The sequence below is a fragment of the Pseudokordiimonas caeni genome (genome assembly GCF_026719705.1).
Taxonomy (GTDB): Bacteria; Pseudomonadota; Alphaproteobacteria; order Sphingomonadales; family Kordiimonadaceae; genus Gimibacter; species Gimibacter caeni.
The window spans coordinates 171,648-286,990 of the sequence record NZ_JAPPRR010000004.1; the positions used below are offsets into that span (position 1 = coordinate 171,648).

Sequence of the window (115,343 nt, forward strand, 5' to 3'; positions counted from 1 at the left end):
CGCGGGAGAGCCGCAAGCAGGAGACGATGCTGTGGAAGCAGCTTTCCTGCCGCTTGAAGAAGCCTTCCGGCGGCTCAAATGGGCCGAAACGCGGCGCGTGATCGCGCTCGCGGCCCGGCGACGGGGGCTTGCCCTACCCGCCGGTTTCGAGAATGAGGCAGCCTGATGGAACCGACCCGCCCCAGCAGCCGCAATGCCATCGGCACGCTCGTGCTGATCTTCGGCCTGATGCTGTATGCCTTCGGCGCCGCCGCCATCGGCGACCTGATGAACGACTGGCATGTCCTGATCCAGTTCATCTACTATGCCATCGCAGGGATCGCGTGGATCTTCCCGGTCCGCCGACTGTTCATCTGGATGGCACAATCCAAAAACCAATCCAATGGGGGACAAATCGAATGAGAAAACTGACAGCCTTGGCGCTCGCCGCCAGCGTATTCACAGCACCTTGCATGGCCGCCGATGCCACGCCGGATGGCGCCGTCAATTATGATCATATCGCCAAGATGTCGCGCGCGATCTGGGACTATGCCGAGGTCGGCTACAAGGAGGCCAAAAGCAGCAAGCTTCTGCAGGACGCGCTGAAAAAGGCCGGTTTCAAGGTCGAAGCGGGCGTTGCCGATATCCCGACCGCTTTTGAGGCCACTTACGGCTCGGGCGGGCCGGTGATCGCCATCCTCGCCGAATTCGATGCCCTGCCCGGCATCAGTCAGGATGCGAGCCCCGAGCGCCACATTCTGGAAGAAAAGAAAGCGGGCCATGCCTGCGGCCACAACCTCTTTGGAGCGGGTTCGGTAGAAGCTGCGATTTCAGTTGCCAAATGGCTGAAGGCAACGGGCACGCCCGGCACCATCCGCCTTTATGGCACCCCGGCTGAAGAAGGTGGCTCGGGCAAAGTCTATATGGTCCGCGCGGGCCTTTTCAATGACGTCGATTTCGTACTGCACTGGCACGCCGGCGACCGCAACATGACCTCGGCAAGTTCGAACCTCGCCAACAAGTCGGCCAAGTTCCGCTTCCACGGCCTTTCAGCGCACGCTGCAGCGGCACCCGAAAAAGGTCGTTCCGCACTTGATGGCATCGAGGCCATGAACATGATGGTCAATATGATGCGCGAACATGTGCCCGAGGAAAGCCGCATCCATTATGTGATCACTCGTGGCGGCTCGGCCCCGAACGTGGTCCCGGACTTTGCGGAGGTCTATTATTATGTCCGCAACCCGGATGCCGAGGTGGTGAAAGACATTTTCGACCGCGTTGTCGCGGCTGCAAATGGCGCTGCCATGGGCACCGGCACCACGGTCGACTATGAAATCGTTGGCGGCACCCATGCCCTTCTGATCAACGAGACGCTGGCCCAGGTGGCTGACGAGAAGATGCGTGAAGTCGGCGGCGTGACCTACGACGCCGAGGAACAGGCCTTCGCCAAAACCCTGTATGCGACGCTGAAAGGCGCCGATATCAGCCTCGATAGCGCCCGCGAAGTCCTGCCCTATGGCACCACGCGGTCGAGCGGATCGACGGACGTTGGCGACGTTTCGATGACCGTACCGACCGTTGGCATCCGCACCGCAACCTGGGTTCCGGGTACGCCCGCCCACTCGTGGCAGGCCATTGCCGCAAGCGGCATGTCGATCGGCTACAAGGGTGCCACCGTTGCCGCCAAGACGCTCGCCAAAGTCGCGGCAGAGCTTTATACGAACCCCGAGCTTCGCGAAAAAGCCAAGGCCGAGTTTGAAAAACAGCGCGGCGAAGACTTCAAATATGAAGCCCTTCTCGGGGACCGCCCGCCGGCCCTGAACTACCGCGACTGACGCTTATAGCCATTGCACGCGCCCGCTATAGCGCGTACAGGAGGGGGAAATTCGAACACGCATGTGCCCGCGCGCATCGCATACGGAGTTTCCCCCATGGCACTTCTTGAACTTGCCTTCTACCCGAACCCGGTCCTGAAAAAGCCTGCCACCACCATCCCTGTGGTGGATGACGCTGTGAAGGCGCTTGCCGCCGACATGCTGGAGACCATGTATGACGCCCGCGGCCTCGGCCTTGCCGGCCCCATGGTTGGCCGCTCGGAGCGCATCTTCGTGATCGACCTGCAGGACGACGGTGTGAAAGCACCCAAAACCTACATCAACCCGGAGATCGTCTGGGCCTCGGACGAGCTTCAGGAAGTGGTGGAAGCCTCGCTTTCCTATCCCGGCATCGAAGCCCCAATCGCGCGCCCCAAGGCCATCAAGGTCGCCTATACGAACCTCGATGGCGAAATGGTTGTGGAAGAAGCTGATGGCTTCCTCGCGACCGTGATCCAGCATGAGATGGATTATCTGGAGGGCAAGTCCTACCTTGACCTCCTGAAGCCTGTGAAGCGCAACCTCCTGATCACCCGCATGCAGAAATATATGAAGCGCCTGGCGCGCGGCTCCCATGTGCATGGCCCCGGCTGCGGGCATGACCATGATCACGACCATGACCACGATCATGGCCATGTGCACGGGCCGAACTGCAATCACTGAGATCAAGACACTGACGCCGGGCAATCCCCGGCGTCAGTCTTTTAAGGGTCAGCCGATGGCGCCGATCTCGAGGCCAATGAGGCCGGTGATATCAAGCATCAGCTCATAGGCTTCGCGCATGGGCTCGAAGATCGTGGCGCGTTCCTTTTTGTAGCCCGCACGTTCGCTGCTGTCGGTTGAAGGTTCGCCGAAATCGGCGTCGCTGTCGCCGTTCGTGGTGGCGGGGAAGATATCCTTCAGCATCTGGATCGTGGCAGGCACATCCATGTGCAGCAGACGTTCGACAAGCTCGTCGAGCGAGACATTGAGCCGCGTCGAGAAGCGCGGCACTTCCATCGCCTTCAGGAACACGAAATGCATCAGCGCAAGCCGCAACATGTGAAGCTGCGCCATCGTGGTTTGCGGGTTCGCGGAATGCCCCTCGAACATCGGCAGCGCATCGCGCAGTTCGCCCTCGTCGCGGCGCAAACGGCGGATCAGCGCACCGATGTGGGGGCCACCGCCCATGCCTTCAAGCGCCCGGGACAGGCGCCGCTCGCCGCCATGATCACCGGCCTCAATGTCCGCCACATCGAGCCAGTAGCCGGGATCATAAAGCGACAGGTAAGCATCCAGCGCATGCACGTTGGAGCGGTCGAGGGCCGCCACCACCAGCGCGGTCACACGCTGCAGCCGGTCTGATTTCTCGTGCAGTTCCGCAAAGCGGCTGGCCGACCGCGACACGGCGATACCGAAGCCCGCCACGCTGTTCACCATATAGCCCAGCTGCTGCAGCATGGCATTGTGCGGAATCGCGCGAATCTGTGAAACCGACTCGAGTCGGGGGACCTGCCCTTCGGCTGCCTGCCGCTTGGTGGCACGGGAGCCTGTCGGGAACAGCAGGTTCGGCCCCATCTGGTCCAGCAGGCGGACATAGCCCGGATGCTCCACCAGATGATCCTGATATTCCTTCAGCGTCAGGAAGAAATCGAGCGCCCAGCCGCTGTCATCATAGAATGGATCTCCCTCGGCTTTCACAGGGGACAGGCGCACATCAAGGAAATCGGTGAGCGTGTTGAAGGCGGTGTCTTCATCGACGAACCACAGATAGCCATCGCCACCCTGGAAGCTGACCTCGTGCTTGTGCGGCACGTCCATATCGTCAAGGAATTCGCGCACCCGTGGCGGATGGGTATAGAGGAAACGGTCCTTGAGCGATGCCGGATGCGCACCCCGGCCGATGGATTCGCCGTGGGTATCGAAGAACAAGAGCTGCACGTCACCGAGGCCCCGGCGTTTCCACAGACGCACAAGGCGCAGCTTGAAACGTTCGATGGCAAGGCACGCCGCCGGCTGCCCGATGAATCGTCCCGAATCGGAGAATCCGAGCTGCACGCAGAAGCGCCCCTGCGCGCGGATATAATCCACGAAGTGCGGGTTATCGAGCACTTCGGCAATCACCCGGTCGCCGCGCTGCAGGCCGATGGCCGTTTCAAAGAGCGGCGAGATTTCCACATGATCTTCCACCCCGTAGCGGCGCGCGTAATAAAGCGCGGTCAGGAGCGTGAAGGGCGTGTCCGATTCCGCGATCAGCAAGCGGATCGGCGTGCGGCCATCGAAATGCTTCTTGAACTGGGCAGCCAGCATGAACAACCGTTTCGCCGTCGTCTGCTCGGCCGCTACGGTTCCGTAATGAACATTGGCGGGTTCGATGGATTCAAGTAGCCCAGCGATGGCCGACAGATAATGACGGCGTGTACCGCTGCGGTCCGGCGCACGGTCGAGCCCGATTTCGCTACGGATGGCGTTATGAAGCTGTTCCGCATTCAGCCGGAAATGGATATGCGTGAGGCCTAGCCCTACATGGCGCCATTCTGCCCGGAAGGCTGCGATCTCCAGATGCGCCTTGGCCGGCAGGTCGGCCGTCACCAGCACCTCAAGGGCGGCATTGATCGAAGCAAGCGCTGCTTCCTTGATGGCCCGGCGGCCGAGGGCGGCACGGTTCAGCGCCGGCATGTCGTCCTTCAGAGTTTCAAGCTTTTCGATCCCGTCAGCGAAACAGCCCCGGAAGTCGCCAAGGCCTTTCTTGACGGCCGCGATGGCCGCTGCCACCGGCCTTTCGAGCCCGGCGCCCAGTTCCTGCTCGACACTGCCGAAATAAGTAGTCAGCTCGTCGATCCCTGCAACCGCCGACCGGCAGCGGAATTTCAGGCTCGTCGACCAGCCGATATCGGTACGGCCATCAAGGTCGAACCCGACCCAGCTGGCAACCGACACGAAAGACGGCGCCAGCAGCCGCGCGTCAGCGGGATACAGCTCCGCCGCCACGCCAAGCACCAGCCGGTTAACCCGGCGGATCGCCCGGCGGATCGAGAGACTGGCGCGCTCGGACGCCGCCAGTTCCTCGTCAAGGCTGGGGCTGCGCTGCGAGCGATAGCGATCAAGCCGCGGGATATCGTCGGCCTCGCCTTTCAGGTAGCGCACCGCCGCACGAGCGGCTTCGGCCGACAGGTTGAAGGTCGGGTGCGCGGTGATAACAAAGCCGCCAAGCTCGCGCTCCAAGAGGGCCTGAAAGGCGTCATAGGGCAGCAGCTTGCCATCGGCGTCATGCGCTAGGCCGCGGATCAGGTCCTTGATGCGTTTCTCGTTGGCGCTGCGGCCCTTGGCTGTCCACTGGCCCTTCAGCCGGTCCAGCCGGTCTTTCAGAAGCTGGCGGCCAAGGCCACGCAGTTCGGCATGCACATCGGCAAGGCCCGCCTTGCCGTCGATCATGCGGGCGGCAAGCGCGCGGGCAGGCGTCAGAAAGGCGTTGCGATCATCCCTGGCATCGGGGGCGACCGGCATCAGGACGGCAGACAAGGTTCGGTCGGTCATTGGCTCTCATTCCCAACTGTTGCACGGCGATGACGATTTGCGGGGCCCCGGCGACCTTTATTATATCTTTTTTATGCCGCGGGCCGGTCGCGGCAGAGGGCGGACACTAGCGCGTCTTTTGTTGCGGCGCATCAGTTTTTTTTGAAACTTTATTGCTTGCCCTGTGTGCGCCGCCACAAAAGGGCCAGAAAACCGAAGAGAAACACCGGCGTGAGGCCAAGATGCGTCGCCCCCGCAATCGCCCGCGCGACGAGTGGCCACACAAACAGGAGAGCAACCGTGATCGCCTCGCCCGCGCGGAAGCCATGCTCGCGGCCATGAAGTGCAAAAAGCAGAAGCCCGGGGGCAAGGATCATCAGGTCATAATCCAGCACAAAGGGTGTGACGATCAGGGCGCTCGTCACAAGGGTCGCCGCGCGCACACCAAGCGGCGCACCGCGCCGCCAGACCTGCCACACGGCAACGGCAGCGATAACCGCCGCCATGCCATGGACTGCCATCGCCGCAACATGCGGCACACCGATGAGGCGCAGGCCGGCATAAAGGCTTTGCATCTTCGACCAGGGCACCAGCCCTTCGGTCAGCACCCGTGTGGCCAGCGTGCCTCCTTCCAGAAAGCCGACCCATGTGGCTGTGCCGAAGGCAAGCCAGGTTGCGCCCTGCAGCAAGAGCGTGGTGACGCCCGCCGCCACGATCGTGCGCCAATGCCCGCCGGCGAGCAGGGCGAGCGGCCACAAAAGCCCAAGGTGCGGCTTGATGGTCAAAAGCCCGATGAAGACGCCGGCGACCCAAGGCCGCTTGTCTAGCGTGACGAACGCTGCCCCCATCAGCGCAGCGGTCAGGAAAGCATTTTGCCCGTGCCCGAAGGTGACGAAAGTGGCCGGGAAGGCGAGCACCAGCAGGATCGCCGCCTTATCGGGCGTCACCTGCCGCACAACATACAGGAGGGCCGCGAGCGTCAACCCGAGCCACAGGAGAACGGCGAACGGATAAGGTAAAAGTCCAAAGGGCGCGAGCAGCATGAGAAAGCCCGGCGGATAGCTGAAGCTGTAATAGCCCACATCCTGCCCGGCGATGGCGGTTTCCCGCGCATGATGCGCCTTGGCTTCATAGGCAAGTTCCGGCGTGCCGTCCAAAGCAAGCGTCGCCGCCGCGTGGAAGCTGATGAAATCAGTACCAAGGGGTTTGCCGTTACGGTCGATGATCCCGTCAGCCAGCAATATCCACGCAGCAATCGCCACCACATAGAAGGCAAGGAGCATGGCGGGATAGGCCGTAAGCCGCTCCGCCGTCATCCAGCGCGGTATACCGGTCGGCTTCGTCACAGGGCCACGGCCTTGGCGGCCGCCAGCGCCTCGATACGCGCGGCATCGATCCCGAGGCTTTCAAGCACCGCGCGCGTGTCATTCTGCCCGCGTGTCATCATCGTCGGTGTCTCGGGAGCTGTATCACCATACCGCGGTGCGGGGTTTGGCTGCATCACGCCGCCATTTTCCGCGAACACGCCGCGCGCCGCCATGTGCGGATGAGCCGGGGCTTCGGTCATCGAAAGGACAGGCGCCACGCAGGCGTCGGTGCCTTCGAAAACCGCCATCCACTCGTCGCGCGTCCGGGTTTTCAATGCTGCCGCAACCCGCTCCTTGAGGGCGGGCCAGCCTTTGGCATCCATCTGCGTATCAAGCACGGGGTCGGCATCGAGCCCCGTCAGGCGGCGGAACTCGGCATAAAACTGCGGTTCGATGGGCGCGACCGACAGCCACTTGCCGTCGGCGCATTCGTAGGTGTCATAGAAGTGCGCGCCACCATCGAGGAGATTGTAGCCTGCTGCGTCGCGCCACAGGCCCATACCTTTGAAGCTGTACATCATGGCCATCAGGAGCGCGGCACCATCCACCATCGCGGCATCCACCACCCGACCCTCGGCGCCGTTCTTGACGGCGAGAAGTGCGGCCAGCATGCCAGTGACAAGGAACATGGCGCCGCCGCCGAAATCACCAACGAGATTAAGGGGCGGCACCGGCCGCTCCCCCGCCCGCCCGATGGCATGCAGGGCACCGGTGAGCGCGATATAATTCATATCGTGCCCCGCAGTCGGCGCCCATGGGCCGGACTGACCCCAGCCGGTCATGCGGCCATAAACAAGCTTTCCATTCACCGCGAGCAGCGCATCAGGCCCAAGCCCCAGCCGTTCCATCACGCCGGGGCGAAAGCCTTCAATGATCGCATCAGCGCTGGCCACCAGTTCCTTCACCAGCGCCACGCCTTCGGGCGCTTTCAGGTTTACCTGCACGACACGGCGCCCGCGCAACAGGACATCGCGTTCCGCCCCGGGCGTACCGCCCGGCCGCTCGACACGGATCACCTCAGCTCCCTGATCGGCCAGCCACATGCCGGCGAAGGGGCCGGGGCCGATCCCCGCCATTTCGATCACGCGAACGCCCTTGAGCGGCTTGTCCATATATCTCTCCCACATTTCCCGCCGGTATTTAGACACATGGACTTGGCGGCGCCAAGCCGGTATGAGCCAGAGCATGAAAGACATGCTGCCCATCGATCCCCTGCTGCCGGAGATTACCGCCTCGCTCGAGGCCGCGCCGTCGCTTGTGCTCGAAGCGCCGCCGGGGGCAGGCAAGACAACACGGGTGCCCTTGGCGCTCATGGACACACTCGGCAAGGCAGGCAAGATCATCCTTCTGGAGCCCCGCCGGATCGCCGCACGTACCGCCGCCGAGCGCATGGCCGCGACGTTGGACGAGCCCGTCGGCGGGCGCGTCGGTTACCGCGTGCGGCAGGACAGGAAGATCGGCAAGGATACGATTGTCGAGGTCGTCACCACCGGGCTCTTTTTGCGCCAGATACAGGGCGACCCGTCACTTGAAGGTGTGGCTGCTGTTCTCTTCGACGAATTCCACGAACGCAGCCTTGATAGCGATCTCGCCCTCGCCTTTGCCATCGAGGCGCAGCAGGGCCTGCGCGATGACCTGAAGCTTGTCGTGATGTCCGCGACCCTCGACGGCGAGCGGGTGATGAGCCTGTTGCCGGGGGCAAAACGCCTCACCAGCGAAGGCCGCAGCTTTCCGGTCGCACTCAAGTATGTGGATCAACCCGCAGGCCAGTGGATGGAAACTGGCGTTGTCTCGGCCCTCCGCCAAGCCTTGAAGGAACAGCCCGGCGACGCGCTCGTCTTCCTGCCGGGACAAGCAGAAATTCGCCGCACCGAACGGCTGATCGCGGAGGCGGGCTTTGCGGATGATTGCCTGATCCTGCCGCTTTACGGCGACCTGAAGCTTGAAGACCAGACCCGTGCCGTGAGGCCCGATGCGCAAGGCCGCCGCAAGGTCGTACTCGCTACCGCCATTGCGGAAACGAGCCTGACGATCGACGGGGTCACCATCGTGATCGACAGCGGCTACCGGCGAAGCCCGGCGTTCGATCCGGCAAGCGGCATGACAGCCCTGAAGACCGTGCGCGTGTCGGCCGCCGCCGCCGCCCAGCGCGCAGGCCGGGCCGGGCGAACCGCCCCCGGCACCTGCTGGCGGCTGTGGAGCGAGGCGGCGAACCGCGCCCTCAGTCCCCACACACCGCCCGAAATCATGGAAGCCGATCTCGCAGGCCTCGCGCTTGAACTTGCCGTCTGGGGTGATCCGGAAGGCACAGGCCTCGCGCTTCTCGACCCGCCGCCTGCCGCCCCGCTCGCGCAGGCACGGGACCTGCTGGTGCGGCTGGGTGCGGTGGACGCGGACGGCCGCGCCACCCCGCACGGGCGGCAGATGGCAGCGCTTGGCACCCATCCGCGCCTCGCCCATATGATGGCGCGTGCGGGGCAAGATGGCCTCGGCGCCCTCGGCGCCGATATCGCCGCAATCCTGTCGGAACGCGACTTCCTGAAAGGCCCGCCGGACGCACGCGACGCCGACCTGCGGCTGCGGCTGGAGCTCCTTTCTGGCAAGGAACGTATACCCGCTGACCTCAGCCTTGATCGCGGCGCGTTCGAGCGTGCCAAACAATCCGCCCGCGACTGGCGGCGGCAACTGGGGGACAGCGCGAACAGCGGGGCGGATCCGGCAGAGGCTGGCCGCGTGCTCGCGCTCGCCTATCCCGACCGCCTTGCCATGAAGCGGGGCAAACAGGGGGATTTCCGCCTGTCAAACGGCAGGGGCGCCATATTGCCTCCAACCGACGCGCTTTCTCGCGAGGAATTCCTCGCCGTCGCCCATATGGATGGCGACCGGCAAAATGCCCGCATCTTCCTTGCAGCCCCCATTGATCTCGCCGATATCGAGGCTGATTTTGCGGACGCGATCACCACCGGGGAAGAAGTCCATTGGGATAGCCGCACCGAAACAGTTATCGCGCGGCGCGTGAAACGGCTGTGGTCGCTGGAACTTGAGGAAAAGCCGCTGAAGGATGCCTCAGCCAAGGCCAGGGCGGCAGCGATGATCGACGGCATCCGTGCGATGGGGCTGAATGCCCTGCCCTGGACGAAGGAACTGTCCGCATGGCGCGCCCGTGTGCGCTTTGCCGCGAAACATGCACCCGAAGATTGGCCGGACCTTTCGGACGAAGCATTGATGGCTAGTCTTGAGGATTGGCTCGCACCTTACCTGACAGGCGTCAGCCGCAAGGCGCACCTTGCCAATATCGACCTTTCTTCAGCGCTCAAGGGCCTCATTGACTGGAACGCCGCCCAAACGCTGGACCGGCTGGTGCCAACCCACCTGACGGTGCCGACAGGCAACCGCCACCCGCTTGATTATGACGCGGGCGACGTCCCCGTCCTTGCCTGCCGCCTGCAGGAAATGTTCGGAGCGACCGAAACGCCCACCATCATGAACGGCCGCGTGCCAGTGCTGCTGCATCTGCTGTCCCCCGCCCACAGGCCGCTCGCGGTGACGCAGGATCTGGTCAGTTTCTGGAATGGCGCCTACGCGCATGTGAAGGCCGACATGAAAGGCCGCTACCCCAAGCATTACTGGCCGGACAATCCGCTGGAAGCCGAACCGACGGCAAGGGCGAAGCCGAGGCGCTAGTGCGGGGTGCGACCGGCTGAAATGCCTGCGGCCACCAGTTCCCGGTCGAGCGTTTCGCCTTCCTTCTCAAGCTCCGCCAGAAGCTGCTCCACGTCCGCCATGTCGCGGTGCAGTTTGCCGAGCTCTTCTTCAAGATATGGGCCGAACTTCCAGATCATCTTGCGCCCGACCCAGCGCACGTCCGACCAGACACATTCGCAGAAATAGCGGCGGCCGGCGGCGTACTCCTGATCACTCGCCCGTTCCACCGCCGGATGCACATTGCCTGCCGCGCGCAGTAGCTTGGCCTTGTGTTCGTTGTCGTCGATCAGGCCGTTGCAGGTAGCAACCTTGGCGCCGATATGGCTGCACACCTTGCGGATCTCGACGCGCACGTTCAGTCCGCGCTGCGAAAAACCCCAGAGGATCGAGGCCCCCGCCACCAAAAGGGCGAGAAGCGTTACAAGATCACCGAAATCGAACATGCGGGCCTTCCCCTGAAACGCGCCAATATCCTGAAGATAGGCACTTTCAGAGCCAGCGCAACCACCGGATCAGCCACATAAGGCCGAGCGTGGCACCGGCGAGCGTGGCGCCCCACATGATGGCGAGAAAGAAGGAATCGAAATGGCGGCGGGCACCTTCCGGGTAATAGGTGCCGCATTCGATGCAATGCCGCCAGCGTTCACCCGGCTTCTGTTTCGTCTTCAGGCCCGGGATCATGGTCGGCACCGGGCCGGTGTGGATGCCGACACGGATGGAGCCGCACTGCGGGCAGGCGATATCGTCCTCGTCCACCGACGGCGGCAACGCATGCACCCGGCGCGGCAGGACAGCGACTTTCCTCAGCGCCAGCTCGGCCCGCACCTTGTCCACCGCCTTCACAAGAAGATCGATCCGCACACCATAGCCGAGCGTGCCCATATTCTCGTTCGAAAGGAAACAGTCGATCCCTTCGGACGCCAGCACGCTTTTCATGACCTGCGCTTCCATAGGATCAAGCCCCGTGCGCAGCGGCAGCAGTTCATCGGGTGAAATCGGTTCTTCGTTCGGGGCCGGCATGATCGTCAGTCCATCAGCCCGGTCGGGAAGCCGTCGATCGAGGTCACATTCTTGCGGGCCTGATAGTCGACCACTGTTTCAGCGCCTTTCGTTTCCGCCCATTTGACGAGCGTGGGGCGAACGGCCTTCAACTCCATTTCAGGCACCGCATAGCCGCAGCTTGTTTGCACGCTTTCCACATCCATCAGTACAATCTGCCGTGCCCCCGCCAGATCGGTCGGAAAATGGGAGGCAAGCCCGGCAAAGTCAGCATGGTGCGGACGCACCACCCGGCCCCGACCATAAAGGCGCAGGATCAGCGGATTGCGGGTGAAGCTGTTGAACATGAAGGTCAGCCGTCCGTCATGCTTCAGGTGTGCCGCCGTTTCGTTGCCGCTGCCGGTGAGATCGAGATAACCGCAAAGCTTCGGGTTCAGCACCCGGAAGGTGTCCATTCCCTTGGGGCTGAGGTTGATCCGCCCCGTTGCACAGGCCGTAGCGGTGAAGAACATGGGCTGGCTGGCGATGAAATCGGCGAGCTTGTCACTGATCTCGTCAAAAAATTCGGCCATGGGGAAACTCTCCGGTCAGGTGTGATCGTTCAATTTGAACGCATTTGACACCATAAAGTCAAAATTCATCTTTAGATGTGACGATCACAAGATAGAGCGGCCCCCGTGGCGCCGCCAGTATTGGAACGGACCGACGCGATGAAGTCGCTCAAACGCTGGATCGCCCTGCCGCTTGGCGCCCTGATTTTCCTGATCGGGGCAATCCTGTTTCCATTGCCCATTCCGCTTGGCATTCCGCTGATGGTGATCGGCCTTGCCGTCCTTGCCCTGAACCCCCTGATGTTGCGCGCCTTTCGCCGCTGGCGCGGCCGCCACCCGGAAGCCAGCCGCCGTATCGGGGCTGTTGTCCCGCACCTGCCGGCTTTCCTGCGCCGCATCGCACACCGGACAACCCCGCCCGTCCGCAAGGCCCCCGGCACCCCGCCGACCGTGCAAGCCTGACATTTTCCCGAAAGCCCTTCCCTTTCCTGTTGCTCAAAAATGGTAGCGCTGCCATTTTCTGTGACAACGGAGGAAGAGGGATGACTTTCAAGGGATTTCTGGGCGCTGCCCTGATGATGGCCACGGGTGCCGCATCTGCCGGTGATGCGCGGTTCGACTGGTTCGGCTATGAAGGCAACGACGCGATCTATCGCTTTGTGAAGCCGACTGACAGCCAATATCTGAACCCGATCCTATCGGGCTTCCACCCTGATCCGGGCATCGTGCGCGGCGGTGACGGCGCCTATTATCTGGTGACCTCCACCTTCGGCTGGTTTCCGGGCCTGCCCGTCTATCGCAGCACCGACCTTGTCAGCTGGTCGCTGATCGGCCACGCCATCGACCGGCCCGGTATGCTCGATTTCTCAGGCCTTGGCCTTTCGCGCGGCGTGTTCGCGCCGACCATTTCCTACCGGGATGGCACCTATTATATCGCCAACACCTGTGTCGATTGCCGCGGCAATTTCATCGTCACGGCGAAGGACCCGGCGGGCCCATGGTCCGACCCCGTGTGGCTGCCTGACGTGGGCGGGATCGACCCGTCGCTTTTCTTCGATGAAGATGGCCGAGTGTGGCTGATGAACAATGACGCACCCGAAGGCGAGCCCCGCTACGAGGGTCACCGCGCCATCTGGCTACGCGAGATCGATCCTGAAACCTTCCAGCCGATCTCGGACGCACACGTCATCATCGATGGTGGCGTACGGCCCGAGGAAAAACCGATCTGGATCGAAGGCCCGCACATCTACAAACGCGACGGCTGGTATTATCTGAGCGCGGCGGAAGGCGGCACAGCGCGCGGCCATTCGCAGGTGATCCTCAGGTCGCGTACCGTGACCGGGCCCTATACGCCCTACGAGGGCAATCCTATCCTCACCCAGCGCGACCTCAGCGAAGACCGGCCCTTCCCGGTTACCTCTGTCGGGCACGCCGACTATGTGCAGGATGATGCGGGCAACTGGTGGGCCACCTTCCTCGGCGTGCGCCCTTATGACACGCAGGATCATTACAACACGGGGCGGGAAACCTATCTGCTGCCGGTACGCTGGACCCCGGACGGCTGGCCGATCATCCTGAAGCGCGGCGCCAAGGTGCCGTATCTGGACGAACGCCCGAGCTTGCCGAAAGCGGCGCCGCCAAGCCTGCCGACAAATGGTAACTTCAGCTACCGGGACGAATTCGACGGCGCTGCGCTTGACGGCCACTGGATATCGCTGCGCGAAGGCCATGGGGACTGGGCAAAGCTTGATGGCGGCACGCTCATCCTCACCCCGCAAGCCGACGGGCTCGGCAGCGGTCGTAATCCCTCCTTCGTCGCACGCCGCCAGCAGCATATGACGGCGAGTGCCGCGACCGCCGTCACGTTCCAGCCGGATGTGAACCAGTGTGCGGGGATCGCCGCCTTCCAGAACGACGCCTTCTTCTATGCGCTTGCCGTAACGCTGGACGAGGCCGGCAACCGGATCGTCGAACTCCGCCGCCGTGCCGGCGAAACAGAAGCACCGGATGGCATCGCACTCGCCAGTGCGCCCCTGAAGGGTGATACCAAAGCACCCGTGCGCCTGAAGATCGAGGCGAACGGCGGCAGCTACAGTTTCCTTTATGCCGAAGGAACGGACGGGCCGTGGCAAACACTGATAGCCGGCGCCGATGGCACAATCCTTTCCACGGCAGTCGCGGGGGGCTTCGTGGGTGCCGTTTTCGGCCTTTATGCGAGCGGGCCGTGACGCCCGTCACACGTTCGTCACTTGCGCGTTTCGGATCAGCTACTTAATCTCCGTTCGTCCCGGAGGATTGTTCTGATGAAGCTTTTTGTATCGCCTACCTCGCCTTACGTACGCAAAGTCCTGATCGCCGCGATTGAACTGGGCCTCGCCGACAAGCTGCAACTCGTTACCGTCAACACCGTGCCCACCAAGCAGGACCCGGTGATTGCAGCCGTCAATCCGCTTGGCAAAATCCCCGCCCTGCAAACCGACGATGGCGCGGTCCTCTATGACAGCCGGGTTATCGTCGAATATCTGAACACTGTCGGCAAAGGCACGCTGCTCCCGACAGGCGGCAATGCACACTGGCGGGCGCTGCGCCTGCAGGCGCTGTCCGACGGGCTTATGGATGCAGCCGTCGCAACCCGCTACGAAACCGCGCTGCGCCCTGCCCCGCTGCAGTGGCAGCAATGGGTGGATGCGCAAACGGGCAAGATCATTGCGGCACTTGATGCCCTGCAGCGCGAAGCCCTTTACGAAAGCGGCATCACGATTGCGGAAATCGCGGCCTATTCGGCGCTAGATTATCTCGATTTCCGGTTCGATCATCTCGACTGGCGCTCGGGCCGCACCGCGCTTGCCGACTTTTTCGAAGCCTTCAGCAAGCGAAAATCTGTGCAATCCCTGCCAACGCGCGGGGCCTGAGCCCGATGCGTGCCCGCAAGTTTTTCGCCCTTTGTCTTCTCGTCACCGCCCCGGCCCTGCCTGCGCAAGCCCAGACGGCCGGCGACGAATGGGATGCCATGATGCAGGAAGCCAAGGGGCTTCTCCTGATGCGGCAGTATGATCTCGCCTCGCAGACCCTTCAGGAAGCCCTGGAACTTGCACGGATGGAACGCGGCCGTGGCCATCCTTCTGTCGCCGTGACGCTATCGAATCTCGGCGACGTAGAGCTGGAGCGCGACAGCCCGGACACCGCCTATCATTATTACAAGCAGGCGCTGGCGATTTTCAAAGCCACGTCCGAAGGCCCGTTCGCCACGCTCGGGGTGACGCTCAATAACCTGGGTCTCATCGCCGACCAGCGCGGCCAAAGCGAACTCGCCCGCCACTATTATGGCAAGGCCCTGCCGGTTTTCGAGGCAACCCTGCCGGCTGATGATGTCAATATCGGCCGCACAATCAACAATATGGGCCTTTCCTATATCCGCAGCGGCGAGTATGCGGAGGCCGAAACCAACCTGAAACGTGCCCTGCCGATCCTTGAGGCAGCCCTCGGCGCCGATAGCCCGGAAGTGCTGTCGTGCCATCACAATCTCGATACTCTTCGCAAAGCGCTGGCGGACAATCCGGTTTCACCTTGAAGCGGGAATGCGCGCGTGCTATCGCCTGACTTGAGAATGGTTCTCAAGACAGGGCTTTTACATGCAGCAACAGACAGGTGAAACGATGCGACTGGGCACTTTGGCGCCCGGCCAAGGTGGCCGGATTGTCGCAATCGAAGAGGCCGACGCGCCGGACGGCGCCGACAATGCCGAACGCCTGCGCGAGCTTGGCTTCGCCGAAGAACTGGACGCGACCGTGCTGCATCAAAGCCCCTTCGGCCGCGACCCCATCGTGGTTGCCGTCGGATCCATGACCGTTGCCCTGCGCCGCGCCGAAGCCAATCTGATTCTGGTGAAAACTCAATGAATGCCCCCGAAACCGTGAAGACGCTGCGGATCGCCCTTGTTGGCAACCCGAACTGCGGCAAATCCGCCCTTTTCAACACGCTGACGGGGCTTCGGCAGAAGGTTGCCAACTATCCGGGGGCCACGGTCGAGCGCCACAGCGGCCGCATGACCGGCGCGCCATATGTCGAGCTGATCGACCTGCCCGGCACCTACAGCCTGACGCCGAAAAGCCCTGATGAGGCCGTCACCTGTGACGCGCTTTTCGGGCGCTCCGCCTTCGAGGCGCGGCCTGATGGCATTGTCTGCGTGCTGGATGCCACGAACCTTGGCCAGCACCTGCGGTTCGCGCTTGAACTGAAGGCGACAGGCCTGCCGATGGTGGTGGCATTGAACATGACCGACCTCGCGCGCCGTGAAGGCATCGAGATCGATGTCGAAGGCCTGTCGAAGCGCCTTGGCGTGCCGGTGATCGAAACTGTCGCCGTGCGCAAGACGGGCATTGCCGAAATCAAGGCGGCCATCGGCGTGCTTGGCACAGTGTCCGAGCAGGCGCCGACCGACCTGCCGCCCTTGCGCCAGTTGCAGCGCGACGCCCGTGCCATGGCGCGCGAGGTGACGCTTGCGGAAGGCAGCGGCCACAAGATCACCCGCCAGCTTGATGCCCTGTTCCTGCATCCGGTGGCAGGCCCGATCATCCTTTTTTCGCTGCTTTTCGTGATGTTCCAGGCCGTCTTTTCATGGGCGGAAACGCCGATGGACATGATCGACGGTGGTGTCGCCAGCCTGCAGGGTTGGCTTGCTGACACCCTGCCCGATGGCTGGGTTCTCAGTCTCCTCAACGACGGGATTCTGGCAGGTGTTGGCAGTGTGGTCATCTTCCTGCCGCAGATTCTGATCCTGTTCACCTTCATCCTCGCGCTTGAATCTTCGGGGTATCTCGTCCGTGCCGCCTATCTTATGGACCGGCTGATGTCGTCCGTGGGCCTGAATGGCCGGGCCTTCATTCCGCTCCTGTCGAGCTTTGCCTGCGCCATCCCCGGCATCATGGCCGCCCGCACGATTGCAGATCCCAAGGACCGGCTGACCACGATCCTGATCGCGCCGCTGATGACCTGCTCGGCCCGCCTGCCGGTCTATACGCTCGTGATCGCGGCCTTCATCCCGAACGAAAGCGTCTGGGGCGGGATGGTCGGCCTGCAGGGCCTTGTGATGTTCGGCCTTTATCTTTCTGGCATCGTTTTCGCGCTTCTTGCCGCCTTCGTGTTCAAGCGCGTGCTGTCGGACGGTAAGCGCCAGCCTTTCCTGCTGGAGCTGCCGAAATATCAGGTGCCGCACCTGCGCTATATTTTCGTCGGCCTTCTGGAACGCGCCAAAGTGTTCCTGCGCCGCGCGGGCACGATCATCCTGACCGCCATGATCATCCTGTGGGTGCTTGGTTCCTATCCGCTGCCGCCCGAAGGCGCGACCGAGCCCGATATTGCCTACAGCTACGTCGGCATCATCGGAAAAGGCCTTGCCACCGTGTTTGCGCCGCTCGGTTTCAACTGGGAAATCTCGGTCGCGCTCGTGCCCGGCCTTGCTGCCCGCGAAGTCGCCGTCGCCGCTCTTGGCACGGTTTACGCGCTGTCGGGTGACGAGGAAGTCGTGGCAGACAGCCTTGTCGGCCTTCTGGCCTCGGGCTGGACGCTGCCGACCGCGCTTGCCTTCCTCGCCTGGTATGTCTTCGCGCCGCAGTGCCTGTCGACCATCGCCGTCACCAAGCGGGAAACCGGCGGGTGGAAATGGCCGCTTGTGATGATCGGCTACCTCTTTGGCCTCGCCTATCTTGCCGCGTTCCTCACATACCGGATCGCGCTCGCCTTCAGCGCCTGAGGAAAAAGGGGTGGATTGCCCCTTGCCCTCGGGCCGCTCCGCTCGCTAGTCTCTGGCCCAACCGGGCCGGGATGTGAAGCGGCACGGATCCAGTCAAGGGGGACAGACATGAAGAAGACCGTACTTTTGGCCCTGCTCGCCGGCGTCAGCCTCGCCGCATGCGAAGACAAGGTGACCAAACCCGAAGGCCCGAGCGAGGATGCCGTCCGCATCGCGCAATCGGCCCTTATCGTCGATACCCATATCGACGTGCCCTATCGCCTGCAGGAAAAGTGGGATGACATATCGGCCGCAACCCAAGGCGGTGATTTCGATTATCCCCGTGCAAAGGAAGGCGGCCTTGATGCCCCCTTCATGTCGATCTACACCCCTTCGAAGCTCGATGGCACGCCGGACGCCACCGTGCTCGCGAACGACCTGATCTCGATGGTCGAAAAGATCGCCGCTGAACATCCGGACAAGTTCCGTGTGGCCAAATCGGCCGCCGATGTGGAAGCAGCGCAGAAAGACGGCGTCATCGCCCTGCCGCTTGGCATGGAGAACGGCTCGCCGATTGCTGATCTTGACCTTCTGGATCACTTCTACAATCGCGGTATCCGCTATGTGACGCTTGCCCACGCCAAGGCCAACGCGATTGCCGACAGCAGTTACGATCCCGAACGCCCGAACGGCGGCCTTTCCGAATATGGCGCCGAGGTCGTGAAAAAGATGAACGCGCTCGGCATCATGGTTGATATCAGCCATGTGTCCGACGAAGCTTTCTGGGATGTGATGGCGCTGACCGACGTGCCGCCGATCGCCTCGCACTCTTCCGCGCGTCACTTCACACCGGGGTTCGAGCGCAACATGGCCGACGACATGATCGTCGCACTCGCCAAGAAGGGCGGCGTGATCATGATCAATGCGGGCTCGTCCTTCCTCACGGAAGCGGCCAACAACTGGGGCAAGGAACGCGACGCCGCTTATGAAGCCCATCTCGCAGCATCGGGCGAGGAAAAATCCCACGCCGGCGAAGATGCGTTCGGGATTTCCTACCGGATGACCCATCCCTATCCCTATGCCACCCTTGATGACGTGCTCGACCATATCGACTATGTCGTGAAGATTGCCGGGATCGATGCGGTCGGCATCGGGTCGGACTTCGACGGTGTGGGTGACAGCCTGCCCATCGGCTTCAAGGACGTGTCCGACTATCCGGCTCTTGTCGATGGTCTTCTGTCGCGCGGTTACGACGAGGTGGCCATCACCAAGATCCTTGGGGGCAACCTGATGCGCGTGTGGCGCGTGGTTGAGGCGGCAGCCCAGCCCTGAGCGTCCGGTTCTGCTTGACCCGGTCCTGACTTTCCTAAATGCTTCCCCTCAATTCGGACAGATTGGGGGGGAGCCATGAAGCCGACGACCACACCACCGGCCGGGGAAACGGGCGAGGATAACGGGGTGCGCACCTTCGCAGGTGTTTCATCCGGCATGCGCACCTATATCCTTCTGCTCCTGACCTTCATCTACGCGGTGAATTTCATCGACCGGCAGATTCTGGTGGTGATGCAGGAAGCCATCAAAGCCGACCTCAGCCTCAGCGACACCGAACTTGGCCTCTTGACCGGCTTTTCCTTCGCACTTTTCTATGTCACCGCCGGCATCCCCATCGCGCGGCTCGCCGACCGTGCCAACCGCCGCAACATCATCGCGACGGCCCTTGCCGTGTGGAGCGGCATGACGGCCCTTTCGGGCCTTGCCCAGAATTATCTGCAACTGCTGCTGGCCCGGATCGGTGTTGGCGTTGGCGAGGCCGGCTGCAGCCCACCGGCGCATTCGATGATCTCGAGCCTTTACGAACCCAAGCGGCGGGCTTCAGCCCTCGCCTTCTATTCGGCGGGGCTCTATTTCGGGGTACTTCTCGGCTATCTCCTCGGCGGATTTCTCAGCGAAACATATGGCTGGCGGGCAACCTTCCTGATCCTTGGTCTGCCCGGCATCGCGATTGCCCTTCTCTTACGCTTCAGCGTCAAGGAACCCCTTCGCGGCGCCGGCAGCCATCAGCAGGCGAGCCTGAAGGAAACGCTCGCGGTTATCGCGCGGCTCAAATCCTTCCCTTATTTCGCCTTCGGCTGTGCCATGTCCGCCTTCGTTTCTTACGGCACCGGCAACTTTCTGCCCTCGCTGATGGTGCGCTACCATGGCTTCAGCCCGTCCGAAGTCGGCATGATCCTCTCGCTTTCAGGCGGGCTCACCGGCATGATCGGCACCTATCTCGGCGGTGTACTGGCCGACAAATATGGTGCGCGCGACCCCCGCTGGTATCTCTGGATTCCCGGCCTTTCAGGCGTTCTTGCCATCCCCTTCGCCATGTTCGGTTATCAGACGGACAGCCCAGTGCTGATGGTCGCGGGCACCGGTATCGCCGCGATACTTTCGACCATGTATCTGGGGCCCGCCATCTCGGTTTCGCACCGGCTGGTATCGCCGCACATGCGCGCGCTGATGTCGGCGATCCTGTTCTTCATCCTCAACCTGATTGGGCTCGGCATGGGGCCGGTCGTTGTCGGCATGATCAGCGATACGCTTCGGGAAATCACCGGCGAGGAAAGCCTGCGCGCGGCGCTGACCATCGCCGTGTCGCTTGCCTTCATCAAGGCATGGCTCTTTTTCGAAGGGGGCCGCAAGCTGCCACAGGACCTGGCCCAGCACGCGGAAGACTGAGGGAGAGGTCAGTCCTTCCCGTATTTCGCCGCCTGCCAGGAAAGCACCATCGGCCATGCCTTTTCGAAATAGGCGAGCGCCTCGTCCCACGCAGGCGAAAGGCCGAAGCCATCGTGGATGAGGGTGAGGCTGGTGCCGCCCTCGCCTTCTGGCTCAAAATATAGCGTCACATGGGTATAGTCGGCGCGCACCAATGGCATATGGGGCGGGTTGGTCCATTCGAACGACAGCATCCGCTGCGGCTCTACCGCCAATAGCCGCGCCCCTTCGCTGCCCCGGCTGCCTTCGGGGGCGGAGAGCGCCATGTAAAGCTCGTAGGCGCCGTGCGGTTTCAGGTCGATAGTCGATCCTTCCGCGAAGAAGCTTTTCAGCCCTTCGGTCGTCGTCCAGTCCTGCCAAACCGTATCAACCGGCGCAGCCACTACTGCCTTGGCGACAATGCGACGATCTTCAAGTCCTTCGGCCTGCACACCCGCAAGCCCCGCCATTATCAGTGCCAGAAACACCGGAAGCCGTTTCATGCGTTCCTCCCCTCGTGCCCGATATCCGGTGAGATTAGCGCAAAAAGAAAAGGCCCGGAACGCCGAAGCATTCCGGGCCAGCTTTCAGTCAGCCGGATGGCTTAGAACTTGTAGTTCACACCGAAGCGGATTTCCCACTGAGAAGGGGCAGTCTGGATTGCCTGCGGCTCACGGTCAGTGAAACCGCTGTAGTTATAGGTGTTTGTTGCACGGTCGATCGATGCGTCCAGGACGTTGATGTGGCCGGTGTAGCCAGCATGTTTCTGAACGCCCCAATCCTTGTCGAGCAGGTTGGTCAGGTTCTCGATCACCATATAGGCCGTGATCTTGTGACCTTCGAACGGCATCGGAATTTCCTGGGCCAGACGCAGGTCAACCTTGCCCCACCAATCAGATTCGAACGCGTTACGCGGGGCGATTTCGCCCGCATATTTCATCAGGCCCTGCGATTCGAGGTAGCTGAAGAATGCGTCCTGCTGGGCGTCGGAGGCCAGATCGCCAACGAAGTTGACAAGCGGGTCATCCTTGCCGGTCGGCACATAGATCAGGTGACGGTCGTCGACCGTATCACCAAACGCGCTGTAGGTGGTGTCGAAGTAACCACCCATACCGTTGTAGGTGAAGCTGTAGGGACGGCCCGACTGCAGGCTGCCAAACAGGCTGAGGGTCGTCTTGTTGTCGTCCCAGAACTCATGTTCCCAGTTGAAGCGACCGACGAGACGATGCTTGATCGCCCAGTTGGTGGTTGCCTCTGCCGGGTTGTTGGCATCGGATACCGCCACACCCACGAAGTTTGAGAAGGCAACCGAGGAAGTCATGGGGTTGACGTCAGTAGCATCAGTGTAAGCATAGCCGACATACCAGCTGATACCCATATCCTCGACATCTTTCGACAGCGCGATAGAGAAGACCTTCTGTTCACCGCCATCGGTGTTGGTAAGGATCAGGTCAGAACTGCCAAAACGGGCGCATCCGGGAGTCAGCGGGTTTTCAGCACAACCCGGAATCGATTTGTCGGTCGCAGCGTAAAGCGGACGACCATCAGGTGCGGTGCCAAACGCGACAAGCGTGCCATCGATAATCTTCGCTGCATTGCGCATCTTCGAATAGAGAAGGTCGGCCGATAGGCGGTAGCCATCACCAAACATGCCCGCATCAAAGTCCCAGGTTGCGCCAAGGGCGACCTTCAACTGGGTCGGAATTTTGAAGTCCGGGTCGAAGGCATTCACACCAGTGTTTGCCGTACCAGAACTTACGTCGTCATAAAGCGACTTGGGAATATCCTTAATCGGCGTACCACCGTTGGCAGTCGGAACTTCGAAGAGGCGGACGTTACGTGCACTGAGCTGGATCTGGCTAAAGCCGTCGTTCTGGTAGTTGTTAACTAGCCAGACGTTCGGGTTACCACCCGAGAAGATACCGACGCCGCCATGGACGCGGAGGGCATCGGTCGCATCCCAGTTGAAGCCCAGACGCGGCATGAAGACGCCACGGCCATCGAAGTTGGTGGCGTTTGAGAAACCGTTACGAGCGATGAAGTTGGCGTTTTCAGCCGGAAGACCACTGTTTTCATACCAGTCGTAACGAACACCGGCGGTGATGGTCAGGTCTGCATCAGGGATCGAGAACTCGTCCTGCAGATATGCCGTGTTGATCGAGTACTCGACCGTGCCTGCAGCATCGAGCGGATTTTGCGAGGCAGCGTTGCCGTAATAGACGCGGTCAGCGATACCGGCTTCAAAATTTTCGATGCTGGTGAAGCGATATTCGCCAACCGTGTGCTGGACGAACATATTGAAGACTTCAAGGTCAGCACGCTCGACACCGAAGGTCAGTTCATGGTCGTTCAAGGCATAGTTGGCCGCAGCCTTGTAGTTCCATATCTTGTAGTAAAGGTCGTTCGACTGACGGCTATCGTCGGTACCGAGATAGACAAGCACGCCTTCCGGAGTCCGGATCTGAACTTCGCCGAACTCGTTATTGCCGCGCGAAATCTGGCGGTTGTCGAGTTCGTTGTAAGAGACGCGGATTTCGGTGGAAAGTCTGTCGGTCCAGTCCGAGAACAGATGACCCGAATAGGCCTCAAGCTTCGCACCGCGCTCGTAATAGTGATCCGAATATTCGAATTCATCGGCATCGCTATCCGATTCCGCCATATGGAAGCCGTTGTCATAGTTATAAACGAGGGCAAGGCGGTGGTTGTCGTTTATGTTCCAGTCGATCTTGGCGAGGATTTTCTCGTCTTCGGTCGGCAGCGATGCAACGAACTCCCCAGGCGTGTAGCCGTATTTGTCTTGCGCAATTTGCGCAATCCGGTCGTAGGTTTCTTGCGAAATCTGATCTTCGGTGCCGGGACGACGGCTGTAAAGATCAGCACCTTCTAGCTTTTCGTAGGAAGCAAAGAAGAAGAGCTTGTCCTTGATGATCGGGCCACCGAGGTGTGCACCATAGCGCTTGATTGTATAGTCACCGTTATCAAGCTCAGGCAGATCCGATACCTTGGTGCCGCGCAGGCTGTCGCTGGAGTAATCGAAGAAAGCACCGCCATGCAGTTCGTTGGTACCCGACTTGGTCACAGCGTTGATGTTACAGCCGGTGAAGGCGCCGTACTCAACGTCGAACGGTGCCATCTCGACAGCAACTTGCTGGATCGAGTCGAACGAGAAGGGCACATATTCGGTCGGATAGCCGTTCGAATTGAGGCCGAACTGGTCGTTGAGGCCTACGCCGTCAACGGTCAGGCTGTTGAAGCGCGGGTTGGCACCAACGCACTGGATCGCATCGTTGTTCGACTCGTCGATGTAAACGCGCGGGTCCATACGAACCACGTCCTTGATGTCGCGGTTGATCGACGGTGCGGTCTCGAGGTCCGAAAGGTTGAAGGTTGCGCTCGGGCCCATGGCCACGCTCGCGGTGTTCAGTGCCGAAGCGCTGACGATGATCTCTTCCACACCACCAACAATCTCATCGAGCTGGAAGTTGGCTTCGTAGGTCTTGCCGAGGTTCAGCGTGATGCCTTCAATACGCTCGTTGGCGTAGGCATCCGATTTGACTTCGATGATGTAGGGGCCGCCAACGCGCAGGCCACGGGCCGACCAGCTGCCGCTGGAGGACGTGGTTACCGTGCGGGTGGTGCCGGTGCGGGTATCGCGAATGGTTACAGTCTGGCCGGCGAGCGGCGAACCGTCGGGGGCGGTTACCACACCGCGTGCATCAGCGGAGGTTTCCTGTGCGGTGGCGGGCGATGCCATCATCAGGGCCGACACTGCTGCGCCGAGCAGCAGATAATTCATTGAGCGTTTCATTTCCTAAGCTCCATGGTTTTACGGGAGATTATAATTATTGTTGCATGCCTCTCTCCCGGCGCCCTTGCGGGCAGGCGCCGAAAAAAAGCCAAGACTTCCGAATATCAAACTTTCCGTTACATTTTTGTTACAAACCGGTGATTATTTTTTGTCAACACCGCAAACCGCCGGTTACGGGCCGCTGAATTCGGGCAGCACATCCGCTGTATCCCTGAAAAAAAGGCGCAAAACGCCGGTTCTTCAATCGACATCGAAGGCAGTCCCACTGTTACCGCCCGACATGACAGTTTAACGAAGCTTGTGTTCTTCTTTTCCAAGTGTGACAGAAATGCCGCATGTGCCGGGGCTTGCCAGAGGTTAAAAATCTTAACCATGATTGTCTGCCGCGACTCAGGTGCTACAGAAGTGGGTGTTGCGGGCAGGAATCATCTCACCGGACGCAACACTGGCATCCGGTGGCAGGAATAGCTTCCGGGAAGGCCGCCTCAGTGCAGCGGCAGGATCACCAGGCCTTCATCAAGGGGCTTGATTCCGAGATGCGCCGCAACCGTTTGGCCGAGGTCGGCGAAACTGTCGCGCACCCCGCCCGAGCCCGGCTTGACGCCAGCCCCGAAGGCAATGAAGGGCACATGTTCGCGGGTGTGGTCGCTGCCCGGCCAGGTGGGGTCGCAGCCGTGATCGGCACTCATCACCACTATATCGCCGGGGCGCATGTTGGCGGTCAGCTCCGGCAGGCGCTTGTCGAAATATTCAAGCGCTGCGGCGTAGCCCGCCACGTTGCGGCGGTGACCGAAATTCTGGTCGAAATCGACGAAATTGACGAAGGTGAGCGAACCTTCCGGCGCCTCGGCAATCTGTTTCAGCGTTGCCTCAAAAAGCGCCGGGTTGCCGGTCGCCTTGATCTTCTTGCTGATGCCCTGATGCGCAAAGATGTCGGCAATCTTGCCGACCGAGATCACCTCACGGCCTTCAGCCGTCAGCTTGTCCAGAAGTGTGGGCGCAGGCGGCGGCACCGCGAGGTCGCGGCGATTGCCGGTGCGCTCGTAATTGCCGCTCGTGCCCACAAACGGCCGCGCGATCACCCGGCCGATATTGTAGGGGTCTACAAGCTCGCGAGCCACGTCGCACACTTCATATAGCCGGTCGAGCCCGAAGGCTTCCTCGTGGGCGGCGATCTGGAAAACGCTATCGGCGGAGGTATAGACGATGGGCTTGCCTGTCTTCACATGCTCGTCGCCCAGTTCTTCGATAATCACAGTGCCGGAAGCATGCTTATTGCCGAGAACACCCGGCAGTCCGCAACGCTCGATCAGCGCATCGGTCAGTTCTTTCGGGAAGCTCGGATATTCGTGGCCGAAATAGCCCCAGTCGAAACGCACGGGCACACCCGCCATTTCCCAATGGCCGGACGGCGTATCCTTGCCGAAGGACTGTTCTGCCATTGCGGCATAAAGCCCTGTGTGGCCGGAACCATCTGTTTCAAGCCCGGTCGGGATCTTGCCGGTGGCAAGCGCGGCGGCGGCACCAAGGCCCAATCGCGTCAGGTTCGGCAGATGCAGGGGGCCAGCCTCCGGGCGTTCCTTGCCCGTATTCCCGGCAGCACACCAGTCAGCGATATGGCCCAGCGTATCGGCACCCACATCACCGAACTTCGCGGCGTCAGGGGCGGCACCGATGCCGAAACTGTCGAGCACGAGGATGAAGGCGCGCGCCATGGCACTTACTCCGTGATGGTTTCCAGAACGAGCGGCCGGATTGAGTACGCTTCGTCGGTAATTGTGTAGGCTTTCTGAACCGCCCTGATCGCAGCATCAGCCGCGTCAGCGTCAGCAGCATAAACCCGCGCCAGCGGATCGCCGGCTTCCAGTTTAACACTAGTGCCGATCATATGGGAGAAGCCAACCTTGTGATCAATGGCCACCTTCGGATCAGTGCGGCCACCACCGAGCGCAATCACGGCAAGGCCGAGCCCGCGCGTATCGATCTTGCTTACCCGCCCTGCCACAGGTGCGGGCACGTCGCGGACGACAGGGCCGACCGGCAGGACCAGGTCGGGTGCCTCTAGAATATCCGCTGGCCCACCATGAGCGGCAACCATTTGCCCAAACCGCTCTGCCGCTTTGCCAGAATGTAGCGCTTCTTCTGCCATTTCCTCACCTTGCACCCTGTTCTTGGCAAGCTTGGTGAGAACCAGCATCTCGGCAGCGAGCGAGAGCGTAATCTCGATTAGCCTCAGATCGGCATTTGCCGGGTCGGTGAGGGCAGCCACGCTTTCACGCACTTCAACATTGTTGCCGGCTGTGAAGCCGAGGCATTCATTCATATCCGTGAGAAGTGCGGTTGTCGGCATGCCTGCCGCCCGCGCCACGCGCACGATGCTGGAGGCCAGCGTGCGGGCGTCTTCCACGGACGTCATGAAGGCGCCGTTGCCGACCTTCACATCCATCACCAGTGAATGAAGGCCAGCGGCCAGCTTTTTCGACAGGATCGAGGCCGTGATCAGCGGCACCGATTCGACCGTCGCGGTCACATCGCGCACCGCATAGATGCGCTTGTCTGCAGGCGCCAGGTTCGCCGTCTGCCCGATGATCGAGCAGCCGATGTCCTTCACGGTTTTTACGAACAGGTCGTTCGCCGGGGTCACGTCATAGCCCGGAATACCTTCAAGCTTGTCGATGGTGCCACCGGTGTGGCCAAGGCCGCGACCGGCGATCATCGGCACGATGCCGCCCGCTGCTGCCACGATGGGGGCCAAAAGCAAACTGACCTTATCGCCCACGCCGCCGGTTGAATGCTTGTCCACGATGGGTGCACCGGCATCGAAGCCATGCTTCTTCCAGTCGATCACATCGCCGGAGGACCGCATGGCAAGCGTCAGCGACGCACCCTCTTCGGGCTCCATTCCGCGGAAGAAAACGGCCATCGCGAAGGCCGCAATCTGGGCATCGGTCACGCTGCCGTCGGTGACGCCCGCGACAAAGGCTTCGATGGCAGCTTTATCGAGCCGGGCGCCATCGCGCTTGGCACGGATCAGTTCCTGCGGCAAAAAACGGCTCATTGCTTGCGCCGGAAAATGTGCGGCAGCAGTTCAACGAGCTTGTATTCTTCGAGAACCGCACCGGTTTTGCCATCCAGAAGGTAAACGGGCATGTCTGCTTCGCCGAACTCGGCCAAGACCTGACGGCATCCGCCACACGGCTGGCACGCGCGGGAATCAGGGCCGACAATGGCGACCGCCGCGATCTTGCGTTGGCCGCCGGCGACCATTGCCGAAACGGCACCCGTCTCTGCACAATTGCCGAGCGGCGAAGCGGCATTCTCAACGTTGCAGCCGGAGAAAACCTGTCCGTCGTCGGTGAGGATCGCAGCCCCGACCGGATGATTGGAATAAGGAGCATAGGCCTTGTTTCGTGCTGCCATCGCAGCATCGATCAACCGCTTGTCCATAGAAACTCGTCCCTTTCGTTTCGTGCAGATATACAGACGACGTGAAAAAGGGCAAGTCTCGCCGTTGATTGCTGACGCTCGACAGAGGGGCTTTGTGCAGGCTAAAAAGACGACTTCGAGTCCCAGCATAAGGCCAATTTCTATGACAGCCTCCGTCAAGGTCGTTGACCATCCCCTTGTCCAGCACAAGCTGACCATGATGCGCCGCCGCGAGGCATCAAGCGCCGAATTTCGCAAGCTTCTGCACGAAATCGGCCTCTTTCTCGGCTATGAAGCCCTGAAAGACCTGCCCCTTGGCCATGTGATGATCGATACGCCGGTCACCGCCTTCAACGCACCCGTCATTTCGGGCAAGCGCCTCACCTTCATTTCGATCCTGCGCGCCGGCGAAGGGCTGCTCGCCCCGCTTCTCGATCTCGTACCCGGCGCGAGCGTGGGCCACATCGGCCTGAAGCGCGACGAAGTGACCCTGCAGCCCAGCCAGTATCTCTTCAAGGTACCGCCGCATGTGACCACCAATCTGGTGATTGTGCTTGACCCGATGCTGGCAACCGGGCATTCCGCCATCCGCGCGATCGCGGACCTCAAGGAAGCGGGCGCCCGCAACATTCGTTTCATCTGCCTTCTGGCTGCTCCCGAAGGCGTGGCAGCGCTGCAGGAAGCGCACCCCGATGTGGCGATCACCACCGCCGCCATCGACGAGAAACTGAACGATATCGGCTATATTGTGCCGGGCCTCGGCGACGCAGGCGACCGGCTGTTTGGAACAGAGGATCATTGACCCATGACCGTTGAGAAGCGTTTCGTCACCGCGCAGGAACTGCTGGACAAGAGCTTCGAGCTTGGCCTGCGTATCCTGAAAAGCGGCGAGCTGCCGAAATTCATCGTTGGTGTGTGGCGGGGCGGCACCCCGACCGGGATCGCCGTTCAGGAAATCATGGACTATTACGGCGTCCATACCGACCATATCGCCATCCGCACCTCCAGCTACATCGGCATGCAGCAGCAGAAAGAGGTAAAGGTCCACGGTCTGGAATATATCATCTCCAATATCAATGCCGAGGACAGCCTCCTGATCGTTGACGATGTGTTCGACAGCGGCCGTTCGATCGAGGCGATTGTCGACCGACTGAAGGCCAAGTGCCGCCGCAATACGCCCGAGGTGATCAAGATCGCCACCGTCTTCTACAAACCGGCGCGCAACGTGACCCAGCTGACGCCTGACTATTATGTCGAGGAAACCGACGACTGGCTGGTGTTCCCGCACGAACTTTCCGACCTTTCCCGTGAAGACATCAAGAAATTCAAGGGCATCGACCTGCCCGACCTGAAGATCGAGGCGAAATGACCATGATGTATGATCAGATCCAGACGGCCGCCGCCCATATCAGGGAAGCCTACAAGGGCGAGATGCCGAAGATCGCCGTGATCCTCGGCAGCGGGCTCGCAGGCCTTGCCGATGCGCTCGAAGACGCCGCTGTCTTCCCCTATGGCGACCTCCCGGGCTTCCCGGTCACCACCGTGATCGGCCATACCGGCAAACTTTATATCGGCAAGCTTGAGGGCGTGCCGCTCATCTGCATGCAGGGTCGCGTGCATGGCTATGAAGGCCATGACCAGCAGATGCTGGGCTTCCCGACCCGTGTGCTCGCCGCCCTCGGTGTTGAAACGCTGTTCATCACCAATGCATCGGGCAGCCTTGACGTGGATGCCGGCCCCGGCAGCCTGATGATGATCACCGATCATATCAATTTCTCAGGCATGAACCCGCTTGTCGGCGTGAATGATGACCGTCTCGGGCCGCGCTTCCCCGACATGGGCGACGCCTGGAACAAGAAGCTCCGCAAGAAGCTCGCCAAGGTCGCCGAAAAGCTCGATATCAAGCTCCACAAGGGCGTTTATATCGGCGTAAAAGGCCCGAACTTCGAAACACCCGCCGAAATCCGCGCCTTCCGCACGTGGGGTGCAGGCTGCGTGGGCATGTCGACGATCCCCGAGGTGCTGACCGCCAACCATGCGGGCATGAAGGTCGTAGGCGTTGCCTCGATCACCAACTATGGCGCCGGCATGGTGGACGAGGTGCTCAATCACGTCGATACGCTCGAATTCGCGGCCAAGGCCGCCGTCAATCTCGAGCGCCTCATTCGCGCTTTCGTAAAAGAAATCAGCGCCTGACAGGCGCTGTGACAGAAGGGGCGAAATGCCCCTTCTGTTGTGATATAGTCCGCCTCCCAACCCGTTCCCAGTAGTGCAGCTTTTTTAAAGTTATTCACGAACATCGGGAGGCTTTCATGCCATTCAAGAAACTGATCGTGCTCGCCACCGGCGCAGCACTTGTCTCTGCTATTTCGCTTCCTTCCTTCGCGCAGGAGGAGATGAAGCCGATGAAGCAGGAAAACGCCGTCTATATGTCCATGGTCCTTGTGAAATACAAAGGCGGGATGCGGCGCAAGGCGATGGAACATATTGACAAATATTTCGTGCCGGCTGGCCAGAAGGCTGGAACGCCTGGCCCCTGGGTCCTGCATTTCGACAGCGGCCCGTGGGACGCCGCCTATTTCTGGGACCACAAGGGCGGTTACGCCGACCTTGAATGGGAAACCAGCGAAAATGACGTGAAATGGATGAAGGCCCTCGCCGACCTGAACGGCGGGCAGGAAGCAGCCATGAAACTGCTGGACGACTATTATGGCATGATTGCAAAATCGACGAGCGAAATCGGCCATCACCATCAGACCCCTGATGAAATGAAAAGCGCCAAGAAATAGGCATTCTGAAAATCCGGACTGGGGCCCGTTTTCGGGCCCCTTTGCATTCGCCATGATCATCGATAGTCTGGTTGTCATAACAAAAGCGACGCGAGGTAGATCATGACAACCAACTATTACGAGACCTTCATAACCTGCTCGGCAGATTGTCCGGCAACCGCCGGAGAGGTGCCCAGGAAACCCGGCACCATCGCTGCGATCCAGTATGACCTTCTCTCCAGCAGGCCTTACACCTATACAAGCGATGAACTGTTATTTGAGACCTACGCCCTGCGAAACAATATCGATGACAAGGGCCGCGACGCAGCCAAAGCTGCTTTCTTCGCAAAATCCCAAGCCTGCCTCAGGGCCTCGCCGCTCGTGAAACAGTTCGGCTGGGGCCTTCATCATGATCCTGATGGCAAGGTCGCTCTCGTCGGGTTGGGCACCGATGCCTATAGGGACTTCATGGCACGCACCGACATCAAGACCGTTCCGGGCATGCGCAGCAAACGCGCCTGAAGTCACTGCCTTTTCGAAATCCTCAATCCGTGGCATTCTTGGCCCCCTAGGGGACAAGGTGGGGAGGACCGTATGGCCGAGACAGGCAACGGGCTGAGCAATCTGTCGGTCGCGATCATCGGGGCAGGCCCGGCCGGTTATTACACCGCCGAGGCGCTGACGGACCAGAGCGACCATGTCCTTGTCGATATCATTGATGCCCTGCCCACCCCCTTCGGGCTGATCCGCGCGGGCGTCGCCCCCGATCACCAGTCGATCAAGAATGTCTCGCGGCGGTATGAAGCCACCGCGGGCCGCGATCATGTGCATTTCATCGGCAACTTGCGGCTCGGGCGCGATGTGACGCTCGCCGAACTGATGCAGCTTTACGATGCCGTGGTGCTGGCGACTGGCGCCCCGAAGGATCGCACGCTCGGGATCGACGGCGAAAATCTGCCCGGTGTTGTGGGCTCCGGCGCGTTTGTCGGCTGGTATAACAGCCATCCCGACTTTCGCGACCTCTGCCCCGACCTGCAGGTGGCCGCAGTGGCCGTGATCGGCAATGGCAATGTGGCCGTCGATGTGGCCCGGATACTTGCCAAGACCCCGCACGAGATGGAAGCAACCGACCTTGCCCGCCACGCTGCCGACTGCATCCACAAAAGCCCAATCCGCGATATCTATCTGATCGGACGTCGGGGGCCGCTTGATGCCAGCTTCACCCCGAAGGAGCTGGGGGAACTGAATGCCCTTGAAGAAGCCGTGGCGCTCGTGAATCCCGCCGACCTGCCAGACGAGGCCGTGGATGCCACCCTTGAAGGCCCGGCCAAGAAGAACATGCCGATCCTGCGCGGCATGGCGGCGAACCGGCCGGACGCGGGCAAGCGCGTGCGGCTGCATCTGCAATTCTATTGGCGCCCGATGGCGTTGCTGGGGGACGAACGCGTTTGCGGGCTCAGGCTCGAACGCACCAAAGTGGTGGACGGCAAGGCCGTCGGCACGGGGCAAACCGAAGTGCTGCCCGTCGGCCTCGTGGTGCCGGCGATCGGCTACCGGTCGAGCCCCATTGAGGATGTGCCCTATGATGAAGCCAAGGGCCGCTTCTGCAATGTGGACGGAAGGATATCGGACCGGCTCTATGCCGTCGGCTGGGCCAAGCGCGGCCCCACCGGCACCATCGGCACCAACAAGCCGGACGGCGTGGAAGTCGCCGCCCGCATCCTCGCCGACGTGAAGCCCGCCCTGCGCCCCGGCCGTGTTGGGCTTGAAGACCTGATCCGCGAACGCGGCCTCACGGTTGTTACCTTCCGCGACTGGAAAAAGATCGAAGCCGCCGAAGTCGCCCACGCCACCGGCGGCGCCCCGCGCGAGAAATTCACGGATGTCGGCGAAATGGTGAAGGTGGCGAAGGGTTAACCCCCATCGTCATGCCGGGCGTGACCCGGCATCCAGCGGCACTGGCAGCAGGCATGGACCCCGGGTCAGGCCCGAGGTGACGAAATGGCTACTTCCTCGGCCCCAGCTTCTTCAATGTCCCGCCGAAGCTCAGCACCGGTTCACCGGTCGCGGTCATCAGCCCGCGCACGAAGATCAGGTTCCTTGTGGCTTTCACCACCTCGCCTTGGGCTTCCATCCAGTCGCCGGGGCGGGCGGGGCCGACGAAATCGCAGTGGAAATTCACCGTGATACCGCCATGGTCCAGATGGTCCCGCGAAATGGCGAAAAGGGCGGTGTCGGCAAAGGTCATCAGCATGCCGCCATGCAGGTTGCCGTGGCCGTTGATATGACGTTCGTCGGCGCGGAACGCCACTTTCCAGCCTGACCCGTCGCTGCGCGGGGCAATGAAGATCGGGCCGACCGTATGTTCGAACCGGTCATTGTGGCTCCACACACTATAGCCTTCGGGGGCTCCCCCGTCTTTCGGCGTCATAGATACTCCTTGCGTGACGCGCTGCTCAACCGCCGCGCGGGCTTATGGGATCGCCCGGCCCTGAAAGGCCGGGCGCTGTTTTCAGAATCTGTTGTCGCCACCAAGCACCCGGCCGACACCGCCAAGCACCGAACCTTCGCCCTTGTCGGCGCCGCCACCCTTCGGCATCGCCGCCCACATACGGCCAGCCAGACGGCTGAAGGGCAAGCTTTGCAGCCATACCTTGCCGGGGCCGCGCAGACGCACGAAGAAGACGCCCTCGCCGCCGAAGATCATGGATTTGATGCCACCTGCGGCCACAAGGTCCATGTCCACATCCGAAGTCATGGCGGCCAGGCAGCCGGTGTCCACATGCAGTTCCTCGCCGGGTTTCAGCTCGCGCTCGATCACCGTGCCGCCCATATGGACAAACACCCAGCCGTCGCCGTCCAGCTTCTGCATGATGAAGCCTTCGCCGCCGAAAAGCGCGGTCAGGACGCGTTTCTGGAAGTGGATGCCGATCTGCACGCCGCGTGCGGCCGCAAGGAAGCTGTCCTTCTGGCAGATCAGGCGTCCGCCAAAATCATCCAGCCGGAGCGCGAGGATATTGCCGGGATAGGGGGCGGCGAAGGCAACATGCGCCTTGCCCTGCCCTTCGTGCGTGAAAACGGTGGAGAAAAGGCTTTCACCGGTGATGAGCCGCTTGCCGACGGAGAGAAGCTTGCCCATGAAGCCCGCGTCCTGCCCCGAGCCGTCGCCAAGCACGGCATGCATGCCGACAGAGGCGCTTTTATACATCATGGCGCCGGCTTCGGCCACGGCCGACTCGCCCGGATCAAGCTCGATTTCCACGAACTGCATCTCGGCGCCCTTGATCACATAATCGATATCGTCCGAAAGACTGGCCGAGCGTTTGTGGCGCTGCACCGGCACGTCTGGAACCTGGCTCATGGTTTAATCCTCCTGTCGTTTCCTTTTTCCGCCTCATTCAGGTTACAAACTTTGGTGTGCTGCACTTGACGGAAGCCCCGCCGATGCGCACGTTGGTACCTGAAGAAGTGGGCGCTATGAAATCATAGTGCCCCAGCAATTCCAAGACCCGGAGTCCCGTTCGCATGCAAGGCATCTGGAAAGCCCTTAAAGCCCTTATCAACACCATCCAGGGGGTTGGCACTTTTGTCGCCGGCATCCTTGTGATCCTGGGGCTTGTCCTCGTCATCAAATTTGCGAACCGCACGGTCGAACTGCCGGGCGTGCCGAATGGCTCTGTCCTCGTGCTGTGGCCCGAAGGCAATGTGGTGGAACAGGCGCAGTATCCGAACCGGCTGTCGCTCCTCTTCAACAGCTTCGACCAGCAGCCGCCCGAAACCAGCGTGCATGACATCCTGACCGCCATCGAGCGCGGCAAGAATGACAGCCGCATCGCCGCCATGGCGATCCTGACCGACAATATGTGGGGCGTTTCCCCGGCCCACGGCCACGAGATTGCCGAGGCCGTGCGGTCCTTCCGCGAGGCCGGCAAGGAAGTCTATGCCATCAGCTCGGAATATGATCAGGCGAGCTACCTGATCGCCGCCGAGGCCACCAAGGTATTCCTCAACCCGGCGGGCTCGCTGCTCCTTACCGGTTACGGCCAGTATGTGCCGCACTTCAAGCAGCTCCTTGATAAAGTCGGTGCGACCGTCAACGTCTTCCGGGTGGGCACCTACAAGTCGGCAGTTGAGCCCTATCTGCGCGACGATATGTCGGAAGCCGCCAAAACGGCCAACCGCGCCTTCCTTGGCTCGCTGTGGGAATCCTACGAATCGTCCGTGACCCGCGCCCGCGGGCTGGAGGCCGGCGCGCTTTCCCGCCTGCTTGCCGATTTCAGCAATGTGCTGAGGGCCGGTGGCGGCAACTTCGCGCAGGCAGCCCTTGACCAGGGCCTTGTCGATGCCTTGGCGCCGCGCTCCGAATGGCGCAATGAATTGATGGAAAAATACGGCACGACGCCCGATGGCGTCAGCTTCAACCAGATCCATTATCAGGCCTATCTCGGTGCCACCCAGAATATGGCGAAGCGCGGCGAGAAGGCGATTGCCGTGATCACCGCGCAGGGCGAGATCGTGATGGGCGACGGGCCGATCAATGTGGCGGCCGCTGAAACGCTGGTGCGCCATATCCGCGAAGCCCGCACGGACGAAAATGTCGCCGCCATCGTGCTGCGCGTGGACAGCCCCGGCGGTTCGGCCTTCGCGTCCGAACTGATCCGGCAGGAACTGGCGGCGGCCCAAGCGGACGGCATCCCGGTCATCTCGTCCTTCGCCTCGATGGCGGCATCAGGCGGCTACTGGATCGCATCCACTTCGGATGAAATCTGGGCCGAGCCCACCACCATCACCGGTTCCATCGGTATCTTCGGGGTGATCCCGACCTTTGAAAACACGCTCGACAAGATCGGTGTGCACACGGACGGCGTGGGTACCTCGCAGCTTGCCGGTGCCTTCGATGTTTCGCGGCCGATGTCCGAAACCGCGAAGGATGTGGTGCAGCAGTCGATCGAGGAAGGCTACCGCCAGTTCCTGACCCGCGTGGCCGCTGGCCGTGGCATGTCGATCGAGGATGTGGACAAAATCGCCCAGGGCCGTGTCTGGGCAGGTTCGGTGGCGCAGACCATCGGCCTTGTCGATAACCTCGGCGGGCTGGATGACGCCATCGCCGCCGCCGCCGCCAAGGCCGGTGTCACTTCGTACGAGCCGGTCTTCTTCCGCGACGCGCCGAGCAATCTGGACACCATCATCGCCGATATCCTCGACAGCCTCGCCGTCAAGGCACCGGTCGATGACCTCAGCCTGATCAGCCAGTCGCCGATGTTCAAAACGGCAATGATGCTGAAAGCCGAAGCCATGGCGCTCGTGAAGTTCAACGACCCCATGGGCCGTTATGCGCTCTGCCTTGAATGTTCGGTGCGGTAACGATGGACGACGCGCAAAAAAAGTCGGACGCTGAATGGCAGGCTGAACTGACGCCCGAGCAATATGCCGTGTGCCGCTGCGGCGGCACCGAACGGGCCTTCACCGGCAAATATTGGGACGAGAAGCGCGCAGGCACCTACACCTGCGCCGCCTGCCACACGCCGCTTTTCTCAAGTGACACCAAATATGACAGCGGTTCGGGCTGGCCGAGCTATTGGGCGCCGATCGCGGACGGTGTGGTTGCCGAGAAGCGCGATGTAAGCCACGGCATGATCCGCACCGAAATCCTGTGCGCCAAATGCGAAAGCCACCTTGGCCACGTTTTCCCGGATGGCCCCAAGCCCACAGGCCTGCGCTATTGCATCAACAGCCTGTCGCTCGACTTCGAGCCCAAGGAGGGGTGACACCCTTCCGCGACACGCCCCGAAAGTCGTGTCGCGAAATTTGCAACTTCGGGTGCCGTTTTATCGGGCTAAATCAGCAAGGCAGCAACGCTTATCTTCAGGTCAACAGAACCCCTGACCCGGAGAAACGCTATGAATACCCAAGCCCTGAATATCCTGCGCATCGATACGAGCGCCACGCCTGCCACCTCGAATTCCAAGGCCCTTGTTGACCTGTATCTTGAAACGCTGGCCGCGAATGGCCACGATGTGAACCTGACCTCCCGTGATCTTTCGACCGCCCTGCCGCTGATCGACGCCACCTGGATCGGCGCCAACTTCACGCCTGCCGACAAGCGCACGGACGAGCAGACTAAAGCCCTTGCCCTGTCCGACAGCCTGATCGACGAAGTGAAGGCACAGGATGTGCTGCTGATCAGCACGCCGATCTACAATTTCGGCACGCCCGCCGCCTTCAAGACCTGGATCGACCTGATCGCCCGCGCCGGCGTCACCTTCCGCTACACGGAAAACGGCCCGGTTGGCCTTCTGGAAAACAAGAAAGCGGTGATCTTCGTCACCTCGGGCGGCACGCAGGCTGAAAGCGCCATCGATTTCGCCACGCCCTATATCCGCCACGTGCTCGGTTTCGTCGGCATCACGGATGTGACCGTGGTCGCTGCCGACCAGCTGGCGATCCGCGCGGCTGAAAGCCTTGAAAAGGCCCGCAAGGGTGCCGTGAAAGCTGCGGAAGACCTGGTAGCTGCCCGCCGCGCTGCCTGAGGCTTTCTCCGGGCCGTCTTTGTGACGGGCCTCCAGGGGCTGCGTGCCCGCCTCCCCTTACAAGGCGCGCAGCCCCTGGAACACGGCGATCATGATGCCGCTCATCAATATGGTGAAATAGGTGACCCAGATGAAACCGGCCTTCAGGAAAGCCCTGATCCAGCCCTGCATCTGGCCCACCTTCAGCGCGACGATGATGTAAAGCGACGTGCCCCACCAGAAAACGCTGAAGCCGATGTCCCCGCCATATATGGGCACCACCACGGTGAGCGCCGCCATCAGCAGGAACAGGAAGCTGTGGAAATGCAGCGAGAAGACCAGCTGGTGGACATAGTTCCGCCCCTTGCCCCAATGGGTGATCCACAATAGCAGCGCGAAGATGGGCATCAGCACCAGCAGTGCGCGCGGCATCCAGATGTTGAACAGGCTGTTGAAGGTGGTCGGATCCTCGAAGGCGCGCGCAAATCCGCGCATGGCGCCAACGGTGAGGAGATCGAACTGCTTGCTGTCGATCAGCTTCTGGGTCTCTTCGGGGGTCAGACTGATACGGGGCTCGTCGTTCACCGGCACGAACATGCCCAAAGTCAGGCGGTACGGCACTTCAGGCAGGTCAAAACCAGTGCCTCCGGCCGCCGCGATCACAACATCTTCGTCCGCCGCATCCTGAGCACTTTCCTTTGCCCGTAGCTGACGTTCCAGATCCGCCTTTGCTTCGGGCTTCAGTTCCACACCGCTTTCGTTCAGCGATGAAATGACGTCCTGAACGACCGCTTCCACTTCCGGTGAGTTGGAGGGCGTAGCCTCTGCTGACGCTGGCTCTGTGGCATGTTCCACACCATCGCTCGGCGGTGCTTCTGAATTTGCGTCAGGGGCAGTGTCCGCTGGCGCTTCGCTGCCACTGCCTTCGCTCGTCTCTTCGGCCTGTGTGTCTTTCTTCGGCACCAGCTTCAGGTCCAGCAGGGCCACATTGGCGAGCGAAAGCAGAAGGAAGAAGCCGATCGAGACAACGATATAAAGCCGCACCGGCGGGAAATAGCGGGTGCGGTGCCCGTCCATATATTCGCGGGTCAGGAAGCCGGGCCGCAGCACCAGCGCCACCATCGTGCGGTAAAAGCGACTATCAGACGAAAGCGTATAGTCGAACGCATCGGTGATGAAGGTCCAGAGCGGGCGTTTGAGCGTGCCTTCTTTCTGCCCGCAGGCGTGGCAGAAAGGCCCCTCCATCAGTGTATTGCAGTCAAGGCAGCGTTGTTCGCGCGCCTGCACCTCCGTCACTGCGGCGCGCAGTTTGCGGCGGCGGCGACGTTCGGGATAGCGGAAGGGTTTTCTCAGTTTCGCGAGAAACCGCCTGTATCTTGCCTGCATCGCCTAAAGCCCCCCTTTGACGATAGCGAATTGCCCCGGTCAGGATGCGCGCGCGAGCACCCTGTCGGCCACGAACGGATTGCTTTGCCGCTCATCCCCGAAGGTGGACAAGGGGCCGTGGCCGGGCACGAAGGTCACATCCTTCCCGAGCGGCCACAGCTTTTCCGTGATCGATTTGATGAGTGTCGGCCCGTCCCCGCGCGGAAAATCGGTCCGCCCGACCGAGCCCTTGAACAGCACGTCGCCCACGAAAGCGACCTTCGAGTTCGGCTCGAAAAAGACCACATGGCCCGGCGTGTGGCCGGGGCAATAAAGTGTGTCGAACATCACGTTGCCGAAGCCGACCTGTTCGCCGTCCTCCAGCCATTCGTCGGGTGCCACGGACCGCAGGCCCGGCAGGCCGTAATTGGCGGCATCTGTCTCGATCCGCTCCAGCCAGAAGGCATCTTCCTTCTGGGGGCCGATCACCGGCACGCCAAGCCGCTCGCGCAGGGCTGCCGCCCCTCCTGCATGATCCAGGTGCCCGTGGGTGAGCAGCAGCTTCACAATCTTCACGCCGCGCGCCTCAGCGGCCGCGATCAGCTTATCCGGTTCGCCACCCGGATCGACAAAGGCGCCTTCCATCGTCTCGTCGCACCAGACAAGGCTGCAATTCTGCTGGAAAGCGGTCACGGGGATGATCTGGGCCTTGAGCATGACGTCCTCTTGTTGGTTTCGCCTGAACCTTAGTGAGGGCCCGCGCGAGAGGCAAGCCCGGAGCCCACCGAAGATTTAAGGCTTGACCCGCCCCCCGCTGCAGATAGCTTGCGAGACCAACCCTGCCCGTATAATAGTTGCGAGTGAAACCATGTTACGCCTCCCGCTGGCCGCCCTGTTGATCCTTCTGACCGGCGGCTGCGCGATCGTTACCGCACCGGTCAAGGTGGCGACCGGGGCCATTGATGTTGTCGTCGACACGGTCGACTGAAAAACGCCACCCGAAACGCCCGAGTGATGGACCGCGAATGACCGACACCAATGCCCCGAAAACCAGCGTCGACCTGACCGGCGAAGGCATCCACTGGAAACAGAATCTGAGCTATGGCAGTTATCTCGATCTCGATAACCTGCTGGCCTGCCAGAACCCGGTCTCGGACGAGCATGACGAGATGCTGTTCATCGTCATTCATCAGGCATCCGAGCTGTGGCTGAAACTGTGCGTGCACGAAATCGGTGCCGCCATGAAGCTTCTGGAAGCGGGCGAAGACCTTGGTCCCGTTTTCAAGATGCTGGCGCGCGTTTCACGCATTCAGGCAAACCTGCAGCAGTCATGGGAAATCCTGTCGACGCTGACGCCTGCCGATTATGCCGCCTTCCGTGACAAGCTCGGTCATTCGTCGGGTTTCCAGTCCTTCCAGTACCGCGAGGTCGAATACCGGCTTGGCAACAAGAATGCCCAGATGGCCGAAGCGCACCGCGATGTGCCCGCGCGCTATGCCCGCCTGCAGGCGGTGCTGGATGCGCCAAGCTTCTATGACCTCTGCCTGCAACTCCTCGCGCGCCGTGGCTTCGATATTCCGGCGGAGGTGACAGACCGCGACTGGCGGCAGCCTTACAAGGCGAATGCCAAAGTCGAGGACGCCTGGCTTGCCATCTACCGCAACACCGCCGACCATTGGGACCTTTATGAACTTGCCGAAAAGCTGGTGGATCTTGAGCACCATTTCCATGCATGGCGCTTCGCCCATATGAAAACCGTGGAGCGGATCATCGGCTACAAGCCCGGCACCGGCGGCACCGGCGGGGTCAGCTATCTGCAGAAAGCGCTCGATCTGCGCTTCTTCCCCGAGCTTTGGACCGCGCGGACGCGGATGTGACGATGTGACCAAGGGAGACACCCCGTGATCTATGACATCAGCCAAACGCTTCGCCCGGGCATCCCGGTGTGGCCCGGCGATACCGACTATGAAATGACCGAAACCTGGGAAATGAGCGACAGTTGCCCGGTTAAGGTTTCAAGCCTCACGCTTTCCACCCACACCGGCAGCCATGCTGACGCGCCATGCCACTATACCCTCGACGGGCTTGATAGCGCCTCGACCCCGCTTGATGCCTATCTAGGCCCCGCGCAGGTGATCGACCTTTCCGCAAGCGTCGGTGCGCTTGTCACCAGCGACGACCTGAAGGGCAAGCTGGAGGACGGCGTTGGACGGGTGCTGTTGAAACTTTTCCCCGCCTTCCCGCATGAAGGATGGGACCCGGCGTTCCCTGCCATCCACCCGGAAACGATCGACTGGCTGGCAGCGCGCGGCGTGAAGCTGATCGGCACCGACGTGCCCTCGCTTGACCCGCAGGACTCGAAAACGCTCGATGCTCACCGCCGTGTGGCGGCGCACGGCCTTGCTATCCTCGAAGGGCTGGTGCTGGACGGCGTGCCCGAAGGCACTTACGAACTGATCGCCCTGCCCCTGAAGATCGAAGGTTCTGACGGCAGCCCCGTGCGCGCCATCCTGCGCAGCCTTTGAGGCCGTGATGGAGCCGCGCGCCTCACTTGCCGATATCAACTGGCCTGCCTTCGCGGCAGGTTTTGTGACTATCGGCGGGGCGTGCGTCTATATGATGCCCGACCCTGCCCGGCTGGCCGCGAGCCTCATCCTGCTCGGCAGTCTTCTTTATCTCGCGCTTTATGACATCCGTCATATGCGCCTGCCGAACGCTGTCACTTTTCCCCTCATTGCGCTTGGCCTTCTGCATGCCGGCCTTAACCAATATGACAGTCCGTTTGCGGACAGCCTGATTGGTGCTGTGGCCGGTTACGGCATTCTCTGGGGGATCAGTGCCGCATACCGGGCCCTGCGTGGCCGCGACGGACTGGGGCTTGGCGATGCCAAACTGGTGGCCGCCGCAGGTGCATGGCTTGGCTGGCAATCCCTGCCGTTTCTGCTGCTTTTTGCCGCTGCGGGCCAACTGCTCGCTCTTCTGGTAACGCCTTTGTTCGGAGGACGTTTCGACTCGTCTGCAGCCGTCCCTTTCGGGCCGGCGATTGCGCTATCATTTTGGGCTCTCTGGCTGCTCCAATAGCGCGTTTTTCGGGCCCAGTATGAACGTTTTGTGAATATTTGACCCCCCTTTCACCCCTGCAAAGAAACTGTAACAGGCGCTCTCTATAGCCGCTTTTCAGTGCTTGGCCCTGATCCGTTCGGGTGCTTGGCGCATGGATTTTTTCGATCCAACCCAACCAGAAGTCCTTTGCGGGGAAGAAACATGACCAGCATGAAATCACTGAAGTCGGTGCTATTGGCCGCGACTGCCGCCCTGGCAATCGCTGCTTGCGGCGACAGCTCGACCGAACTCGCCTCACCTGGCAACGAAGGCCCGAACCCGGGCACCGGCGGCGGTGGCGGCGATGGCGGCAACGGCGGTGGCGATGGCGGTGGCAGCACCGGCGATTGCCCGACCGGCACCACCGGCGTAACTGTCGGCACCCAGACCCATTGCCGTCTTTCCGGCACCATCACCAGTGACATCACGCTGACCGAGGGCAACCTTTACCAGCTGAGCGGCAAGGTCGTGATCGGCGTGGACGTTGGCGCTGAAGGCAATGCCGGCACCGGCGATCCGGCAACCCTCACCATCGAGCCGGGCGTCACCATCTACGGCGCCACCAAGACCGACCTTCTGGTCGTCTCGCGGGGTTCGAAGATCGAAGCTGAAGGCACCTCGGGCGACCCGATCGTTTTCACCTCGGGCCTCGACCTCGGCCTCGCTTCGGCACTTGGCATCACCAACACCCGCCCGAGCTACAGCGGCCCGGCACTTGAAGAGCCCTTCACCTCGGAGTGGGGCGGTCTCGTGATCAACGGCCGCGCCTCGATCAACACCTGTAACGGTTCGGGTGTCTGCGAAGCAGAAGGCGAAGGCGACAGCGGCCTCTATGGCGGCAATGACGACGCTGATTCGAGCGGCACGATGAAATATGTGCAGGTCAAATATGCCGGCAACCCGATCACGGCCGACGACGAACTGAACGGCATCGCCTTCCAGGGCGTCGGCACCGGTACCGAACTTGACTATATCCACGTCCACAACGGCGCGGACGATGCCGTCGAATTCTTCGGCGGCACCGCCAACATCAAGCACCTGATCCTCACCGGCGCCGACGACGACAGTCTCGACTGGACCCAGGGCTGGCGCGGCAAGGCTCAATACGTTCTCATCATGCAGAACCCGAACCAGCCGAACTCGGACCAGGGCATCGAAGCCGACAACTTCGGCGACGGCATGGACTTCACCCCGCGTGCGCGTCCGTTCCTGTCGAACATGACGATCATCGGCGCTGGCGACAAGAGCACCGGCGACATCGGCATCCTGCTCCGTGCTGGCACGGGTGCCCGCATCTGGAACACGGTTGTCACCAACTTCGGCGAAGAATGCCTCGATATCGACGACGATCCGACTTACGCCAACCGCGACAATGCCTCGACCGGCATCACCATCCAGTCGACCCTCCTTGCCTGCACCAGCGGCAATTTCGACAATGGCGCGGAAGACGGCGACCTTGAAAGCTGGTTCCTTGGCCAGGCTCGTAACCAGGTCGGCACCTCGTCGCTTTCGGGCTTCATCAACGGCACACAGGAAAACGCTGTCGTTGCAACGAACGTCCGCACCGTCGACACCTTCTTCGACAACGCCGGTTATGCCGGTGCCGTACGCTCGGCCTCCACGGCTGACAACTGGACCCTCGGCTGGTCCTATGGCATCAACGACGCTGCCAGCTGCCCGGATGGCACCACCGCCGAAGGCACCGACACCTGCGTCCTCGAAGGCACGCTAACCGAGAATGTCCGTCTGATCGGCGGCTTCGATTATGTTCTCCGCGGCAAGGTTGTTGTGGGTGAAGATATCGGTGGCGACGGCGCCAACCCGTCGGCCAGCGCTGCACGGGCGACCCTCACCGTTGACGCTGGCGTCACCGTGATGGGCGAAGACCTGCAGTCCTACCTCGTTGTCTCGCGCGGTTCGAAACTCGTCTCGAACGGCACGAAATCCTCGCCGGTGACTTTCACCTCGGCGAACGACGCCACCGCCAACCTCGACACCGACACCTCGCTCTGGGGCGGTATCGTGATCAACGGCCGTGCCCCGATCAACACCTGTAACGGCGCCGGCATCTGCGAAGCTGAAGGCGAAGGCGACAGCGGCCTCTATGGCGGTAACGTCTCCGACGACGACAGCGGCCAGATCCTCTACACCGTCGTGAAATACGCCGGTAACCCGATCACCTCTGACGACGAACTGAACGGCATTGCCTTCCAGGGCGTCGGCACGGGTACTGAGATCGATTACCTGCAAGTCCACAACGGCGCTGACGACGCGATCGAGTTCTTCGGTGGCACTGTCAATGCGAAGCACCTTGTGCTGACCGGCGCTGACGACGACAGCCTCGACTGGACCCAGGGCTGGACCGGCAAGGCCCAGTATGTGGTGGTCGTCCAGAACCCGAACCAGCCGAACTCGGACCAAGGCATCGAAGCCGATAACTTCGGCGACGGCATGGACTTCACCCCGCGTGCACGTCCCTTCCTGTCGAACGTCTCGCTCTACGGCGCCGGCGACAGCAGCATCGGTGACATCGGCATCCTGCTCCGCGCTGGTACCGGTGCCCGTATCTGGAATTCGGTTGCCGCCAACTTCGGCGAAGAGTGCCTCGATATCGACGACGATCCGACCTACGCCAACCGTGACAATGCCTCGACCGGCATCACCATCCAGTCGACCCTGCTGGCCTGCGTTGACAGCGGCAACTTCGACGATGGCGCGGAAGACGCAGACCTTGAAGCCTGGTTCCTCGGTCAGACCAACAATGTTGCAGCCGACACGGGTACCGTTCTCGTGGCTCCGGCCGGTGGTGGCAAGAACTTCATCACCAGCCAGTCCTCTGTGACCCCGACCAACGTGAACGCGGTCGACAGCTTCTTCGACAACACCGACTTCATCGGTGCCGTGAAGGACGATGCGAACGACTGGACCAAAGGCTGGACCGTCTGGCTCCACCAGTAAGGACCTCTGAACGGGTGGCGCTGCCGGCATGCGGAATTGTCCGCAATCCCCGGCAGCGCCATCGCCACACCTAATCGAACCTGAATGGTGCAAAAGATGAAATCATTCGACATGAGCCTAAAGGGAGCCTTGCTTGCTTCCACCGTGCTCGCCCTGCCCACTGCAGCGATTGCGCAGGAAACGCAGGACAGCGGTATCGAGGAAGTCGTCGTCCAGGGCCAGTATATCCCTGACGAAAAGCGGGCGACCTCGGAAATCTCCAACATCCTTGACGCAGAAGCCTTTGCCCGCACGGGTGACAGCGATGTGGCCGTGGCCCTGACCCGGGTGACCGGCCTCTCGGTTGTTGGCGGCAAATATGTCTATGTCCGCGGTCTCGGCGAACGCTACTCGCTCGCCCAGCTCGACGGCTCGACCCTCCCGCCGCTGTCGCCACTGCGCCGCGACGTGCCCCTGGACATTTTCCCGACCGCAATGGTCGGCTCTGTCCTCGTGCAGAAGACCTTCTCGCCTGAATATCCGCTCGACTTCGGCGGCGGTGTCGTCGACATGCGCACCAAAGCCGTGCCGGACGAGCAGATCCTCGAGATCGGCATCGGCACCAAGGTGAACACCGAAAGCACGTTCAAGAGCGGCCTCAGCTATGACGGCCCGAACTCGGAATTCTTCGGTTTCGGTGGCAAGATGCGCGATCTGCCGGCGGCTCTCGCTGCCAACCCGACGCTTGAAGGCATGACCGCCGAAGAGCGCAACGCAGCAGCCGAAGCCCTGCCGAACAAATGGTCGATCGATGCGGAGGACAACCTTCCTGCCGCCAAGGTCGACTTCACCTACGGTGACCGTTTCGAATCCGGTGATAATGCCTACGGCTTCCTCATCTCGGGCAACTATGAGAACGAGTGGGACAACGAGTTTGGCGAGCGCAACACCTACGCCACCTCGAACGCCGGCCTCGTACCCCGCGACGAAGTGAATGCTGAGGCCTGCGGCAAATATGAAAGCGGCGATGCCACCGATTGCGGCCGCCGCGTTACCAACCAGAATATCAGCCTCAATGGTATCCTCACCGTTGGTGCCGAGCTTGGTCCCGATCATGCCCTGAAGGCCACCTCGGTGATCCTCAGGAAATCCACGAAGCGCGCGTCCATCGAGAAGGGCTCGTTTGCTTCCGACCCGGGTTCGATCCGCACCAACAGCGAAACCTGGTGGGAAGAGCGTGAAGTCTGGTGGAACCAGGTATCGGGCGAGCATCATTTCTCGCACGATAGCGACACGTTCCAGGAAACCCAGGTCAATTGGCTCGCCAACTATACCCGCTCGACCCGTGACCTGCCGTTCTGGCGCGAATTCACCTACGATTTCGACGAGAACGAACAGGCCGATCTCCTGTCGCCGCGTACGGACGGCAACCGCACGTCCTACGGCGCCCTGAAGAGCGAAACCTGGTCGGGTGGCCTCGATATCCTCCAGCCCGTCACGCTCGGCGATACGCCGGTCGACTTCAAGCTCGGCGCCCACATGTCGGATCAGGACTATACGTCCTCAATGCTGCGTTATGGCTTCGTCTTCCCGGCCGGTGCCAATATCGAGCTTCGCAAGCTTGTTCCTGAAATCGTCTTCGGTCCGGTCAACCTTGATCCGGCGGGCATCACGCTCGCCGAATATACCGACCCGTCGGACGAATTCACCGGCAACCAGAAGATCACCTCGCTTTATGCAGGGATCGACGCCCAGCTTTCCGACGTGCTTCGGATCGCTGTCGGTGGCCGCTATGAAAAATCGGAACAGGATCTTCTGACCTTCATCCGCGTCACCGGCGAACCGGACCCCGTCAGCCGCTCGGAAGAGGATTTCCTCCCCGCCGCGACCCTGACCTGGGAATTTGCCGAGAATCTGCAGCTGCGCCTTGCCTACTCGCAAACGGTGAACCGCCCGACGCTCCGCGAGCTGTCGCGCGCCACCTTCGTCAACGAGCGCGGCGAGAACGTCCGCGGCAACCCCGATCTCCTGACGGCCGACATCGACAACTATGATGCCCGGATCGAATGGTACTTCGGTGCTGCCGACTTCGCGTCGGTCGGTGTCTTCTACAAGGACTTCACGAACCCCATCGAGGAAAGCTACACCATCCTCGGCGAGGGCCCGCTGAAGAGCTTGCAGAATGCCGCTGGTGCCAAGCTGAAGGGTGCGGAAGCCGAACTGCAGATCAACCTGCCGGTTCGCGAGGCTTTCGGCTGGGACTTCGTGGGTGACCGCGAATTCTTCTTCAACGGCAACATCTCCTACATCGATTCGGAAGTGGACCTGACCGGTCAGGACACCCAGGCAACGACGCTCGTACGTCCGCTGCAGGGCACGTCCAAGTGGCTCGGCAACGCTTCGATCGGCTGGGAGGAGTTCGAGGCCGGCGAGCGCGTCTCGCTCGTCCTCAACTATCAGGGCAAGCGAATCGACGGTACGGGTCTCTTCGGGGCACCGGACGTGTACGAGAACCCGCCGGTCCTCCTGAACTTCGTTTACAAGCGGAATGTCGATGTGTTCGGCGGCCCGCTCGAAGTCAGCTTCAAGGCAGAGAACCTGCTGAACGACGATTACCGCCGCACGCAAGGCGAGGGGATCTTCGAACAGTATGACCTCGGTCGTGCCTTCTCGCTCGGCTTCAAATATTCGTTCTGATCGAAACCGCGTCCAAGCACGATCGGATAACCTGGCCCCCCGGAGCAATCTTCGGGGGGCTTCTTTATGGGACGCCGCCAGCCCGACAAGGCTTTTGATGGCAAATTTGTTTCGAAAAAATGACATTTCCACCGGGACTGTCATGAATTTGAAACAGGGACCGGTCAGGTTGGCGCCGACATGAGACATACCAACCGGATCTATCATTCATGACAGACCAGACGGCAGCACCCGCAGCAGCCCTTCGGCAACCGGCCCCGACGAGCCGCCTCCGCCGGTTGGTGGAGCTTGGCGTTGTTGTCATGCTGGGCTTCGTGGCTGCCCATTTTGTCTGGCTGATGATTGTCCCGGCGAGTCGCCTGCCCGCCCCTGATGCCGGCCTGCAATCAACCGCAACCGCCACCCGGAAGCCCGCAGAAAAGCTCGACCTCGGCATCCTCACCCGGTTCGATCCCTTCAACCGCAGTCTCGCTGCCCCAGTGACCGAAAGCGCGGAAGCCGCCCCCGAGACGAGCCTCGATCTCAAGCTTTTCGGGGTTCGGCTTTCAGACGATCCCGCGCATTCCAGTGCCATTATCCAAACCGGCGGCAAGGACCAGAGCGTTTACCGCCCCGGCGACGAAATCCTCTCCGGCGTGCGACTCGACCGGGTTTATGACAACCGGGTCAGCCTCAGCCGCGCCGGCGTGATTGAAACCCTGTCACTGGATGACGGCAGCGGCCCGATCCTCGGTGGCAAGGCACCTTCCAAGGCTGCCCCCGCAGGCCCGACGACCGCCGCCAGCGACCTGAAATCGGTGCTCCGCCAGGTGCGGCTTGTGCCTCGCCGCGAGGGCCAGCGCATCACCGGCTGGCAGATCGATACCGATGGAAGCCCGGCAGGTGCAGCCGCCCTTAAATCCTATGGCCTCGAGCCCGGCGATGTCCTCGCCAGCCTGAACGGCGAAACGCTCGGCAGTGCCGAAGACCTCACGGATGCCCTGTCGGAGATCGACCGCACAGGCAGCATCCGCCTTGAAATCGAACGCGCCGGCAAGCGCATTCCCCTGACCCTCAGTTCAGAAAGCAATCCGGCATGATCACACGCCTTCACCGGTTCGCACGCCCTGCCCTTCTCGCTGCCCTGATGCTGGCGACCCCGCCCCTGATGGCGGCGGAAGACCATCTCCTGAATTTCAGGGATGCGGATGTGCGTGCCCTGATTGACGATATCGCCATGATCACGGGCCGGACCTTCATCGTGGACCCCCGCGTGAAGGGCAAGGTCACCGTCATCTCGCGCACCCCCGTTCCGCAGGCGGAAGTCTTTGACGTGTTCCTCTCGGCGCTCAAGGCCAACGGCTTCACCGCCGTTGCCACCGCAAACGGTGCCTGGAAGATCGTGCCCGAAGAAGGCGCAGCCTTCGATGCGCAGCCCGTTGGCAAAGGCACCGGCGACCAGATGGTCACCCAGATTTTCCGCCTCAGCCATATCGACACGATCAGTGCCCTCAATACCGTCAAGCCGGTGGTGAACCCGCAAGGCCGGGTGATCGGCCACCGCACGCAGAACTTCCTTGTGGTCGTTGACTATGCCGCGAACATGGACCGCGTGGCCAAGCTGATCGCCGGGATCGACGCAGACAGGAGCGTGGTGGAGCTCATCCCCCTGAAGCATTCGTCGGCGGCAGAAATCGTCAATATCCTTGCCACCCTGCGCGGTGGCGCGAATGGCGAGGCACCTGACAGCGCCTTTGCAGCCGTCCCTGTTACTTCGTCCAACAGCGTGATCCTCAAGGGCCCGGCCGAGGTCGTCTCCCGCATGAAGTCACTGGTCGGGGACCTCGATAACCGCAACGAGGCGCAGGGCGACCTCAAGGTGGTCTATCTGAGCCATGCGGACGGCGAGGCGCTGGTGCCGATCCTGTCAGAAGTCAGCCAGTCGCTGGCATCCGCACAAGGGGAAGCAACACCCGGCACGCGCCGCGCCACCATCAGCTTCCACAAGGCAACCAACGCGCTTGTCATCAACGCGAGCCCCGAGATGCAGCAGACGCTTGAAGGCGTCGTCCGCCAGCTCGATATCCCGCGCGCGCAGGTGCTGGTGGAAGCCATTATCGTGGAAATTTCGGATAACGCCGCCAAGGAACTGGGGCTGCAATATATCCTCGCGGGCGGTGAAGGATCGTGGATCCCCTTCACGGCGACCAACTATTCAAACACCGCCCCGAATGTGCTGGCTGCCACCGGGGCCCTCGTCCTCGACAAGAAATACGGCGACGACGAAGACGGTCCGTTCTCGGATGGCATCAAGGCGCTTGGCACCGCGGCGGTGGACAGCTTCCTTGGCATGAACGGTTTCGCGGGCGGCATCGCCGGCCAGACAAAAGACGGCACGCTTTTCGGGGTGATCCTCAATGCTGTCGCCTCGGACTCCGGTTCCAACATTCTCTCTACCCCGTCGGTGATGACGATGGACAATGCCGAAGCCTCGATCCTTGTTGGCCAGGAAATCCCGATCACCACGGGGGAAGCCCTCGGCAGCGCCAACACCAATCCCTTCCGCACGATCGACCGCAAGGAAGTGGGCGTGAAACTGGCCGTGACGCCCCAGATCAATGAAGGCGATGAAATCCGCCTCAACCTGGAACAGGAGGTTTCGAGTGTATCAGGCCCCGTCGCCGCCAATTCGACCGAGCTTGTCACCAACAAGCGCGAGATCAAGACGACCGTCTCTGTGCGCAATGGGGAAATTATCGTGCTCGGCGGCCTCATTGAGGAAAACGAGCGGGTCTCGGTCGAAAAAGTGCCGCTTCTTGGCGATATCCCTGTCCTTGGCCGCGCCTTCCGCAGCGAGGGCAAGCGCAAGCAGAAGACCAACCTGATGGTCTTCCTGCGCCCGACCATCGTGCGCAGCGCCAGCGACCTTGCGGCTGTCACGAACCGCAAATACGGCCTGATGCGGGACCAGCAGGTGAGCCGCAGCAAGACGGGCGAATCCTCGCTCGATGCCATGATGCAGGATGTGATCGGCAGCGGGGAACAGAACTGATGACCGACATGGCCGCCACAAGCCTCAGCTACGCCTTTGCGAAGGCGCACGGGCTGGTGCGCCTGCCGGACGACGATACCGGCGGCATGCGGCTTGGCATGCGCGGGCGGGCGGCGCCCACGGCCCTTCTCGAGGCCCGCCGGGTGCTCGGTCGCGCCTTTCGGGTGGAGCCACTCGACGACACCGCATTCGACCGCTGGCTTTCCGACCTTTACGGCGCCGACACCATGGCACGGGCCGCCCTTGCCGATGAAATCGGCAGCGAAGCGCCGGGCCTTGATGGCCTCATCGACGACCGGCCAGATGTCGCCGACCTGCTGGACAGCGAGGACGATGCGCCGCTCATACGCCTGATCAACAGCATGATCGCCGAGGCCGCCAAGCGCCATGCCTCTGACATCCATATCGAACCCTATGAAAGCCGCCTTTCAATCCGGTTCAGGATCGATGGTGTGCTTGCCGAAATCATGGAACTGCCGGCGCGGCTGACGCCAAGTTTCACCTCGCGTCTCAAGGTCATGGCGCGGCTCGATATCGCCGAGAAGCGTATCCCACAGGACGGGCGCATCTCGCTGACCCTCGGTGGTCGGGTGATCGATGTGCGTGTTTCCACCCTGCCTTCGCGGCACGGCGAACGGGTGGTGCTGCGTCTTCTCGATCGTTCCGCCGCCCGCTTCGATATCGAGGCGCTGGGTATGGAAGAAGAAACGCTCACTGCCTTCAAGGCAGCGCTTGCCGAACCGAACGGCATCCTTCTCGTCACCGGCCCCACGGGTTCGGGCAAGACAACCACACTTTATGCCGGGCTCTCGCTCCTCAATGACGCCAGCCGCAATATCCTGACGGTCGAAGACCCGGTCGAATATGCGCTTGAAGGCATCGGCCAGACACAGGTGAACGCCAAGGTCGGCATGACCTTCGCGGCCGGCCTGCGCGCCATCCTCCGGCAAGACCCGGATGTGGTGATGGTCGGCGAGATCCGTGACATGGAAACAGCAGAAATCGCGGTGCAGGCAAGTCTCACCGGTCACCTCGTCCTGTCCACCGTTCACACCAACAGTGCCGCCGGTGCCATCACCCGCCTGCGCGATATGGGGGTTGAGCCCTTCCTCTTGGCCACCAGCGTGAAGGCGATCCTCGCCCAGCGGCTGGTGCGGCGTCTGTGCGACCATTGCAAAGCCCCGTATGAGGCTGACAAAGCCGAACGCGCCGCCCTCGGCAAATCGAAGAAAAAGGACCTGACGCTTTACAAGGCCTGTGGCTGCAACGCCTGCAACAACACAGGCTATCAGGGTCGGATCGGGCTTTATGAACTGATCACGATGGATGACACGATCCAGAAGCTGATCCATGACGATGCCACCGAAGCCGAAATCGCCGCCCATGCCTTCAAGGGGCGGGATACCCTTTCGGAAGCGGGTGCCAAGCTGGTGCGCAAGGGCATGACCACCATCGAAGAAGTGATGCGCGTCGTGCGCGCACATGGGGATGCCTGATGCCTGCCTTCGATTTCGAAGCCCTGGATACAGACGGCCGCGTCAAGCGCGGGGTCCTTTCCGCCGATAGCGCGCGGGGGGCCGCGAAGGCGCTGAAGGACCGCGCCCTGCTGCCCGTCAAGATCGAACCCGCTGCCAAAACCGGCGGCGAGGGAAAAAGCTTCGGGCTACGCTCGGGCCGCCTGTCGCACCGGGATATCACGCTCGTCACCCGCCAGCTATCCACACTGATCGGCTCTGCCACCCCGGTTGAGGAAGCCCTGAAGACCGTGGCCGAGCAGGCGGAAAAGCCGCTCGTCAAGCGCGTGCTTCTGGATGCCCGCACGGGCGTGAGCGAAGGGCGCAAGCTTTCCGCCGCCCTTGCCGCGACGAACGCCGGGTTCGACCGGCTTTATGTGGCGCTCGTCGCGGCTGGCGAAGGCTCCGGGAGCCTCGGCCCCGTAATGGAACGCCTTGCCGATCATCTGGAGAAAGCGCAGGCGATGCGCGGCAAGGTGACGGCGGCCCTCGTTTATCCGATCTGCCTCGCCGTCACCGCCTTTCTGGTGGTCACGATGCTGATGAGCTTTGTAGTCCCGAAAGTAGTCGACCAGTTCAGCCATATGGGAGCAACGCTCCCTGCCCTCACGCGTATCATGATCGCGCTTTCCGCCTTCGTGCGCGAGGTCGGCCCGTTCCTGCTGGTGGCTGCCGTGATCGCCATTGCCGCCTTCGTGCGTGCCCTCAAGAACCCCGCCTTCCGGCTGAAGGTCGACGCTTTCCTCTTGCGCCTGCCGCTGGTTGGCAAGCTGATCCGCTCGCTTGCCGCTGCCCGCCTTGCCCGCACGCTTGCCACCCTTATTGCCTCCGGTGTGCCGGTGGTGGACGGCATGAAAGCGGCAGAAGCTGTTATCGGCAACGGTGTGATCCGGCAGGCGGTGGGCGCCATGCGCGACCGCATCACCAATGGCGCCAGCCTTTCGGCGGCGCTCAGGAGTGAAGCCGTGCTCCCCGCCATCGTCACCCATATGGCGGCGGCGGGAGAAAATTCGGGCGCGCTCCATACCCTGCTCGCCAAGGCGGCGGACTATCTGGAGGCTGAATTCGAGCGCTTCACCTCAACCGTCCTAGGGCTACTGGAGCCCGCCATCATCATTGTCATGGGCGGGATCGTCACGCTGATTGTGCTGTCGATCCTATTGCCCATCCTGCAGCTCAACACGCTCGCCTTCGGCTGAGCGACAAGGAACCGAAAGATGCTGAAAACGCTGCTGAAGAAACTGAAGAAACAGGCCGCACAGGACGAGGGTTTCACCCTTGTTGAAGTGATGGTGGTGATCGTCATCATCGGGCTTCTGGCCACGGTCGTCGTCATCAACGTGCTGCCAAGCCAGGACAAGGCAATGGTCGAAAAGGCCCGCGCCGATATCCTGATCCTCGAGCAGGCACTGGAGATGTACAAGCTTGATAACCTGACCTACCCGACCACGGATCAGGGGCTTGAGGCGCTTGTCAGCCCGCCTGCCGGCCTGACGCGCCCCGAACGTTACCGGCCCGGTGGCTATATCAAGCGCCTACCGGACGACCCTTGGGGCAACGCTTACCAGTATGCCACCCCCGGCGAACATGGCGCGATCGATATCTTCTCGCTCGGTGCGGACGGCCGCATGGGCGGAGCGGATCTTGCCGCCGACATCGGCAACTGGAAGGAATGACCCCTGATGGACGGCAGGCGGGCATCCAGTGACGCGGGCTTCACGCTCGTCGAGGTGATGGTCACCGTCGCCCTGATGGCGCTTGCCTCAGCCGCCGTTGTCCTCACCCTGCCACGCCTGAATCCGAGCCCTGAGGCCACTGCAGAGGCCACCCGCGACCGCCTCACCGATATCGCCGCCCGCGCGGTGATCGGCGGGGAGATCATGGGTGTGGCGGTGAATGAGGGCGGCCTGACCCCGCTTCATCGCCGCGACGGTCGCTGGATTGAAGCCGGCCCACGCTGGATCGCCGAAGGAGCGGGTCTCGCCCTTGAGGGCATCCCGGCGGAAAGGGGTGTAGAAGGCACGCCACGCCTGCCTGACCTTTGGTTCACGCCTGCGGGTGATGCCAGATCATTCCGCCTCCGTATCGAACGAGACGGCGACACGGCTCTCCTCACGTGTGACGAACAGGGGCAGATGCGCATTGTCGAAGAAGGCCGCATGCCATGAATGACCGCGGCTTCACCCTCATTGAAGTGCTGGTCGGGCTTGCCGTCTTTTCGATTGCTGCCCTTGCGCTGCTGTCCGCGACACGGGAAAGCGTGCGCCATGCCGTGGCGCTTGATGCGCGCCTTGGCGCCGATATCGTGGCCGATAACCGGCTGGTTGAAGTGTTGAGTGCGTCTGAGCCCGCCACCGCCGGGCTGCGCACGGGCACGGTGGATCTTGGAGGTCGTCGCTACGACTGGGCCGAGCGGGTCCGTCCCCTTGAAGGTTTCGGCGTGATGCAGATCGAGGTATCGGTGCGTGAAGCTGGCAGCGAACAGGTGATCGCAAGTGCGACAGGCCTTAGGGAGATATCGCGGTGACACGCCAGCCTTCAGACGCCGGTTTCACACTGATCGAAACGCTTGTGGCACTCGCCATCTTCGCCATTCTGGCCGCGGGCACCACGACGCTGATCGGGCAAAGCTTGCGCACCCGCGATGCAGTCAGCGAGGCCACCGACGCCCAAACCGAACTCACGCTTGCCCGCGCCATTTTAAAGGATGACCTTCTTTCTGCAGTTGCACGCCCTGCCCGCGACAGGTTCGGCGGCGCGACACCCGTTTCCCTCTCTGCTGGCAGCGTGGAGGCAGATGCACCGCTCCTGTCGCTGGTGCGTCGGGGCCGCGCCAATCCGGGCATGGCAGAGGATCGCACCAGCCTTCTTTATGTCGAATACCGGTTCGAGAACGGCACCCTTGTCCGCCGCACCCGTACCCGCGTTGATGCCACGCCGGAAACGCCGGTAAGCGACCGGGTATTGCTGACCGGTCTGTCGGCTGCCTCGTTCGAGATTTTCGGCACCAGCGGCTGGGTCGACAACTGGAAGGCCGGCGACCTGACAACCGGCGGCTTGCCGATTGCCGTGGCGCTTGTCACCAATGACGCCAAGGCAGGTCCCTTGCGCCAGCTTTTCCTCGTCAGCGGCGAGGTGCGGCGATGAAGCAGAACGACTCCAGCCCAAATGACTGCGGCGCGGTGTTGATCACTGTCCTCCTGATGGTTGCCTTGATGTCTGTCATCGCCGTTGGTCTTTCAGGCCGCGTTTCGGCACTGATCGCCCGCCAGCATCTCATCGAGACAGGCTCTGCCGCGCGAGAAGCGGCCTTGTCAGCCGAGACGCTGGCGAAGGCCGTGCTGCGCCAATCTTTCGCGCTGAACAACAACCGCACAACGCTCGACGCCCCTTGGGCACAGCCCGCGCATTTCATGACCGAAGCGGGACGCATCGATGGCCGGATTTCGGACGGCGGCAACTGTTTCAATCTCAACAGCCTCGTGACCGGGGAAGGAGCCATCAGGCAGTCGAACCCCGCTGCACAAGCCGAGTTTGCCCGGCTGATGGCAATCCTCGGCCTCAATCCCGCCGAAGCGGAGGCGATTGCCGCTGCAACCGCCGACTGGGTCGACGGCGACACCCGCCCCAATCCGCGCGGGGCTGAGGATTATGACTATATGGCCGCTGGTGTGCCCCACCGCACCGGCAATACGCTTATGGCGGATGTCAGCGAGTTTCGAGCCGTGAAGGGGGTCACATCCGCTGTCTATGGCCTGCTTCGCCCCTATCTGTGCGCACTGCCGGTAATCGATCCCGCCCCCCTCAACGTGAATACGCTGATGCCTGCTGCTGCGCCGGTGGTTGCAGCCCTTTTCCCGACCGACCCCGACCTTGGCCGTATCATGGATGCCATCGCCATGCGGCCGGCGGCGGGGTATGGCGCGCCAGAGGAGTTCTGGCGACTGCCTGCTTTCAGGGGGGTCACAGTACCTGACGAGATCAAGGCCCGCACCGGCGTGCGTTCCCGTTTTTTCAATCTTGTTGCCGCCGTCAGCCACGCGGATGCCCGCATCACGCTGACCGCCCTTTTTGATGCGACCGGCAAGGACGATGTTCGCCTTGTCAGTCGCCGGTTCGGAGACGAAGAATGACCGATCCAGTCCTGATCCTGATCGCGGACCCTATCGACACCGGCGCATGGCGCTGGGCGCGCGTGGGCGCAGATGGCCGCCTGATTGCCTCCAGCACCGGTGATAGCGCCAGCCTGCCCGGCAAGGGCGACGAGCGTGTCGTGCTGGTGCTCGCGGGCGAAGCCGTTCGCGGCCGCCGGATCGACCTGCCCGCCAAAACCGACGCACAGGCCCGCGCTGCCCTGCCCTATCTTCTGGGTGATGAACTGGGTGACAATGCCCGCAGCCTGCATTTCGTGCTGGATGCAGCTGGCGCCGGCGAGCGCACGGTTTACTGGACGGAAGCCGCCCCGCTTGCCGCGCGCCTTGCCGCCCTTGAGGCGCGCGACCTGACACCGGACCTGATCACCGCCGATTTCATTGCCCTGCCCGACACCATCACGCCCTATGCGCTGGCTGACGGCGCACGCGCCATCCGCGTAGCGCCGGAGCCGACAGAAGGCTATGCCGCCGACCTCAGCCTTCTGTCGCTTCTGGACCCGGACCTGCCGGCTGAAGCCCTGATGCCTGTGCGGCTGGACGGCCTTGCCTCGCGCCTCGCCGAGGGCATAGCCCGGTATAGCGGCCCGGACTTCCGGCAAGGTGCCTTCGCGCCGCGCCGGGCGTGGGGCGAGGTCTGGCTCGTCTGGCAGCGTGCGGCTTGGCTTGCGTTGGCGCTTCTTGTCCTCGCCGGCGTCGTGGTTCTGGCCGAAGGCTTCAAGGCCCGCAGCCTGGCAGATGAGACTGACGCGGCAACACAGGTGGCGCTGCGGGAGGCCTTCCCCGATGTGCGCAGCCTGCCGCATCTGCAATCGCGCCTCAAGGCCCTGCGCGGCACAGGCGCCGACCCGTTCCTTGCGCTCTCGGCCCGCCTGTTCGCCGCTGCCGAAACCGTGGACGGCATGATGGTAAACGGCCTGCGTTTTGACCGGAACGAAGGCCGCCTTTCGGCCGCCATAAGTGCTGCAAGCTTCGGCGATATCGAACGCCTGAAGGCGGCCGTGGCCGAGCGCGGCGCCACCCTCACCGAAGGCGCTTCCCGGCAGGAAGACGGCCGCATCATCAGCGAAATCACGATCGGAGACCGGCCATGACCGCTGCCCTCAAGCCTGTTGCCCACTGGTGGAACGGCCTGTCGCCGCGTGAGCATCTGATGCTTGGCGGGCTTGGCGTCATCCTCGCGCTCCTGATCCTCTGGTATGCTGTCGCCGCGCCGATGCTTGCATGGCGTGCCGAGGGGATCAACACGCTGGAAGCCGCGCGGCGCGACGCCGCCTTCGTTGAAAGCGCGATTGCCGAGGCAGCCACCCTTGGCACCACCCGGCAGAAGGTGGCGACCGGCGACCTGCGTGCCAGCATTTCCGAAAGTGCGCTTGCCCGCGGGGTGCCAATCAGCCGCCTGCAGCCAGAAGCCGCTGGCGGGATCAATGTCTGGGTTGAGGGCGTCACCCCTTCCCTTCTGTATGCCTGGCTTGCGGAAATCGAAAAGACATACGGCATCGGCACGGCACGCGCCGTTATCTCCCGCGCTGCTGATGGCCGCGGCCTCACCGCACAACTGCTGCTGACGGGGGTGGGGTCTTGAACCTGCGGACGCTTCTTCTCGTCGGACTTGCCGCTTTTGCTGTCGGCCTTGTTGCCTGCCTGCCGCTGTCGCTTTTCCTGCCCGCCACCGGCCAGGATGGCCTTGGCTATACCGGCACCAGCGGCACGGTGTGGCAGGGCGGCCGCGTCACTGGTGTGCGCTACAAGGGAGTGCCGGTCGGCACTGTTGATATCGAGCCCTCGCTGGGTGCCCTGCTCAGCGGCGGCATCGGAGGTGACATCAGGGTACGCGGCAGCTTCCTGAACGGCGCCGGGCACGTCGCGCTCAGCGGCGAGCTCGCGGCAGAGGATGTGGCCCTTCGGGCAACGCTTGCCGGATTGCGGCTTCCCCTGCCGCTTGACGGTAGCCTTGAACTTGCAGACTTCAACACGCGCATCGAGGACAACCGCTGCATCGAGGCATCAGGCAGCGTCCGCCTTGTTGCCGATCTCGAAGGTAATGCCGGCTTGCTGCCCCCGCTGGTGGGCACGGCAACATGCGAGGATGGCCAGATTGCCCTCCGCTTGCAAGGGGCGGCCGGTACCACCAACCTCGGCCTCGCTGCATGGATTTCCCCGACAGGCAGCTACCGTGCTACTGCCGACCTTGCAACGGCTGATGCTGACATCCGCCGGCTTCTGCCTTATATGGGCTTTGTTGCGGCCGGGAATAGCTTTAAGCTCGATATCAAAGGTCGCTGGCAGGGGAATTGAGGATGCGTTTGTTTCAAAGCGTGGCGGTGGGCGCCGGCCTGATGCTGTCGGCCTGCGCTGGCACCACCAGCACGCCACCGCCCGTTACACAGGCTCCTGCCGCGTCCGCGCCCACCGCTCCGTCAGAGGAAGGCCCGGCTGCCCGTATCGGCACCCTCCCCCCACAGGAACTGGCCGGCGGCACCTGTGGGCTTTATCTTTTCGCCCGTGAAGCCGGACGGCGGCTTGTGTTCGTCTCCGACACCACCAGCACCGATGCCCGGATGCAGATTGATGGCAAGCCCGCATGGCTTACCCGTGTTTCGGCCTCTGGCACTGCTGCCGGGCGCTTCTTCCCTGAAATGCGCTATGAAGCCGGCGGCGTGACCGTCAGCGTCAGTTATGTGCCCGAACTGAATGGCAACCTCAGCGGCGGCGCGGTGATCCGCGAAGGCCGGCTGACTTTCGCCGATGCTTCGGGCTGGTCCTACGTGATGCCCGTAGCCGGGCTCATTGCCTGCCGCCCGGCGCAGGAATGAGGAAGCGCGGGCGATGCGAACTTTCAGACGCCATCTGACCCGCCTCCTCGCGAGCCTCTGGTTCTGCTCACTACCGGTATCGGCAGAAGACAAACGGATCGAAACACTGCCGGTTGTCGACATTTATCTGGACCGCGGAACCGACGTCCTCGTGCGAAAGGACAAGGACCGTTTTGCCATTGCAGCCATCGATAAACTGCAAAACTTCATGGATCGCACCGGGCTCCGATATCAATTGCACTATGTGCCCTGGTCGCGCGCCATGCGACAGGTCGCGGAAAGCCGCCACGCGCTGATCTACCAGCTGCTGCGGACGCCGGAGCGGGAGGCTAAATACCACTGGATCATGCAGGTGTTTGCAAGCGACGCGCTTCACCTGATCGCGCTTGACACCACCCCCGAGGCCAAATTGAAACTGCCGGAAATCCTGAAGGGTAACACGCTCATCGGCTGCCAGAAGGCGACAGCGCACTGCGATGTGGCGCGCAAGCTGGGTGTGGCCGAGGAACGGATCATGGAAATTCCGCTGGCCGTGCCCACCGCGCTCGAACAGATGCTGCTGCGCGAACGGGTTGATTTCATCATCGCCTACAAAAGCACGGCACGGAGCAATTTCAACACGCTTGGCGAAGATCCCGCTCGCGCCATCTGCATCACACCGATTGACAGTTCGGATGACTATCTGGCTGCCGCCCTGGGCATCGACCCCGCCATCCTCGAGCGGCTTGAAGCGACCCCGCAAGATGACTTGCCGCTTCTTGAAACGCCGTCGCGCTGAACAAGCGACAAAAAGCGATCAAAGCCGCAGCGTGCAGCTTCATGCCATTTCGACTTTTCGGGATGGTGGTGGCTGGGGCGGCAGGATTCGAACCTGCGAATGGCGGTACCAAAAACCGCTGCCTTACCACTTGGCGACGCCCCACCAGCGGTGTGGCGCGGTTTTATTAGAAGTGCCCCCCGCTGTAAAGCCCCTTTTCAACAAATTTTGGAAGGGTCTCTGCCCCTGTGCGGTTCCTCTGGCCGAAGCGCTTGCCAGCCCGCCCCGCTTGGTTAAAGTGGGGGAGAAAACGGAGGCTTACCCATGACGATACTCATCACCGGCGCGGCCGGCTTCATCGGCTCGCACGTAGCGGCGGAACTTCTGTCGCGCGGTGAACGAATCGTCGGCCTCGACAATATGAACAGCTATTATGACCCGGACCTGAAACGCGCCCGTCTGGCACGGCTGCATGACATGGGCGATTTCCATTTCGTGCCGCTCGATCTTGGCACCGATGGCGGGCTTGTCCGGGCGCTCGGCGAGCACAAGTTCAACTCCATCGTACATCTTGGCGCGCAGGCTGGCGTCCGCTATTCGATCGACAATCCGGACGCCTATGTGCGCTCCAACCTTGTCGGGCACATGAATATCCTCGAGCTTGCCCGGCATACCGATGGCATCGAGCATCTTGTCTATGCCAGTTCCTCAAGCGTATACGGGGGCAACACCAAGCTGCCCTTCTCGGAAAGTGACGCGGTGGAAACACCGGTGTCGCTTTATGCCGCCACCAAACGCTCGAACGAGATTCTCAGCCAGTCCTACAGCCACCTTTACGGCATCCCGCAAACAGGCCTCCGCTTCTTCACGGTTTACGGGCCTTGGGGGCGGCCGGACATGGCCTACTGGCTGTTCACCGAGGCGATTCTGAAGGGCGAGAAGATCCGTATCTTCAATAACGGCGATATGGGCCGGGATTTCACCTATATCGACGATATTGTCGACGGTATCCTGCGGGTACTGGATCATCCACCCGCCGCCAGTGACGGCAAGCCGCTGTTCGGCGGCGGCAAGGCCCCGCACCGGGTTTACAATATCGGCAATAACGAGCCCGAACGCCTGATGGACATGATCTCGATCCTCGAAACCGAACTCGGGATTGAGGCAGTGAAGGAATTCGCCCCCATGCAGCCGGGCGACGTGAAGGAAACCTACGCCGATATTTCGGCAATTTCAGGTGACCTCGGCTTCAAGCCGACCACGCCCTTAAGCGTTGGCCTCAAGAAATTCGTCACCTGGTACAAGGATTATTACAAGGTCTAGCCAGCAATCCGGTCGGCCATCAGCCACCAGCCCGGCTGGCGGGCAGCAAAGGTACGGGCGGCTGCCTCGGCTTCGACTTCGCTGTCGAAAAGCGCGAAACAGGTGGCCCCAGAGCCTGACATGCGGGCAAGGCGCACGCCATCCAGCGCTTCAAGTTCTTTCAGCACATCGTCGACTACCGGCAGCACGGCGATGGCCGATCCGTTGAGACTGTTCCGGCGTGCCCGGATTGCTTCAAGGCCGTAGACTGGCGCTGCCGCAGTCTCCGCGTCGAAAGCCACCTGCGCTTCCCGGTAAGCCCGGAACACCGGCGGCGTTTCAAGCGGCAATCCCGGATTGACGAGAAGAATGCCCTTCGGTCCCTCATAGGTCACAGGCGTGAAGTCCTCGCCCACACCCCGTACAAGGATCGGTCGCCCGGCAAGGCAAGCCGGCACATCGGCGCCGAGCTGGATGCCAAGACGAGCGAGGGCCGCCTCATCGAGGCCCGCCCCCCAAAGTTCGTTCAGGCCCTTCAGGGCACCCGCCGCATCGGCTGAGCCACCGCCGATGCCGGCCGCGACGGGCAGGTTCTTGGTCAGCCGGATGGCGGCCTTGGCCTCGACATGGGCCTCGGCGGCCAACAGGCGGGCCGCCCGCAGGACGAGATTGTCGTCAACCGCACCCGTCAAGGCGCCTGCAAACGGGCCATCGATGGCGAGCGTCAGATCATCCGCCGGCGCGAAAGTGAGCATGTCGCCCGCTTTCGTGAAAACAAAAAGACTGTCGAGCAGATGGTAGCCATCGGCGCGGCGCCCGGTGATTTCCAGAAACAGATTGACCTTGGCAGGCGCCGTCACCGTCAGGGCCGGGGCCATGTCAGGGCTTCCCGGTATCCGGTTTCGGGATCGCAGGCAGGCCTTTTTCGAGCTTTTCCAGAAGCTTCGCTTTCAAGTCATCATCCGGCTTCGCATCCAGCGCGTGGCGCCACTGGAAGCGGGCCTCCGCCTGCCGCCCCGCACGCCAGTAGGCATCACCCAGATGATCGTTGATTGTCGCGTCGGTCGGTTCCATCCCCACCGCTTGTTCCAAGGTTTCGACCGCCTGCGCATAGTCGCCGGTCAGGTAATAGACCCAGCCCATGCTGTCCTTGATGAAGCCATCATCGGGGCGCGCTTCGACGGCCTTGGCGATCATCGCCTTTGCCTCATCGATATTCTGTCCTCGGTCGATCCAGCTGTAACCGAGATAGTTGAGCACGTTCGGCTCTTCCGGATTCAGCTTGTGGGCCAGCATCAGGTCGGTCTCTGCCTCCAGCCAGAGGCCAAGCTGCTCGTAACAGATGCCGCGCGCGAAGAAGACGAACCAGTCAGCCGGTACCGGCGCCGTGATCGTGTCGATCACCTGACTGTAGTAGACAATCGCTTCCTCGAAGGCCGAAGCCTCACGCTTCAGGTCACCAAGCGAGGTCAGATACCCCCGGTCACCCGGGGCTTCCACCAGCATGTCCTTGAGGATCGCTTCGGCCTTGTCGACCTCGCCCGCCGCTTTCAGTGCGGCGATGCGGCGGGCCTGAGCGACGCGCCACAACGGGTCGCCGCGCGGTACAGTCGCGAAGGCCTGCGCCGCATCCTGCGGACGATTCACCTGCTCGAACAGCGCGCCGAGCAGCAGATAGATATCCGCCACCTCGGGCGTCAGATAACTGGCGAGACGCAGGTAAACCACAGCGGCCTGCGCCGTGCGCGCCTGCGCAAACTCGGACCCCAGTCGGAACAGCAGGAGGCTCGCCCCGCCCAAGGGTGTCGCCGCCGTCTGGCTGGGCGCACCAATGCGGCTGAGACGCATGGCTTCGCGCATCAGATAGCCATTGCCGCGGAATCGCTGGGTCGCATCCGTCAGGATCATGCGAGCAGCATCGCGGTTGCCAAGCTCGATCTGCTGCTGTGCATAGGCCACAAAAGGCTGCATCGAAACAGGGCGTTCGTCCGTGGTCAGCCGCTTGTAGATTTCCTCGGCGCGGGCTTCCTCGCCCATATAGTCAAGGATATAGGCCAGATGCTCCTCGGCGATCGGCTTGATCCGTTCGTCCGCCAGAAGGGGCGCGAGCGTTGCTTCCGCCTGCACGAGATCCTTCTCGGCCGCATACGACCAGGCCTTGAGGACCGGGTTCAGCACCAGATCGAAGCCGTCGTCTTCCCCTTCTGTCAGAAGCGAGCGCAGCCGAACCCAGTCGGCCGCCCGGTAAGCACTCACCACCCGCATCATGAAGACGATATTGTCGTCCTGTTCGGGCGGCAGTTCGGCAGCGAGCGCCGCTGCATCATCAAGCCGGCCCGAAAACAACAGCTGATAAAAGGCGCGCTCGGCCACGAAAGCGCTTGAAGGGTCAAGCGCCAGCGCTTCCAGATAGAAGGCCGCCGCCGCTGCATTCTCCGAATTCTCCTGCGCGAGCGTCGCCGACAGGAACGGCCCGAAGCCGCTGTCGGTGGCGCCCATGTCGTCATCGACGGTGAATTCGCTGTAAAGCGGCGGAGTTGCTGGTGCCGGCGCAAGCTCCGGCCTGCTGCCGCCCGCGCAGGCGGCAACAAGGAGCGAGACCGCGAGCACGGATGCGCGCCCGGCCATCGGAAAGAAAACTGCCTTCATCATTGTCCCGGCGGGCCCGCCGGTCCTCTTACATGTTCGGGTAATTGGGACCACCGCCGCCTTCCGGCACCACCCAGTTGATATTCTGGGTCGTGTCCTTGATATCGCAGGTCTTGCAGTGCACGCAGTTCTGCGCATTGATCTGCAGCCGTTTTCCACCTTCTTCGCCGTCCACGAATTCATAAACGCCGGCTGGGCAGAAACGCTGCTCGGGGCCTGCATAGTCCGGCCAGTTGACCTTCACCGGGATCGTCGGGTCCTTCAGTGTCAGGTGGCAGGGCTGGTCTTCCTCATGGTTCGTGTTCGACAGGAAAACACTGGTCAGCTTGTCGAAGCTGTAAACACCATCCGGCTTCGGATAGTCGATCGGCTTGCAGTCTTTCGCCTTCTTCGTGGCCTCGTTATCCTTGTGGCCATGACGGAAGGTCCAGGGGATCAGCGCGCCAAGGCCGAGGCTGTTGAGCCACATATCAAAGCCGGAATAAAGCGTACCCAGCGTCACCCCGAATTTGGTGAGCGATGGTCGCGCGTTGCGCACCTTGTAAAGGTCCTTGTAAATCCAGCTATTCTTGAAGGCGTCAGCGTAAGAGGTCAGTTCCTTCTCGCCTTCCGAGCCGCCGGCAAGGGCGTCGAACGCCGCTTCGGCAGCCAGCATGGCCGACTTCATCGCATTGTGGGTACCCTTGATGCGCGGCACGTTCACGAAACCGGCTGCACAACCGATGAGCGCGCCGCCCGGGAAGTGCAGCTTCGGCACCGACTGCAGGCCGCCTTCGTTGATCGCCCGCGCGCCATACGCCACGCGGCGACCGCCTTCGAGGATCGCTTTCACGGCGGGGTGCGTTTTGAAACGCTGCATCTCGTCAAACGGCGAAAGATAGGGGTTCGCGTAATCGAGCGTGACCACGAAGCCGATGGCGACCTGATTGTTTTCCTGATGATAGATGAAGCCGCCGCCGGCCACATCTGTCAGCGGCCAGCCCTGCGTGTGGATCACCGTGCCCGCCTTGTGCTTGGCAGGATCGATATCCCACAGTTCCTTGATGCCGATGCCGTATGTCTGGTGCTCGACACCGTCACGCAGGTTGAAATGCTTCTCGAGCTGTTTTGAGAGCGAGCCCCGGCAACCTTCGGCGAAAAGCGTGTATTTGGCATGCAGTTCCATGCCGGGCTCGTAGCCATCCTTATGGGTGCCATCGCGGCCCACGCCCATGTCACCGGTCGCAACGCCTTTCACGCGGCCGTCCTCATGGAACAGCACCTCGGCTGCCGCAAAGCCCGGATAGACTTCCACGCCCAATGCCTCGGCCTGTTCGCCGAGCCAACGGGTGAAATTGCCAAGCGACAGGGTGTACATGCCCTTGTTGGACATCAGGGGCGGCAACAGGAAGTGCGGGAAATCGATATGGCCGGTTTCCGACAGGATCCAGTGATGGTTGTCAGTGACAGGCGTGTTGAGCGGTGCGCCCTTGTCTTTCCAGTCGGGGATCAGTTCGTTGAGCGCAATGGGATCCACCACGGCGCCCGAAAGGATATGCGCGCCGATCTCCGAGCCCTTTTCAAGCACGCAGACGGTCAGTTCCTGACCCTTCTCGTTTGCAAGCTGCATCAGCCGGATCGCCGCCGACAGGCCGGACGGGCCGCCGCCTACGATCACAACATCGAATTCCATGGATTCGCGTTCCATGTGTTACTCCCCTGAATGACTAACGGCGGCTCGCCGAACGGCAATAAAAAATCACGGCAAGCCTGCCTTTGTTGACCCATTCCGGCGCGTTTGTGTCCGGCCCTGTCCCTTTGATTTTCAGTGTTTATGCCCCGCTCCGGCAGCAAGGTCAAACGGTTGCGGCGAAATCTGCGTTTATGTGAACGGGCGGGTCTGGAAAAAAGCGGTGCGTGGGCACGCGAGGCCGCTATATAGTCATCCCAAGGACGGTGCCGTGGGGGCGGGTCCTGCCATTTGTACCAGTGAACGACAGGGACCGATCCAACTCGATGATGAACCGGGGCACTGAGATCACCGCCGACATGGACCCGGCCTTTCTGCTTGCATGGCATGTGGAAATGGGCGCGGACGAAGCCATCGGTTTCGACCCTGTCGATCGGTTCACTGCACCCTCTGCCCCCGAAATCCGCATGCCAGCTGCACCGCGTGCGACCGCCGCTGCAGATGCCCCGCGCATGGTTGCCGATATCGTCGCCCCCACCACATCGGCGGCAGGCCCGCGCGTCGTCGAGGCACGCCCGGTGCAAAGCGTCATTGGCGCGGGCCCGGCAGAGGCCGCTCGTGTTGCCGCCACCTGCAATACACTCGAGGAACTCCGCGCCGCTATCGAGGCCTTCGATGGCGGCACCTTGAAGCGCGGCGCCAAATGCACCGTCTTCGCCGATGGTGTCGCGGGTGCGCCGCTGATGGTCGTCGGTGAAGCACCGGGTGCCGACGAGGACCGCGAAGGCCGCCCCTTCGTGGGCGCCTCCGGACAGTTCCTCGATCGCATGCTCGCCGCCGCCGGCCTGTCGCGCCAGACGAACGTCTATATATCGAATGTTGTACCGTGGCGGCCCTTGGGCAACCGCACGCCGGATCCCGCCGTGATCGCCATGTGCCTGCCCTTCCTGATGCGACATATCGAGCTTGCGAAACCGCAAGCCCTTCTCCTCGTTGGCAAAGTCCCGACGGGGGCGCTTTTTGGCAGTGATGATGGCATTACCCGCCTCCGCGGGAAGATGCGCGACATCACCGCCGGGGGCTTGACGCTGCCTGCCATGCCCACATACCATCCGGCCTTCCTTTTGCGTCAGCCTGCCCAGAAAGGCCAGGCATGGCGCGACCTTCTGACCATTCGGGAAAGGCTCGCACTTTGAAGACGTGGCGTATCGGCAATTGGCGGAATAGCTGTCTCGGCCTGACCCTCGCCGCAGCCCTTGTGCAGCCGGTGCAGGGCGCCGACGCCCCGGCACCCGTCGCCATTGCAGCAGCGAGCACCGCACCCGCTGCCAGCATGCCGATCACCGTGCCTGTCCCCAAAGCCCTGTCGGACGAGGACCGCGCGCGGTATGAACGGATCTTCGCGCTTGTCAATGCGGCCAACTGGAAGGCGGTTGACGCTGAAGTTGCCAAGCTTACGGATAAGTCCCTGATGGGGCATGTGCTGTATGGCAAGTTGATGCACCCGACCGGTTATCGCTCCAGCTATGCCGATCTTTCAGGCTGGCTCGACAAATACCCCGATCATCCGAATGCATGGCTTATCTACAAGCTCGCCAAGCGCCGTCAGGGCAAGGCCAAGCCGCCGCGCCTGCCGGTTGATCCGCAATATCCGAATGTGACCGGCCACACAGGCGGCAAGGGCCTGCCCGTGCCGAAGCGGTCCAAGGCATCTAGCCGCGAAGTGGCGCAGCTGAAATCGCAGGTGCGCACTTTCGTGAAGTCCGGCCAGCCGGAGCGCGCCGAGAAGATTTTCTGGATCACCGACGACAAGAAGGTCATGGCAGGCCACGAGCGGGCCGCGCTTCTGGAACGTATCGCCGCCAGCTATTATTATCAGGGCGAGGACAAGCGCGCCAAATTCATGGCCGGGCTCGCCGCCAAGACCGACCGCAAGAACGAGCCGACCGCCGACTGGACGGCTGGCCTCGCCAGCTGGCGCCTTGGCGATTATGAAAGCGCCTACAAGCATTTCGCCGAAATGAAAGGTTCATCGAAGCGCCTTTCGAGCTGGCTGGCCGCCGGTGGGCGTTTCTGGGCGGCCCGTGCCGCCTACCGCACCGGGCGCGATGACAAGGCCGAAGAATTCCTCAGAAGCGCGGCGCTTGAATATCCCGAAACCTTCTACGGGCTTCTGGCCGCGCGCCAGCTTGGCATCCAGCCGAAATTCGACTGGTCCTTACCGCCGCTCACGGCGAAGGGGCTTGAGAACCTGAACCGTTTCCCGTCCACCCACCGCGCGCTGGCACTGCGCGAGCTTGGCAGGGACGATCTGGCAGACGAGGAACTGCGCCTTCTGTGGGGACGTCAGGGTACCGCGGTGCAGGACGACCTTCTGGCGCTGACCGCCCAGATCAACCTGCCGAACCTGCAGATGCGCCTCAGCCGCGCGGGCGGCGGCAAGGTGAAAGTGCCGACAGGGGCACGCTTCCCGCTGCCTGACTGGGAACCCGTCGACGGCTTCCGGATCGACCGGGCGCTTATTTATGCAATGGTCCGGCAGGAAAGCGATTTCCGCATCCAGGCGCAAAGCTATGCCGGTGCGCGCGGCCTGATGCAGGTGATGCCTGCAACGGCCAGTTACCTGACCCGCGACAAGACGCTTTTCAAGCGCAACCAGCACCGCCTGTACGAGCCGGAATTCAATATCGCGGTCGGCCAGTATTATGTGGAATATCTGCACGACAACGATGTTGTCGGCGGCGATCTCCTCAAGCTTCTGGCTGCCTATAACGGCGGCCCCGGCACCCTGAAACGCTGGATGGGCGATATCCGCTTCCAGAACGACCCGCTGTTGTTCATCGAATCGCTGACCTTCCACCAGACTCGCGACTATATCGAGAAGGTGATGGCGAACCTCTGGATGTACCGCATGAAGATGGGACAGACGACCGCGAGCCTTGATGCGCTGGCTGCCGGCGAGTGGCCCCGCCTTGAGCATTTCGATGAAGACGTGCAGGTCGCTCGCGCCAACGGCGACGCCCGCCCGCCTGCGACCCGCCAGCTCGGCCGCGACGCCAAATGACCCTGCCCGCGCTGCCGGGCTTCCCTGAAATGGAGACTGCCTGATGCGCGCCTTTATTCTTGCCTGTTTCACCTTCGTCCTGATGGTCGCGCCCGCAACCCGGGCAAGCGACGCGGATGAGGACAAGGCACTCATCAACGCCATGCTCGATCACCTGCATGCTGCTGCCGCGAACGCCGACTGGCCGGAATATTTCAGCCTTTATACCGATGACGCCACCTTCCTTGGTACCGACAAGACCGAGCGCTGGGACATGCCCACTTTCCGCTCCTACGCCGCAGAGACGAAGGGCTGGAAATACACGATGACAGAACGGCACATCGACCTTTCTCCTGACGGGAATGCCGCATGGTTCGACGAACTTCTCTGGAATGATGCTTACGGCGTCAGCCGTGGTACCGGCGCCCTGATTCGGGGTGATTCTGGCTGGAAGGTCGTTCAGTACCATTTGACATTTCCAATGCCAAATGACCTCGCCAAGCGATTCACCGAAGAGATTCAAACCTTTGAAAAAAATGCTGCACCGCAGGAAAAGTGACAATTTTTTCAAAGTCTTGATGCGGTAACAAAGGCGCGTCATGCTTTCCTTGTCCCACGATGGGACAGATGGTTGAGGAGAGCACCATGGCACTGCCTTCTGCACTCGACGAGATCATCGGCATCTGGCGGGCCCTACCCCGCAAGGCGGGCGCGCTGTTGCCCTGCCGCCGTGCACTTAATCCCCGTGACCTTGCCCGCGCCTTGCCGCGTGTCGCCCTGATGCAACGCCGCGAAAGGTACGATATCCAGGTCGGGATGGTGGAAACCCCCTTCGACGCCCATTGGTCGGAAGGGATGGCCGGGTTCAATGCCTTCGATATCGCCGACAGCGACATGCGCGAGAATATCGCCCGCTTCTGCGATGCCATTCTCTCGCAGCCGGCCGGCGCGTGGGTCGAAGAAAAGGTCGAAGCCATGGGTGGCGGCGAAGCGACCGTTTCCACGCTTTACCTGCCGCTCAGCGACCGGCAGGACCGCGCCACCTATATCATGGGCTGTTCGGTCAGCGACCGGCCCGCCGCGCATCGCTCGCTTCGGGAAAAACTGGTGCCCACACCCTCGGCCATCGCTGCCGTGCGTTTCTTCGATATCGGCCGGGGCAAACCAAGTGTCGCCTTCGAACCCATGACACGCCTCGCCCGAAGTGCGAGCCTGAAGGAACGTTTCCTCGATCCCGCAGCACCGACCGGCGCTTCAGTCTGAGCTTTTTTGCCGGGCAAGGCTCAGCTCGCCCGTGCCTTCATCTTGGCGGCCATCTTGAAGGCAAGACGCGGGAACAGGCGCTTCAGCCACAGGGCATTCATTTCCATGCCCTTCCCCACGGCAATCTCCGGCGTGCCTTTGTGGAAGCCCTTCACGATGACGCGGGCGGCGGCATCCACATCCATGCCACCGGCGATATTGTCGTCCATCTTGCCGAACTCGGTGCCATCGCCCTTCAGGGCTACGTTCGAGATATTGGTGCGGATGAAACCGGGCGTCACGGTCGTCACCCGGATATTCTGGTCCGCCGTTTCAGCACGAAGGGCATCGAAGAAGCCCATCACCGCATGCTTGGCGGCGCAGTAACCGGTGCGGAGCGGGGCGCCGATCTTGCCGGCGACCGAGGCGGTCACGGCGATATGCCCCCCGCCCACCTTTATCATCAGGGGAAGCACCGCCTTCGTCAGCGCCATCTGGCCGAACACATCGACCTCGAAAAGCTTCCGGTAGGTCGCCATTGTGGTGTCAACCGCCAGCGCGCGCTGCGAGATACCGGCATTATTGAACAGCATGTCGATCCGGCCGGTGAAGGCATGGGCCTCAGCAGTTGCCTTCTCGATAGCGGCCTCGTCGGTCACATCAAGCGGCAGGACAAACACCTTCGCTGCACCATTTGCAAGACAGGCGGCCTTCACCCGTTCCAGCTCGTCCGCGCGGCGGGCCGAAAGGATCAGCGCCCCGCCCTCCTTCGCGATTTCCCTGGCAACAGCTTCGCCAATCCCCGACGACGCCCCGGTGATCCAGACAGTCTGGTCCCTGAACATGACTTTCCTCCCCCGAAATGCAGTTTCAGCCGATGGCGCCACCGGATTTCAGGGCGCCGATTTCCTCGGCATTAAAGCCGAGTTCGGCAAGGATTTCATCCGAATGTTGGCCGAGAAGCGGCGGCGCCTTCTCGTATGTGATCGGTGTGCCCGAAAACTTGATGGGGCAAGCCACCTGCGGCACCTTGCCGGACAGGGGATGATCCAGCTCGAACGCCAGCCCGCGCGACACCACCTGCGGATCGGCAAAGGCCTGCGGGATCGTGTTGATCGGCCCGCATGGTACCGCCACATCCTCAAGGATGGCGATCCATTCCGCTGTCGTTTTCTTCGCAATGAGGGCTGCCACGAGTGGCACGAGGGCATCGCGGTTCTCGACCCGGCTACGGTTGGTGGCGAAACGCGGATTTTCAGCAAGCGCCGGATCGCCGGCCACTTCGCAGAAAGCCTTGAACTGGCGATCGTTGCCTGCGGCCAAAATGATATGCCCGTCGCTTGTGGCGAAATCCTGATAGGGCACGATATTGGCGTGGGCATTGCCCTGCCGTTTGGGCACCACGTCGCCGATGAACCAGTTCATATTCTGGTTGCCAAGCAGGCCAAGCGTCACGTCCAGCAGCGCCATGTCGATATGCTGGCCTTCGCCTGTCTGGTCCCGGTGGCGGAGGGCGGCAAGGATACCGATCACGCCGTAGAGGCCCGTGGTAAGATCGGACACCGCGACCCCCACCTTCTGCGGGCCGCCGCCCGGCTTGTCGTCGCGTTCGCCGGTGATGGACATCAGCCCGCCCATCGCCTGGATCATGAAATCATAACCCGCGCGGTCGGAATAGGGCCCGGTTTGCCCGAAGCCGGTGACGGAGCAGTAAACAAGCCCCGGACATTCCGCCTTCAGGCTTTCATAATCGAGGCCGTATTTTTTCAGGCCGCCAACCTTGTAATTTTCAAGAAGCACATCAGCGCGGCGGGCGAGTTTGTGGATCACCGCCTGGCCTTCAGGCTTCGAAATATCGATGGCGATCGAGCGCTTGCCCCGGTTGGCGGAGAGATAATAGCCCGCTTCGCCGGTCTCGTTGCCGTCCTTGTCTTTCAGGTACGGCGGACCCCAGCCGCGTGTATCGTCGCCCGCACCCGGGCGTTCCACCTTGATGACATCGGCACCAAGGTCGGCCAGAAGCTGCCCCGCCCACGGCCCCGCGAGCACGCGCGACAAATCCAGCACTTTCACACCTGCAAGCGGCCCTGCCATCCGATCCTCCCTTGATTGTGGCTGTCCCGAGAAAGCACCAAAGCCGATTGAAGTGCAAGCGGCTTGACACGATGTGCGGCAAGAGGACACATGAGGGGACACAAGGGGACCAGACCATCCCCCAGAGAGATTTGGATGCCTATGACTTTCCGCACGCCGACGACCCTCAGCCTCCTGAAGGCCGCCTTCCGCGCCGCCCGCGCCCGCGCCATGCTGCTGCTTCTGCTGTCGCTGATGTGCGGTGCCGTTTCGGGGCTTCTCTATGCGCCCGCATGGCCCGTGGTATCGGATCTGTTCACCGTGATGGCGGACCAGACTTTGGCGGATACAGAGCGCAGCGAACGCATGGCGGCGATTCTCGGTGACGGCTTCTTCACCGTCGTCATCTGCCATGTGCTGGTGATGGCAGCGACAGCGCAGCTGGTCGCCCCTTGGGCGCGCGCCGTGGCACCCGATGCGCCAGCGCCGCTCGGAGCTGGCTACGGCGACAGCGCCCGGCGCGGCTTCCGCCTCTTTGGCCACATGCTGACAGGTGCAGGCGTCAGCCTTTCGCTGATCATTGTGCTCGTGGGGATCGCGCAGTTCATCCCGGCTGCCTTCGTGCAATTGGTGGTCGCTATCCTCATGCTTGGCAGCATCATGATGGTCGCGGCCATCGTCAATCTCGCGAACGCGGCCGCCGCGCGCGACCGGGCCGAAAGCTTCCTTTCCGCATGGCGGCGCGGGCGGCTGTTCGGCGGTCCCATCGTTTCGAGCTTCGCTTTCATCGCCATCATGGTCACATTCCTCAACATGACAATCGGCACGCTGATCGTCGCGCTCGCCCCTTCTGCCATCGAACTGCCGGTTTCGATGATCGTCGGCGGGGCTTTCATGTTCCTGATGACGGCGCTGCATGTGGCGGCAATGCATGATGTGCCCGATTTTCACGACCTGATGCCAACCCGGCGGGTGTGACGATGCCGGACACCCCTGTCGGAACCCGCCCCGACAAGCATGAAATCCTCGCCTCAGTTTTTGGCTTTTCGGCCTTCCGGCCCGGGCAGGAGGATATCGTCGACCGACTGGTAGCAGGCGGCAAACTGCTCGCCGTGATGCCGACGGGCGCCGGCAAAAGTCTTTGCTACCAGCTTGCGGGCATGCTTCGGGGTGGGATCACCATCGTCGTCTCGCCGCTCATTGCCCTGATGAATGATCAGGTCGCCGCCCTCACCGCCAACGGTGTGGCAGCGGAAGCGATCCACAGCGGCAGGGACTGGCAAACGAACGCAGATGGCTGGCGCCGCATCGCCGGCAGCCATTCCGGTTTCCTCTATATGTCGCCCGAACGCCTGACGACAGACCGGATGCTGTCCGCCCTTGCCAAGCTGCCCGTCCGGCTGATTGTGATTGATGAAGCGCACTGTGTATCGCAGTGGGGGCATGATTTCCGGCCTGAATATCTGACTCTTGGCACCTTGCGCGAAGCCTTTCCGCAGGCTGCCATCGGCGCCTTCACGGCCACCGCCGACACGGTGACGCAGGGCGATATCGCCGACAAGCTGTTTGGCGGCAATGGCGAAACCCTCACCTTCGGCTTCGACCGGCCGAACATCCATCTGGACGTGCGCGAAAAGGCCGGCGGCCCGGCGCAGCTTGTGAAGCTGGTGGGTGAACTCTCCGCGGGCGGCGCGCAGGGGATTGTCTATTGCCTCTCGCGCAAGGGGGTGGAGGAAACGGCTGAACGGCTGAATGCAGCTGGCATCAAAGCCATTCCCTATCACGCGGGGATGGATGCCCACACCCGGCATGTTCACCAGAACCGCTTCCTGTCGGAACCTGATCTTGTCATGACCGCCACCATCGCCTTCGGGATGGGTATCGACAAGCCGGACGTGCGGTTCGTGGTGCATGCGGACCTGCCTGCCAATATGGAAGCCTATTACCAGGAAATCGGCAGGGCAGGGCGCGACGGCAACCCGGCCCGCGCCGTGATGCTTTACGGCCTTGGCGATATCGGCCGCCGCCGCGCGATGATCGACAGCGGCAACGCGGGCGACGAGCGAAAGCGGGTGGAATGGCAGCGGCTGAATGTGCTTCTGGGCTATGCCGAGGCCGTCACCTGCCGCCGCCAGATGATCCTTTCCTATTTCGGGGAAGCATCCGAGCCCTGCGGCAACTGCGATGTGTGCGACAGCCCACCGAGTGTATTTGATGGCACGCACGAAGCCGAGATTGTGGCCGAAATGCTGATTGCCACCGACGAACGCTACGGGCAGGCGCACCTTCTGGATATCCTGATGGGGGCGGCGACCGCCAAGATCAAGGCGGCAGGCCATCATGAACTGCCCGCCTTCGGCGCTGGGCGCCCGCGCGACCGTCACCAGTGGCAAAGCTACCTGCGCCAGATGCTGGCCGCAGGTTACCTGAGCCTTGATCTCGAAGGCTACGGCGCCCTGAAGCTGACCAAACGCGGCCGCGCCATCCTTGCGGGCGGCGTTGAGGTATCGCTGAAAGACAGCCTGCCGCGGCGCGCGACACCGAAGATGAAATCGACCGTCACGCCGGTCGAACTGTCAGCCGGTGACGGTAAGCTTTACATGGCGCTCAAGGCCCTGCGCCGCGACCTCGCAGACGCTGCCGACGTGCCGGCCTATGTGATTTTCGCGGACAAGACACTGGCCGACATGGCCCGGCTGCGGCCGTCCAATCGCCGTGAACTCCTTGGCGTCAACGGCGTTGGCGAGAAGAAAGCCGACAAATATGGTGACGCCTTCCTCGATCTTATCCGGAGCAATGTCTGATCATGACCCGCCTGCCCACTATCGAAGTCTGTGTCGACACGATTGATGGCGCCTTCGCTGCCCTTCAAAACGGCGCCGACCGGATCGAGCTTTGCACGGCCCTTGAAGCAGGCGGCCTGACGCCCACACCGGGCGCCATGGAAATGTGCCGGGGACTGAAGGGCAAAGTTTACACCATGATCCGCCCGCGCGGCGGGGATTTCATCTATACGCCTGCAGAACTTGACCAGATGAAGCGCGATATCGAGGCCACCCGCAACGCGGGCCTGCATGGTGTGGTTTTCGGCGTCACCACTGCGACCGGTGCGCCGGACGTGAAGGCGATGGAAAGCCTGATCGCCGAGTGCGAAGGTCTTGGCGTCACCCTGCACCGCGCCTTCGATGTGATGCCGGACCCGATGGAAGCGCTGGAGACTGCCATCGGGCTGGGGTTCGAGCGTATTCTTACCTCGGGCGGCGCCTTCACGGCGCTGGAAGGGATCGAACGGCTGACGGCGGTGGCAGCTGCCGCCGAGGGCCGCATCGCCATCATGCCCGGCGCAGGCGTAACCGCCGCGAATGTCGCAGCCTTTGCCAGCATTCCGGGTGTCACCGATATCCATGCCTCTTGCAAGGTCGTGCAGGCATCCGCCTACGGGTCCGATGTGCCCTTGATGGCGAAGGATGCCGGCTATGCCCGCAACATCACCGACCCTGCCACCGTCCGCGCCTTCCGTGCGGCGGTGGAGGCGGCGTGGGGTCAGGCGAAGGCGTAAGGTCCGCCTTTTTCCAGCGCGTGCTGATAGGCCGGGCGGGTATGGATGCGGGCGAGGAAGTCCCGCGCCTTCGGGCCAACGCCACCACGCATGGCAGCGGCCTCGAGCGGGAAGCTCATCATGATGTCAGCTGCACTCATTTCGCTTCCCGCGAACCAGCCAGTACCGGCAAGTGCCTCTTCCCAGTAACCGGCGTGCAGGCTGATCTGCGGATCGATATAGCCGGCCAGCGCCCCCGTCACGATCTTGCGGGCCAGCGGCCGCAACAGTGCCGGTGTCTTTTCCGCCGTGCGGGTGAAAACGAGCTTCATCACGAGGGGCGGCATGGCCGAGCCCTCGGCATAATGCAGCCAGTAGGTCAGCGCGTGCGGATCACTCCCGGCGAGGCGACCGTTGCCATATTTCTCAAGGAGATAGGAGACGATGGCACCGGTTTCGGCAATCGTTGCGTCGCCATCGGTGATGACCGGCGATTTGCCAAGCGGATGGACCGCCTTCAGCGCGGCGGGCGCAAGGTTTGTTACCTTGTCGCGTTCGTATTTCGCGATCTCGTAAGGGACTTCCAGTTCCTCGAGCATCCAGAGGACCCGCTGGGACCGGCTGTTGTTCAGATGATGGACAGTGAGCATGGGCGCGGTCCTTTCAAAGTCTCGTTGCGTGGATGGTGATATCCCAGAGGATGCGGCAGCGTTTCTCGGGCTCGCCCCACGCAGCCTCCAGTGCAGCCACCAGATCGGGGATCGGATCGCGGCCTTCGGATTTGCGGAAAGCGGCCGTTGATGACCAGCTGGCCGCATAGGCCGCCAGTTCCCGGATGCCCCAGTGGCGTTCGATCACCAGTTTCGGTGTTATCATACGTTCGAACGGGAATTCGAGATCAGCATAACCGTTGCGGCAATGATCATGTTCCATCGGCCACCAGGGGCCGAGCGTGACATCCTGAAAATGCCGGAAGGCTTCATCCACCGCCGGATCCTCGGGCGCATGGAGCGGCGCGTAAGTCCAGACAGCGAGAACACCGCCCGGTTTCAGCACCCGGCGGACTTCAGCGTAGAAGGCATCGAGATCGAACCAGTGCAGCGCCTGCGCGACGGTGACGAGATCGCAGGAGGCGGCGCCAAGCCCGCTCGCTTCCGCCGGGGCGACCCGGTAGCTGATATTCGGTGCCTGTTTCGCCGCTTCAATCTGCTTGGCGCTGGCGTCTGTGGCCACTACCTGCGCGAAATGGCGGGCAAGCGCTACAGCCGCCTGACCGTTCCCGGTGGCGCAGTCCCACACCAGATCGTGCGCGCAGCATTGGGCGGCGAGCCATTCGAACAGGGAATCCGGATAGTCCGGCCGTGCCTCGGCATAAGTGCCGGCCGACCCTGAGAAATGATCCTTGAAGCCGGCACTCATGTTGTTTCCCCCTCAGGCCGTCGGCAGCTGATAGTCCTTGAACTGTTCGCGAAGATCCTTCTTCGAGATCTTGCCGGTTGCCGTGTGGGGAATGCTGTCCACCGTCACCACATCATCCGGCAGCCACCATTTGGCGCAGCGGCTGTCGAGGAATTCGAGCATATTGTCGCGGCTGACCGTCTTGCCTTCCTTCACCGTGATGATCATCAGCGGGCGTTCTTCCCATTTCGGGTGACGCACGCCGATGACGGCAGCTTCGGTCACGTCCGGATGCGCCACGGCCTCGTTTTCAAGATCGATCGAGCTGATCCATTCACCACCCGACTTGATCACGTCTTTCGAGCGGTCGGTAATCTGGATATAGCTGGCGGGATCCAGCGCCGCCACGTCGCCCGTGTCGAACCAGCCGCCATCGTCAAGGGCGGTTTCATCGGCGCGGTAATAGCTGTCGATCACCCACGGGCCACGGGCCATCAGGCGACCGGCGGTTTTGCCGTCGCGCGGCAGCATGTTGCCGTCGTCGTCCTTGATGCACAGCTCCACGCCAATCGGCGGGCGGCCCTGCCTGACCTGATAGTCGAGCTTTTCCTCTGCCGACAGATCCATGATCGCGCCGTTTTCCGAACCAACGGAGCCGAGCGGGCTCATTTCCGTCATGCCCCACGCATGGTTGACTCGCACGCCATAATCCTTCTGGAAGGTTTCGATCATCGAACGCGGCACTGCCGAGCCACCGATGGTGACCAGTTCCAGCGGCTTCATGTCCAGATTGTTTGCCTTGATATAGGCGAGCATACCGTTCCAGATGGTCGGCACTGCAGCCGTCACTGTGATGCCCTCGTCCTTGATCAGCTTATGCAGCGTCTCGGGATCATGGTGCGGACCATTGAGCACGAGCTTGGAACCCGCCGCCGCCGTCGCATAAGGGATCGCCCATGCATTCGCATGGAACATTGGCACCACCGGCAGCACGGTCGAAACGGCGCTGATCTTCAACGTGTCGGTCGAAAGGCAGACAAGGGTATGCAGGAAGTTCGAACGGTGGCTATACAGCACCCCCTTCGGGTGCCCCGTCGTTCCGGATGTGTAACAAAGACCACACGCAGTATTTTCATCCAGCTCCGGCCATTCGAAGGTACCCGGCTCGGCGGCGAGCAGCGCTTCATAGGAATGCACGTTCGGCAGGCTGGTCTGCGGCATATGCTCGGGGCCGACCATGATGATGTAATGTTCGATCGACTTCATCATCGGCGCCAGTTTTTCAACCAGCGGCAGGAAGGTGATATCGAACATGAGGACCTTGTCCTCGGCATGATTGGCGATATAGACAATCTGTTCCGGGAAAAGCCGCGGGTTGATCGTATGGTTCACCGCCCCCATGCCGGACGAGGCATACCACGCTTCCACATGGCGGTTGGTATTCCAGGCGAGCGTGGCCACGCGGTCACCTTGCTTCACACCAAGCTTCGCCAGCGCCTCGGCGCACTGGCGCGAGCGGCGGGCGACATCGCCCCAGGTCATCCGCACCTGCCCGCCTTCGGGCTGCATGCTGATCACCTCGCGTTTCGGGTGATTGATTTCCGCGTGTGTAAGAATCTTCGAGACCAGAAGCGGCCAGTTTTGCATGAGACCGAGCATCGCCAGTCATACCTCCCTTCGTGCATATTTTCCCCGACGCGATATTGGGATACAGGCCGTGGGCTTTCAAGAGAAAGCGACATGACAGAAACTTGATTGCCCTAATCCTGCCACAGCGGCCTATTAGCCATGACAGACAGTTGCCCGGCATGGGGAAAGAGCGTTATGCTCGCCCCCGAAATCCGGGCACCGCAAGGTTCGGAACAGAATCGGGGGTATTCAATCATGTCAGGCACGTCACCTCGTTCGTGGCACCATCAGGGTCATTGGCTGGCCCTTCTGATGATCGGCTTCATCGCCGTCCTCGTCGCATCGATCGCCGCTGCAGCGCAATCGACCGATGAAAACACCTACGACGAAGCCACCATCGTTGAAAAAGGCTCCGCCTACCTCGGCGAAGGCGCCGAAGTGATGGCAAAGACGCTTGAGGGCATCTTCAAGAAGAACGGTCGCCCCAACGCCTATATCGAAGGCTCGGAAGCGGGCGGCGGCCTGATCGTGGGCCTCCGGTACGGCGATGGCATGCTCAATCACAAGATTGAGGGCCAGCGCAAGGTGCACTGGACCGGCCCATCGATCGGGCTTGATGCTGGTGCCGACGCCGTGAAGGTCTTCGCGCTTGTTTACGGCCTTTATGACACGCAGGAAATCTACCGCCGCATCAGCGCCATGGAAGGCAGCTTCTATTATGTCGGCGGCCTTGGCATCAGCATGTATGGCAACAAGGATTTCACGATTGCCATGGTGCGGGTGGGTGTGGGCCTTCGGGCGCAAGCCTCGCTCGGCTACCTCAACATCACCGAAAAGCGCCGCTGGGTGCCCTTCTGAGGAAGATCATTCAGACCATATGCGAAAAGGCCCGGCAGCGATGTCTGGGCCTTTTTCATTTTGTGGCGTTACCGGCAAGCCGCACTTCAACGAGATCGCCGGGCTGATGCTCCGACGCCCGCCAGCACCGTGTTTCGCATCGGCCGCCCTGAACGGCGGTGATGAGCCAGACCCAGCTGGGCTCCACCGAGCGGGCGCGGTCTTCATCCGAAGGCTCAGGCCGGCCGCCCGGGTGGCTGTGCCAAACACCTACAATCGCCGGGCCGCCTTCGCGCGCCTCGCGGTGCAGGCGCAGGAGAAGGGCGGGATCGATCTCGAAATGTCGGGCAGGGTCGCCTTCGGTCACGTTGGGGCTTGGCACATGGCCCACGACATGATCCGGCGCGCCCATCAGCATGGCACACGCTTCATGCGGCGCAGCCTGCAGCGCCAGCGTCTCGAGCGCCTCGAGAAGCCCCGGCGCCAGCTTTACGCTCATTTCGGGATATGGACCCAACGTTCGGCGCCGGTTGCCTGATCAAGCACGAGGATATGGTCGCCGTCCTCCCCGCGGAAGGTCAGCACCAGCCGGTCACCTGAAAGGGCGGTTGAAACCAGCATCGTGCCTGCCGGGCGCCTGACACTGATTTCGCCGGTGGCCAAAGGCACCACCGGCGTGGAGACAGTCGGGCCGGCTGTTTCGGGCGGCAAGGGTTCGTCCCCGAGCCCCGTCATGATCTTCGTCACAATGGCAACGAGCATACCGACGATGGCGATGCCGAGCACGATGACGAGCACCTTCAGCCACATGGGCGGACGGTCATACTCAACATCCTCACCGGACGTGACTTTTGGGTCGGCAGCAGCCATATAGTGTCTCCATGAACGAGAAGCCGAACGACGAAATCGACGATGATGAGCTTGACGGCGCCGACGCCGCAGCAACCAGCCTGAGCGCGACGGTGCCCGAAGGTGGCAGCGGCCGGCTGGACCGGTTTCTGGCCGAAGCCTTCGCCGACCTGTCACGCTCGCGGATCAAGGCCCTCATCGAGGAAGGCAATGTGCGCCTCAACGGCGCCAATGCCCCCGGCACCATACTCAGCGCCTCGCGCGCGGTCAAACCCGGCGAGACTTTCTCGGTTGTCATTCCGCCGCCCGAAGCACCCTTGCCACTGCCCGAGGATATCCCGCTGGATGTGGTTTACGAGGACGAACACCTGATCGTCGTCAACAAGGCACCGGGCATGGTGGTGCATCCAGCCGCAGGCAGCCCCAATGGCACGCTTGTCAATGCGCTCCTCTTCCATTGCGGTGACAGCCTTTCGGGCATCGGCGGCGTGAAGCGTCCCGGCATCGTCCACCGGATCGACAAGGATACCTCCGGCCTTCTGGTAATGGCGAAGCATGACAAGGCCCACGCAGGGCTGGCCGCACAGTTCGCCGACCATAGTATCGAGCGGCTTTATGCCGCTATCTGCCGCGGCATTCCGTCACCCGTTGCCGGCCGCATCGAGGGCAATATCGCCCGCCACCCGGTGGACCGCAAACGCATGGCGGTGACGCCGACGGGCGGCAAATGGGCTGCGACCCATTATCGCACCATCCATGCCTTCGCCCACAACGGTCATCCTGTGGCAGTCCTCATCGAATGCAAGCTGGAAACGGGTCGTACCCATCAGGTGCGCGTACATATGACCCACATCGGCCATCCGCTTGTGGGCGACCCTGTTTACGGCCGCACCCACAAGCTGCCCTCCACCACCCCTGCGGCGGCGCGCGGCGCCATCCTTGGCTTCACCCGGCAGGCGCTGCATGCCCGTGTGCTCGGATTTGTGCATCCGGTGACCGGCGAGACCTTGAGATTTGAAAGCGAACTCCCACATGACATGATGTCGCTTCTCGGCGCGCTTGATCCGCTGCGCCTCAGCGATACCTGAAAGAAGCCACCCCGCCCGCCGATCATCGGAAGGTGATTTGACGGAGACGGTGGCTTGTTGCATGGTCATGAGAAGAAATTCGGTCAGAAACCGAAGCGTTTGCGACAAGAGAGGAACCAAGCATGACAGCGATTCAGAGCAATCTGCCGACCCTGTCCCCGGAAGGAAGCCTCAGCCAATATCTGCAGGAAATCCGCCGTTTCCCCATGCTGGATGCGGGCGAGGAATATATGCTTGCCAAGGCCTGGGCCGAACATGAGGACAGCAAGGCTGCCCACAAGCTCGTTACCTCGCATCTGCGGCTGGTGGCCAAGATCGCCATGGGTTATCGCGGCTATGGCCTGCCGATTGCCGACCTCATTTCCGAAGGCAATGTGGGCATGATGCAGGCGGTGAAGCGTTTTGACCCCGAAAAGGGCTTTCGCCTTTCCACCTATGCCATGTGGTGGATTCGCGCCGCCATTCAGGAATATATCTTGCGCAGCTGGTCACTCGTGAAGATCGGCACCACCGCCGCGCAGAAAAAGCTGTTCTTCAACCTGCGCCGCCTGAAGGGCAAGATCCTTGCACTGGACGAAAGCGATTCCACGCTGAAGCCCGAACAGATCACCAAGATCGCGACCGAGCTTGCGGTTTCGGAAGATGACGTCATCACCATGAACGGACGCCTTTCGGCAATGGACCATTCGCTGAATGCGCCCCTGAAGGCTGATACGGAAGGTGAATGGCAGGACTGGCTGGTGGACGAGAGCCCCGATCAGGAAACGATCGTGGCCGAAGCGGAAGAGATGGACCAGCGCCGTGCCCTTCTGGTTGATGCCATGAAGGATCTGAACGAGCGCGAACGGCACATCCTCACCGCACGCCGCCTGACCGACCCCGCCACCACGCTTGAGGACCTGAGCCAGGAATATGGCATCAGCCGCGAACGCGTCCGCCAGATTGAGGTCCGCGCCTTCGAGAAAGTGCAGAAGGCGATCCGGGCAGCCGCTGAGGCGACGGGCACCGGCAATCTGGTCGACGCCTGAGCGGCACCCGCAAAATTCAAATGATCAGGAACCCGACCCTTCGTGGTCGGGTTTCGTTTCTGCAGGGCCGGCCAGGATTTCGCCGCCCCATTGCTCAATCAGCGTCTGGCGCTGCTTTGTCAGTTGCCGCAGCCGTTCTTGCGAAAAGCTCTGAAGGACGATGGCAGCCACAACGGGCCCCATGAAAACAAGGATATAGCCGAGCGCGGCGCCGGCAAAAGCGAGCGCGAGACCATATGTGTCAAAGACTGGCGGATTCATCACCTGCTGGCTTGGGCCTGAAATAGCAGCCAGAACACCCGCTAAGTTCGACAGGCCGACGACTTGCGCCTTAAGCCCGGCATAGATGCCCGTCGCCGTATAGACAATCACAATCGTCGGGATCATGCCCAAGCAGAGAAGCGTGGCGGCCGGCATACTGAAGATCGCAAGGCCTGCCACCAGTAAAAGAAACAGCGGCATCAACCGCGCACCCACGCTGGGCACCCGTCGCATCCTGATCTGCTTGTTGCCGCCTCTGCGCGCCATCCATTCAACTCCTTACAGGATCACCAGTGTCAGGCCGAAAACCGCGAGCGCCGTGGCAATCAGGCGGGCTACCTTCAGGCCCTTTTGCTGGGCTTCCGGGTCTGCCGCCGTCATCTTGCGGGCAAGGCGCATGCGGTCCCGCTCGATCTGGATCATGGCCTGACGCGCCTGTGCGAATTCGGCTGCATCCTCATGGCTCAACCGGCTGACGTTCACCTCACGCACAAGGCGGGCGATATCACCGCTCTTCTTGACCTTTTCGACAAGCTTCTCGACTGCCTCGCGCCGCGACTTGCTGCGCAGCTTCTTGATCGCCGCCCCCAGCCCCTGCGTCACCTTGGCTGTCAGGTTTGGCAGTGATGGTATCTTGAGTTGCGCCTGCAGGGTTCCGAAAAACTCGGCCACGATGGTGTTGAAGCGGGCGGGGTCACCCTGTGCCGCCGCCATCTGGTTGATGTAACGTTCGAGATCCAGCCCGTGCACAGCACAGAAGGCGGCGATATGCCGGTCATACATGGCCGTGTCGCCGCCGCCGGCACCGGCAAGGCGGTCAAGCGCCATGATCAATTGCCTGACAGATCCGATCCAGACGCTTTTGAACCGCGAAGACTGGCAGGGCAAGGCAGAGTTAAGCTCGTACAGGACCCGTTCCATCCCCTTGCCGAGCTGGCGGCTGCTGGACATGTCGAAATATTTGCGCAGCGCCGTCGAATGACCATGCAGGCGGCCACTCTTGTCCGCCGCGATATCTACGAGGGTGGCGATGAAGGCAGAATCAAGAAGTTCGTCAAGGGCCGCGAGCGCATCCTTATCGTCCCGTGCAAAGGCATCGGCAACGACGGCCGGAAAAGCATCGAGGAACAGCGACAAAGACTTGTAACGGACAGGTCCCGTGGGATCGAGGAACATGCAGACCCGCGCCACCATCTCGAACTCGGCATTGCGGCCGGCGCCCATCGTGTCGCCGGGGCGCACAGCAAGGGCTCGGTCCAGCTTCTCGGTGAAGATCACATCACGCAGGCTTTGCTGCACCCACATCGGGAAATCGAGCTTGCGGAGAAATTTGGCCGCTGCAAGCGGGTTCCGCCCGAAGGCGTCGGCCAACAAGCGGCGATCGACATAGGCTGTGCCTTCAAACTTGGAGGGCCGGTTCATCGCCCACGACTTCATCGGGGTGCGCTTCGGGGCGGTATTGCCCTCGTACCAGCCGATGACATCCGCCGCAATCCAGCGGGCCTCGGGCTCGTCCGCCATCAGCCCACGCAGCAGAACCCCAAGTGTACCCGGCACGTCCCGCCCACCGGAGAGCGCCCAGAAGGAGCCCTGGTTGACCCGTGCGGTGAGAAGACTGTCCCTATCCCTGCCGGACCAAAGCATTTCCCCGAAATAGAGACATTGCAGGGTGGCACCAAGCTGGTAATAGTCCGCCGCTTCGCTGCCCTGCCCGCGCCCTGCTTCCTGTGCGAAGGCAAGTTCCAAAGGTTCAAGCCCCATGGGCTGTTTGTAGCCGGCCGGCGTGCTGTAGCATTCGCCGAGCACGATATCCTCGCCTTCCTTGTTGGCGAAATAGATAGCCGTTGGCCGGATGCAACGGTGATAGACGCCGCGCTTGTGAAGGCCAGCGAGCGCTTTCAGCAGTTGCAGTGCGATGCTCTGGCGCAGGCGGCCCGTGTTGAGTTTGGGATGGACCTCACCCTTGGGACCGAGGAGCGCACCGCCGGTTGGGCGCTCGAAAATGGTGACAAGCCGCTGCTTCAGTCCACCCGGCAGATCGACATTCATCAGACCGCGCTCGATCGGGCAGATCAGCGAGGCAACAGGATCATCGGACAGATACTTGAAAACCGTATTGCGGACCGAAATGGCAGGATTGTGCACAAGCGCATAATAGGCCCGGTCGGGATGTTCGGCATCCACAACCATATAGGCGTCGCCGCCCGGGGTTGAAAACTCGGGCAGCGGCTTCGATGTATCGATGCGGAAGCGTTCGCTGAACGCGTTCGCCTCGTTTGGCACCGGAACCTGTTCGCTACTCACCACGCCATCTCCGCTGCGCCAGACAGCGGTCTCTGCCGGCGCCCCCCGCCGCCAGTAAACCGATGCCCAAACATGGTCGGTACTTTGGCGGAAACGCCGTGACGATGCAATTGGTTAATAAGGCTGCCCTATAGCCTCAGCCGAGGAAGGGATCCCGCACGAGGATCGTGTCGTCGCGCTCGGGGCTCGTCGACAGAAGCGCCACGGGCACGCCAATCAGTTCCTCGATCCGGCGGATATACTTGATTGCCGTAGCGGGCAGCTGGGCCCACGAACGCGCACCATAGGTGCTGTCTTTCCAGCCTTCGAGGGTCTCGTAAACGGGCTCGACAGCGGCCTGATCTTCCATGCCATAGGGCAGGTAATCGACAACCTCACCCTTGTGCTTGTAACCGACGCAAACCTTGATCTCGTCAAGGCCGTCAAGCACGTCAAGCTTGGTGAGCGCAATGCCATGCACGCCCGAAATGGTCAGCGACTGGCGCACCAGCACGGCATCGAACCAGCCGCAGCGACGTGCGCGGCCCGTCACTGTGCCAAATTCACGGCCTTTCTCGCCGATATACTGGCCGATTTCGTCATTCAGTTCGGTCGGGAACGGGCCCGACCCCACGCGAGTGGTGTAGGCCTTGGTGATGCCGAGAATGTAACCGAGCGAACCCGGCCCCATGCCCGAACCGCCCGAGGCCTGCCCCGCGATCGTGTTCGACGAGGTGACGAATGGATAGGTGCCGTGGTCGACGTCCAGAAGCGTACCCTGCGCGCCTTCAAACAGGACTTTCGAACCGGCCTTCTGGGCTTCATCCAGCGTGCGCCAGACGTTCGACACATAGGGCAGGATCTTCGGCGCCAGCGCCATCAGATCGTCGGCGATGGCTTTCGCATCAATCTCCGGATGGCCGAGGCCGCGAAGCAGCGCATTGTGGTGTGTCAGCGCGACTTCAAGGCGGGCTTCCACGATCTCGCGCGACTGCAGGTCACACACGCGAATGGCGCGGCGACCGACCTTGTCTTCGTAAGCGGGGCCAATGCCGCGGCGGGTGGTGCCGATCTTCACGCCTTTGGTGGCGTCTTCACGAATACCATCAAGATCGCGGTGGTAGGGCATGATGAGGGTGGCGTTGGCAGCGATCTGCAGGTTGGCGGGGGATACATCCACACCCTGCCCCTTGATCGCCTCGATTTCCTTCAGGAGCGCCCACGGATCAACAACGACACCGTTGCCGATAACGCTGATCTTGCCACCGCGCACAATGCCCGAAGGCAGCAGCGACAACTTATAGACCTTGCCATCGATGACCAGCGTGTGGCCGGCATTATGCCCGCCCTGGAAGCGCACAACCACGTCGGCGCGTTCGGACAGCCAATCGACAATCTTGCCTTTGCCTTCGTCGCCCCACTGGGACCCGACGACTACCACATTGCCCATGACTATACCCCTTATCACCGTTGGAAAGGCCCGATACGGGCCGGATTTCGCGCTGAAAATGTCAGACAGAAACGACTTTGTCCCCGGCAAGCACATGTGTGCAGCCGAGGCGCCGCGCTTCTTTGAGCGGATCGGCCTCTTCTGTCAAGCCTTGAATGGCCCGCCAGCCTTCCGAGCGCAGCTTTGCGGCCGCCGCGTGGCCTGCCTCATAAGGCACATAAACAAGATCGGTCTGCGCCGGTGCTGGCAGTGCCGCCATCAGCACATCGAGATAGACCGAAAAGCCGACCGCTTCCTCGGTGGAGCCATCGGGTGCGGAAACAAGATAGCGCCCGCCCCGGCCAAGCTCGCCGCGTGCCGAACGCGAGAACAGCGCGAATCCGATGCCGGTCTTGTATTCGAAACCATGGGTCTCGCACGGATCGACTGTGATGCCTACATCCGGCAGGCGGGTCTGGATCGCGTCCACGAGCCGGGCGAGGCGCGCGGTCAGCTTGCCTGCATGCCCTTTCAGGGACAGCGCCTCAAGCCGCGGCAAGGCATGTGCCGCAGTGCCTGCGGCCGAGATTAACCCTGCAAAGGTTTCGCGCACGGCGCCGTCGAACAGGTCAAGCGCGCCGATGTCCTTGGCATCAAGCGCACCGACGGCCGCGTCGCGGGCGTCGCCTTCGAGTTTGAACTGCTCAGCAAGCACCCCGATGATGGGGGCGAGCGTGAGATCAACCGTCAGCTCGTTGATGCCAACGGCATGCAGCGATTCGACCGCCAGCACCAGGGCCTCGACCTCGGCTTCAAGGCTTGTCGAACCGATCAGCTCGAACCCTGCCTGGAAAAACTGACGTGCGGGGCGAATCTGGCTGCCTTTCACGCGCAGGCAGCTGCCGGCATAGGCAAGCCGCAAGGGCCGCGGCGCATCGGCAAGCCGCGTGGCGGCAAGCCGCGAGGCCTGCACGGTCATATCGGTGCGGATCGCCATCACGCGCTGGGTGTCGGGGTCCATCAGGCGGAACATTGCCTTTGTCTTCGCAGCCCCTGGTCCGGCGATCAGGCTGTCTTCATATTCGACAAGGGGCGGCGAAACGCGCGCGTATCCATAGGTCTGGAACACGTCCACAAGCGCGCGCACGACCGAGGCTTCATGCTCGGCCGCGGGCGCCAGCGTGTCGCGGAATCCATCCGGTAAAAGTGCGAGGCGGGCGTATTGAACACCCGCCATCTTGTCTTTCGGAGCGGTCATGACAGACCCTGCCTCCCTGTAAGCCCTATGTCAGAACGAAAGTTTCTTCGCCTGACGTACATGAGCGAGAGCGGTCAGCTGGTCAAGTACAATGTCCTTGATCGGCTGGTCCACCGCCACAAGGCACACTGCTTCTTCGCCTTCGACCCGACGGCCGAGCGCGAAGGTGGCGATGTTGACGCCATTATGGCCGAGAAGCGTGCCGAGTGCACCGATGAAGCCCGGTTTGTCATTGTTGATGACATAGAGCATGTTCGGCGCCAGCTCGGCTTCCATGCGCACGCCGTTCACTTCCACGATGCGAGGCGCGCCGTTCGCGAACAGGGTGCCCGAAACCGTGCGGGTCTGGTGCTCCGTTTCGACCGTCAGCTTGATCAGGGTCTGATAGTCGCCTTCGCGGTCGTGCTTCGTCTCGGTCACGTCGATATTGCGTTCCTTGGCGATCACGGGCGCGTTGACCATGTTGACGCTGGTCATCAGCGGCGACAGGAGGCCTTGCAGCACAGCGGCAGTCAGCGGCTTGGTGTTCAGTTCCGCCACATGGCCTTCGTATTCCACCGTGATCTTCTTCAGGCCGTGTTCCGTCAGCTGCCCGGCAAACGAACCGATTTGGCCGGCAAGCGCCATGTAAGGCTTCAGCTTCGGTGCGTCTTCGGCCGACACGGATGGCATATTCAGCGCGTTCGTCACGCCGCCGGTCATCAGATATTCGGCCATCTGCTCGGCCACCTGCAGCGCCACATTGACCTGTGCTTCGGTCGTCGAAGCGCCAAGGTGCGGGGTACAGATCACTTTCGGATGGTTGAAGAGAACGTTCTCGTTTGCGGGTTCTTCGGCGAACACGTCAAGGGCGGCACCGGCCACCTTGCCGCTGTCGAGCGCGTCCTTGAGGGCTGCTTCATCGATCAGGCCGCCACGGGCACAGTTGATGATGCGGACACCCTTCTTCATCTTCTCAAAGGCCGCCTTGCCGATGATGCCGCGGGTCTGGTCGGTGAGCGGGGTGTGAAGCGTGATGAAGTCGGCGCGCTTGAACAGTTCGTCAAGCTCAACCTTCGCCACACCAAGGTCAGCCGCACGTTCGGCCGAAAGGAACGGGTCGAAGGCTACGACCTTCATCTTCAGGCCCTGCGCGCGGTCAGCCACGATCGAGCCGATGTTGCCCGCGCCAATCAGGCCGAGGGTCTTGCCTGTCAGCTCCACCCCCATGAAGCCCGACTTTTCCCACTTGCCGGCGTGCGTCGACGCATTTGCCTGCGGGATTTCACGGGCGAGCGCCAGCATCAGGGCAATGGCATGTTCTGCCGTCGTGATCGAGTTACCGAAGGGGGTGTTCATCACCACCACACCGGCGTTGGTGGCCGCCGGCACGTCGACGTTATCGACACCGATACCGGCGCGGCCGATCACCTTCAGATTCTTGGCGGCGGCCAGAATCGTCGGGGTCACTTTGGTGGCCGAACGAATGGCGAGGCCATCGTATTCGCCGATGATCGCTACCAGCTCTTCCTTGGTGAGGCCGGGTTTGTAGTCAACTTCAACGCCTGCTTCCTTGAAGGTCTGTTCGGCAAGCGGGCTCATTTTATCGGAAATCAGCACCTTGGGCATGATCTCATCCTTTCGGAAATATGTCTCTACGGGAAAGGCGGGGCCATCAGCAGCCCCGCGGCAATCGCTGGAAATCAGGCGAGGACGGATGCCTTGGCCGAGGCAAAGGCCCAGTCGAGCCAATGGGTCAGCGCTTCAAGGTCGGCCGCGTCCACCGTGGCACCGGCCCAGATGCGCAGACCCGCCGGGGCATCGCGATAGGCACCGATATCGTAGGCCACACCTTCAGCATCCAGAAGCGAAGCGATCTTCTTGGCCACAGCCGCCTGCTTTTCAGCGTCGGCCGCAACCACTTCGGCATCCACGACCTTCAGGCACACGCTGGTGTTGGAGCGTGTCTCGGGGGTGGCGGCGAGGAAATCGACCCAGTCCGTTTTGGCAACCCAGTCCTCGAGAACCTTGAGGTTGGCGTTCGAACGACCGATGAGGCCGTCAAGGCCGCCGATTTCAGCCGCCCAATCAAGCGCATCGATATAGTCTTCAACGCAGAGCATCGAAGGGGTGTTGATCGTCTCGCCGGTGAAGATGCCCTCGATCAGCTTCCCGCCTTTGGTCATGCGGAAGATTTTGGGCATCGGCCATGCGGGCGTGTAGCTTTCCAGCCGCTCGACAGCGCGGGGGGACAGGATCAGCACGCCGTGCGCGGCTTCCCCGCCGAGCACTTTCTGCCAACTGTAGGTCACAACATCGAGCTTGTCCCAAGGCAGGTCCATCGCGAAGGCCGCCGAGGTGGCATCACAGATGGTGAGGCCTTGACGGTCAGCTTTGATCCAGTCGCCGTTCGGAACCTTCACGCCCGAGGTGGTGCCGTTCCAGGTGAAGACCACATCGCGGTCGGTATCGACCGCGGCAAGGTCAACGATATCGCCGTAGCCGGCTTCAAACTTGCGCACGTCGGCAAGCTTCAGCTGCTTCACCACATCGGTGACCCAGCCTGAGCCGAAGCTTTCCCAGGCGAGCATGTCCACGCCGCGGGCGCCCAGAAGCGACCACATGGCCATCTCGACCGCACCGGTATCGGAGGCGGCGACGATGCCGATGCGATAATCGGCGGGGACTTTCAGAATTTCGCGGGTTTTGTCGATGGCATCCTTGAGACGAACCTTGCCGGGCTTCGAACGGTGCGAACGGCCAAGGAGGGCATTTTCAAGGGCATCGAGGGTCCAGCCAGGGCGCTTGGCGCAGGGGCCGGACGAGAATTCCGGGCGAGCCGGTTTTTTGGTCGGTTTGGTGGCGTTGGTTGCCGTAGTCATTTTGGTCTATCCTTACAGATAGGAGCGCTGCGTTGGGGCAGCGTGTCCCGGGGTTTGTGCCGACCTTCCAGACGGCGGCATCCCAGTCGGGGGATGTGTCCGCGGCGGACACTATCCGAAAGGCAAAACCGATACAATCACTATCTTGCGCGAGCCCGACGCCCGAGCGCAGATTATTGCGTGACAGGCGCGGCGCTTTGGTCTTCACTGCCCCGAAGGCCGAAACCCCTCGTTGCCGTATCAGGGGCAAGTCACTCAGAAGAAAGGGCCCGTCTTGGTCTCGAAGCGTCTTGCAGTCTCCACCCTCCTCGCCCTCAGCCTTGCCGCCTGTGGTGGTGGCCGCCGCGAAGGCCCGCCGCCCCGCCCGATCCCGCCCGAGGTTGCGAAGTCACTGAAGGCGAGCCTGATGGAACGATTCGACCAGAACGGCGACGGCATCGCCGACTGCGACGACACGGCCATCGCGCGCCGCAAGCTTTTCGAACAGCTGGACACCGACGGCTCCCGCACGCTCGATGAAGACGAATTCCGCGCCGCCCCGTTCGAAGACCGCGTCTATGTGTTCCACCGGTTCGAACTGCTGGACAAGAACGGGGACGAGGTACTGGACCTGCCGGAGTTCGCCGCACCCGCCGACAACACTTTCCTCGCGGCCGATATCGACAAGAACTGCATCCTTTCCGACGAGGAACTCACCGCCCTGATGCGCGATACCGCCCGTTTCGACATACAGCCGCGCGAAAAAGACAAGAACCGCCGCAAGCCGCAGGTCGAGCCCGAACCTTTCTAGGATGCAGCCAGCGCCGATTTCACCTTCGGCAATATCCGGCGGCTGACCGGGGCTGATGTTCCGTTTGCAAACTCGATCTGACCCGCGCCGTTGCTGTCGCGGGTCAGGCTTTGCACATAAGCCGTATTGACGATATGCGAGCGGTGAATGCGCAGGAAGGCTTCCGGCAGCATTTCCTCAAGTGCTGCGAGCGTGCCGTTAAAAAGGCTCGTGGTGCCGTCCTCGAAATGAATTTCCACATAATCGTCCGCCCCTTTGAACTGAACGATCCGGTCGGTGGAAACATAGCGTGTCTGGCCACCTGACGTGACTTCAAGCCGCACGGGTTCCGCTTTCTGCTCCGCCTGCGCCAGCACGAACTCCAGATGCTCGGTCCGCCGCGCCAGTTGCCGCCGTTCCCGTCTGAGGTCTGCGAGCAGCATGGCCTGCCGGTAAAAGAGAAACAGAAGAAGCGCCGCGATTGCATAATAGAGATAGGCATCGAGGAACCGGTCAGGCTGCCACCAGACAAGCACCCCCAACACCGCGAACGCCAGTGCATAGGAGATGGCCCCGCGCCGCCGCCTGAAGGCCTGCCAGATGCCGAGCCCCAACCCCAAAAGGATCGGCACGGTGAGGACAGCGAGCGTCATGCCATCAAAGCCTTGCGAAGCCGCCGCCATGGCAAGCATCAAGGCGGCAACACCAGCGAGCGCCTGATAACGCCTCGTCCTTGAAAGACCGGTCAGCCGCAGCAGAAGATTGGCCGCCAGACAAAGGCTGAAAAGGAACGCGCAACCAAGGATCGCCATCAACCGCACGTCGTGCCAAGGGTAAGCATAGGCGATGAAGCTGCGGCCGATCTCCGCAAAAAGCTGGGATGCAGCAAAAAAGGAAGCTGCAGAAAGCAGGACAGACCCTTCACGGTCTTCCCCGCGTACAGCGCTTACCAGAAAGAAAAGCCCGCCAACGATCAGGATGCCGAAGGCAACAAGGCTGCCCCACGGTGTGTAAACAGCGATCCCCGGCCCGTCCGAATAGGGCCCGACGATGATGAAGTGCAGCGGCTGCACCAGATGCAGAAGGCCGTGGTGGCCTGAAAGCTCGAGCACAATTTCATTCTCGCCTCGCTTGAGCATCGCCTGCGGCACATAGAAAACGGCATCCATCTGCCCCGGCACTTCTGCCTGAGGGGTATTTGCGGGGACACCATTCTCGCCCAGCTTCACGCCGTTCAGCCACACCCGGCTCGATGCCTTGCCTGAAACATAAAGCCCGAGCGGCACATCGGCCCCAAGCTGCTCGTCGCCAAGCACCACCCGCGCCCTGAGCCACAGGTGCACTGCTTGCGGATCAATGTCCCAGAAGGACACCTGCCGGCAGTCCTCACCGGCAAAATCGGGCGGAGTGCTCTCTCCTGTCGCCGGGCAGGCATCCACATGGCTTGTGTCAATCATCACATAGGCGTCGGCGAAGACAGGCATGGCCCCGAGGAGCAGCAAGAGCGGTGTGAGAATGCGTCTGATCATTCACGGACCCTAGCCTGCCGCCCACCGATAGTCACGACCGCTGACCGACCCCACGCCGCCGTTCACCGGCGGGCACGTGCATGAGGGCTGCTTTCCCGGTCTGGTTGGGGCTGCGATCCAACATCACACTGGGAAACGACAGCATGAATCCGACAACAAGAAACACCCTGATTGCCATAGCCCTTTGCGCTATCGCCGCCACGGCGCAGGCGGCGGAAGAGCCCATCACCTTCACCGCAGGGAGCGGCGAGAAGGTTGAAGCTTTCCACGGCACATTCGAGGTGCCGGAGCATCGGGCCAACCCGGAGAGCCGCAAGATCACCCTTTCCTACATCCGCTTTCCAGCGACCGGTGAAAAGCACGGCAATCCCATCGTCTATCTGGCAGGCGGGCCGGGCGCGCCGGGCAGCGGCACGGCGGAGCGACAGCGCTTCCCCCTGTTCATGGCCTTGCGCCAGCATGGGGATGTGATCGCCTTCGACCAGCGCGGCACAGGCCAGTCCACCCGCCTGTCCCATTGTTCGTCCTCGGTTACTGTGCCGATTGATGAACCCGTGAGCGACGCCGCCTATATGGCCCTGTATCGCACGGCGACGGCGGAATGCGGCACCTTCTGGCGGGATCAGGGTATCGACCTCGCGGGCTACACAACGCTTGAAAGCGTGCAGGACCTTTCCGCCCTCCGGTGGGAACTGGGGGCGGAGCGGATCACGCTCTGGGGCATTTCCTATGGCACGCACCTGGCGCTTGCTGCCCTGAAGGAAATCCCGGATGAGGTCGACCGCGCGATTCTGGCGAGCGTCGAAGGGCTTGACCAGACCGTGAAACTGCCGGAGCGCACCGACGCCTATTTCGCGCGGGTACAGGCGGCGATCAATACCCAGCCTAAGGCGAAGGCACTGTATCCCGATATCGCAGGGTTGATGCGGCGCGTGCATGCCCGGCTCAACAGGGAACCGATGATCGTCGCCGTTCCCAGTGAAGAAGGCACCACCTTCCTTCTGCAGCGCGGGCATTTACAATCGCTGGCCTCCGCGCTGATTTCTGACCCCGAAAATATTGCTGTCCTGCTTGCCGTCTATTCTATGGTCGACGCGGGCGACGCGACGCTTGCCGCCAACCTGATCTTCCGCTTCTTCAATCCGCGCCCGCCCATCGGCATGTCGGCGATGCCGACCGCGATGGATATGGCATCGGGCGTCAGTGAAGCGCGCCTGACGCTTGTCCGCGAACAGGCGAAGTCATCACTTCTGGCCGACTATCTGAATTTCCCGATGCCGCAGGTGGCAGGCGTATGGCCGGGGCTGGATTTGGGTGACGATTTCCGCACCAATCCCGCGGGCGACACGCCGGTGCTGGTGCTGAGCGGCACACTGGACGGCCGCACCTATCCGGAAAGCCAGCAAGAGGCCACAGCGGGCCTCACGAACGCCACGCGTGTCACCGTCCGCAATGCCGGCCACAACCTGTTCATGGCGTCACCCGATGTGCATCTGGCGATCCACAGTTTCCTTGAAGGGAAAGGCTATATCCCGGCAGAGATCAGGGTCGACCTGCCGGATTTTACGGTGATGCCACCGATGTGATCAGGGTCGCGCCGGTTTCGCTTTCGGCAGCACTGCCGGGAAACGGGATTTGGCCGGGGCGGCAGCAGCGACCTTGATGACTGCTTTCTGCTTGACGGGGATCGGGGTGGCGTCGGCCACCTCGTTCGCCTGCAAGGCTGCCCAGAAGGCCACGTTCAGCTCGTCAATCTCGTTCGAACCGCCGTTCGTGAGGATCGAGATGCCCACATTGCGGGATTTGGAATAGGCGACCAGCGCGCGGAAGCCCTCGACTGCGCCATAATGATAAACGAGCGTATCATCACCGAAATCATAGATGCGCCAGCCAAGGCCATAGTGCGCGTTCGTGAGATAGGGCCGCCAGCGGCGCTTGGACATTTCCCGAAGGGTACGGACTTCCTTCTTCGTCATCATGCTGATGGGGCCGTCCGGCAGCACATCTGGGCGGGTGCCAAGCTGGGCCGACAGCCATTTGGACATGTCGGTGATGCTGGCATTCACCCCCGCCGCCGGGTTGAAGTGATAATAGGTATCCTTCACCCGCGTCTTGCGGTAGGTGCGCTTCTTGATCAGCACATGGGGCGACGCCTTGTCGGGCGACTGCAGATAGCCATCATAGCCAACCGACGCCGTATTCATGCCAAGCGGCATGAACAGCCGGTCGCGGATCAGCTTTTCATAGGGGTTGCCCGTCGATTTCTCGACGACCGGCTCGACAATCGAGAAAAGCACATTCTGGTAGCCGTAGCAGGTGCCGGGCTTGCAGTTCGGCTTCAGCGTGCCGAAGTAAGGCAGGATCTGGTCGAGCGTGCGACCACCTTCGATCATGCCGTCATAAGCGTTATGCACATAACCGGTCTGGTGCGACAGCACGTCCCGAAGCGTCAGTGCCGATTTCGTGGAGGCATATTTGGTCTGGAACGCCGGCACATAGCCCGCCACCGGCGCATCAAGCGAGATGCGGCCCTCGTTCACAAGGATCGTCGTCAGGCTGGCCGCGAAGGTTTTCGATACGGAGGCGAGACGGAAAACGGTGTTTTCGGTGACACGCTCCGGGCTCCCTTGCGCCTTGATGCCCCAGGTGCCCATGCCGGCAACACGGTCGCCTTCCACGATCACCCAGGCTGCCCCCGGCGCACCGGCCTGTCGCATCTCGTCGCTGAACTGGCCCTGGAACCGGCTGATCGCCTCGCCCAGCGGCAAGGCTGCCGCGGTGTTTGCCACCGCCAGCGAAAGACCACCCAGAAGAGCAGCCCGCATGATGTTCCTGAAGCCCTTGACCCGCACGACGCGCGTCCTCCCTAACTCGATGCACATGGCCTTACATTGAGGCCAAAAGGTTTCATCCCAGTAAAAACTTGCGGATCGTCCGCGCAACAAGGTCCGGTTTTTCGGCATGCAGCCAGTGACCGGTGCCGGTGATCGTCCTTACCTCAGCCGCCGGAAAAAGCGCGAGAACCGCTTCCCTGTGCGACGGCTGGATATAATCCGAGTCACCGCCCCTGAGGAACAGAACGGGGCCGGCATAAGGCGCCCCCTCGTTGCCGGCCATCAGATTCTGATAGTCTTTGACGATTCCGTCAAGGTCGAGTCGCCATCCCCATGCGTCTCCCCCCTCGCGGCGGCGCCAGTTGGTGAGGAGAAAACTGAGGACTTCAGGCTCGTCCACATAGGGCGCGAGCAGTTCTTCTGCCCCCGCCCGGCTGCCGGGGGCTGCCGCTGCCACCGCCTTCATGCCTTCCAGAATGCGCTCGTGATGGCGCGGATAGGCGACGGGGCTGATATCGCCAACGACAAGCTTCGACACACGTTCCGGATACGAAAGCGCCAGTTGCATCGCCGTTTTGCCACCCATCGAATGGCCGAACACAAAGGCGCTGTCCACGCCATGGGCATCCAGCACGCGCGCTGCATCGGCTGCCATATGGGGATAGCTGATATCACCGCCATGCGGGCTGCGGCCATGACCGCGCATGTCGACAGATATGACCCTGAAGTCTTCCTCCAGAATACGTGCAATGCCCCCAAGGTTATCTGCCGAGCCAAAGAGGCCGTGCATCATGAGGAGAACCGGTCCCTCGCCGCGCACACGGGTGAAAAGCTCGTTCATGCATCGCCCCCTTCCGGCACTTCGGCTGTCGCGTGGCCAAGCGGGCCATGCCCCTTGCCGAAGCCGGGTGCAGCGGCGATCGCGTTTGCCACAAAGCCGCGCGCACGGGCAAAGGCGGTGGGCAGATCGTCCCCAAGCGCCAGCGCCGCCGCCACGCCGCTTGCCAGCGTACAGCCGGTGCCGTGGGTGTGGCGCGTATCGACCTTCGCGCCTTCGATGCTTTTGATATCGTCGGCGGTGACAAGAAGATCTGTCACCGTTTCGTCTTCCAGATGCCCGCCCTTCATGATCGCCGCCCTGGCGCCAAGGGCGAGAATTTCCTGCCCTGCCCGCGCCATATCGAAGGGCGAATGGATCGGCCGGCCAGTCAGCACTGCAGCTTCATCCAGGTTAGGGGTCACCACATCGGCGCGCGCGATGAGCCGGGTTTTCAGCGCTTCGACCGCATTATCGGCAAGGAGCCTGTCACCGGACGTTGCGACCATCACAGGATCGATCACCAGCAGCCCCTTGAAGCCGGATGCCTCAAGCACGTCGGCCACCGCATGCACAAGTTCCGCCGTTGCCAGCATACCGGTTTTCACTACATCGGCGCCGATATCGTCGAGCACTGCCCTGATCTGCGCAGCCACGACAGGCGCCGGGATTGGGTGTACATCCGATACGCCAAGTGTGTTCTGCACGGTGATGGCCGTCACCGCCGTTGCGGCATAGGCGCCGAAGCGGGTCACCGTTTTGATATCGGCCTGAATGCCTGCCCCGCCGCCCGAATCCGATCCGGCGATGATCAGCACCCGGCCCGAAGGCTTCTCTGTCGTCAACGGGCTGCCTCGATCTCGTCGGCTATGGTGTGAACGACACGGGCGACCATTGCGTCATCGTCGCCTTCCGCCATCACGCGGATCACAGGCTCGGTGCCTGACTTGCGGATGAGGATACGGCCGGATCCGTTGAGCTCTGCCTCCGCCGCCTTGATCGCCGCAGCCACCTTGGCGTCGGAGAGCGGGTCAGCAGCCTTGTAGCGCACGCTTTTCAGAAGCTGCGGCACGGCTTCGAACTGCTTGCAGGCGACCGACGCCTTCTGGCCGGACTGGACGATTTCGGTCATCACCTGCAGGGCAGAGACAAGCCCGTCGCCGGTTGTCGTGAAGTCCGACAACACCACATGGCCCGATTGCTCGCCGCCCACATTGAAGCCTCCGGCGCGCATGCGTTCAACCACATAGCGGTCGCCGACCGCCGTGCGTTCCAGCGTCAGGCCTTCCGATTTCAACAGGCGCTCGAGCCCGAGGTTCGACATGACGGTGGCGACAAGGCCGCCGCCCTTCAGGATGCCGCGCCGCGCCCAGTTGCGGGTGATCAGCGCCATGATCTGGTCGCCGTCCACGATCTTGCCATTCTCGTCACACAGGATCAGCCGGTCGGCGTCGCCATCAAGTGCAATGCCAAGATCGGCGCCTTCCTTGCGCACACGTTCGCACATGGCTTCGGGGTGTGTGGAGCCGCACTCGGCATTGATGTTGAAACCATTCGGGCTGACACCCATCGGGATCACGTCAGCGCCCAGTTCCCAAAGCACGGTCGGCGCCACCTTGTAGGCTGCCCCGTTGGCGCAATCGACAACCACCTTGAGGCCGTCGAAGGTGACACCCGAAGGTACCGTTGCCTTGGCGAATTCCACATAGCGCCCACCCGCGTCATCCAGTCGCCGGGCATGGCCGAGCGTGAGGGACGGCTGCAGGATATCGCTGGTGTCGCCGTCGATCATGGCTTCGATCGCCAGTTCCTGCTCGTCCGAAAGCTTGTAGCCATCGGGGCCGAAGAATTTGATGCCATTGTCGTCGTGCGGATTGTGGCTTGCCGAAATCATCACACCAAGATCAGCGCGCAGCGATTTGACAAGCATAGCGATGGCCGGGGTCGGCATCGGCCCCACAAGGATCACATCCATGCCTGCCGCCACGAAGCCCGAAGCCAGGGCCGGCTCATACATATAGCCCGACCGGCGGGTATCCTTGCCGATCACCACGCGGTGCACATGGTCGCCGCGTACAAAGGCCTTACCAGCGGCGAGGCCGATGCGTAGCGCCACATCGGGTGTCATATGGCCTTCATTGACCCGTCCGCGGATGCCGTCGGTGCCGAAATACTTGCGTTTGCTCATTGGAAACTGTCCCTGGGTTCGCGCGTTGACGCCACTTTAATCATCTTCCATTGGCACGTCCATCATGGCGGCATCATGGAAGGCCTGTGCCAGTTTCATGGCTTCAACCGTTTCGGCAACGTCATGAACCCGCAGGATGTGAGTGCCCTGAGCCGCGGCATGGGTTGCGGCAGCGAGCGAACCTGCGAGGCGCTTGTCCGCTTCCTCAACCCCCGTCGCCGCACCGATGAAGCGTTTGCGAGAAGCACCTACCAGCAGCGGCACGCCGAGGGTGTGGAAAAGCGCCAGATTGTTCATGAGCGCCAGATTATCCTTCAGCACCGCCTTGCCGAAACCGATACCGGGATCGACAACGATCCGCTCGCGCGCGATACCTGCCGCCACGCAGGCATCAATCCGCGCTTCCAGAAAGTCGAAAACCTCCAGCAGCAGGTCATCATAATCCGGCACGTCGGCGGCTTCGCCCTTCGCATGCATCAGAATCACAGGCGCGGTCGATTCCGATGCGATTCTCAGTGCTTCAGGATCGTGCGTCAGGGCACTGACATCATTGATGATATGGGCGCCAGCGGCGAGCGCCTTTTCCATGACGGACGCATGGCGGGTATCGACCGAAATCGGGGTGCCATCACCGGCAAGCGCACGGATCACCGGCAGGATACGCTCGGCTTCCTCGCCTTCCCACACGGGTTTGGCGCCCGGCCGGGTGCTCTCGCCGCCCACATCGATGATATCGGCCCCTGCTGCGCGCATGGCCCGCGCCGCCGCGATGGCAGCTTCGGGATCAAGATGTTTGCCGCCGTCGGAGAAACTGTCGGGCGTCACATTCAGGATACCCATCACAAGCGGGCGCGTCATGGCAAGCATCCGCCCGCCTTCGAGCGTCAGCGGCACACGCGGGGCGGCAAGGCCCGCCTTCAGCGCCTCCACCCGCGCACGCATCGCATCGGGCATGGCGAGGGCTTCGACCTCTGCCACAGGCAGGATACGGTCCACCACACGGTCACGGTCCAGCCGCACGATCAACCGGGCGAGCGGATAGCGCAGGCCGCTGCTGCCAAGCCGCCAGCCTGCTGCCCCCGGCTCCCGCACGCCGCCCATCGGGATGAGATAGGCCCGCGCGTCGGCGGACAGGGTCATGAGGTCGAGGGATGGCATCGCGGCTTTCCTCCGAAGTCGGGGTCTGGAATCAGAGCCCCGGCCCTTTCGTCAAGTCGGGGCCGGGGCGCTTTGGTCTGGTCTCAGTCGGGCTCAGGTGCCCGGCTGCGGTTCTGGCGTCGTGGTCACGCCGGTTGTCGGCACCGCACTTGAAGGGGCGGGTTTGGAGGGCGGATTGCCCTTGTCCTTGCCTTCGCCTTCGCGGATCTTCTCGCCGCGCAGAAGTGCCTTGATCTCGTCGCCCGAGAGGGTTTCGTATTCAAGGAGCGCACCGGCAAGCTTGTGAAGGTCGTCCAGATGGTCGGTCAGGATCTTTTTCGCGCGGTCGGTAGCGCCCACAACGAAAGCCTTGATTTCCTGATCGATCAGTTTCGAGGTTTCGTCCGACATATTCTGCTGGCGCGCGACCGAGTGGCCAAGGAACACTTCTTCCTCGTTAGCGCTATACATCAGCGGGCCAAGCTTGTCCGACATGCCCCATTTGGTGACCATCGCACGGGCGAGGTTGGTGGCATACTGGATGTCGCTCGATGCACCCGAGGTGACTTTGTCATAGCCGAAGATGATCTCTTCCGCCACGCGGCCGCCCATGGCGATTGCGAGGTTGTCGTGCATCTTCTCGCGGCTTTGGGAATACTGGTCGCGTTCCGGCAGGCGCATCACCATGCCCAGCGCACGGCCGCGCGGAATGATGGTGGCCTTGTGGATCGGGTCCGACGACGGGCAATGCAGCGTGACGAGCGCGTGGCCGCCTTCGTGATAGGCGGTCAGGCGCTTTTCGTCTTCCGTCATCACCATCGAGCGACGCTCGGCACCCATCATCACCTTGTCCTTGGCGGAATCGAAGTCCGCCATGGCGACAATCTTCTTGCCGCGACGGGCAGCCAGAAGGGCAGCCTCGTTCACAAGGTTCATCAGGTCAGCGCCCGAGAAACCGGGGGTGCCACGTGCGATCACATTCACGTCCACATCCGGTGCCAGCGGCACTTTCTTCATGTGAACGCCAAGGATCTTCTCGCGGCCCTGAATATCGGGGTTCGGCACCACGACCTGACGGTCGAAACGACCGGGGCGCAGAAGGGCGGGGTCAAGCACGTCGGGGCGGTTGGTGGCCGCCACGATGATGATGCCTTCGTTCGCTTCAAAGCCGTCCATCTCGACAAGCAGCTGGTTCAGGGTCTGCTCGCGTTCATCGTTACCGCCGCCGAGGCCGGCACCACGATGGCGGCCAACCGCGTCGATCTCATCGATGAAGATGATGCAGGGCGCGTTTTTCTTCGCCTGTTCGAACATGTCGCGCACACGGGATGCACCGACACCGACGAACATTTCCACGAAGTCAGAGCCCGAAATGGTGAAGAAGGGCACGTTCGCTTCACCTGCGATGGCACGGGCCAGAAGCGTTTTACCGGTACCCGGAGGACCAACGAGCAGTGCGCCCTTGGGGATTTTGCCACCAAGGCGCTGGAATTTCTGCGGGTCGCGCAGGAATTCGACGATTTCTTCGAGCTCTTCCTTGGCTTCCTCGATACCGGCCACGTCTTCGAAAGTTACACGGCCCTGCTTTTCCGTCAGCAGGCGCGCACGCGATTTACCGAAGCCCATGGCTCCGCCACCGCCGCCACGGCCCTGCATCTGGCGCATGAAGAAGATCCACACACCGATCAGCAGGATGAAAGGCAGCCACGAAAGCAGCATGCCGACAAGAATGCCCTGCTCTTCCTTGGTTTCCTTATGGACCACATTGTGCTCGCGCAGGATCGTGGTCAGGTCGCCGTCAAACAGCGGCACCGTGACGCGGAAGGTTTCCCCGCTCGTATAGGTGCCGGTGACATCCTGACCGGTGCGTTCCACACTCGCCACCCGGTTCTGCTCGACAGCCTCGATGAACTGGCTGTAGGCGACCTCGGGAGCCTGCTTGCTCGAGCCTTCAAACAGGTTGAAGAGCGCAAGGAGGAGGAGAATGATCAAGCCCCAGACGAGCGCGTTCCGCATGAAACTGTTCACTTATTCTTGCCTTTCCGTTCATGGCATGGGTCTGGTCGCCGTGCCCCGTCGGGGACCGTCCCTTCTGGGATTAGAGATAAGCCGATTGCCGGGCCGTGCAAGTGCTTTCGGTCGATTTCGCGTCACTTTTTCGCCAAGCCGAGCGATTGGAGCGACAGGCGGACACCGATGTCGGGGCGAAGCATGATGCCGACGGACGGGAGCGCGACCAGTTCTTCGCCTTTAAAAACAGCAGGCAACACAAGGCGCGCGGCGCGCGGCAGCATGCCTTCAAGCCGGTCACTGACCGAAAGCGCCTGCCCGCGCAGGCCCCGCCAGCCTTCGGGTCCAAGCGGGGCAATTTCAAGCCCTTCAGCCTCACCGTCCATCAGCCAGCGACCGTCATAGAGCCCGCCCGGCACCCATGGCGCACGCGGTGTCATGGCGGCTGCTTCACGCACACACAGCACCCGGCCGCGCCCTTCCGCCACAAACTGGCAACCGCCAAGCGTGGCACCGGCAAAGTCCGGCGATTTCAGGTCGGCATAAAGGCGGGATAGGCTGTCGAGTCGCGGCCCGAAATCCTGCCCGCCGAGCCAACGGATGAGATCGGCAAGTGCCCGAAGCTCGGTTTCTTCGGGCACACTGCCAAGCCGACTGGCCTTCAGGACCGCATGGCCCGCCGAATGCCGCTCGATGGCTTCGGCTTCCCACAGCGTCTGGTAATGATCGAGCGCCACCTGCGCCTGCCGCAAGCGTTCCGCCGTTGCCGCCAGCCGCTCGACCGTGAGACCTTCAAGCGGCGGATCGGCGATAAGACGGCGCACTTTCACCCGGTCGAACATCTCGCTTTCATTGCTCGGATCCTCGATCCAGTCCTGCCCCATTGCCGTCAGTGTCGCCACCAGCTGGGCCTTGGTCACACCGAGGAGCGGCCGGACAAGGGTCAGGCCCGGGGCCAGTTCACGCATCGGCGCGATCCCGCCAAGCCCCTTGAGCCCGCTGCCGCGCGCGAGGCGCAAGAGCAGCGTTTCGGCCTGATCGTCAGCATGATGTGCGGTCAGAAGAATGCTGATGCCCGCGTCCCGGCAAGCGGCAGCCATGAGGTCGTAGCGTGCCGCGCGGGCTGCGGCCTGAATGTTGGAAGCAGGCTTGCCCCCTTCCCAGCGCAGGGTGCGATGCGGAATGCCCCTTGCGGCCACCCACTGCGCCACCTGCGCCGCCTCGTCGGCGGATTCTGCGCGCAGGCCATGATCGACAGTAAGGGCGAGAACGGACCGGGTGGCAGCGGCGAGAAGCGTCAACGCCAGGCTATCCGCCCCGCCCGAAAGTGCGATGGCCACCGGCGCGCCCTCAGGCACGCCGTGACTGGCAAGCGTTTCGTCAAGCTCGCAGCTGGTGAAGGGCACCGGCGGATGCGGGGTGGCCCCGGTCACCGGCCGTCCCCTTTACGAGCACTTGGCCGCGGTCGATATGCGGGCGGCATCCTTCTTCAGCGACGCGGGCGCATCACCGGCAATCCGGTTGAATTCAGCAAGCGTGCTGCAGGCGTCAGCGTCTGCATCCATCCGGTGCAGGACATCAGCAAGCTCCACCAGACCGTCCGCAAGCTTCGGATGGCCGGGATGCTCTTCCACCAGCATCAGCAGGTTGCGGGCGGCCTGCGGAAGCTCGTTCTGACGCGCATATACCTTGCCAAGCCAGAATTTGGCATTACCGCCAAGCTCTTCCTTGCCATGCTGGCCAACGAACAGCTCAAGCGCCTTGGTGGCGCTGGCCAGATCGTTTTTGGCCACGAAGGAAAAGGCATATTTATACTGGGTATCAGCGTCGCCTTCCGGCAACTGCACATCAGCGGCCGGAGCTACCGGGGCGCTGGCGGTACCCGTATCCATGCCCATATCGGTCGCCGGCAGGGTGTCGTTGGCAGGGGCACCGGTCGCAGGAGCGACGGCTGAGCCCATCGCCTGGCTGCGCTGGATCAGTTCGATCGCCTCTTCCACCTGGCGCTGGCGGAATTCCATTTCTTCAAGCCGGCCTGTCAGGATGCTGAGCTGGCGTTCCATTTCACCGACGCGTACCACGAGATCGGGCAGCAGCTTCTGCTGTTCGCTGTCGCCCACCACATCGCTCGGCGCCTCGGCAGGTACGCCGCCCGCTCCGAAGACACGGCGCTGCACGGCGCGCAGTTCGCGTTCCATCTTGTCGATCTTCTTGGCCATTTCGGCCCGGTCCTGCGCCGCCGCACCCGCCACCGGCAGGGCGAAGGCAACCGATACCGCCAGAAGAATGCTCATCAGTCGCGAAGAAAGTGCCATTGATCTCTCATCCATTGCCGCACCCCTTGGGGCGCTATCCCGAAACTATGGGCGGCTCGCCTGCCCCCTGCCTTCTTTTGGCAGGTTGAAATGGCTTTTTCAATGACCGCACAAGGGATTTCATCCCCATCCGATCCCTTGCCGGAAAAAAACGGCGAAAAAAGGACGACCCCGCTTCCGCACAGGCGGAAACGGGGTCGCACTTTATCATCGCCTCGCCTGATCGATGGGATCAGGCTTGCCGTGTCGACTTAGTCGACGGCAAGCACACCGCGACGGTTCTGGCTCCAGGCGCTTTCGCCGTTGCCAACAACTGCCGGACGCTCTTTGCCGTAGCTGATCGACTTCAGGCGGTCAGCCGACACGCCCTGGGCTACGAGGTAGTTCACTACAGCCTGAGCGCGACGGTCGCCGAGCGCAAGGTTGTATTCACGAGTGCCGCGTTCGTCGCAGTGACCTTCGATGGTCACGGAGACCTGGCCATAGTGGCCGAGCCACTGAGCCTGCTTGTCGAGGGTCATGCGGGCTTCGCTCGACAGTTCCGAGCTGTCGTAAGCGAAGAACACGCGGTCGGCACCGGCATAGTAAGCCAGACCATCGGCGGTCGGATGGCCCCACTGCTCGATCTCGAGCTCGGCGGCGGACTTGACGCGCTCTTGCTGAACCGGCTGCTCTTCAACCTGAGCACCAACCTGTTCTTTTTTCGAGCAAGCGGCGAGCATAAGTGCGGTCGCCGAAACGAGAGCAATGGTTTTGCCCATGCGGATAACAGTCATGTGGATTCCTCCAATGTACAGGGCCTTTGCCCTGCTGACGTCTCTGTTGTTGGCCCAGCCCGGAAAGTTCCCGCATGACACTCGGGAAACCGTCCAGGCTTGTCGCGCTGCAATATAAAGATACTCCGCAACACAATCAAGCAGGACACGGGGAACAAGGCGTTGGCCTCGCGCGATTTTTTCTCACTCGAAGCGGAAAAACCGCCCCTCGTTAAGATTTCCTAACGCGATTAGAGCCCAAGTGAGATTCCGGATCAAGCCAAAAGGCTGAAAAAAGCAAAAAACGCAAAGCAGAGTATCAGAATGGCCGATCCCCGGTTGATCCATTCGAGGTGCCGGTCACTGATTCGCTCGCGCATCCTGTTTGCAAGTGACGCGAGTAACAACCACCATAGGGACGCCCCCAGAAAGACCCCCGCGGCCAGCGATAAGCCCTCCAAATGCGCCTTGCCGCCCCCGGCCCCGAGGTCGCCGATCCCGACCGCGCTATAAAGGCCGACAAGGCCAACAAAAATGCCGGGATTGCTGAGCGTGAGGGCGAGCGTCGCCACCATCGAGCGGATGGTGCCGTGCCTCGCGCTCAAGCCCTCCTCGGGTGTCATGTGCGGGTGGCTGCGCCAGATATGCAGGGCGAATCCCATCATGATAAGCCCTCCGGCAACGGCCAGAATCCGGTCGTGCGCGAGAAACAGGCCCCTCATCAGATCGACACTGAAAGCGGAAAGGGCGGCGAAGATCGCGTCACCCACCGCTGCCGCCACACCGATCAGGAAGGCATCAAGCGGATGGCCGCGCAAGCCGCGTTGCAGGCAGAGCATGTTCACGGGGCCAACCGGCACCGAAAGGATGAAGCCGAAAGCCATCCCCCAGAAGAGATATTCAACAGCCCCCATGGCCGGATGCGCGCCCGAACCCCTGCCGCGTCAGGCTTCCGGTCCGATGGTTTCCTGGAAACGCACGGGCTGGCCGTGGGCGGCGTTGGCGAGACTGCCTTCCCACATCACGCGCTTGCCGCGAATGATCGTCCCCATCGGCTTGCCGGTCGCCTTGTAGCCGTTGAAGGGCGTCCAGCCGCATTTGGAGGCAATCCAACTGTCGTCGATGGTCCATTCACCCTTGAGGTCAACAAGCGTAAAGTCGGCGTCGTAGCCGACTGCCAGCCGCCCCTTGTCGCGCAGATTGAAGATGCGGTTGGCGGCACCGCTTGTCAGGTCCACCAACCGCATCAGCGAAAGCTTGCCGGCCGCCACATGGCTCAGCATCACGGGCAGCAGCGTCTGCACGCCGGGCATGCCAGACGGGCTCGCCGGATAGGGCTTCGCTTTTTCCTCACGGGTGTGAGGGGCGTGATCGGAGCCGATCACATCCACCACGCCGTTCGCCACCGCCTCCCACAGGCCGGGCATGTGTCGACTGTCGCGGATCGGCGGGTTCATCTGGGCGAAGGTGCCAAGCCGGTCGTAGCAATCGGGCGCCGAAAGGGTCAGATGTTGCGGCGTTGTCTCGACCGAAGCGATATCCTTGTGGACGGCAAGGAAAGCCATTTCCTCCGCCGTTGTCACATGCAGCACGTGCACGCGGCGGCCGGCCTTGCGGGCAAGGCGGATGAGGCGGGTGGTAGCGCGCAGGGCCGTTTCCTCGTCCCGCCACACAGGGTGGCTATGCACCCCGCCGGTTTCGCGGATCGGCTGGCGTTCGTTCATGCGGGGCTCGTCCTCGCAGTGAACGGCCACACGGCGGCGGCCATGGCGCAGCACCTCGAAAATATTCTCGTCGTCCGGCACCAGCAGATTGCCGGTAGAAGCGCCCATGAAGATTTTCACGCCGCAGCAGCCGGGGGCGGTTTCAAGCTCGGCCATATCCTTCGCATTGTCGGGCGTCGCCCCCATGTAAAAAGCAAAATCGCACCACATGCGGTCGGTGCCGCGTGCCACCTTGTCGGCGATGGCATCGAAGGTGGTGGTCAGCGGACTGGTGTTCGGCATTTCAAAGACCGCCGTCACGCCGCCCAGCACAGCGGCACGGGAGCCGGATTCCAGATCTTCCTTGTGGGTATTGCCGGGCTCGCGGAAATGGACCTGTGTGTCGATCACGCCGGGCAGCAGATGCAGGCCCCGGGCGTCGATCACCTCGCCAGCGGCCGAAGCATCAATACTGCCGATGGCCACCGTCTTGCCGCCGCGCACGCCAACATCGGCTTCGAACACCCCTGCGTGGTTGGCAACGGTCGCCCCCTTGATGACAAGATCATACGTTTCGGTCATGGCTTATCTCCTTCAGGGGTGTTTCGCGCTCTTTTAGCTCTTTGGGGGCAAACGCACAATCACGCTCTATCGGGATCGTGATGCGGCCAATGCCTCCAACGGGCTTGATCGGCGCGGGCGAATGCGTATCTGATCGGCATGACAGTTTGATTGAAGGAAGCCCCATGAGCAATGCCCCCCGCGCCGACCGCGCAGTGAAACTCGAGAGCCGCGCCGTGATCCGATTGGGCGGCACGGAAGCCAAGGCATTCCTCAACGGGCTTGTCACCAGCGAGATCACCAAGGTGGCGCCGGGCAAAGCCGTCTATGCAGGGCTCCTGACCCCGCAGGGCAAATATCTTTTCGACCTGATCGTATTCGAAGACGCCGCCACCGGCGACCTTCTCCTTGATGTGGAAGCCAGCCGGGCGACGGACCTGACCCGCAAGCTGATGCTGTACCGGCTGCGCACACCGGTGGAAATCGAGGCAACCGAACGTTCGGTCTGGTCACTCATGGGCAATGTTTCAGCCGGCGATTCGGTCGCAAGCCCCGATCCGCGCCATCCTGATCTCGGCTGGCGTGCGGTACTCGACGCCGGTATCACACCCGATGCGGTACCCCTCGATCTTGCCACCTATGAACAGAACCGCCTGATGCTCGGCGTGCCTGATGGCAGCCGCGACATGGCGGTCGAGAAAGACTTCTGGCTGGAAACGGGCGCCGAACGGCTGAACGGCGTGGCGTTCGACAAGGGTTGTTATGTCGGCCAGGAACTCACTGCCCGTATGAAGCATCGCACGAGTGTGAAAAAGCTCCTTGTGCCTGTCGAGGTCGACGGCGGCGCCCCGGCACCGGGTACCGAGATCGTGAACGCAGACGGCAAGGCGGCCGGCGAAATCCGCTCCGGCCAGGGTAATCATGCGATTGCATGGCTCAGGCTTGAATATGAAAACGACACCCTGACAGCCGATGGCAAGCAGGTCACCCTGATCCGCTGATGCTTCCCCTTGCCCCTGCCCCCGTTTCACACTCTATTATATATCTCTATTATATATAGAGAGAGCGACGGGACGGCTGAGGGAGGGAGAGGCCATGTCACGCACCCACAAAAGCAGGCTGCAAAAGACGAGGGAAGCCGGCGAGAAACGCCAGCTCCTCATTCTTGGCATTTTGGTCGCGGTGATCCTGATCGCCGTCTTCGCGATGGCAGGTTAGCGCCACCTCAGCCCACAACCTCGACCTTGCGGAAGGTGACATCCACGACACCACCCGATTTCTTACGGCTGCAACGGTGGCAGGATGAAGCGGATTCCTCCCCTGGGTGCAGGGCGAAGTGACAACCCTTCTCCGTGCTGCCATCATCGAAATGCAGGGTCCAGCACAGATCAATCGTCCGGTTGGAGACATTGGCCTTCACGATATAGCCGCTGCCACCATTATTATAGTCGCAGGTATCGATCTCGACCACGCGATTGCCGGAGGGCCAGAAGGTGGAATAGCAGGTCGAAGCCTGCGCCGAGGCCCCGGCCACAGGAACCGCAACGCTGGCAGCAAGTGCCATGATGGCAGCAGTTGAAACGCCGGCGAGGGAAAAGCTGGAAAGCAGCGTGAATAAAGGGCGAAGGATCATGATTCTTCTCCTTGAACAAGAACAGGGCGCCCCAAACGGAACGCCCTGTTATCATTCGAAAAGCGAGGCCCTTCGCCTAGCTATGAAAATTCATAGGTCGGGGCTCAGCCCTTGAGCGCGGCCTGCGCAGCCGCCAGGCGGGCAATCGGCACGCGGAAGGGCGAGCAGGACACATAATCAAGTCCCACACGGTGGCAGAATTCGACCGAGGCCGGATCGCCGCCATGCTCGCCGCAAATGCCGAGCTTGAGGCCCGGCTTGGTGGCGCGGCCGCGTTCAGCGCCAAGCTTGACGAGATCGCCCACGCCGTCCTGATCGATCGAAACGAACGGATCGACCGCGAAGATATCGAGCTTCACATATTGGTCGAGGAAACGGCCGGCGTCATCGCGGCTGATGCCGATGGTCGTCTGTGTCAGGTCGTTGGTGCCGAACGAGAAGAAATCGGCCGAGCGAGCAATGTCACCGGCACGCAGCGCAGCGCGCGGCAGCTCGATCATGGTGCCGACCATATAATCGACCTTTTCGCCCTTCTCCGCGAAGACGGTTTCCGCCACCTTCTCGACCCGGGCACGCAGCATCGCCAGTTCCTTCTCGGTGGCGACAAGCGGGATCATGATTTCCGGCACCACGGTATCACCCGTCGACGAGACAACCTCGAGGGCTGCTTCGAAAATCGCGCGGGCCTGCATCTCGTAGATTTCAGGGTATGTGATGCCAAGGCGGCAGCCACGGTGGCCGAGCATGGGGTTGAACTCATGCAGGTCAGCAGCGTGACGCTTAAGCTTCTCCACCGGCACGCCCATGGCTTTCGCCACATCCTCGAACTCGTCTTCCTCGCGCGGCAGGAATTCATGGAGCGGCGGATCCAGCAGGCGAATGGTGACCGGCAGACCGCGCATGATCTTGAAGATTTCAACGAAATCGCCGCGCTGCATGGGCAGGAGCTTGGCCAGCGCCTTCTTCCGCTCGGTCACGTCTTCAGCGAGGATCATTTCGCGCACGGCAACGATCCGCTCGCCTTCGAAGAACATATGCTCGGTGCGGCAAAGGCCGATGCCTTCGGCGCCAAACTCGCGGGCGGTTGCCGTATCGTTCGGCGTGTCGGCATTGGTGCGTACACGGAGCTTGCGGTACTCGTCCGCCCACACCATCAGCTTGGCGAAATCGCCGTGCAGTTCGGGCTGCAGGGTCTTCACAGCCCCCACATAAACCTCGCCCGAGGCGCCATCGATGGTGATGAAATCGCCCTTTTTGATCTCGCGGCCAAGCGAAGTCATGACCCCTGCCTTGGTATCGATACGGAGCGTACCGGCACCCGAAACACAAGGCCGGCCCATACCGCGCGCCACCACGGCGGCGTGGCTGGTCATCCCGCCACGGGCGGTGAGGATGCCGCGCGCGGCGTGCATGCCGTGGATATCCTCGGGGCTCGTCTCCACGCGGCAAAGGATCACGTCCTTGCCATCCTTGGCGAGCGTTTCGGCTTCGTCAGCGTCGAACACCACAACACCGGCAGCGGCACCGGGGCTTGCCGGCAGGCCGCGGGTGAAATGATCGCGCGGGGCTGTCGGATCAAGCGTCGGATGCAGAAGCTGGTCAAGCGCTGCCGGATCCACCCGCAGCACGGCGGTTTTCTCGTCGATCAGGCCTTCTTCCACCAGATCCACCGCGATCTTCAGCGCGGCCTTGGCGGTGCGCTTGCCCGAACGGGTTTGCAGCATCCACAGTTTGCCATGCTGGACGGTAAACTCGATATCCTGCATGTCGCGGTAGTGCCGCTCCAGCTTGTCGAACACGTCGGCGAGCTGCTTGTAAACCTCAGGCATCGATTCTTCCATCGAGGGCGCCTTGGCACCGGCTTCCTCGCGGGCCGCCTTGGTCAGATACTGAGGTGTGCGGATGCCCGCCACCACGTCCTCGCCCTGGGCGTTGATCAGATATTCGCCGTAATATTCGCGCGTGCCATTGGAAGGGTTCCGCGTGAAGGCCACGCCGGTCGCCGACGTGTCGCCCATATTGCCGAACACCATGGCCTGCACGTTGACGGCCGTGCCCCAGCTTTCCGGGATATTATTGAGCCGGCGGTAAACCTTGGCGCGTTCGATCTGCCACGAGCCGAACACGGCGCCGATGGCACCCCAGAGCTGCTCTTTCACATCCTGCGGGAACGGGCGGCCAAGGACTTCCTCGGTCTTCGCCTTGAACTCGCCAGCGAGCTGCTTCCAGTCATCGGCTTCCAGCTCGGTATCAAGGTCGACGCCCTTGTCTTCCTTCAGCATCTCGATCAGTTCTTCGAAGTGATAGTGATCGACGCCGAGGACCACATCCGAATACATCTGGATGAAGCGGCGGTAGCTATCCCATGCGAAGCGCGGGTTATCGGAATTTTTGGCGAGCCCTTCGACCGTTTCGTCGTTGAGGCCAAGGTTCAGGACCGTATCCATCATCCCCGGCATCGAAACACGCGCGCCCGAGCGCACGGAAACAAGAAGCGGATTGGCCACATCGCCGAACTTGGCGCCCACAGACGCCTCGATCTGCGCCAGCGCCGCTTCCACCTGCGCCGTCAGTTCGGGCGGGTAGCTCTGGCCGTTATCGTAATAATAGGTGCAGACCTCGGTGGTAATCGTCAGCCCCGGCGGCACCGGCAGGCCGAGGGATGCCATTTCGGCAAGGTTCGCCCCCTTGCCCCCGAGCAAGTTCTTCATATCGGCGCGTCCTTCAGACACACCACCGCCAAAGCTGTAAACCCATTTGGTCATCGCGACAGTCCTTCTTCGCCAATCCCTTGTCCCGTGGATTGGTCTGATGGTCTTATGCAAATGGACCGCGGCGGTTCCGCTCTTCGGCCCGGATAAAGTCTAGCCTTCGATCAGGCTGAAATCAGCAACCCGGTCAACGGCATTCTTGAAGGAATGGAGCAAGGCGTAGCGATTGTCACGCACGGCCTCGTCATCCGCATTCACCAGCACCGCATCAAAGAAGGCATCGATGGGCTTGCGGAATCCGGCCAAAATCTTCATAGCCCCTTCGAAATCTTCCGTCTCGAGCGCGGCGTTCACCGCAGCACCTTCGTTGACGGCCTTGTCAAACAGCGCGCGTTCTTCATCCATCTGCAGGAGATCGGCGGTCGGCTCGGCGAACGCATCCTTGCCCGATTTCGCGATGATGTTGGCAGCACGCTTGTACCCGGCGAGCAGGTTGACACCGTCGTCAGTTGCGAGGAAATCGCGAAGCGCTTCGACGCGCTTCTTCAGGCGTGTCAGAATGCTATCGAATTCTGTCCCGAAGATCATGCTCGCACTGACGAGATCATGACGAATGCCTTCATCCTTGAACTGATGCGACAGTCTGTCTTGGAAGAAAGCGACCAACTGGGTACGAACACTGGACTTGAGATCAGAAATCTCACCGGATTTTGTCCAGCCATAAGCGTCAACTGCGGTCTCAATAATATTGCCGAGATGAATTTTGTGGTCATTTTCGGTGATCAGGCGAATGACCCCCAGCGCCGCACGGCGGAGTGCATAGGGATCTTTCGAGCCCGTGGGCTTTTCATCGATCAAGAAGAAACCGACAAGCGTGTCGAGCTTTTCGGCGAGTGCCACGGCGACTGAAACATCCTCGGTTGGGCAGGCGTCGTTCGGCCCAAGTGGGCTGTAGTGTTCCTTGATCGCGTCGGCGACAGCGGCACTTTCGCCCTGGCACAGCGCATAATAGCGGCCCATGGCGCCCTGCACTTCCGGGAATTCGCCAACCATGCCGGATACGAGATCAGCCTTGGCGAGGCGAGCGGCACGCTTTGCATCAACAATCAGCTTTTCACGTTCTGCATCCGGCAGTTTCTTATTGAAGCCGATAGTTTCCGCAAGCGAACCTGCGAGCTTCTCCATCCGCTCCACACGATCAGCGACAGTGCCAAGCTTGGCATGGAAGACGATTTCCTCAAGCTTCGGCAGGCGGCTTTCAAGGGTTACCTTCAGGTCGGTTTCCCAGAAGAATTTGGCGTCCGAAAGGCGGGCGGTCAGCACGCGTTCGTTGCCCGCGGCAACCATCTGGCCGCCATCGGACGGCACGATGTTGGCAACCGTGATGAACACAGGCGCAAGCTTGCCGGCCGCATCGCGCGCCACGAAATATTTCTGGTCCTTCCGCATGGTCTGGATCAGCACTTCTTCAGGCACGTCAAGGAAAGCGGGGTCGAACCCGCCCATCAGCGGCACGGGCCATTCCACAAGGCCGGCGACTTCGGCGAGAAGGCCTTTGTCTTCAACGAGCGTCAGCCCCTTGTCGGCGGCGAGCGACTTGGCCGCATCTTCGATAAGCGCCATGCGGTCAGCCGGGTCCAGCATCACCTTGTGGGCCAGAAGCTTGTCCTTATAGTCAGCGAAATCGGCAACGGCGAACATCTCCGGCGCCATGAAGCGGTGACCGCAGGTGGTGTTGCCAATCTCAAAAAAGAACTCGGGGTCATCCGCAGATCCCAGCCTGCCGCCGATTACTTTGCCATCAAAAATTGCCAATACCGAGCGAAGAGGACGAACCCAGCGAAATTTGCTGTTTCCCCATCGTTGAGATTTTGGCCAGGGAAATTCGTAAAGGACTCTCAGTAAAGCCATGAACACTACTTGCGCAGTCTTCTGGCCTTTTTTCTCGATCACCGCGTAAAGGAAGGTGCCTTTGGGGTCCTCGCGCTTTTCGCATTGTTCGAGCGTGACACCGGCGCCCTTGAGGAAGCCTTCGATGGCTTTTTCAGGCGCGTCAGCGCGGGGGCCACGGCGTTCTTCGCTCACGTCCGGCGTCACAGTCGGCAGGCCGGTGACGGTGAGGACCAGACGGCGCGGGGTGGCGTAGGCATCAGCCGCCTCGAACGTCAGGCCTGCAGCCTTCAGCGCATCGGTCATCAGCGATTTCAGGTCTTCCGCCGCTTTCGCCTGCATGCGGGCGGGGATTTCTTCCGAGAAGAGTTCAATCAGAAGCTCGGCCATGATCACGCCTCCCATCCGTTGGAGCGGATCCAGACTTCGCAGCACCCTTTGGCAAGCTCGCGCACGCGGCCGATATAGGCCTGCCGCTCGGTGACCGAAATCACCCCGCGCGCATCCAGAAGGTTGAAGGTGTGGCTGGCCTTGATGCACTGCTCGTACGCGGGCAGCGGCAGGTTGGCGGCCATCAGTTTCTTGCATTCTTCCTGTGCTTCGGCAAAGGCGCGGAACAGATTGTCCGTATTCGCATGCTCGAAGTTGTAGGCCGACTGCTGCTGTTCGTTTTTCAGATACACGTCGCCGTACGTTTTCCGTTCTTTAGGATCTGTGGCGCCGTTGAAATCGAGGTCGTAAACGTTATCGACGCCCTGCACGAACATGGCGAGGCGCTCGAGCCCGTAGGTCAGCTCACCCGAGACAGGCTTGCAATCAAAACCGCCGACCTGCTGGAAATAGGTATATTGGCTGACTTCCATGCCATCGCACCAGACTTCCCAGCCCAGCCCCCAGGCGCCGAGCGTGGGGCTTTCCCAGTCGTCTTCCACGAAGCGCACGTCATGAAGGGCGGTGTCGATGCCGATGGCTTTCAGGCTGCCGAGATACAGTTCCTGCATGTTTTCCGGGCTCGGCTTCAGGATCACCTGGAACTGGTAATAGTGCTGCAGGCGGTTCGGGTTTTCGCCGTAGCGACCATCCTTCGGGCGGCGCGAGGGCTGCACATAGGCAGCTTTCCACGGATCAGGCCCGAGGGCGCGCAGCGTCGTTGCCGGGTGGAAGGTACCAGCACCCATTTCCATGTCATAGGGCTGCAGGATCACGCAGCCCTGATCGGCCCAGTAATTCTGGAGCGTCAGGATGATCTTCTGGAAAGGCATGCCGCCTTTGGCTGGAGCGCTGGACATTTAAGAAAAACCGACTCTGGTGAAATTTTTATTGCGCCGCAACCTAGCCGCCGCAGGCAAGACGGTCAAGCGATAGAAGTGCCGGAAGGCGGCGTTCCCCAAGGCTTTGGTATTATCGCCGGGCAATCCGTGAAAGGCACAGGGCCTGTCACGCTGTCAGCACGATGGGTGCACCCTTTGTCACCACAAAGGTATGCTCGAATTGGGCGCCGTGTCCGCCGGAGGAAAGCCGCAGCGTCCAGCCATCGTCATCCTCGTAATAATCGCGGCTGTGGGTCGCAAGGAAAGGCTCGATGGTCAGCACCATGCCTTCCTTGAGGATGCCCCGGTCATGGGCGAAATATTCGTTCGCAACGGTCGGTTCTTCATGGATCCAGCCGCCGACGCCGTGGCCGTTCAGGCCCTGCACAATCTTGTAACCGGCGGTTTTCGCCTCGCCGGAGACTACACGGCCGATCTCGTTGATCCGCGCACCCGCTTTCGCGGCCAGCATGGCCTTGCGCTGGGTCTTTTTCGTGATGTCCAGCAACCGCTGCAGCGCGGGATCGATGGCGCCAACCCCGAAGCTTGCGCCCGTGTCGCCGAAATAGCCGTTCTTTTCAGCCGATACGTCGATATTGATCAGCTCGCCTGCCTGCAGCGGCCGGTCGTTCGGGATACCGTGGGCCACGGCATCACCCACCGAAATGCAGGTGAAGCCGGGAAAATCATAGGCGAGCATCGGGGCCGAGCGCGCGCCCGCCGCCTTCAGCATCTCGCCGCCGAGGATATCAAGCTCGCGCGGGGTGATGCCGGGGCGGATTGCCGCGGCCATCGCATTCAGCACATCGCGGCAGATACCGCCGATCTCGCGAAGACCCTTCAGATCGTCGTCATGATCAACCGTCATGGCGTTTCACCATCGCGGATCTGCTCGTGGTGGCGGATCACTTCCTTGATGATGAACTGCAGGAATTTTTCGCTGAATTCCGGGTCCAGATTGGCGGAATGGGCGAGCGAGCGCAGGCGCTCGATCTGCAATTGCTCCCGCGCCGGGTCAGCCGGCGGCAGGCTGTGCTCTTTCTTGTAGAAGCCCACCTTCTTGGTGATCTTGAAGCGCTCGGCCAGCATGAAAACGAGGGCCGCATCGATATTGTCGATGCTTTCCCGGTATTCTGTCAGTTTGCGCTGGTGATCTTCCTGCATAAAACCTGCCTTATAGTCCGAACCTGTTCCAGAAAAGCCGTTCCTCGATGGCGGCCAGAAGCCCGCCCGCCCAGTCGGCTGGCGCGGGGGCTTCGCGTGACGAGGAGCCGAGCCCGAAAAGCGCACCAAGGCGCGGCTTGCGCTCGCCGATCACGCGGAAACGGACCCGCTTGCCGAAGCGCGTGCGCATCAGGCTCCGCACATCACCGATCCCGTCGATGAGGCCGAGCTTGACGGCTTCCGCCCCCGTGAACACGTC

General features: G+C 61.9%; 106 protein-coding genes and 1 tRNA gene (2 of these 107 cut by a window edge). 56 read left to right on the forward strand and 51 right to left on the reverse strand.

Translation table 11 applies throughout. The features are described 5' to 3' along the window. The 4 genes from OU694_RS15675 to def form a co-directional block, all read left to right on the forward strand. Positions 1–166: the 3' portion of an NUDIX hydrolase gene (locus tag OU694_RS15675; RefSeq protein ID WP_308911959.1), read on the forward strand. Its footprint begins 305 nt before the window's first position; 166 of the gene's 471 nt are visible here — the last part of the coding sequence; the start codon falls outside the window, past its left edge; it ends in the stop codon at positions 164–166. Next, entirely contained in the window at positions 166–402 is a 237-nt protein-coding gene (locus tag OU694_RS15680) for a DUF2842 domain-containing protein (RefSeq protein ID WP_308911960.1), read from the forward strand. The genes OU694_RS15675 and OU694_RS15680 overlap by 1 nt, the downstream gene beginning before the upstream one ends. Beyond that, positions 399–1,814: an amidohydrolase gene (locus OU694_RS15685; RefSeq protein ID WP_308911961.1), complete on the forward strand. Its 1,416-nt coding sequence runs from the start codon at positions 399–401 to the stop codon at positions 1,812–1,814. The genes OU694_RS15680 and OU694_RS15685 overlap by 4 nt, the downstream gene beginning before the upstream one ends. Positions 1,815–1,910: 96 nt before the next feature. Continuing rightward, positions 1,911–2,516, forward strand: a complete 606-nt coding sequence (gene def, locus OU694_RS15690; protein ID WP_308911962.1) for a peptide deformylase — start codon at positions 1,911–1,913, stop codon at positions 2,514–2,516. 48 nt (positions 2,517–2,564) lie between these two features. Here def and OU694_RS15695 read toward each other — a convergent pair whose 3' ends face one another. The 3 genes from OU694_RS15695 to OU694_RS15705 form a co-directional block, all read right to left on the reverse strand. Then, positions 2,565–5,369 carry a phosphoenolpyruvate carboxylase gene (locus OU694_RS15695; RefSeq protein WP_308911963.1) on the reverse strand — a complete coding sequence of 935 codons (2,805 nt, stop codon included), beginning with the start codon at positions 5,367–5,369 and terminating at the stop codon, positions 2,565–2,567. Between the two features lie 149 nt (positions 5,370–5,518). Further along, positions 5,519–6,694, reverse strand: a complete 1,176-nt coding sequence (locus tag OU694_RS15700; RefSeq protein ID WP_308911964.1) for a glycosyltransferase family 87 protein — start codon at positions 6,692–6,694, stop codon at positions 5,519–5,521. Further along, on the reverse strand, positions 6,691–7,827 hold the full coding sequence (locus OU694_RS15705) for a CaiB/BaiF CoA transferase family protein (protein ID WP_308911965.1): 1,137 nt from the start codon (positions 7,825–7,827) through the stop codon (positions 6,691–6,693). Before OU694_RS15705 ends, OU694_RS15700 begins: the two co-directional genes overlap by 4 nt. A 73-nt stretch (positions 7,828–7,900) precedes the next feature. Between OU694_RS15705 and hrpB the strand changes: the two genes are divergently transcribed. Then, entirely contained in the window at positions 7,901–10,399 is a 2,499-nt protein-coding gene (hrpB, locus tag OU694_RS15710; RefSeq protein WP_308911966.1) for an ATP-dependent helicase HrpB, read from the forward strand. On the opposite strand, the gene OU694_RS15715 is transcribed toward hrpB, so the two are convergent. Genes OU694_RS15715 through OU694_RS15725 form a run of 3 tightly spaced genes read right to left on the reverse strand, consistent with a single transcriptional unit; the run spans position 10,396 to position 11,991 of the window. Continuing rightward, entirely contained in the window at positions 10,396–10,863 is a 468-nt protein-coding gene (locus tag OU694_RS15715; protein ID WP_308911967.1) for a hypothetical protein, read from the reverse strand. The two genes, hrpB and OU694_RS15715, sit on opposite strands and share 4 nt — an antisense overlap. A gap of 46 nt (positions 10,864–10,909) precedes the next feature. Continuing rightward, complete coding sequence (locus tag OU694_RS15720) at positions 10,910–11,440, reverse strand: putative signal transducing protein (protein WP_308911968.1); 531 nt, start codon at positions 11,438–11,440, stop codon at positions 10,910–10,912. A 5-nt stretch (positions 11,441–11,445) separates the two neighbouring features. After that, the gene (locus OU694_RS15725; RefSeq protein WP_308911969.1) at positions 11,446–11,991 is read right to left on the reverse strand and encodes a pyridoxamine 5'-phosphate oxidase family protein; all 546 of its coding nucleotides are present in this window, start codon (positions 11,989–11,991) and stop codon (positions 11,446–11,448) included. A gap of 138 nt (positions 11,992–12,129) precedes the next feature. Between OU694_RS15725 and OU694_RS15730 the strand changes: the two genes are divergently transcribed. The 8 genes from OU694_RS15730 (at position 12,130) to OU694_RS15765 (ending at position 20,422) form a co-directional block, all read left to right on the forward strand. Next, entirely contained in the window at positions 12,130–12,432 is a 303-nt protein-coding gene (locus OU694_RS15730; protein ID WP_308911970.1) for a hypothetical protein, read from the forward strand. 80 nt (positions 12,433–12,512) lie between these two features. Beyond that, positions 12,513–14,198, forward strand: a complete 1,686-nt coding sequence (locus tag OU694_RS15735) for a glycoside hydrolase family 43 protein (protein ID WP_308911971.1) — start codon at positions 12,513–12,515, stop codon at positions 14,196–14,198. 75 nt (positions 14,199–14,273) lie between these two features. Then, positions 14,274–14,882, forward strand: a complete 609-nt coding sequence (locus OU694_RS15740) for a glutathione S-transferase (protein ID WP_308911972.1) — start codon at positions 14,274–14,276, stop codon at positions 14,880–14,882. Between the two features lie 5 nt (positions 14,883–14,887). Further along, complete coding sequence (locus OU694_RS15745) at positions 14,888–15,541, forward strand: tetratricopeptide repeat protein (protein WP_308911973.1); 654 nt, start codon at positions 14,888–14,890, stop codon at positions 15,539–15,541. A gap of 61 nt (positions 15,542–15,602) precedes the next feature. Then, positions 15,603–15,869, forward strand: coding sequence for a FeoA family protein (locus OU694_RS15750; RefSeq protein WP_308911974.1), 267 nt, complete (start codon positions 15,603–15,605; stop codon positions 15,867–15,869). After that, positions 15,866–17,722 (forward strand): ferrous iron transporter B, encoded by a 1,857-nt coding sequence (gene feoB / locus OU694_RS15755; RefSeq protein ID WP_308911975.1) that lies wholly within the window; start codon positions 15,866–15,868, stop codon positions 17,720–17,722. Before OU694_RS15750 ends, feoB begins: the two co-directional genes overlap by 4 nt. A gap of 108 nt (positions 17,723–17,830) precedes the next feature. Beyond that, positions 17,831–19,033 carry a dipeptidase gene (locus tag OU694_RS15760; protein ID WP_308911976.1) on the forward strand — a complete coding sequence of 401 codons (1,203 nt, stop codon included), beginning with the start codon at positions 17,831–17,833 and terminating at the stop codon, positions 19,031–19,033. Between the two features lie 75 nt (positions 19,034–19,108). Beyond that, positions 19,109–20,422, forward strand: coding sequence for a spinster family MFS transporter (locus tag OU694_RS15765; RefSeq protein WP_308911977.1), 1,314 nt, complete (start codon positions 19,109–19,111; stop codon positions 20,420–20,422). Between the two features lie 8 nt (positions 20,423–20,430). Here OU694_RS15765 and OU694_RS15770 read toward each other — a convergent pair whose 3' ends face one another. The 5 genes from OU694_RS15770 to OU694_RS15790 all read right to left on the reverse strand — a co-directional run bounded on the left by OU694_RS15770 (position 20,431) and on the right by OU694_RS15790 (position 27,695). Further along, positions 20,431–20,943, reverse strand: coding sequence for an SRPBCC family protein (locus OU694_RS15770; protein WP_308911978.1), 513 nt, complete (start codon positions 20,941–20,943; stop codon positions 20,431–20,433). Between the two features lie 101 nt (positions 20,944–21,044). Then, the gene (locus tag OU694_RS15775) at positions 21,045–24,248 is read right to left on the reverse strand and encodes a TonB-dependent receptor (protein ID WP_308911979.1); all 3,204 of its coding nucleotides are present in this window, start codon (positions 24,246–24,248) and stop codon (positions 21,045–21,047) included. A gap of 485 nt (positions 24,249–24,733) precedes the next feature. Further along, positions 24,734–25,963, reverse strand: coding sequence for a phosphopentomutase (locus tag OU694_RS15780; protein WP_308911980.1), 1,230 nt, complete (start codon positions 25,961–25,963; stop codon positions 24,734–24,736). 5 nt (positions 25,964–25,968) lie between these two features. Further along, positions 25,969–27,306, reverse strand: a complete 1,338-nt coding sequence (gene deoA, locus OU694_RS15785; RefSeq protein WP_308911981.1) for a thymidine phosphorylase — start codon at positions 27,304–27,306, stop codon at positions 25,969–25,971. Further along, on the reverse strand, positions 27,303–27,695 hold the full coding sequence (locus OU694_RS15790; protein WP_308911982.1) for a cytidine deaminase: 393 nt from the start codon (positions 27,693–27,695) through the stop codon (positions 27,303–27,305). The genes deoA and OU694_RS15790 overlap by 4 nt, the downstream gene beginning before the upstream one ends. A 142-nt stretch (positions 27,696–27,837) precedes the next feature. Between OU694_RS15790 and upp the strand changes: the two genes are divergently transcribed. From upp to OU694_RS15820, 6 genes are all read left to right on the forward strand, one after another. After that, positions 27,838–28,476 carry a uracil phosphoribosyltransferase gene (gene upp, locus OU694_RS15795; RefSeq protein ID WP_289503254.1) on the forward strand — a complete coding sequence of 213 codons (639 nt, stop codon included), beginning with the start codon at positions 27,838–27,840 and terminating at the stop codon, positions 28,474–28,476. 3 nt (positions 28,477–28,479) lie between these two features. Continuing rightward, complete coding sequence (locus tag OU694_RS15800; RefSeq protein WP_289503256.1) at positions 28,480–29,043, forward strand: phosphoribosyltransferase; 564 nt, start codon at positions 28,480–28,482, stop codon at positions 29,041–29,043. 2 nt (positions 29,044–29,045) lie between these two features. Beyond that, a complete protein-coding gene (locus tag OU694_RS15805; protein ID WP_308911983.1) occupies positions 29,046–29,870 on the forward strand; it encodes a purine-nucleoside phosphorylase in 825 nt (274 codons plus the stop codon). A 116-nt stretch (positions 29,871–29,986) separates the two neighbouring features. Next, on the forward strand, positions 29,987–30,463 hold the full coding sequence (locus tag OU694_RS15810; RefSeq protein WP_308911984.1) for a hypothetical protein: 477 nt from the start codon (positions 29,987–29,989) through the stop codon (positions 30,461–30,463). A 102-nt stretch (positions 30,464–30,565) separates the two neighbouring features. Further along, the gene (locus OU694_RS15815) at positions 30,566–30,964 is read left to right on the forward strand and encodes a DUF6157 family protein (protein WP_308911985.1); all 399 of its coding nucleotides are present in this window, start codon (positions 30,566–30,568) and stop codon (positions 30,962–30,964) included. Positions 30,965–31,036: 72 nt separating this feature from the next. Beyond that, the gene (locus OU694_RS15820) at positions 31,037–32,359 is read left to right on the forward strand and encodes an FAD-dependent oxidoreductase (protein WP_308911986.1); all 1,323 of its coding nucleotides are present in this window, start codon (positions 31,037–31,039) and stop codon (positions 32,357–32,359) included. A gap of 88 nt (positions 32,360–32,447) precedes the next feature. Here OU694_RS15820 and OU694_RS15825 read toward each other — a convergent pair whose 3' ends face one another. Both OU694_RS15825 and OU694_RS15830 read right to left on the reverse strand, forming a co-directional pair. Continuing rightward, positions 32,448–32,873, reverse strand: a complete 426-nt coding sequence (locus OU694_RS15825) for a PaaI family thioesterase (RefSeq protein WP_308911987.1) — start codon at positions 32,871–32,873, stop codon at positions 32,448–32,450. Positions 32,874–32,954: 81 nt separating this feature from the next. Beyond that, positions 32,955–33,803 (reverse strand): TIGR00266 family protein, encoded by an 849-nt coding sequence (locus OU694_RS15830; protein ID WP_308911988.1) that lies wholly within the window; start codon positions 33,801–33,803, stop codon positions 32,955–32,957. A 164-nt stretch (positions 33,804–33,967) separates the two neighbouring features. Between OU694_RS15830 and sppA the strand changes: the two genes are divergently transcribed. From sppA to OU694_RS15845, 3 genes are all read left to right on the forward strand, one after another. Beyond that, entirely contained in the window at positions 33,968–35,806 is a 1,839-nt protein-coding gene (gene sppA / locus OU694_RS15835; RefSeq protein WP_308911989.1) for a signal peptide peptidase SppA, read from the forward strand. Positions 35,807–35,808: 2 nt separating this feature from the next. After that, on the forward strand, positions 35,809–36,210 hold the full coding sequence (gene msrB / locus OU694_RS15840) for a peptide-methionine (R)-S-oxide reductase MsrB (RefSeq protein ID WP_308911990.1): 402 nt from the start codon (positions 35,809–35,811) through the stop codon (positions 36,208–36,210). Between the two features lie 132 nt (positions 36,211–36,342). Beyond that, positions 36,343–36,972 (forward strand): FMN-dependent NADH-azoreductase, encoded by a 630-nt coding sequence (locus OU694_RS15845; RefSeq protein WP_308911991.1) that lies wholly within the window; start codon positions 36,343–36,345, stop codon positions 36,970–36,972. A gap of 57 nt (positions 36,973–37,029) precedes the next feature. On the opposite strand, the gene OU694_RS15850 is transcribed toward OU694_RS15845, so the two are convergent. Both OU694_RS15850 and OU694_RS15855 read right to left on the reverse strand, forming a co-directional pair. Beyond that, positions 37,030–38,337 (reverse strand): DUF3667 domain-containing protein, encoded by a 1,308-nt coding sequence (locus OU694_RS15850; RefSeq protein WP_308911992.1) that lies wholly within the window; start codon positions 38,335–38,337, stop codon positions 37,030–37,032. A 39-nt stretch (positions 38,338–38,376) separates the two neighbouring features. After that, a complete protein-coding gene (locus OU694_RS15855; protein ID WP_308911993.1) occupies positions 38,377–39,033 on the reverse strand; it encodes an MBL fold metallo-hydrolase in 657 nt (218 codons plus the stop codon). 308 nt (positions 39,034–39,341) lie between these two features. On the opposite strand from OU694_RS15855, the gene OU694_RS15860 reads away from it, so the two are divergent. The 19 genes from OU694_RS15860 to OU694_RS15950 all read left to right on the forward strand — a co-directional run bounded on the left by OU694_RS15860 (position 39,342) and on the right by OU694_RS15950 (position 59,342). Next, positions 39,342–40,193 (forward strand): tryptophan 2,3-dioxygenase, encoded by an 852-nt coding sequence (locus tag OU694_RS15860; RefSeq protein ID WP_308911994.1) that lies wholly within the window; start codon positions 39,342–39,344, stop codon positions 40,191–40,193. 24 nt (positions 40,194–40,217) lie between these two features. After that, positions 40,218–40,841 (forward strand): arylformamidase, encoded by a 624-nt coding sequence (gene kynB, locus OU694_RS15865; protein ID WP_308911995.1) that lies wholly within the window; start codon positions 40,218–40,220, stop codon positions 40,839–40,841. A 7-nt stretch (positions 40,842–40,848) separates the two neighbouring features. Further along, positions 40,849–41,397 carry a prepilin peptidase gene (locus tag OU694_RS15870; RefSeq protein ID WP_308911996.1) on the forward strand — a complete coding sequence of 183 codons (549 nt, stop codon included), beginning with the start codon at positions 40,849–40,851 and terminating at the stop codon, positions 41,395–41,397. A 183-nt stretch (positions 41,398–41,580) separates the two neighbouring features. Then, positions 41,581–44,376 carry a beta-helix domain-containing protein gene (locus OU694_RS15875; protein WP_308911997.1) on the forward strand — a complete coding sequence of 932 codons (2,796 nt, stop codon included), beginning with the start codon at positions 41,581–41,583 and terminating at the stop codon, positions 44,374–44,376. Between the two features lie 111 nt (positions 44,377–44,487). Next, positions 44,488–47,052, forward strand: a complete 2,565-nt coding sequence (locus OU694_RS15880; RefSeq protein WP_308911998.1) for a TonB-dependent receptor domain-containing protein — start codon at positions 44,488–44,490, stop codon at positions 47,050–47,052. A 209-nt stretch (positions 47,053–47,261) separates the two neighbouring features. After that, positions 47,262–48,131 (forward strand): type II secretion system protein N, encoded by an 870-nt coding sequence (locus OU694_RS15885; protein WP_308911999.1) that lies wholly within the window; start codon positions 47,262–47,264, stop codon positions 48,129–48,131. After that, positions 48,128–50,083: a type II secretion system secretin GspD gene (gene gspD, locus OU694_RS15890; RefSeq protein ID WP_308912000.1), complete on the forward strand. Its 1,956-nt coding sequence runs from the start codon at positions 48,128–48,130 to the stop codon at positions 50,081–50,083. The genes OU694_RS15885 and gspD overlap by 4 nt, the downstream gene beginning before the upstream one ends. Continuing rightward, on the forward strand, positions 50,083–51,579 hold the full coding sequence (gene gspE / locus OU694_RS15895; protein WP_308912001.1) for a type II secretion system ATPase GspE: 1,497 nt from the start codon (positions 50,083–50,085) through the stop codon (positions 51,577–51,579). Before gspD ends, gspE begins: the two co-directional genes overlap by 1 nt. Beyond that, positions 51,579–52,796, forward strand: coding sequence for a type II secretion system inner membrane protein GspF (gspF, locus tag OU694_RS15900; RefSeq protein WP_308912002.1), 1,218 nt, complete (start codon positions 51,579–51,581; stop codon positions 52,794–52,796). Before gspE ends, gspF begins: the two co-directional genes overlap by 1 nt. A gap of 18 nt (positions 52,797–52,814) precedes the next feature. Next, on the forward strand, positions 52,815–53,273 hold the full coding sequence (gene gspG, locus OU694_RS15905) for a type II secretion system major pseudopilin GspG (protein WP_308912003.1): 459 nt from the start codon (positions 52,815–52,817) through the stop codon (positions 53,271–53,273). Between the two features lie 6 nt (positions 53,274–53,279). Beyond that, entirely contained in the window at positions 53,280–53,765 is a 486-nt protein-coding gene (locus tag OU694_RS15910; protein ID WP_308912004.1) for a prepilin-type N-terminal cleavage/methylation domain-containing protein, read from the forward strand. Next, on the forward strand, positions 53,762–54,124 hold the full coding sequence (gspI, locus tag OU694_RS15915; RefSeq protein WP_308912005.1) for a type II secretion system minor pseudopilin GspI: 363 nt from the start codon (positions 53,762–53,764) through the stop codon (positions 54,122–54,124). The genes OU694_RS15910 and gspI overlap by 4 nt, the downstream gene beginning before the upstream one ends. Continuing rightward, complete coding sequence (gspJ, locus tag OU694_RS15920) at positions 54,121–54,744, forward strand: type II secretion system minor pseudopilin GspJ (protein ID WP_308912006.1); 624 nt, start codon at positions 54,121–54,123, stop codon at positions 54,742–54,744. Before gspI ends, gspJ begins: the two co-directional genes overlap by 4 nt. Next, positions 54,741–55,730: a type II secretion system minor pseudopilin GspK gene (gspK, locus tag OU694_RS15925; protein ID WP_308912007.1), complete on the forward strand. Its 990-nt coding sequence runs from the start codon at positions 54,741–54,743 to the stop codon at positions 55,728–55,730. The genes gspJ and gspK overlap by 4 nt, the downstream gene beginning before the upstream one ends. Continuing rightward, positions 55,727–56,842 carry a type II secretion system protein GspL gene (gene gspL / locus OU694_RS15930; RefSeq protein WP_308912008.1) on the forward strand — a complete coding sequence of 372 codons (1,116 nt, stop codon included), beginning with the start codon at positions 55,727–55,729 and terminating at the stop codon, positions 56,840–56,842. The genes gspK and gspL overlap by 4 nt, the downstream gene beginning before the upstream one ends. After that, positions 56,839–57,333 (forward strand): type II secretion system protein M, encoded by a 495-nt coding sequence (locus OU694_RS15935; protein WP_308912009.1) that lies wholly within the window; start codon positions 56,839–56,841, stop codon positions 57,331–57,333. Before gspL ends, OU694_RS15935 begins: the two co-directional genes overlap by 4 nt. Then, a complete protein-coding gene (gene gspN, locus OU694_RS15940) occupies positions 57,330–58,046 on the forward strand; it encodes a type II secretion system protein N (protein WP_308912010.1) in 717 nt (238 codons plus the stop codon). The genes OU694_RS15935 and gspN overlap by 4 nt, the downstream gene beginning before the upstream one ends. Positions 58,047–58,048: 2 nt before the next feature. Next, on the forward strand, positions 58,049–58,564 hold the full coding sequence (locus tag OU694_RS15945; RefSeq protein ID WP_308912011.1) for a hypothetical protein: 516 nt from the start codon (positions 58,049–58,051) through the stop codon (positions 58,562–58,564). A gap of 13 nt (positions 58,565–58,577) precedes the next feature. Continuing rightward, a complete protein-coding gene (locus OU694_RS15950; RefSeq protein WP_308912012.1) occupies positions 58,578–59,342 on the forward strand; it encodes a transporter substrate-binding domain-containing protein in 765 nt (254 codons plus the stop codon). A 69-nt stretch (positions 59,343–59,411) separates the two neighbouring features. Here the strand turns inward: OU694_RS15950 and OU694_RS15955 are convergent. Next, a tRNA-Gln gene (locus tag OU694_RS15955) sits at positions 59,412–59,486 on the reverse strand. Between the two features lie 159 nt (positions 59,487–59,645). Here OU694_RS15955 and OU694_RS15960 point away from each other — a divergent pair. Then, complete coding sequence (locus tag OU694_RS15960) at positions 59,646–60,644, forward strand: NAD-dependent epimerase/dehydratase family protein (RefSeq protein ID WP_308912013.1); 999 nt, start codon at positions 59,646–59,648, stop codon at positions 60,642–60,644. Here OU694_RS15960 and OU694_RS15965 read toward each other — a convergent pair. Genes OU694_RS15965 through OU694_RS15975 form a run of 3 tightly spaced genes read right to left on the reverse strand, consistent with a single transcriptional unit; the run spans position 60,641 to position 64,959 of the window. Further along, positions 60,641–61,501, reverse strand: coding sequence for a 4-(cytidine 5'-diphospho)-2-C-methyl-D-erythritol kinase (locus tag OU694_RS15965; RefSeq protein WP_308912014.1), 861 nt, complete (start codon positions 61,499–61,501; stop codon positions 60,641–60,643). The two genes, OU694_RS15960 and OU694_RS15965, sit on opposite strands and share 4 nt — an antisense overlap. A 1-nt stretch (position 61,502) precedes the next feature. Beyond that, complete coding sequence (locus OU694_RS15970; RefSeq protein WP_308912015.1) at positions 61,503–63,275, reverse strand: tetratricopeptide repeat protein; 1,773 nt, start codon at positions 63,273–63,275, stop codon at positions 61,503–61,505. A gap of 25 nt (positions 63,276–63,300) precedes the next feature. Next, positions 63,301–64,959, reverse strand: a complete 1,659-nt coding sequence (locus tag OU694_RS15975; RefSeq protein ID WP_308912016.1) for an electron transfer flavoprotein-ubiquinone oxidoreductase — start codon at positions 64,957–64,959, stop codon at positions 63,301–63,303. Positions 64,960–65,267: 308 nt separating this feature from the next. Between OU694_RS15975 and OU694_RS15980 the strand changes: the two genes are divergently transcribed. The 4 genes from OU694_RS15980 to OU694_RS15995 all read left to right on the forward strand — a co-directional run bounded on the left by OU694_RS15980 (position 65,268) and on the right by OU694_RS15995 (position 69,247). After that, positions 65,268–66,137 carry a uracil-DNA glycosylase gene (locus OU694_RS15980; RefSeq protein ID WP_308912017.1) on the forward strand — a complete coding sequence of 290 codons (870 nt, stop codon included), beginning with the start codon at positions 65,268–65,270 and terminating at the stop codon, positions 66,135–66,137. Then, positions 66,134–68,005 (forward strand): lytic transglycosylase domain-containing protein, encoded by a 1,872-nt coding sequence (locus OU694_RS15985; protein ID WP_308912018.1) that lies wholly within the window; start codon positions 66,134–66,136, stop codon positions 68,003–68,005. The genes OU694_RS15980 and OU694_RS15985 overlap by 4 nt, the downstream gene beginning before the upstream one ends. Positions 68,006–68,048: 43 nt before the next feature. After that, positions 68,049–68,543 carry a nuclear transport factor 2 family protein gene (locus OU694_RS15990; RefSeq protein WP_308912019.1) on the forward strand — a complete coding sequence of 165 codons (495 nt, stop codon included), beginning with the start codon at positions 68,049–68,051 and terminating at the stop codon, positions 68,541–68,543. A gap of 86 nt (positions 68,544–68,629) precedes the next feature. Then, positions 68,630–69,247 carry a PAS domain-containing protein gene (locus OU694_RS15995; RefSeq protein ID WP_308912020.1) on the forward strand — a complete coding sequence of 206 codons (618 nt, stop codon included), beginning with the start codon at positions 68,630–68,632 and terminating at the stop codon, positions 69,245–69,247. A gap of 20 nt (positions 69,248–69,267) precedes the next feature. On the opposite strand, the gene OU694_RS16000 is transcribed toward OU694_RS15995, so the two are convergent. Together OU694_RS16000 and OU694_RS16005 are read right to left on the reverse strand one after the other, a co-directional pair. Further along, positions 69,268–70,071 (reverse strand): SDR family oxidoreductase, encoded by an 804-nt coding sequence (locus OU694_RS16000; protein WP_308912021.1) that lies wholly within the window; start codon positions 70,069–70,071, stop codon positions 69,268–69,270. Positions 70,072–70,096: 25 nt separating this feature from the next. Then, the gene (locus OU694_RS16005) at positions 70,097–71,320 is read right to left on the reverse strand and encodes a CaiB/BaiF CoA transferase family protein (RefSeq protein ID WP_308912022.1); all 1,224 of its coding nucleotides are present in this window, start codon (positions 71,318–71,320) and stop codon (positions 70,097–70,099) included. A gap of 135 nt (positions 71,321–71,455) precedes the next feature. Between OU694_RS16005 and OU694_RS16010 the strand changes: the two genes are divergently transcribed. The 3 genes from OU694_RS16010 to OU694_RS16020 are packed head-to-tail and all read left to right on the forward strand — an operon-like array spanning position 71,456 to position 74,858. Further along, positions 71,456–72,277, forward strand: coding sequence for a hypothetical protein (locus OU694_RS16010; RefSeq protein ID WP_308912023.1), 822 nt, complete (start codon positions 71,456–71,458; stop codon positions 72,275–72,277). A 2-nt stretch (positions 72,278–72,279) separates the two neighbouring features. Beyond that, positions 72,280–74,103, forward strand: a complete 1,824-nt coding sequence (gene recQ, locus OU694_RS16015) for a DNA helicase RecQ (protein WP_308912024.1) — start codon at positions 72,280–72,282, stop codon at positions 74,101–74,103. 2 nt (positions 74,104–74,105) lie between these two features. After that, a complete protein-coding gene (locus OU694_RS16020; protein WP_308912025.1) occupies positions 74,106–74,858 on the forward strand; it encodes a copper homeostasis protein CutC in 753 nt (250 codons plus the stop codon). Here OU694_RS16020 and OU694_RS16025 read toward each other — a convergent pair. The 3 genes from OU694_RS16025 to OU694_RS16035 are packed head-to-tail and all read right to left on the reverse strand — an operon-like array spanning position 74,843 to position 77,894. Beyond that, a complete protein-coding gene (locus OU694_RS16025; RefSeq protein ID WP_308912026.1) occupies positions 74,843–75,487 on the reverse strand; it encodes a glutathione S-transferase family protein in 645 nt (214 codons plus the stop codon). The genes OU694_RS16020 and OU694_RS16025 overlap by 16 nt on opposite strands. 13 nt (positions 75,488–75,500) lie before the next feature. Next, entirely contained in the window at positions 75,501–76,256 is a 756-nt protein-coding gene (locus tag OU694_RS16030) for a class I SAM-dependent methyltransferase (RefSeq protein ID WP_308912027.1), read from the reverse strand. 12 nt (positions 76,257–76,268) lie between these two features. Further along, on the reverse strand, positions 76,269–77,894 hold the full coding sequence (locus OU694_RS16035) for a long-chain fatty acid--CoA ligase (RefSeq protein ID WP_308912028.1): 1,626 nt from the start codon (positions 77,892–77,894) through the stop codon (positions 76,269–76,271). A gap of 225 nt (positions 77,895–78,119) precedes the next feature. On the opposite strand from OU694_RS16035, the gene OU694_RS16040 reads away from it, so the two are divergent. After that, positions 78,120–78,722, forward strand: a complete 603-nt coding sequence (locus tag OU694_RS16040; protein WP_289503346.1) for an EipA family protein — start codon at positions 78,120–78,122, stop codon at positions 78,720–78,722. Between the two features lie 55 nt (positions 78,723–78,777). On the opposite strand, the gene OU694_RS16045 is transcribed toward OU694_RS16040, so the two are convergent. Together OU694_RS16045 and OU694_RS16050 are read right to left on the reverse strand one after the other, a co-directional pair. Beyond that, positions 78,778–79,200 (reverse strand): M67 family metallopeptidase, encoded by a 423-nt coding sequence (locus tag OU694_RS16045; protein WP_308912029.1) that lies wholly within the window; start codon positions 79,198–79,200, stop codon positions 78,778–78,780. Beyond that, complete coding sequence (locus OU694_RS16050) at positions 79,197–79,571, reverse strand: hypothetical protein (protein WP_308912030.1); 375 nt, start codon at positions 79,569–79,571, stop codon at positions 79,197–79,199. The genes OU694_RS16045 and OU694_RS16050 overlap by 4 nt, the downstream gene beginning before the upstream one ends. Positions 79,572–79,582: 11 nt before the next feature. Here OU694_RS16050 and OU694_RS16055 point away from each other — a divergent pair, with 11 nt between their 5' ends. Together OU694_RS16055 and rpoH are read left to right on the forward strand one after the other, a co-directional pair. Then, positions 79,583–80,638 carry an RluA family pseudouridine synthase gene (locus OU694_RS16055; RefSeq protein WP_308912031.1) on the forward strand — a complete coding sequence of 352 codons (1,056 nt, stop codon included), beginning with the start codon at positions 79,583–79,585 and terminating at the stop codon, positions 80,636–80,638. 122 nt (positions 80,639–80,760) lie between these two features. Beyond that, positions 80,761–81,666: an RNA polymerase sigma factor RpoH gene (rpoH, locus tag OU694_RS16060; RefSeq protein ID WP_308912032.1), complete on the forward strand. Its 906-nt coding sequence runs from the start codon at positions 80,761–80,763 to the stop codon at positions 81,664–81,666. A 24-nt stretch (positions 81,667–81,690) separates the two neighbouring features. Here the strand turns inward: rpoH and OU694_RS16065 are convergent, their stop codons facing one another. From OU694_RS16065 to OU694_RS16090, 6 genes are all read right to left on the reverse strand, one after another. Further along, entirely contained in the window at positions 81,691–82,194 is a 504-nt protein-coding gene (locus OU694_RS16065; protein ID WP_308912033.1) for a hypothetical protein, read from the reverse strand. Positions 82,195–82,206: 12 nt separating this feature from the next. Beyond that, positions 82,207–84,231, reverse strand: a complete 2,025-nt coding sequence (locus OU694_RS16070) for a protein kinase family protein (RefSeq protein ID WP_308912034.1) — start codon at positions 84,229–84,231, stop codon at positions 82,207–82,209. Positions 84,232–84,367: 136 nt separating this feature from the next. Further along, positions 84,368–85,660 carry an adenylosuccinate synthase gene (locus tag OU694_RS16075; RefSeq protein WP_308912035.1) on the reverse strand — a complete coding sequence of 431 codons (1,293 nt, stop codon included), beginning with the start codon at positions 85,658–85,660 and terminating at the stop codon, positions 84,368–84,370. A 61-nt stretch (positions 85,661–85,721) separates the two neighbouring features. Then, complete coding sequence (locus OU694_RS16080) at positions 85,722–86,897, reverse strand: ATP phosphoribosyltransferase regulatory subunit (RefSeq protein WP_308912036.1); 1,176 nt, start codon at positions 86,895–86,897, stop codon at positions 85,722–85,724. A gap of 30 nt (positions 86,898–86,927) precedes the next feature. Continuing rightward, a complete protein-coding gene (gene serA / locus OU694_RS16085; protein WP_308912037.1) occupies positions 86,928–88,505 on the reverse strand; it encodes a phosphoglycerate dehydrogenase in 1,578 nt (525 codons plus the stop codon). 74 nt (positions 88,506–88,579) lie between these two features. Beyond that, complete coding sequence (locus tag OU694_RS16090) at positions 88,580–89,758, reverse strand: phosphoserine transaminase (RefSeq protein ID WP_308912038.1); 1,179 nt, start codon at positions 89,756–89,758, stop codon at positions 88,580–88,582. A gap of 274 nt (positions 89,759–90,032) precedes the next feature. Here OU694_RS16090 and OU694_RS16095 point away from each other — a divergent pair, with 274 nt between their 5' ends. Continuing rightward, positions 90,033–90,548: an EF-hand domain-containing protein gene (locus tag OU694_RS16095; RefSeq protein WP_308912039.1), complete on the forward strand. Its 516-nt coding sequence runs from the start codon at positions 90,033–90,035 to the stop codon at positions 90,546–90,548. Here OU694_RS16095 and OU694_RS16100 read toward each other — a convergent pair. Beyond that, on the reverse strand, positions 90,545–92,056 hold the full coding sequence (locus OU694_RS16100; RefSeq protein ID WP_308912040.1) for a LytTR family transcriptional regulator DNA-binding domain-containing protein: 1,512 nt from the start codon (positions 92,054–92,056) through the stop codon (positions 90,545–90,547). The genes OU694_RS16095 and OU694_RS16100 overlap by 4 nt on opposite strands. A gap of 143 nt (positions 92,057–92,199) precedes the next feature. Between OU694_RS16100 and OU694_RS16105 the strand changes: the two genes are divergently transcribed. Further along, a complete protein-coding gene (locus OU694_RS16105; RefSeq protein WP_308912041.1) occupies positions 92,200–93,642 on the forward strand; it encodes an alpha/beta hydrolase in 1,443 nt (480 codons plus the stop codon). Here OU694_RS16105 and OU694_RS16110 read toward each other — a convergent pair whose 3' ends face one another. From OU694_RS16110 to OU694_RS16160, 11 genes are all read right to left on the reverse strand, one after another. Further along, the gene (locus tag OU694_RS16110) at positions 93,643–94,908 is read right to left on the reverse strand and encodes a serine hydrolase domain-containing protein (protein ID WP_308912042.1); all 1,266 of its coding nucleotides are present in this window, start codon (positions 94,906–94,908) and stop codon (positions 93,643–93,645) included. A 55-nt stretch (positions 94,909–94,963) separates the two neighbouring features. After that, on the reverse strand, positions 94,964–95,731 hold the full coding sequence (locus OU694_RS16115; protein WP_308912043.1) for an alpha/beta fold hydrolase: 768 nt from the start codon (positions 95,729–95,731) through the stop codon (positions 94,964–94,966). Continuing rightward, a complete protein-coding gene (thiD, locus tag OU694_RS16120; protein WP_308912044.1) occupies positions 95,728–96,552 on the reverse strand; it encodes a bifunctional hydroxymethylpyrimidine kinase/phosphomethylpyrimidine kinase in 825 nt (274 codons plus the stop codon). Before thiD ends, OU694_RS16115 begins: the two co-directional genes overlap by 4 nt. After that, positions 96,549–97,895, reverse strand: coding sequence for a phosphoglucosamine mutase (gene glmM, locus OU694_RS16125; protein ID WP_308912045.1), 1,347 nt, complete (start codon positions 97,893–97,895; stop codon positions 96,549–96,551). Before glmM ends, thiD begins: the two co-directional genes overlap by 4 nt. Before the next feature lie 36 nt (positions 97,896–97,931). Beyond that, positions 97,932–99,053: a dihydropteroate synthase gene (folP, locus tag OU694_RS16130; RefSeq protein WP_308912046.1), complete on the reverse strand. Its 1,122-nt coding sequence runs from the start codon at positions 99,051–99,053 to the stop codon at positions 97,932–97,934. A gap of 93 nt (positions 99,054–99,146) precedes the next feature. After that, positions 99,147–101,060, reverse strand: a complete 1,914-nt coding sequence (gene ftsH / locus OU694_RS16135) for an ATP-dependent zinc metalloprotease FtsH (protein ID WP_308912047.1) — start codon at positions 101,058–101,060, stop codon at positions 99,147–99,149. Between the two features lie 122 nt (positions 101,061–101,182). Further along, on the reverse strand, positions 101,183–102,475 hold the full coding sequence (gene tilS / locus OU694_RS16140) for a tRNA lysidine(34) synthetase TilS (protein ID WP_308912048.1): 1,293 nt from the start codon (positions 102,473–102,475) through the stop codon (positions 101,183–101,185). Between the two features lie 12 nt (positions 102,476–102,487). Continuing rightward, on the reverse strand, positions 102,488–103,357 hold the full coding sequence (locus OU694_RS16145; protein ID WP_308912049.1) for a tetratricopeptide repeat protein: 870 nt from the start codon (positions 103,355–103,357) through the stop codon (positions 102,488–102,490). 251 nt (positions 103,358–103,608) lie between these two features. Further along, entirely contained in the window at positions 103,609–104,133 is a 525-nt protein-coding gene (gene pal, locus OU694_RS16150) for a peptidoglycan-associated lipoprotein Pal (RefSeq protein WP_308912050.1), read from the reverse strand. 254 nt (positions 104,134–104,387) lie between these two features. Then, entirely contained in the window at positions 104,388–105,026 is a 639-nt protein-coding gene (locus OU694_RS16155; protein ID WP_308912051.1) for a LysE family transporter, read from the reverse strand. Between the two features lie 30 nt (positions 105,027–105,056). After that, positions 105,057–106,397, reverse strand: coding sequence for a dihydroorotase (locus OU694_RS16160; RefSeq protein ID WP_308912052.1), 1,341 nt, complete (start codon positions 106,395–106,397; stop codon positions 105,057–105,059). A 164-nt stretch (positions 106,398–106,561) separates the two neighbouring features. On the opposite strand from OU694_RS16160, the gene ygfZ reads away from it, so the two are divergent. Continuing rightward, on the forward strand, positions 106,562–107,377 hold the full coding sequence (gene ygfZ / locus OU694_RS16165) for a CAF17-like 4Fe-4S cluster assembly/insertion protein YgfZ (RefSeq protein WP_308912053.1): 816 nt from the start codon (positions 106,562–106,564) through the stop codon (positions 107,375–107,377). 94 nt (positions 107,378–107,471) lie between these two features. Further along, positions 107,472–107,594, forward strand: a complete 123-nt coding sequence (locus tag OU694_RS16170) for a hypothetical protein (RefSeq protein WP_308912054.1) — start codon at positions 107,472–107,474, stop codon at positions 107,592–107,594. A gap of 7 nt (positions 107,595–107,601) precedes the next feature. Here the strand turns inward: OU694_RS16170 and OU694_RS16175 are convergent, their stop codons facing one another. From OU694_RS16175 to OU694_RS16205, 7 genes are all read right to left on the reverse strand, one after another. Beyond that, positions 107,602–108,009, reverse strand: coding sequence for a hypothetical protein (locus OU694_RS16175; protein WP_308912055.1), 408 nt, complete (start codon positions 108,007–108,009; stop codon positions 107,602–107,604). 104 nt (positions 108,010–108,113) lie between these two features. Next, positions 108,114–110,774 (reverse strand): pyruvate, phosphate dikinase, encoded by a 2,661-nt coding sequence (gene ppdK, locus OU694_RS16180; protein WP_308912056.1) that lies wholly within the window; start codon positions 110,772–110,774, stop codon positions 108,114–108,116. 99 nt (positions 110,775–110,873) lie between these two features. After that, on the reverse strand, positions 110,874–113,000 hold the full coding sequence (gene glyS, locus OU694_RS16185; RefSeq protein ID WP_308912057.1) for a glycine--tRNA ligase subunit beta: 2,127 nt from the start codon (positions 112,998–113,000) through the stop codon (positions 110,874–110,876). Positions 113,001–113,002: 2 nt separating this feature from the next. Next, positions 113,003–113,872, reverse strand: a complete 870-nt coding sequence (locus OU694_RS16190; protein ID WP_308912085.1) for a glycine--tRNA ligase subunit alpha — start codon at positions 113,870–113,872, stop codon at positions 113,003–113,005. A 175-nt stretch (positions 113,873–114,047) separates the two neighbouring features. Continuing rightward, complete coding sequence (gene map / locus OU694_RS16195) at positions 114,048–114,788, reverse strand: type I methionyl aminopeptidase (protein ID WP_308912058.1); 741 nt, start codon at positions 114,786–114,788, stop codon at positions 114,048–114,050. Beyond that, the gene (locus tag OU694_RS16200) at positions 114,785–115,084 is read right to left on the reverse strand and encodes a chorismate mutase (RefSeq protein WP_308912059.1); all 300 of its coding nucleotides are present in this window, start codon (positions 115,082–115,084) and stop codon (positions 114,785–114,787) included. Before OU694_RS16200 ends, map begins: the two co-directional genes overlap by 4 nt. Before the next feature lie 10 nt (positions 115,085–115,094). Then, positions 115,095–115,343: the end of a S49 family peptidase gene (locus OU694_RS16205; RefSeq protein ID WP_308912060.1), read on the reverse strand. It continues 672 nt past the right edge of the window; 249 of the gene's 921 nt are visible here — the last part of the coding sequence; its start codon lies beyond the right edge, outside the window; the stop codon is at positions 115,095–115,097.

Coding starts and splice junctions, on each gene's coding strand:
- OU694_RS15780 (WP_308911980.1), bottom strand. CDS start 25,963: ATGGCGCGCGCCTTCATCCTCGTGCTCGACAGTTTCGGCATCGGTGCC.
- OU694_RS15765 (WP_308911977.1), top strand. CDS start 19,109: ATGAAGCCGACGACCACACCACCGGCCGGGGAAACGGGCGAGGATAAC.
- glyS (WP_308912057.1), bottom strand. CDS start 113,000: ATGGCCGAGCTTCTGATTGAACTCTTCTCGGAAGAAATCCCCGCCCGC.
- OU694_RS15815 (WP_308911985.1), top strand. CDS start 30,566: ATGACAACCAACTATTACGAGACCTTCATAACCTGCTCGGCAGATTGT.
- OU694_RS15730 (WP_308911970.1), top strand. CDS start 12,130: ATGAAGTCGCTCAAACGCTGGATCGCCCTGCCGCTTGGCGCCCTGATT.
- OU694_RS15800 (WP_289503256.1), top strand. CDS start 28,480: ATGACCGTTGAGAAGCGTTTCGTCACCGCGCAGGAACTGCTGGACAAG.
- OU694_RS16065 (WP_308912033.1), bottom strand. CDS start 82,194: ATGGCGCGCAGAGGCGGCAACAAGCAGATCAGGATGCGACGGGTGCCC.
- glmM (WP_308912045.1), bottom strand. CDS start 97,895: ATGAGCAAACGCAAGTATTTCGGCACCGACGGCATCCGCGGACGGGTC.
- OU694_RS15970 (WP_308912015.1), bottom strand. CDS start 63,275: ATGATGAAGGCAGTTTTCTTTCCGATGGCCGGGCGCGCATCCGTGCTC.
- OU694_RS16025 (WP_308912026.1), bottom strand. CDS start 75,487: ATGCTCACTGTCCATCATCTGAACAACAGCCGGTCCCAGCGGGTCCTC.
- OU694_RS16190 (WP_308912085.1), bottom strand. CDS start 113,872: ATGCCTTTCCAGAAGATCATCCTGACGCTCCAGAATTACTGGGCCGAT.
- deoA (WP_308911981.1), bottom strand. CDS start 27,306: ATGAGCCGTTTTTTGCCGCAGGAACTGATCCGTGCCAAGCGCGATGGC.
- OU694_RS15960 (WP_308912013.1), top strand. CDS start 59,646: ATGACGATACTCATCACCGGCGCGGCCGGCTTCATCGGCTCGCACGTA.
- OU694_RS15995 (WP_308912020.1), top strand. CDS start 68,630: ATGGCACTGCCTTCTGCACTCGACGAGATCATCGGCATCTGGCGGGCC.
- feoB (WP_308911975.1), top strand. CDS start 15,866: ATGAATGCCCCCGAAACCGTGAAGACGCTGCGGATCGCCCTTGTTGGC.
- gspK (WP_308912007.1), top strand. CDS start 54,741: ATGAAGCAGAACGACTCCAGCCCAAATGACTGCGGCGCGGTGTTGATC.
- OU694_RS15715 (WP_308911967.1), bottom strand. CDS start 10,863: ATGTTCGATTTCGGTGATCTTGTAACGCTTCTCGCCCTTTTGGTGGCG.
- OU694_RS15775 (WP_308911979.1), bottom strand. CDS start 24,248: ATGAAACGCTCAATGAATTATCTGCTGCTCGGCGCAGCAGTGTCGGCC.
- map (WP_308912058.1), bottom strand. CDS start 114,788: ATGACGGTTGATCATGACGACGATCTGAAGGGTCTTCGCGAGATCGGC.
- OU694_RS15805 (WP_308911983.1), top strand. CDS start 29,046: ATGATGTATGATCAGATCCAGACGGCCGCCGCCCATATCAGGGAAGCC.
- OU694_RS15830 (WP_308911988.1), bottom strand. CDS start 33,803: ATGAGCCAGGTTCCAGACGTGCCGGTGCAGCGCCACAAACGCTCGGCC.
- OU694_RS15825 (WP_308911987.1), bottom strand. CDS start 32,873: ATGACGCCGAAAGACGGGGGAGCCCCCGAAGGCTATAGTGTGTGGAGC.
- OU694_RS15870 (WP_308911996.1), top strand. CDS start 40,849: ATGGAGCCGCGCGCCTCACTTGCCGATATCAACTGGCCTGCCTTCGCG.
- OU694_RS16005 (WP_308912022.1), bottom strand. CDS start 71,320: ATGGCAGGGCCGCTTGCAGGTGTGAAAGTGCTGGATTTGTCGCGCGTG.
- OU694_RS15965 (WP_308912014.1), bottom strand. CDS start 61,501: ATGGCCCCGGCCCTGACGGTGACGGCGCCTGCCAAGGTCAATCTGTTT.
- OU694_RS15810 (WP_308911984.1), top strand. CDS start 29,987: ATGCCATTCAAGAAACTGATCGTGCTCGCCACCGGCGCAGCACTTGTC.
- OU694_RS16030 (WP_308912027.1), bottom strand. CDS start 76,256: ATGAGTGCCGGCTTCAAGGATCATTTCTCAGGGTCGGCCGGCACTTAT.
- OU694_RS15975 (WP_308912016.1), bottom strand. CDS start 64,959: ATGGAACGCGAATCCATGGAATTCGATGTTGTGATCGTAGGCGGCGGC.
- OU694_RS15720 (WP_308911968.1), bottom strand. CDS start 11,440: ATGCCGGCCCCGAACGAAGAACCGATTTCACCCGATGAACTGCTGCCG.
- OU694_RS15735 (WP_308911971.1), top strand. CDS start 12,513: ATGACTTTCAAGGGATTTCTGGGCGCTGCCCTGATGATGGCCACGGGT.
- serA (WP_308912037.1), bottom strand. CDS start 88,505: ATGCCCAAGGTGCTGATTTCCGATAAAATGAGCCCGCTTGCCGAACAG.
- OU694_RS16080 (WP_308912036.1), bottom strand. CDS start 86,897: ATGACCGCTCCGAAAGACAAGATGGCGGGTGTTCAATACGCCCGCCTC.
- OU694_RS15750 (WP_308911974.1), top strand. CDS start 15,603: ATGCAGCAACAGACAGGTGAAACGATGCGACTGGGCACTTTGGCGCCC.
- OU694_RS15745 (WP_308911973.1), top strand. CDS start 14,888: ATGCGTGCCCGCAAGTTTTTCGCCCTTTGTCTTCTCGTCACCGCCCCG.
- OU694_RS16075 (WP_308912035.1), bottom strand. CDS start 85,660: ATGGGCAATGTGGTAGTCGTCGGGTCCCAGTGGGGCGACGAAGGCAAA.
- def (WP_308911962.1), top strand. CDS start 1,911: ATGGCACTTCTTGAACTTGCCTTCTACCCGAACCCGGTCCTGAAAAAG.
- OU694_RS15740 (WP_308911972.1), top strand. CDS start 14,274: ATGAAGCTTTTTGTATCGCCTACCTCGCCTTACGTACGCAAAGTCCTG.
- OU694_RS16010 (WP_308912023.1), top strand. CDS start 71,456: ATGCCTATGACTTTCCGCACGCCGACGACCCTCAGCCTCCTGAAGGCC.
- OU694_RS15855 (WP_308911993.1), bottom strand. CDS start 39,033: ATGCTCAAGGCCCAGATCATCCCCGTGACCGCTTTCCAGCAGAATTGC.
- OU694_RS16160 (WP_308912052.1), bottom strand. CDS start 106,397: ATGACCGAAACGTATGATCTTGTCATCAAGGGGGCGACCGTTGCCAAC.
- OU694_RS15680 (WP_308911960.1), top strand. CDS start 166: ATGGAACCGACCCGCCCCAGCAGCCGCAATGCCATCGGCACGCTCGTG.
- hrpB (WP_308911966.1), top strand. CDS start 7,901: ATGAAAGACATGCTGCCCATCGATCCCCTGCTGCCGGAGATTACCGCC.
- OU694_RS16115 (WP_308912043.1), bottom strand. CDS start 95,731: ATGAACGAGCTTTTCACCCGTGTGCGCGGCGAGGGACCGGTTCTCCTC.
- OU694_RS15950 (WP_308912012.1), top strand. CDS start 58,578: ATGCGAACTTTCAGACGCCATCTGACCCGCCTCCTCGCGAGCCTCTGG.
- OU694_RS16050 (WP_308912030.1), bottom strand. CDS start 79,571: ATGGCTGCTGCCGACCCAAAAGTCACGTCCGGTGAGGATGTTGAGTAT.
- gspG (WP_308912003.1), top strand. CDS start 52,815: ATGCTGAAAACGCTGCTGAAGAAACTGAAGAAACAGGCCGCACAGGAC.
- recQ (WP_308912024.1), top strand. CDS start 72,280: ATGCCGGACACCCCTGTCGGAACCCGCCCCGACAAGCATGAAATCCTC.
- sppA (WP_308911989.1), top strand. CDS start 33,968: ATGCAAGGCATCTGGAAAGCCCTTAAAGCCCTTATCAACACCATCCAG.
- OU694_RS16145 (WP_308912049.1), bottom strand. CDS start 103,357: ATGGCACTTTCTTCGCGACTGATGAGCATTCTTCTGGCGGTATCGGTT.
- OU694_RS15695 (WP_308911963.1), bottom strand. CDS start 5,369: ATGACCGACCGAACCTTGTCTGCCGTCCTGATGCCGGTCGCCCCCGAT.
- OU694_RS16040 (WP_289503346.1), top strand. CDS start 78,120: ATGTCAGGCACGTCACCTCGTTCGTGGCACCATCAGGGTCATTGGCTG.
- OU694_RS15845 (WP_308911991.1), top strand. CDS start 36,343: ATGAATACCCAAGCCCTGAATATCCTGCGCATCGATACGAGCGCCACG.
- OU694_RS15790 (WP_308911982.1), bottom strand. CDS start 27,695: ATGGACAAGCGGTTGATCGATGCTGCGATGGCAGCACGAAACAAGGCC.
- upp (WP_289503254.1), top strand. CDS start 27,838: ATGACAGCCTCCGTCAAGGTCGTTGACCATCCCCTTGTCCAGCACAAG.
- OU694_RS15725 (WP_308911969.1), bottom strand. CDS start 11,991: ATGGCCGAATTTTTTGACGAGATCAGTGACAAGCTCGCCGATTTCATC.
- OU694_RS16020 (WP_308912025.1), top strand. CDS start 74,106: ATGACCCGCCTGCCCACTATCGAAGTCTGTGTCGACACGATTGATGGC.
- OU694_RS15945 (WP_308912011.1), top strand. CDS start 58,049: ATGCGTTTGTTTCAAAGCGTGGCGGTGGGCGCCGGCCTGATGCTGTCG.
- OU694_RS15910 (WP_308912004.1), top strand. CDS start 53,280: ATGGACGGCAGGCGGGCATCCAGTGACGCGGGCTTCACGCTCGTCGAG.
- OU694_RS16090 (WP_308912038.1), bottom strand. CDS start 89,758: ATGACTACGGCAACCAACGCCACCAAACCGACCAAAAAACCGGCTCGC.
- OU694_RS15990 (WP_308912019.1), top strand. CDS start 68,049: ATGCGCGCCTTTATTCTTGCCTGTTTCACCTTCGTCCTGATGGTCGCG.
- OU694_RS15820 (WP_308911986.1), top strand. CDS start 31,037: ATGGCCGAGACAGGCAACGGGCTGAGCAATCTGTCGGTCGCGATCATC.
- OU694_RS15885 (WP_308911999.1), top strand. CDS start 47,262: ATGACAGACCAGACGGCAGCACCCGCAGCAGCCCTTCGGCAACCGGCC.
- gspL (WP_308912008.1), top strand. CDS start 55,727: ATGACCGATCCAGTCCTGATCCTGATCGCGGACCCTATCGACACCGGC.
- OU694_RS15880 (WP_308911998.1), top strand. CDS start 44,488: ATGAGCCTAAAGGGAGCCTTGCTTGCTTCCACCGTGCTCGCCCTGCCC.
- gspF (WP_308912002.1), top strand. CDS start 51,579: ATGCCTGCCTTCGATTTCGAAGCCCTGGATACAGACGGCCGCGTCAAG.
- OU694_RS16035 (WP_308912028.1), bottom strand. CDS start 77,894: ATGCTCGGTCTCATGCAAAACTGGCCGCTTCTGGTCTCGAAGATTCTT.
- gspI (WP_308912005.1), top strand. CDS start 53,762: ATGAATGACCGCGGCTTCACCCTCATTGAAGTGCTGGTCGGGCTTGCC.
- rpoH (WP_308912032.1), top strand. CDS start 80,761: ATGACAGCGATTCAGAGCAATCTGCCGACCCTGTCCCCGGAAGGAAGC.
- OU694_RS16105 (WP_308912041.1), top strand. CDS start 92,200: ATGAATCCGACAACAAGAAACACCCTGATTGCCATAGCCCTTTGCGCT.
- gspD (WP_308912000.1), top strand. CDS start 48,128: ATGATCACACGCCTTCACCGGTTCGCACGCCCTGCCCTTCTCGCTGCC.
- OU694_RS15980 (WP_308912017.1), top strand. CDS start 65,268: ATGATGAACCGGGGCACTGAGATCACCGCCGACATGGACCCGGCCTTT.
- OU694_RS16200 (WP_308912059.1), bottom strand. CDS start 115,084: ATGCAGGAAGATCACCAGCGCAAACTGACAGAATACCGGGAAAGCATC.
- ppdK (WP_308912056.1), bottom strand. CDS start 110,774: ATGACCAAATGGGTTTACAGCTTTGGCGGTGGTGTGTCTGAAGGACGC.
- OU694_RS16175 (WP_308912055.1), bottom strand. CDS start 108,009: ATGATCCTTCGCCCTTTATTCACGCTGCTTTCCAGCTTTTCCCTCGCC.
- ygfZ (WP_308912053.1), top strand. CDS start 106,562: ATGAGCAATGCCCCCCGCGCCGACCGCGCAGTGAAACTCGAGAGCCGC.
- OU694_RS16170 (WP_308912054.1), top strand. CDS start 107,472: ATGTCACGCACCCACAAAAGCAGGCTGCAAAAGACGAGGGAAGCCGGC.
- OU694_RS15760 (WP_308911976.1), top strand. CDS start 17,831: ATGAAGAAGACCGTACTTTTGGCCCTGCTCGCCGGCGTCAGCCTCGCC.
- OU694_RS16055 (WP_308912031.1), top strand. CDS start 79,583: ATGAACGAGAAGCCGAACGACGAAATCGACGATGATGAGCTTGACGGC.
- folP (WP_308912046.1), bottom strand. CDS start 99,053: ATGCCATCCCTCGACCTCATGACCCTGTCCGCCGACGCGCGGGCCTAT.
- OU694_RS15685 (WP_308911961.1), top strand. CDS start 399: ATGAGAAAACTGACAGCCTTGGCGCTCGCCGCCAGCGTATTCACAGCA.
- OU694_RS15875 (WP_308911997.1), top strand. CDS start 41,581: ATGACCAGCATGAAATCACTGAAGTCGGTGCTATTGGCCGCGACTGCC.
- OU694_RS15770 (WP_308911978.1), bottom strand. CDS start 20,943: ATGAAACGGCTTCCGGTGTTTCTGGCACTGATAATGGCGGGGCTTGCG.
- OU694_RS16155 (WP_308912051.1), bottom strand. CDS start 105,026: ATGGGGGCTGTTGAATATCTCTTCTGGGGGATGGCTTTCGGCTTCATC.
- OU694_RS15850 (WP_308911992.1), bottom strand. CDS start 38,337: ATGCAGGCAAGATACAGGCGGTTTCTCGCGAAACTGAGAAAACCCTTC.
- gspE (WP_308912001.1), top strand. CDS start 50,083: ATGACCGACATGGCCGCCACAAGCCTCAGCTACGCCTTTGCGAAGGCG.
- OU694_RS15860 (WP_308911994.1), top strand. CDS start 39,342: ATGACCGACACCAATGCCCCGAAAACCAGCGTCGACCTGACCGGCGAA.
- OU694_RS16100 (WP_308912040.1), bottom strand. CDS start 92,056: ATGATCAGACGCATTCTCACACCGCTCTTGCTGCTCCTCGGGGCCATG.
- pal (WP_308912050.1), bottom strand. CDS start 104,133: ATGACTGTTATCCGCATGGGCAAAACCATTGCTCTCGTTTCGGCGACC.
- OU694_RS16000 (WP_308912021.1), bottom strand. CDS start 70,071: ATGTTCAGGGACCAGACTGTCTGGATCACCGGGGCGTCGTCGGGGATT.
- OU694_RS15705 (WP_308911965.1), bottom strand. CDS start 7,827: ATGGACAAGCCGCTCAAGGGCGTTCGCGTGATCGAAATGGCGGGGATC.
- OU694_RS15935 (WP_308912009.1), top strand. CDS start 56,839: ATGACCGCTGCCCTCAAGCCTGTTGCCCACTGGTGGAACGGCCTGTCG.
- OU694_RS16045 (WP_308912029.1), bottom strand. CDS start 79,200: ATGAGCGTAAAGCTGGCGCCGGGGCTTCTCGAGGCGCTCGAGACGCTG.
- msrB (WP_308911990.1), top strand. CDS start 35,809: ATGGACGACGCGCAAAAAAAGTCGGACGCTGAATGGCAGGCTGAACTG.